Raw genomic sequence first — 93,305 nt, forward strand, 5'->3', positions numbered from 1 at the left:
TAACCAGCGGCACTGCGCGGCGGATATGGATCATTTGCTCGTATAGTCCAGCCGATATATCATACTCCACTTCCTCACGGGCCAAACCGAATCCCCGCTTGAAAGTATGAGTATACTTCAATTCCCCGGTGGCAAGATCTTTGATTTTGCGGACCCGCAGTTCCTGTTCGCCGTCAAGTGCCAAATAGGTCTGGTCAATAACTTGTTCTCGAGTAATGAGAACAGCGCCTTCTTCAATCAGCGCTTTCGGATATTCCGGAAGCAAAAATTTCCGTTCAATTTCAAGCGGCATGCTATTCATTCTCCTTGCTGATGGTTTCTTATCCCAGTGTATCATAGCGGGCATGGGCAGGCGAACGGTTAGGCGCGCTATTTTCGCGGATTCCATCGCTAGTAAGACATCAAGTTTTTGTACAACTGCGCCGTCTGATCCTCCGGGGACGTATCCAATTCTTCCCTGAGAAATAAAACGAAAGCCTCATAATAGCGGACTAGCGAAGCGTAATTGCCCGAGCTCGCATAAAGCGCTATAAGCATCCGGCACAATTCCTCGGAGAACGGTTCAAGGAGAATCAACGCCTCCATCCGCTGTATTGCCCGCAGTTCTTTCCCCGTTTTCCGTTCATATTCCACGGAGAGAAGACTGGCTTTGATAAACTTCAGACGCAGCTCCTCCGCAAGCGGCTTTGCCCAAAAATAATCATGTTCCTCCAGATAATCCCCACGGTACAAAGACAATGCACGATCCAGGCTCTCCCATTCCCGAAGGGTGACAACTTCTTGCCTGCCCGCAACCTGCTGGAACAAGTCAACGTCTGTCTGCACGTTGCCCATGACAAGCCGGTAACTGTCGTAAGCATAGTCCACCCGTATTCCGCTGCCTCTGGACTTCAGTATTTTCCTTACTTGATAGACCGAGGTATGAAGCTGGGTCACCGCTTTGTCGACCGGAAGCTCGGGCCACAGGGTTCGCAGGATGATTTCCTTGGTCACCCGCTTATTCCGATGGTGCACCAGAAAGGCGAACATTTCCTGAGCCTTCTGGGTTCTCCATTTGATCTCGCCGCCCGCCCCCTGGTTCTCGTTCCAGGACAATTGCTTAAAACAAAGAATCATCGGTTCTTTGGAATCCTTCTCTTGAACGGCGCTTTTTTGAAGCAAGAGCTGCGCTTCGAGCCGATTGACCGTCTTGGCTAAACGTTCCGGCTCCACCGGTTTGAGCAAATAATCCAGCGCGTTTCGTTCGAACGCCTCCACCGCGTAATGGTTATACGCCGTTACGTACACAATCAACACATCCGGATCGATCATCCTTAACCGTTCCGCCGCCTCCAGGCCATTCATTTCGGGCATCTCGATATCCAAAAAGATCACTTCGGCTTTCTCAGCCTCCAAATGTTCCATAGCGGATTGAGCCTGTGTGTACTTGCCCGCAACCCGGACGCGCCCGTCGGCCTCGATCAGCCGTTCCAACTGCATCAGCGCCGGATTTTCATCATCGATCAATATCGCCTTCAATCCCGTCACTCCCCATCTCCGGCTGACCGCCTGTAGCTTTCCTTCATCTTTTTTACCCCGAATCGAACCTGGGTCCCCATCTCTTCGCGGCTTTCAATGGTCAGACCCTCTCCGTATAAAGTGAGCAGCCGGGTGTGAATATTTCGCAATCCCACGCCTCCGTGACCGCTGGTCCCCGATAACAGGGAATCGATCACATCAGGCGGGATTCCCACACCGTTATCCCGGACAGTGACGCAAATGAGGTCCCCCTCCTCCCGGATCGAGAGATGGACCAGACCACCGCCTTGCTTTTGCATGATGCCGTGCCTCACCGCGTTTTCCACAATCGGCTGGATGCTGAGCGGGGGAATCAGCAACGTCATATCGGCCGTAAGCTCCAGCCTTACTTCAAGGCGCTCTTGAAACCGAGCTTGCTCCAAACGTAAATAAGATTGTACTAAAGTCATCTCTTTTTCCAGCGTGACCAGTTGATCCCTGTTTTGAAAATCGAAGCTGCCGCGCAAATATCGGCTTAACTCAAACAGAAGCCGTGAAGCGGCATCCGGATCGGAAGGAAGAAAGGATAGGACTGTATTTAAGGCATTGAACAAAAAATGAGGCTTGATCTGTGCCTGTAAAAAGGCCATTTCCGACGATATCGCCGTCTGAACCGATTTGCGCAATTCCAGCAAAGTACGGACCCTTGCCCTTAATTCGTTGGCATCGACCGGTTTCCGCAGAAAATCGTTCACTCCGGCTTGAAAGCCGATTTGAACGTCCTCCGGCAAACTTCTTGAAGTCAGGAGCAGCACGGGCAGTTCAAACAACGAGTATCGGCTGCGAATTTCCCTGCACAATTCCACCCCCGTCATGCCAGGCATCATCCAGTCCGCGATGACCAGATCAACCCGTCTTCCGTTGCGCAGCTGTTCCAACGCTTCGGTCCCGTTGTAGGCCTCGATTAAGGAATAGTTCTCTATGGATAATAAATGGTGTAGCACCTTCTGGTTCATCGGATCATCATCGACCGTCAGAATGATGAACTGTTCCCCTTTAGGTTCTCCTTCATGAAACTCACTCTGTTCTGCCGCTATAACTTCGCTAATCCGATCCGGGACACTTTGAACCGGAGGCCGGGCAGCCGGAATCGAAGGGAGCGTAAAATAAAACACCGAACCCCGGCCAAGCTCGGATTCCGCCCAAATTGTGCCGCCCCCGAGTTCCACGAGCTTCTTGGATATGCCAAGGCCAAGGCCCCTGTCTTCATGGCCTGCGGCGGTCTCATCGAACGATTTGAAAATATCGTCAAGCCGTTCTTTGGCGATGCCGATTCCCGTATCTTCCACGGAGATGGTGACTTGCCCGTTTGCGGCAGACGCGCTGACCCGGATAATCCCCTGATCGGTAAATTTAACGGCATTCCCGAGCAAATTGTACAAAATTTGATGGAGTCTGTCCTCGTCCGTATCCAGCCACGGCAAATTGTCCGGCCAATTGTGCTCAAACACGATATTTTTGGATCCCGATAAAAGAAAAATAACTTCCATGACCGATCGGGTTACCGCCTTCAGATCGACGGGCTCACGCCTGAGCGCTATGTCCTCGTGTTTGAGCTTCACAAAATCAAGAATATCGTTTATTTGCACCGAGAGACGTTTCCCGGCCGTAACGATCATCGACAGATCGTTGGCTTGCTCCGGATTTACTTTGCCTGACGTCCCTTCGAGCAGGGATTGCGCTATATTGATCATGCCGTGCAGAGGCGTCCGGAGCTCGCGCGAGGTATTCGCCATAAATTCATCTTTAAGGCCGTCCACGATCAGCAGTTTTCGGGATAAGCTTTCCACTTCGGCAAAAGATCTGTCAAATCTCCGGGCAATCAGCAGCGCTTGCGTGATCACGAACATAAGCATCAGACTGGGAACAAACGCCAGGCTCTCATAACCGAACAAGCTAAATAAATAAGCCGCAATCGTCAGCAGCAGGCTCATCACGCCGACGAGGAAGAAAACCATGTCTTCGTGCCGCTCCATAATGCTCCGGAACAGAACGTACGAGGTATAAACGATACCGGTTATGGAAAACAAGAGTATGGCCGGCTCCAGCCGAGAAAACAGAACCGGGGGAAGAATTATCGCAGTGGCGACAGTCAAAACGGTAATCCCATTACATAACCGCATGGCTATTTTATGTACCGCATTCGGAATGACGGCAGCAACATAGTGCAGCAGGAAAAAATAAATGAAGGCCGAAATAAACATTTGCATTTTCAAAAACCATGCATAAGGCAGGTCGGGCAAGAACATCGACAATACCTTTTCCCCATGGGTCAACACATGCATCATGGCGGCAATGCAAAATAGCGCCAAATAAAGCAATGAAGACTCCCTTCGGAGCCAATACAGGCCTGCGAAAAACAAGGCTGGAATAAGGAATCCCGCCAATGTGATCCAGTCGGATAACAGCGCACGATCCCTTTCGCTCATCAAGGCATGCTGATCCCCGAACAGGATCGGGGTAAACACGCCGCCGGATGAGTATATATGGTTGGAGACCTGAACAAGGATTTGTATTTCGTCCCCTGAAACGGCGGCGAACCCGGCGTAAGGAATGTTGTTTGGGCGTTCCTCACTTGTGGAGCGTCCCGTCACTCCGCTGGCCCCTACCTCTTGTCCATTCATAAAAATACGGTTCGCCGTCCGAATATTCTCGGTATGAATCCCGTAAAGCTTACTCTCTTCTCCGGCAACCTTGACCTTCAACCGGAACGTTGCGTAGCCTTCGGCGGATGGCCTGCCGTCCGGGCTTATGTATTTATTCCATTTTCCCGGCAAAGTAAATATTCCGGTGAGCTGCGGCGAGTCATCCTCAGGCGTAGCAGCCGCGGCGAAATCCTCCGGAGTCAGCAGCTGATTGCGATAAAATTCCCATTCCCCGTCCAGCTTGACCACACCGTCTTCGTCAAAGTTCCAACTACTGAGGTCGAGCCACCCGCGACTCGCCTCAGGCTGGGAAGTAAAGGCATATTCTTGCACTACCCTGTAAACCGGGAGCAAAAAAATCAGCAGGGTCGCCCCTATGATAAATACAAGCCATTTTTTGTTCATTCCTTTTCGCTCCCATGTCTTTCTAGGTGTCGCTTGCTTGCAAGGGATTTCAATTTCAGACGTTGAGGTCCTGTAAAAAAGATATAGCCTTATTCAGGAAAAGTAAATCCGTTTTCGAAGAATTTAACGGTTATTTATTTCACATGGCATTCAGCGTATTTTCGGCTCCGGTTCATGTCCGCCAGTTTATTCATCTTTCTTCTGCTGACCGGCAACGAAGCAAAAAAAGCCGGTCCGATATCATCGAGATGATTTCGGATCGGCTTTACATTTTGTCTTTATTCCGTGCCCTTGGTGCTCGTGAACGTCCCGGGGCTTATGCTGATGTAACTCGCCAACTTGTCATTGCCGACTTTACTGACGTTAAACGACGCCACAAAATCGCTCTGCTGAATACCTTGGGACAGCATTTCGCTGCGATAGCTGATCATCACCTTGTCATTGCCTACCCTCATATCCAACTGCACGGAATCGGCAGGAATCATGTCGCTGATGGCGGAAAGAGCCCCTGCGACATCGCCGACAAACCCGTACTCGATCTTGTAGGCCCGCTTTGTAGGAGGATGCAAAGCCGCAATCACTGCACCTCTTTTAAATGACGCCTGCTTCTCGTCACCCGAGTTATATCCGAACTCGTCTTCCAACACGGAGAGCGTATCCCCAATGCCGCCCGAGGCCGTCAATTGCTCCGGCAAGGAAGAACTCTCCCCGGCAGGCTCCACCTCATCCGGAATTTCGTCGCTGATGATTTCGTCCGGCATATTGGGGCTATTCTCCGGTTCAGCCTCCCGTGACTCCAGTTCCGCCTTTTTTTCGGCGGATTTTTCAGCAATACCGGCAGGCTTGGCTGCGCCGGATAGCTTACTGGCCGACTGTGTTGGCTTGGTTTCCTCCACAGCCTCTCCCGTCGTGTGCTTCGCTTCACTGGCTTGTGCGGCTTTGTGTTCGCTGACGGCTTCAAGTCCGCCGAATAATAGAATGCAATAGCCGATACCCGCCATTACGGCGTAGACAGCAATACCGCCTTTTTTCTTTTTTTTCAAAGCGTAAACAAAAGCCGGAATACAAATCAAAAACAGCACTAGTCCTAAAATTGCTATGATGGCCCACATCGGTCACACGCTCCAACTCTCTCAAGTAATCTAAGTATGCAAAAAAATAACCCGTCATGGACAAGCCCGTGACGGGTTATTACTAATATAATCGTTTTGCGCGGCCTAGGCCATCACTTTGCAAATATTGTTCGTGAATTCTACCGGATCCTCGATCGGCAGGCCTTCGATCAACAGGGCTTGGTTATATAGCAGGCTGGTATACAGACCCAATTTATCCTTGTCGTTCTCGAACGCCTCTTTCAAGGATTTGAACACGTCATGATTCACGTTGATTTCAAGAACTTTGTCCGCCTTGACCTCCTGGCCGTTAGGCATAGCGTTCAGCACTTTTTCCATTTCGATCGAGACTTCGCCTTCAGCGGACAAGCAGACCGGATGGGTTTTAAGGCGTTTCGAAGCCTTAACCGATTTTACCTTGCCGGAGAGTAGCGAATTCATCGCTTCGAACAAATCCTTATTCGCGCTTTCAGCCTCTTTATCTTCTTGCTTGTCATCCTCGGACTCAATGCCAAGATCGCCGCTGGATACCGATTTGAATTCCTTCTCCTTATAGTTCAGGATCATCTTGATCGCAAATTCGTCGATATCGTCCGTAAAGTACAGAATTTCATAGCCTTTGTCGAGCACCATTTCGGTTTGCGGCAGTTTTTCCAGCCGATCCACGGATTCGCCGGACGCATAGTAAATATATTTCTGGTCTTCCGGCATTCTGGAGACGTATTCGTCCAGGGTAACCGGCTTTTTCTCTTTGGAAGAGGTAAACATCAGCAGGTCTTGCAATACTTCCTTGTTCATGCCGTAGTCATTGTAAACGCCGAATTTCAACTGCCGGCCGAACGCCTCGTAAAACTGCTCGTATTTCTCGCGATCGTCTTTAAGCAAGGTCTGCAGTTGGCTCTTGATCTTACTCTGGATGTTCTTCGCGATCAGTTTCAACTGACGGTCATGCTGCAGCATCTCACGCGAAATGTTCAGCGACAGGTCTTCCGAGTCGACCATCCCTTTAACGAAGCTGAAATAGTCCGGGAGCAAATCTCCGCACTTGTCCATGATCAACACGCCGTTGGAATAGAGCTCCAGCCCTTTTTCATATTCCTTGGTGTAGTAATCGAACGGCGTTCTTTCCGGAATGAACAGGATGGCATTGTAGACGACCGCCCCGTCCGCTTTGATATGGATATGCGATACCGGCTTGTCAAAACCGTAACGCTTCTCCATGTAGAAATTCTCGTAATCCTCATCCGTCAGTTCGCTTTTGTTTTTCCGCCAGATCGGCACCATGCTGTTGACGGTTTGCTCTTCGCGGAATTCTTCGAATTCCCCTTCGCTACCTTCCTTCGGGCGATGGGAGGTCACATCCATTTTGATCGGGTAACGGATAAAATCGGAATATTTCTTAACGATCGATTTCAGCCGGTACTCTTCCAAATACTCGTCATACTGGTCGTCCTCGGTGTTTTGCTTGATTGTCAAAATAATGTCCGTCCCGACGGTATCCTTATCGGCAACGTCTATCGTGTAGCCGTCCGCCCCGGTGGACTCCCATCTATAGGCCTCCTCGCTCCCCAATGCGCGGCTGATTACGGTCACCGTATCCGCCACCATGAAGGCGGAATAGAAGCCGACCCCGAATTGGCCGATGATGTTGTGGCCGTCCTTCGCCTCGTTCTCGTTCTTGAAGGCGAACGAGCCGCTGTTGGCAATAATGCCGAGGTTGTTTTCCAGGTCTTCCTTCGTCATGCCGATCCCCGTATCGGAAATGCTTAGTGTACGGTTCTCCTTGTCGACGGTCAGTTTGATGAAATAGTCGTCCTTATTAAAGGTGAGGTTCTCGTCCGTCAACGCCTTGTAATAGATTTTGTCGATGGCGTCGCTGCTGTTGGAAATGAGCTCTCTCAGGAAAATTTCCCTTTGCGTGTATATGGAGTTGATCATCATTTCCAGCAATCGTTTCGATTCCGCTTTAAACTGCTTCTTTGCCATGATTAGTTCTCCTTTCCTTAGCTAAACATTATATTAGCACTCTAACGCTCAGAGTGCTAATTCCATAATTCTATATTAATTATCCTGATTTTTGATGTCAATACAATATGACTCCGAACCTATAATTTCCCGTTGTGAGTTCCGCTTTTAATCATTGATTCAAGTTTTATATACTGTTCCCTAGCGATGGTCAGCCAGGTGATTTTCCGGCCCGGTTCCGCCGAAATGAAATGCTTCTGCTGGGTTCTCTGACCCCGTCGCAGGACTTCTGCACTAGTCGTACCTGGTTTTGAACGTTGGACTCCCTGTAGGTACGCAACACCCCGGAGGCGACCCGTTACGCCTCGTTGACGATTTGGCTTGTTCTCGATTCGATGTCCGGGTCCAGGTTTTTCAGCTTACTCTGTAAATCGTCTGACCGTGCCATATTCACGAGCAGGAGACCTTTTGAAGCGGAGGACAGCCCCTTGGCCACTTTGTTCTCGAAACTTTTAACCGAATACGCGGCTTGTTTGCCGAAATCCTTTATTTTTTCGTGATCAGTTTTGTCATGGTTTGTACGCCGGTTTTAAAAGCGTTGGCTTTCGTCGATCTCTATTCACCATAATCTTCCACATAGGGTGCCTTATGTAATTAGTAACCATATGCTTTTCTAGTTGGATTGGATCTCTACGGAATCATGCCTTCCCCTTACCACTCCGGATTAAAGTCAGGAAGCTGAAAAAATTCTCCGAACGGCGGGCAATGACCTGATCGAGGCAATCCTTGACCCGTTTCAATTCTTGATCCAGCAATTCGAAAAATTTGCAACTGGAAACTATCCTTCTGCGTATCCGCATCATACGATTCCTGCCCAAGCTTAAACAGGGCACCTCCCAGCAGCACCGTCCGGATGCCTTCGAATATTCGAACGACGATACTAAACATATTTTCACTCTCCCTTGTAGGATAAAATATGGTCTTCTATGGATGTGCCTATTTTTTGCTTTTCTGCTTCTGCTGCTGTTGTTGCAACTCCGAGCTTTTCTCGCAGCTTTAGCCCGCCGCCGGTCATCCGCAACCTGAACCTCGCGGGCCGTACACGGAATAGAGCTATTAACCAAATATACTACCCAAATTCCGATTCAATCTCTACCATCCATGGGATAAATCTCGAAAGATTTTTTATCAGCCGTATCTCCCTCCGTCCCGTCGTTAGAATGACGTTCCCTGGTGAAAACCGTAAAAAGTAAATCCGAAATAAAAGCGGAATCAGAAGCGGGGATGCTTCGAGTAACTACCAAATATTTGAAACGTGCTGTTGTACGGCTTGATGGGGCATGTGCTTGGCGCGACTAGTTATGCACGGCGGAAAACGGATGAGGGACGGTGTGGTCGAGTTCGATGGAAACATTAGCGGAGGAAGTCTAGCTAATGCTTAAATGCCTTGGAGTAACTTATGGTGATCTGGAGTAAACTCTAACGGACACAGCGGACCTTAATCTCGCGAAATTGGGGATTGAGAAAATCTAACGGACACAGGAGCCGTTAAAATGTAAAATCGGCGTCAAACAGGACTTCAGCGCTCCGTTAAGGGCTCTGATGTCCGTTAGATTTTGAGAACGCCGTTTTTCGGAACAATAAGGGCCCTCATGTCCGTTAGAGCAAAGTGGAGTCAGGCCAACGCTTAGCGTATGCCCACCTGTTCCCTGATCCGCTGCACCGCCGTGCGGATTTCCCCTGCGGGCATTGCGGTGACCGCCGAAATCACGGCGACTCCGTCCGCGCCCGCGCTGACAACTTCGCCGGCGAGCGCGGCGGTGATTCCGCCGATGCCGACCATGGGCAACGCGATCCCTTGGCCGCGCAATTCGCGGAGAATGCCCGGCCCCTGCACGGCATGGGCGTCGGCTTTGGATACGGTCGGATAGATCGGGCCGATGCCCAGATAATCCGCACCTTGCCGGTCCGCGAGCCGGACTTCTTCGGCGGTGTGGGCGGACACGCCTAACAGCCGGTCGCCGATTCTCGAGCGGGCCGTGTCCGCTGCTTCATCATCTTGTCCGATGTGGACCCCATCGGCCCCGATTTCCAGGGCCAGGTCCACATCGTCGTTGATGATGAAAGGAACTTCAGCCCGGCGGCAAGCTGCCTGCAGTTGGAGCGCCAGCGCCAGCCGGGCGTCTCCGGTGAGTGCGCCCGGTCCTTTTTCGCGGAACTGGACCAGGGTAACGCCGCCGGCCAAGGCCTCCTCCACCACGCGGAGCGGTTCCGCAAAGCAATTCACGCTGCCGATAACGAGATACATCCGTAACAATTCCCGCATTCTCGCAGGAGAGATTCTCCCGCTACTGCCATTCTCCCGACTCATCTTGCAGACACCGCCATTCTCCGGCGGTACGCCCAGTGATTGGTCGGGCCGTGCCCATGGCCCAAAGCCAGGACGTCCTCAATCGCCGCCTGAATGAAGTCCCGGGCGATTACAATCGCTTCCGGCGCAGGCAAGCCCTTGGCTAGACCCGCGGTTAGTGCGGCGGAAAAGGTACAGCCCGTTCCGTGCGTATGGACCGTGGGTATTCTCTTCCCGCTCAATTCCGTAAAGTTGCCGCCGTTATATATCAGATCAACGACCTCCATGTTGCCGCTATCTCCGCGCTCATAAATTCCTTCATGCCCATCATTCCCGGCTTTTTCACCATTAGCGCCATTCACGGTATTCACGGCATTCCCCACATTCCCGACACCCCCGTCGCCCCCGTCATGTCCGCCCTTGATCACGACCAGCTTCGGTCCCATAGCGCTGATGATTTTGGCAGCCTCCCTCCGGTCCTGCATCGTACGAATCGCCATCCCGGCCAATACTTCCGCCTCGGGGATATTCGGTGTGACTACCAGGGCCAAAGGAAGCAGCTCCTCTTTTAGCGCAAGGACCGCTTCCTGCCGCAACAATTCAGCGCCGCCTTTCGCAATCATCACCGGATCGACGACGACCCGCTCCCAGCCGAATTTTCTGATTTCGGCGGAAACGGCCCGGATGATGCCGGCGTCAAACAGCATCCCCGTCTTCACCGCATCGACGCCGAGGTCGGAGCCGACCGACCGGATTTGCTCAGCCGCCGCCTCCGGCGGCAGCGGGTAAACTCCGCTGACGCCGAGCGTATTCTGCACGGTCACTGCCGTAATGGCCGACATCCCGTAAACGTCCAGTTCCTGGAACGTTTTGAGGTCGGCCTGGATCCCGGCTCCGCCGCCGCTGTCCGATCCGGCGATCGTCAGCGCTTTTGAAATACGGAGGCCGGTCACGACAGGCCTCCTGCAGACACCGCCTGGATTTCCCGAACGGCGGCGTAGCCCTTCAGCGAATGCGGATGCAGCTTCGCCAGCTCGTCCAGGAAGGCGGTCTGGAAGCTGCCCGGCCCGAATGCAGCCGTTCGCTCGGCGGCGCGGGAAGCCGCCGTGCCGTAGAAGGCCAGCCCGGCCGTTCCGGCAAGCAGCAAATCCTGCTCGACCGCCGCAAAAGCGCCCAACACCGACGTCAACAGGCATCCCGTGCCGGTCACCTGGGTCAGCAGCGCGTCTCCGCCGCTGATCACCCGGCACAGCCTCCCGTCGGTGATGACATCTTCGCGCCCGGTAATAGCTACGACGGTTCCCAGTTCCTGCGCGGCCCGTACGGCCAGGCAGGCATTGTCGTAGCTCCCGCTTTCCCCGGCGTCCACACCCTTGATTTCCCGGGCTTCACCGACGAGATGGGCAATTTCAGCCGCATTGCCGCGCACCAGCGAAATCTTGACCTCCCGTAAAATCCGCAGCGCGGATTCCGTCCGGAACCGGATTGCTCCCGCTCCAACGGGATCGAGCAACACCGGTACCCCGTTTGCATTGGCGGAAAGCCCGGCAATCACCATCGTATCCACCAGTTCGCCGGTCAAAGTTCCGATATTCAGCACCAGGGCTCCCGCAACTTTGGCCATATCGGCAACCTCTTCGGGAGCATAGGCCATCACCGGCGAAGCGCCCAGCGCATAAAGCCCGTTTGCCGTAAAATTGGTTACGACCACATTGGTCATGTTGTGAACGAGCGGCTTTGCTTTTTGCATTTTCGTCAGGAGATAAGACAGCTCTTTTTCCAGCATACTCGTATTCATCTACCTCTCACTTGGTTTAAAATTGAGGATCGCCCTTGACTTCCACCAAAAAATCAGCGCTCACAGCACCGGGGCCTTCATCGGAACCGGCCATACCTCCTGCTTGTAAGCCATGTCCCAGAACATATATTCCAATTGACAGCTATGCATAAAATGATCCTTCATTCGCCCGCGTTCAGCAGCGGTAGCCGCGTCCGCCCACGCATCCACCTGCATCCGCATTTTTGCGGTAGCATCTCCTGCCTGATCTCCATAAAAAGAAATCCAGTCGCGGAACGGATGATAATCATCGGGTCGTACTTCCTCCATTAAGGTTTGGCCGATCTCCAGATACGTCCAGGGACACGGCAGCAGTACCGCCATAATTTCACCAAGGCTGCCTTCATGGGCCACCGTCAACATATGCCGAATGTAATGGTGCGCAGACGGAGCTAGCGGATAACCCTGCAATGCCTCGTATGTCACCCCGGCCGCCGTGCAGAAATTTTGATGCGGATGAACCTCGCTATGCAAAATAAAATGAATCTGCTCTTGAAAAATCGCGATATCCTCGCGCCGGGAACATTTTGAAATCGCAATACCGTAAATCCGCATATAGGCATTCAAATATTCATAATCCTGTTTGACGTAATGAATCAACTGTTCCCGGCCCAGCTTTCCTTCCGCGATGCCCCGTATAAAGGGATGTTCAAAGATAGCCTGGAACAAGCCGTCCGCCTCGCGGCGAAGCTCTTCAGAGAAACTCACCTTTTTCCACCTCCGAAAAAATGACGTTAAGAACCGAAAGTACCGCTAGCGGGACCGCGCGTCCCATTACCGCCCCATCCGTCCCCTTTGAACGTCGTCCCTCTTTCAACTACTTGCGCGGAGATTCATTAGTTTTACCATTCGGTACAAAAAGGCACCAAAAAAGCCGCCCCGGAAACGGAGCGGCTTCATCTGCGTGAACTAAGCAACCAATCTGCATGAAGATGTAAAAGGCCGGCTCCACTTTCCTACGCTAGTACGAACTAGATCAGGTTCAAAGGGTCCAAGATCGATTCTTGTCTCAGCCGAATACGGCTCCCCTAGTGGACTTTCTATTCTATTATTTATAACTGTACTCAGGTTTACAAGATCTGTCAAACGTTTTGAAGTTACAAGTCGTCGCGCGCATTTCCGTCACGCCCCGATTCTCAAAAAGGCATCGGATCGCCTTTATGGTCGATCATCCAAGCCTCCTGTGCTTCCATCTTTCCTTCCAGCAGATCCATGATGCCGCGCGCGGTATCCATCGGATTGCCCGGGGCCTGCGAACCGCCCATGTCCGTCTGGATCCAGCCCGGATGGAGGGCCAGGACCATGAAGCCTTGGGATGCCAGTCCGTTTCGAAGCTGGGCCGTAAAATAGTTGAGCGCGTTCTTGGACAACGCGTACGGATAGTCGCTCCCATAAGCGCTATGGAAGGAGCCCGCTTCGGACTACACGTTTATAATAGCAGGCCGGGCACTTCCATACATCAGCGGCAGAAAATACTTGGCCATTTTCATCGGCCCGTACAGATTCGTCCGCATCGTGCGGTCCATAGCCATGAAATCCAGCTCTTCGATGCGCTGATCACGGGCAAGCAAAATACCCGCATTATTGATCAGGACATCCAAGCCGTCCCAGGTTCTCCCGATTTGCTCTTTGGCAGTCATGATCGAGATTTCCTCGTTTACGTCCAATTCCAAAAGAATAAGCTGCCCCTGAGCCGAGGGAAGCAGTTCATCCAAGGCTTTCGCGCCTTCGTCCGGCGTCCTGACTCCCGCTGCCACCTCATGGCCTCGGCGCAGCGCTTCCTTTACGATCTCCAGTCCCAATCCCCGGTTAGCACCCGTCACGAGGATCTTCATTTGTTGTTCTCCAGCAGTTCGATCCAAAGCTTCAAATCGCGGGTGGCATCCAAATACGCATAACGGCCTCCGGGGTATTCTCCTTTTTGCGCCAGAGACATCCCGTGTTTCTCCAGCAGCATCACCTTTTCCTTCATACCGTCAACGACAAAAGCGATATGATGCGGTCCTTCTCCATGCTCGTTTAAATAATCGCGCCAAGTGCTAGGTTGGTCATCCGGTTCAATCAGTTCAATCTGCAACTGCCCGCAATCAAAGAAAGACAGCTTGGCACGACCGGGGGAGGGCTGCCCCATATATTCCGTCCGTGCAACTTCCACGGGATCGGTCCAGGACCAGGTGGGCTTCTCCACACCTAAAAATTCGGCATAGGCTTGCGAAACTGCCTCAATATCCTGCACAATAATTCCGATTTGCGTAATCATCCGCGTTCCGAGTATGCTTTGTCCCATTGTTCATCTCTCCTCAAGTAAAAAAATGTCTGGGTCTCAGACCTTCCGGCATGAATCTCGGATAACCAGGGAGGTGCCCGCGAGCAGGGCAACCGGCTGGACTGGAGTTTCCTGAATTCCGTGGATTACAGCCTCGGTCAGTTCATCCATCATGCCGGAGAAATCGACATGAATGGTCGATAACGCCGGCACAATCCGGGAACTTAGAAGGTGATCGTCAAAGCCAAGCAGCGAAATGTCTTCAGGAACCCTAAGCCCTTTCTCGGACAACGCCCGCAGCGCCCCGAAGGCGACGCTGTCATTCACGGCGAAAATGGCAGTCGGCAGCTTGCGGACTTGCATTAGCCACTGCGCGGTTGCCGCATAGCCGCTCTCCTCCGAAAAATCGCCGGGAACGATCCATTCCGGATGCACGGACAGCCCATGGGCCGCCATGACCGCTACGAAGGCCTCGTATTTTTCCGGGCCCGAAAGCCGCAAAGGGTCGCCGCTGATAAACGCGATATCTCGATGACCGAGCTGCACCAAATACTCGACCCCTTCCGAAATGCCGTTTCTGTTGTCGAAATTGCTGACAATCCGGTTCGGTTCGAGGCGGCCAGGCAAATGCTGATCCACAATGCCGACGATATGGCCCTCCTTGATCAGTTCTTCGACCAACGGCTCATAATTCGCTGCACCGATAAAAATCCCGCCGTCGATCCGCTTTTGGTGAAACGAATCCTTAACCATCCGATGCTCCTCGGGGTCCTGCGTATGGCGGATGATGTGGGTAAGCACGTAATGCCCGCGCAAGGAGGCGCTTTCAATAACGCGCGTAATGAGCAGATTACTCAACATATCCGTCGATACCAGGTCCGGGGAAATCATAAACAACCCGATCGTCCTTGTTTTTTTTCCTACCATTATTTGCGCGGACAGGTTCGGCACGTAGCCGTATTTTCCGATGACCTGCAGCACCTTTTCCCGGGTGGCTTCAGGAACGTTGGGGTAATTGTTGATGACCCGGCTAACGGTACTCCGGGAAACACCCGCCAGCCTGGCAATTTCGTTACTGTTGATTCCCGTTTTTTTCACGAGTCTCCCTCTTTCGATTAACACGTGTTTACAAACCCAATATAGTATGGTTATATCATCAAGTCAATCTCCAATTTAACACGTGTTAAATTGTCATATTTTACTGATTGGATCCACTTTCCCTCCAATAAGCTCCGGCCGGACTTTGCGTAAATGCATAAATAAAAAAGCCGAAGATTGCTCTCCGCGGCCTCTTATTTATACTGCTATTCCGATATTTAATGAAATCGTCCAGCTTCTTTACTTCTTATCCACCTGCAGCACCGTTACGGGTTTAAGCGTATAGGTATCTTTGATTTTCTCTTCCGCGATCACATTCAGTTTGACCAGGCTCGCGATTTTGGCGGAATCCGGTTTGGATAACATGCGCCACAGCTCCAGGTCCGGCAGGACCTCGTACAGTTTTTGTTCATCGTATTCCCTGCGGTTTTGGGAAACAAGCTTCACCACATGGGTATCAAGGTCCAGATTCATCGTCTCCCGCTCCCGGCAGTAGTCCAGAATGGCCTGACGCAGATCCGCCAGCTCCTGTTCCAGCTCCTTTTGGGTTTGCTTCACTTGATAATATCGTTCTACAATCTTGTCCAAGCTCTTCACGCTCCTCTATATCCCATGGATATGCCGGAGCAGGCCGTTTTAGCCCATTTCCCGGACGGGAAATCAACCCGCCGCTTGTTCGGAAAGAGGTAACATGATCGTAAACCGGGTCCCCGCCCGATGAACACTCTTCAAAGATACCGTACCTCCCATCGCCCGAATCGCCTGATACGAGAAGGAGAGCCCCAGTCCCGTTCCCTTTGATTTGGTGGAAAAAAAGACGGAGCCGAGCCGGTCGATCTGATCCTCCGTCATTCCGATTCCGTTGTCTTCAATGATCAGGGTGGCTTTGCCGTTCGTCGCAGTTAGATCCAGGGAAACCTTCCCGTCCGGGATATCGTAACACGCTTCAATCGCATTTTTAATCAAGTTCATAAGCACTTGTTTGGTTTTCTCGGGATTGGCCAAAATCCAGACGGGACCGGCAGAATAATGCTCTTCCAATCCGACATTGTTCATATTCGCATAGGGACGCATGACTTCCAAGGTGGCTCGCAAAAGATGGCGCAGATCCGTAGATTCCTGATGATCTTTCAAAGGCTTTGACATAGAAAGATATTCGGAAAGTATATATTCCGTGCGTTCCAATTCGCTTACGCAAATATCGATGTAACGATGAACCCGGTCGCGTTCCAAGGCAGACTCGCGGATCAGTTTCAGAAACCCCTTCACGGCCGTTAGCGGATTCCGCACTTCATGGACCAGCGATGCCGCAACCTGGCTGATCATTTCAACCTTTTCATTTTGCGCATAATTAATGACAACTTCCTTTTCGATTACAGCTTTTTGGAATAAGGAGATCAGTAACCAGCTGCCGATAAAATTTTGGGCCGGTATAACTACAATATAAAACATCAAATTATGTTCAATCGAATCGGGATTATGTAAGTACACAAGAAGAAGAGAAATGAGGGAGAAGACGGAGCCGGCCAATAAGATGACGGGCATTTTCCGCCGTGAATTCAGATAAAGCTTCCACAGAAGAAGCGACAAGGGAAACATAATGGTCATAATCAGCATCGCCAAGCCCGTTCCGTCACCGCCCAAATACAAACGGTACAACACAAACTCCAGAAGCAGAATGATCCCTGCCTGTAAGCCGCCGAAGATCAGTCCAAAAAAGACAATGACGTACCTGATATCGAAAAAATACCCGCTCACCGCGCTCGCTCCGAAGGTCATGGAAAGAAACAGACTGATGAGGCCGGTGATGACTATAAACTTCTTTGTAAAATTCCGGGGTTGGTCCCGGTAGTAAACACTAAACATCAGAAATGGCATCAGGGCAAGAAACAACTGGAGAAGTATCTCCTTTAGAACGGTCATCCGAAGTCACCCTTCATCTCTGGATATAAATTAGGTTATTTATAATAATTCCATACTTTATGTATAAACCCTTTAATCCCGCTGCGGTTATAGTGCAGGACGGCTTGCGTGTTAATCGGATTTTGCATCCGAGCCGGCACGGCACATTATAAAGGGCGTCAATCATTTCTTTTAATTCTTTGTAGAAGTTATCCCGGTGGAAATGTTCGTTCCTTCCCAATGCGTTATGTTTGTCCTCCTCCACTTTGATTGCGCTTACAAAATTGGGGGAGATGAAATGTGCAGATGATTCCAGCCGCCGTTCAGATTCACCCACTCGTCCCTTGCCCTCCGGGGCCGCGGATATTCCGGAAGCACGCTCAGCAGATACATCTCTTTCCCCCACCGGGTCCTCAAACCCTTCTCTGCTTTCCAACCGGCTTGTTCTTCATGCTGCATGACATCCCTCCGTTTCTTGGTTACTATAACAATTCTAATCTATATTTAACGTTTTGATAATCCATGATTTGGAATATCGGTTAACCCTTCGTACTTTCCACCGACTCCTCCAAAGCCTCAACATAAGCCAGTGCCAATTTGGAGAGCGCCGCATTTTTATGGCAAATCCATCCGACGTTAATACTTTCGCCGCAATCTAGCGGAACCGGAATAATTTCGTTTCCGTTGAGATCCGAGCTGAGGACCCCTGTAGAAATCGTGTATCCGTTCAGCCCGATCAGCAAGTTGAACAGCGTCGCCCGGTCATTGACCCGAATGCTTTTCGGATGGGACAAAGTGCTGAGGATTTCCTCGGAAAAATGAAATGAATTGTACTCCCCCTGCTCGAACGATAAATACGGATATTCCTGCAATTGGTCGATCGTGACGATCGCCTGCTTGGCTAGCGGATTTTGAATGCTGATGAAAATATGCGGCTTCGCCGCGAATAAACTGTTGAACTGAAGGCCAGCATCTTTTAACAGCTTATTAATGACTTTGGCATTGAAGTCGTTCAGGTATAGAATGCCTATCTCGCTGCGCCGCGATTTCACGTCCTCAATGATTTCATACGTTTTCGTCTCCCGTAGCGCCAGCTCGTATTCCTCATGCCCGTATTCCCGCACCAGGTTCACAAAGGCATTCACTGCAAATGCATAGTGCTGGGTGGAAACCGAAAAGTGCTGCGGCGGCAGCTTGCCGTTAAGGTAGCGGTTCTCCAGCAGTTCCGCCTGCTCGACGACCTGGCGGGCATAGCTTAAAAATTCCGAGCCTTCGTTCGTCAAGGAAATCCCCTTATTGGTACGTTCAAATATCGTGATCCGGATCTCGTCCTCCAAATCCTTGATCGCATTGGAAAGGCTGGGCTGAGAGATGAACAGCCGCTTGGCCGCCTCGTTCATGGAGCCGCGGCCCGCTACCTCGATGACATATTTCAGTTGCTGCAGGGTCATAGATTTTGCCCCTCTCTGTTGGTCCTATCCTTCTATTTTAAAAATGAACTACCGGCTTGTGCAACCTTTCGGGGAATATCCCGTCTGCGGTATAAACGGTTAAGGCTTACGAGCTAACTTCGGAAGGGAAAATCTATGTCAATGTCGGGACGACCCTAGATGAATTATCGAAAAAGATATCTTTAGTTCATCTTATCCAGTCGTCCCAACCTGGATACGGTTTAGTAATCGGCTAAGATCGATGTCCGTTACCACTCCGGTTTCATGCCAATGCTTGATGCAGCCGCTATAATTCAAGAGCACGCATTGCGGTTCATATCCTAACCGTTTGGCCTGATATCCCCCGGAAACCAGATTGAGGATGCAGGCCACGCCGACGATGCCAACCTTCCCGGGTTGAATAGACTGCCGGCCGAAGGCCGTCGAGGCATGCGGGATCATGAACACTTGAAAATCATGCTTCTTGCCGAGATCGGAGATAATTTTGACCTGACAGTCCTTGCTACAGCTCCGGCATACATAGCCATGTTCCGACTCAACTGCTCTACAGCCCGCCTCTCCTTTTTCTCTCATGCAGATTGGAAGCAGCACTCTCTTTTGTTCCGTATTCAAAAATTTCTCCCGAAACGCCCGGTTCATGATTTCCGCACCGACCATATTGAGGTGATATTCCGCCCGGCCGCGGGTACAGAAAATCATGTTTTCCTTCCATTTGAGCCGCTGGTTGTTCTTGTCGATGTACAGCTCCACATTTGCTGTGTGCCGCCCCAAGACTTCCCGGCTTCGGGCTTCAAACCATTTTCCGAAGGTCACCGCCTGGGATAGCTTTCGTTTGCCGTCTTCCCGGGATCTACTTTTCAGAAAAACAAGCCACTCTGACATCCTGCGGCTTTCCTGCTCAAACTCGCCGGTGGCCTGAAGCCACCCGATCAAATCAGCGAACCGGTTCATGCTCACTTTCGGCTCCACTTGCTGAGGGCCCCGCAGGAGAAAGGGATTCAGCGTCCCTTTGGTACGTTCGATTATGGCTCTGATGCGGTCACCCCTGGTTTTCCAACCGTAGACCCCCGCTAGCAATTTGCCTCCGTATTTATGAATGAATGCTGCCCGGCTGCCGTAACTTATCCAAAGCACGCCCAGCATCAAGAACTCCAATCCATGAACAAGCGGATCTCCGCTATCACTATGCCGGATCGCAGCATAACTGCTAAACTGACTTACCGCCGGTTCTTTCTCCAGCCTGCGAATCACCTCATCCGTAAATCGTTCTATATCTTCATAATATTTATCCGTTCCTTTGGCATCACTACCGTATAACGAATAGGTCACCGCTTCCACGCCTATCACCTCACCGCTGCAACTCTGTTGTTAAAATCATAACATCTTTGCAGAATCAAGATCAGTGATTATTTTCCAGCCATGCAAAAACCAGCCGCCGGTATGTGAACCGACAGCTGGTCTTTTGCTTCAGGTTTACTTGGTGTATGTCTTGAAAATGCGGTATACCACTACGGCTGCTTCCGCACGGGTTGTGAAGGCATCCGCTTCAAAGCGATTGTCGCCCCTGCCCTGCATCAGGCCAAGTCCGGCGACCTGGGCTACCGCTTTCCTGGCCCAATCCTGGATGACTGCATCGTCGGCAAATCCGGATAGCTGCTCAACCGCCAAATCCTTATTTTCCAAACTCTCCAGCACTCTGGACAAAATAACCGCCATTTCCACGCGTGTAATAAGCTGATCCGGAGCAAAGCTTTGATCGCTATATCCGGTTACGAAACCTTTGGCCACAGCGGTTTGAACATCGTTATGATACCAGTCGCTGTCCGAAACGTCGCTGAACCGCACTTCACCGTCCGTACTTTTTTCAAGCCCTAATGCACGGACGAGGAGCGAAACGAATTCGGCTCTGGTCACCTGAGCCTTAGGCGCAAACAGATCCGCACTCTGGCCGGTGACGATATCTTTTGCGGCAAGAACTTCAATCTCGTTGACCGCCCAGGCGTAGTTTGCACTGGTCACGTCCGCGAATGAGATATCCTTGGCCATGTACATGTACCGGCTGAAACTGTTCAGAGTGACGACGATTTTACCGTCGATCAAACGCCCGACCTGTTGGGTAAGCTTCCCTTTTTCGCTGATTTTGAACAGGCTGATTTTCTCCCCGTTCAACGTACCTGCGGCAAGCGCGGCAAGCGCGGCAAGCGGAATGGACAATTCGACCGGTTTGCTGAAGGTCGGCCCTTCCAATGGCTTTCCGTTCTTATCCAAAATCGCGAAATCAAAATACGTGCCTAGCGGCTTGATCGAGCCAAGGCTCAGATCGGCCAAAAGCTTCTTGGTTTCTTCTTCGGTTGCGGGGGTCACCCGGACAAATCCCGCATCCGCAGAAGTAACCGCGCCTGCCGGGAGTGTTAACGTAAGACCGTTAGGCAATGTAACCTTCGTAGGTTCATTAGCCTTGATCGCCTCCTTGACAGATCCATTTACGGATGGCTGTTCCGGTTTTGGCGTCGGAGGGATTGGAGGGGTCTTACTTCCGCCACCTCCGCTACTGCCGCCGCTTCCTCCATTTCCGCCCGAGGAAGGAGCCTTCGTCACCGTGACATCCACCGTCACGTCCAGGTCTTCGTAGCTGACTTTCACCGTCGTATGTCCGGCTTGTTTGCCGGTCACCGTTCCTTTGGCCGCTGAGGCGATCGCCGTATCGGCTACCGCATATTCCGCATTCCCCGTGACATCCGATACGGTGCCGTCCGGTCCTTTGTAGGTCACCGTCAGTTTATTCCCGACCCCTTCTTGCACGGAGAGGGATAACGGACTAACCGTAAGAACGGGCTGTTCCTGAACGGAGACCTGAACGCTTGGTTTCACATTCACGGCGATTTCATTGCCGTCGCGATCCAGCAATTTCAAATGGGCAAGCTTGAAATCATATTGCCCAAACTCTGCTCCGGCGAATTTAAAGCTAGCCAGTGAACCATCGCCGATATAACCTTCCGTTCCGTTCAAGCTGATGAAAACCTCGTGCCTGCTTGTATGCTCATCGTATTCATAAACAGCTTCCGATACCGTCAGCGGCTCGGATGGATTATGCAGTGCCTGGTGGTTATTGAACTCCGTACTCGGCGTTATCGATGCCAGTTCCAACCGATTGCTGTACAGCAAATCGAATTTTGCGGAATATACCGCACGGGTAACCGAAAAGTCCACGTCTAGAGAGAACTCTTCATTAGGCAATACCTGGTCGGATCCGACTACAGGAGCTACAAAATCATTGAATGTATACGTAGCCGTAGAGAGCGGTACCGCCAAGCCGTTTCCAGCCAAATCATAGACGAACACCTCGTAGGCGTTGTCACCCGGGTAGACCGGAACCTCGATCGCGAAATTCCCGGCATCGTCGATACTTCCGTTAAGTTGCAAGCCTTTGTCCTTGTTCTTCGCCGCAATGCCGATAACCTGGCCGATCTTCATTCCCTGGGGAACCAGCAAATCGATCATCAAATCACCGGTTACTTTGCCGGAAATAGTACCCATCATTCCCGATTCATTCAAGGTTATCGCAGGATCGCTAAGTTCGGCAATCGGGTCCTGCCTATCTATAATGAATGCAGTGACCTGATCCAACAGCGGCTCTGCTTCCACCGGGGAATTGCCAACAAAAGGTACCAAATTGTACAAATCATCTTCGAGTTCAGATCCGTCCCAATCTCTTATAATATAGACACCCGGGTCTATGCCTTCATCGATCTCTATCAGTGGACCCAGCCACTTTCCATCCGAAGTGATTAAATCCAACGAGAAGTACGGTGTATATTTGTTCACGTTAAAAGAAAGGTCTGCCAGATCGGTTTCTCCATCCCCATTCGGCGAGAAAATATCCGGTACAACCATCAGATCCGTGATCACATCATATTCCCCGACATGGACCGAGATCGGCATTTGAATTACGTGTCCGCTTGCTGTTTCGGTCAATATCAGTTCGCCTTCGTAGTAGGATTTGTCTGTATTATTCGGCACTTCCAGAGTGACGGTCAGGTCTTGCTCCCCTCCCGCAGGCACGGAAATAATTCCGTCAGAAGGAACCGCTTCAATTGGAGCATCGCCATACCACCTGGCTTCTACCGAATAGGAAGAAGACTCTCCGACGATATCCTTTACAATGACCTTACGCTCGGCATTTGTGCCATAATTGACCTGACCAAACGAAAGGCTGCCGGTATAATACGTTTCCAGTTCCCCATTGTCCACAAAGACCGTGCTTTCCTCGGTCATGGCTACCGCTTTCGCTTCCAGCACCTTTTCGAGCGCCACGCGGCCCGCCCCTTGGTCCATATGCGTATACCGGTTCCCTGTCCGGTCGTTCAGTTTCACCGTATTGTTCATCAGCAAAGCTTTAAGCTCGTATTGACTTAAATCCGGATATTTCTGCTTCAACAACGCCGCGGCGCCTGCGATATGCGGAGCGGCCATACTTGTGCCATTCTGTGCTTTATACCATCCTTCATATTCCGGCACGCTGGATAAGATGCTTATCCCCGGCGCGGAGATATCCGGTTTAATGGCACCGGAGGGTAGAGCGGGGCCGCGGGAACTGAAGCCGGCCATAATATCCTCTTCGATCGTGGATCCGAAGGAAACGCTCAATGATGGATTCGCGGCAAGTTCCGCCTTCACCCGCTCGCCGTAAGCACCCGAAATCGCGTAAATCGGAATCGTGACGTTCGCATTTCCGAGCGTCCCGCTCTCCAGTGCTTCAGGAAAATTGTTATAGATCAGGGCGGCGATAGCACCTGACTGGATCGCATTCTCGGCTTTTTCCACGAACGAGATTTCACCGCGCTTGATGAACGCGATTTTCCCCGTCAAATCTTTGCCGTCATAAGCAGATTTCTTGCCCAACCCGACGTCAACCAGTCCATAGGATTCCGTCAAGTTTTCGATGCCTTCGGATTTATCGAAGGTCTCCATGAAGAACTCGTCGCTCAATCCCGAAACCTTCAGTATCGGCGTATTCAACGGAGGTTTGGACGCTCCCACCGTGATCGCCAGCTCGGCCGAGCCCGGATCCGTTACCGTTTCTGCGTTCGGGCCGCTGTTCCCGCTGGATACTACCGCTATAACTCCTGCTTGGACGGCATTGTTAATCGCGACGGAATCCGCAGACCGCTCGTTATTCGTTTCCGATCCAAGCGACAGATTGACAACGTCCATCCCGTCTGCCACCGCGCGCTCGATACCAGCGATCACATCTTCCGTAGACCCGCTGCCGTAAGGACCCAGCACTTTATACGCAAAAATTTGCGCTTCCGGTGCCACGCCTTCGATCCCTGCCTTGCCGTCGGCACCTGCACCCCGTCCGGCCACGATCCCAGAAACGTGTGAACCGTGGGAAGTCCAATACGGCTTTCCTGCCGCGCTGACTTCCGGCGTGTTCGGATTCAAGGCACGTGCCTTCAGGAAATCCTCCTTCGTTGTCTCGTAAGGTTCTTCATCATCGTTTACGAAGTCGTATCCCCAATATCCGTCCGGGATAGCCCCTTCCAAATCGGGATGGTCATTGGCCGCCCCGGTATCGATGACGCCGACATGAATTCCGCTCCCCTTTACGCCGGCATCCCAGAAGGCATCGCTCCCTATGAAAGGAACGCTTCCTTCCGGCGTTACCAGGGTATCGGCTTCTTCTGCCGTCGCATAAACCGTGTTGTTGGGGTACACCGCTTTAACTCCGGGAAGCGAAAGCAGGTCTTCCACCTGATCGGCCGCGATAGTCAATGAAAAACCGTTAAAAATGCCGGAATATTCACGACCGATATCCGCATTCAGTTTCCCTAACGCGGACTTCTTGAAATTTTGCTGTTCCAGATCGACTTTTATTTGATGCGATGACAGCGAAGAAGCGCCGGAACGCGCCTTGCTTTGCAGTTGCCCGGCTTCGAATACCTTCACCGGCGCTTCCTGCAGTTCCACGATCACGGAGATTTGTTCACCGCCGTCTGTCGGAGGCACGAAATTTTGAGGTTCTATTGAAGATGATAAAGAGGAATTTTGCTTTTCGAGTATCAATTCATCCTGAGCAATCCCAGTCTTTGCGGACTTGTTGAAAGCTTGATCTTGGCTTCGTTTTAGCGTGACGCCCGAATCCAGAATGGCCCGATCCAGCGATACGGCATCGCGGTCCAACCTCGATACCGCTTTGCTGGTTACGTCTACGCCAAGCTTAGCGCTCTCTTGCGCTCCTGCAGCCGGAAGAAGAAGGGTAAAGCTCAGCATGAAGCTTAATAATCCGGCGATGGTTCTCCTAATTACTCTCCTACTCAAACTCTCATCTCCCTTTGGTATATTTAATTTTTAATGTGCCGAATCAAGCTGCCGTACTATATCTATTCTGCGGGTTTGTAAAATTACCTCTTAAAATTTATAAAAATATGATTATTTTTGTAAAAATGCTAGATATTACATTTTTCGACGAAAGTTTCGTATTTGCAAAGCAAGATAAGAACAGCATTCGACAGACAGGACAAAAAAGCCCTTACGTAACCCAAAGGTTGAACGTAAGGACTTCCCTTGCAAATATGGATTGAATCTTGAAGCAAGCTAATGATTTACTCCCGCCATAACCGGACGACTGCCCGCAGGTTGAAATAAGTCGCCCGAATTCAGGATCGGAGCAGAAGCGTCTCCGTTTATGAAATATTCAACCTTTCCGAACCGGTCAAGCGCTTCACTATCCGGCAGCCACACCCATTCATCAATCTCCGATTGGCAACGGTGAGCTCGGAATGCGGCGAGCTTTGACTCCAGGTGGTCGGACACGTCGATCTTCAGGATATCTTCGGGAGCATATCCGTAAGGTTCGGGATGCTCCATCCTGTCTCCGAAAGAAATAAAATACAGCGCACCCTTGCACCTGGCTCGATGATAAGCTGCGGTGGTCGCCTTCCCGATAGAACAGTGGTCAGGGTGACCGCCCAGTTTTTCATGAAAGGTTAATACCACATCGGGAGCGATGTCCTGTATCAAGTTCTCGATTCGCGCGGTTAAACTCTCCTCGTCGATGAATTCCACTGTTTTGTCGCGAATATCCAGAAACATGAGCCGTCCGATTCCAAGAGAATCGCATGCAGCCTGCAATTCCTTTTCCCGTGCCGCGGCGATAGTCTCCCGGTTAAGATAAGGCGGATTACCCATGCGGCGCCCCATCTCTCCCCGCGTAGCGCTTACCAGCGTTATCTCGACTCCCTCTGCGGCATATTTAGCCAATGTCCCGCCGCAAATAAATGTTTCGTCATCCGGGTGCGCGAACACCGCCAACAGCTTACGAGCCTTGCTCTGATTCATATCGTTCATTCGGGGAACGGCTCCTTTCCCAAATGGAGCGCAACGTCCATGCGTCCCCTGTCGTCAAATCCGGCCAGCAGCAGCCGGCCTGCCGGATCAAGCTCGTAATGGGTCAGACCCTCCATCCGTAGCCATCCGTGCCCGTCAAACCGGAGCGCCGCCCGATACGGGCCTTCTCCGTCCCCGGCAATAAAAGCATCCGTCACTTCAACCTTGAAATTCCGGACAAATACATACGAAGTCGCCTCGCTGTGAATAAAAGCGGCCGCTCCCACAAATTTGCGGAGTTCCGCCTCCACCTGCATTCTGTCGATGTTTACCATCAAGTTGGATTACCTTCTTCTTTAAAGTAATTAAGAAATCTACTCTATTATATCAAGAGTACAGAATATCGGAATTCATAATCTGTATTCTGTATTTATCCGGCGAATGGATCTGCTAACTCTTCCGTAAAAGTGCATTCATTTATCGAGTCTTTATGCGAATTATTTAGCGTCTTTGTCTAGGGGATGTTTTTATTCATCAACATGGTGCTGGGGTAAAAAAGGGAGGAATTTCAGACCATCGAACGATCACTTATGTGTTTTTTAACGCTTGGGCAATCCCCTGGAGTTGAGGTAATGACCTGAATACCGGCTACGAAATGCCAAATTAACTAGACATAAAAGGCAAGAAGTCAAGACGGATCAAGGATATGGCACGGACAAGCTGGCTTCTTCTATCGTTTGGTTATTCTAGGGATTGAGAACATTACCAGAATATTTTTACAAATTATTCAGATAGAAAGCATTAATTACTCATTAAATGAAATGCCACTAAATATGACTTACATACCATATTCAGGGATTTTATTGATATTTTTTTACATTAATGGTAATGTGATGGTTAAGGGTGAGTTGGCCAACTCCATTACCCCAAAAATATGTTTTAAAAGGAGTTTAACTATGAAAAAGTTATCGGCTCTATTTCTAACTATTTGTTTATTGTTTATCTCAAGTGTCCCCCTTGCTGCCGCTGAAGGTAACGAAGAAGTCTCACCTATAACTAATGATAGGGTTATCAGTTTTTTAAAAACAAACAATATTAATTATGAATTTTTAAATGGGGATATTAAGTTAGTCGAAACATCAACTGAATCTATAGCTGAGGTAAATGAGTTACTAGCCTCTGAGTCCAAAAGCACTCTTAATGCTATAGCTGCTATTTCTTACCCTACTCCCTACATTCATATGAGAAATCACGATATATATGATTCACAAAAATTCAAGGCAGCAAGAAAAGCAGCCTTAGCCGCAGCCGTTGTTGAATGGGCAAAGAATAAATTCTTACCAGATCCATGGAAAATTAGTATAGCTGCTGCTGGTGGGTTTGGCATCTATTATTTCGTGAATACTGATGTGGAAGATTTATATTTTTACATTAAATATTCCTATAGAGAAAAGGGACCAGGATTTTTTGATAGTAATGGTACTTTCATAGGTGACTATGAAATACTAAAAGAAATCAGAACTACTAAAAACTCAAATTATACTGGCGGTTGGGTAGAACATGACGCAAGGTTATCAACTATAGTGGATCCATGGTTCTAAGAAAAGAGGATTAAAGTATGAGATTAAACATGCTGGGTTACTTTATTACTTTTGCATTTAATTTTATAGTAGCTTACTTTATCTACGATGAGTCTGGTTATGTTAAACCTTTAATTCATTCTATTCTTATTTTGATTGTTGTTGTTATAATGGATTTAATCATGAAAAACAAAAAAAGAAAATCAAATAAATAAATGGAACTAAAAATCCAGCCTTAATCCCATAAAAACTCGGACTAGGCTGGATTTTGGTTTCTTGCCTGATTTAACAACGTTGAATACACAATTTATACGCTCATGACTAAAACGTTGAAAGATAAAGAACTAATTTATTTACAACTCTTTTCATTTGTTAGGATACATTAAAATCTAGTATAAGCTTTTAATGTTTAAACCAGTTTGGACAATCTATGATGTGCTCCTCTGTCGAAAATGGAAATATGTGTCGGTTTAATCTTTATTGCGCTTCTTGATTTATTTTTCCTCTGACACGATAGGTTACCGACTCTGCTGAGCTTCCCGTGATCACTGCCAGACCCCCTGGGAATTCTGTTCTCATCTCTTTAATTTAACCTTGAGTCAAACCTTTTTTAAACTCGATTTTAAGCTCCCAGACAAATTGATCCGCATAATAGCCCCCAAAATTAATCGATTGTTAATTCCATGTCATCGTCCTCTGATTTATTATCCATTTTTGAATTTATCCTATGCACTAGTTCTATGATTTCTGCGAAGCCGATTACTAGCAATTTTAGTTTTGATTGATTTCATATTCTATAACTGTATAATTATACAATCGACTAATTTCCGGGGAGGTTGCCAGCCCTTATGAATCCAAATCATAAAATGATAGAAGAACTGGCCTTAAACAACTGGCCCGCTTTGTCCACCCTGCTCTATGACGGATGGGTGCTGCGTTTCGCCAAGGGCTGCACAAAACGGGCCAACTCGGTCAGTCCTCTGTTCGGTTCTTCGCTGGATTTGGAACAGAAAATCTTGGAATGCGAAAATATCTATGCCGCCAATCAGTTGCCCGCCATTTTTAAAATTACCCCGTTTATCCACCCTGCCGATCTGGATAACGTCCTGGAACAAAAGGGGTACCAATTAATCGATGTCACCAGCATGCAAACAATGCATCTGAACAACCTTGCCGAACCCCGGCTTCATACCGTCAAGATCGTGGAGCATGTGGATGAGGAATGGCTGGAGCAATTCGGCAGGCTGGATCAGGCTTCAGACCGGAAACTGGACACCATGAGAGAGATGCTTTCCAATATCAAAACCCCTAAAGGGTTTATCCTTCTGTATCACGACGGTCAAGTTGTTGCCTGCGGTCTGGGAGTCATTGAGCGGGGGTATATCGGATTGTATGACATCGTCACGGACGCCGCCCGTCGGAATCAGGGACTCGGAGAGCAGATGATATTACACCTGCTGAAATGGGGCAAAGCCAATGGGGCGAGAGACAGTTATCTGGCCGTAGTCGCAAATAATGATCCCGCCCTGCGTTTGTATTCCAAAATCGGCTTCACGGAAGCGTACAGACACTGGTACAGAGTTCAGGGAATAGTGAAAGGCTGACGACCCGGTCTCAAAATTTTTTCTGCAAAATAAAAAGGTCCGTGGGTTTTGTCCTGTTGGAGGGCTGCGTATAAAACTCGATGCAATAGCTGTCAATATTCAAGGCGGCTATCCCTGACAAAATGGGAGATCCCTTCTCGCAAACAATGGATTCCCCCGGATACCGAATCGGAATATACGTTGTTTCCGGAGTTTACAAAACAGGATTTTAACATCCCTTTATCCAGGGTAGCCCATCCAACCCCGTACTCATGGGTAAAACGGAAGGCTTACCGCTCCTCTCCCAACCTTTTTGGAGCCCAAAGCGAATATAGCGGAGATTCCAGTTCCGCTATATTCGCTTTGTATCTTACCATCGGGTTCAACCGTGACCCGACTCAGGCAGTTATCGGTTACCGCGATAAGTTGAACCCATGGGCCTTGCGAAACGGAAACAACCGAAAAAAGATCGCAATCCAGGTGGACGGTGTTTTGCTGCCCGATATTTCCGCCGAGATCCATCTTCCGGATTAAAAGATTCCCGTCTCCGTAAGAGAAAGCATACATCTCATCTTGATTCTCATCGATAAATATGTGCTCGCACTGCGGCAGCGGGATCTTCGCGGTTACCCGCTTCTTAAAATCACCGTTTGCAAATTCCAGGATCTCCAGCTTATCTTCTTTTTTCGGATTAAAAATATCCCCGTTGTGAAACACAGAGCAGTTCCCCACGTTTCCGACGTATTCACCGACCACGCTCCGAATCGGCTTGAGCTTGTCGAGACCGCTCCGGTCCGGTACGGGGAGAACGCTGTCCGGGCTCAAGAATAGACTGGGAAGCACTCCTTTCGTTTCCGCCAACGCGTGCCTAATTTTTCCGTCCATATCAATTTCGATATAAGCGACTTCATAGTTTTGATCGGAATCATAGACGTATACCGCATGAACCGTGCTGCCATGGAGCGTTGACATTACGCCATGACTGTTAAGCCCGTAAGGATTGCTGATTTTGAGCATGCGGCTATGCGCCGAATGTTCCTGCGGGACATATCAATCTTTAACAAGTGAAGCACCTCTTTTAGATGAGTCATCTCGTATCCCCCCTGCATTATCATTTCAACAAGTCATGCCTGATATAGTTCAAGCAAGATAATCCCGCTGCAATATCCCGTAGATTTCCAAATCGACGATGCCCTTTCCCGTCCACACTTTCGCCTGTCTCAAAGTTCCTTCCTTAAGGAAACCGTTCTTGAGCAGCACCTTCTTCGAAACTTCATTTGCCGGCATGACTTCGGCCTGAATCCGGTTAACCCCCGCTTCCTTGAATAGAAACTCAACCAAGAGTGCAACAGCTTCACTAGCGATCCCCCGGCCCCAGTGACCTTCCGCCAAAAAATAACCGATCGTCGCCATATTCACCTTCTGATCGAAGTCGCAAGCTTCGAGAATGCCGACCATCTCTTCTCCGGCAAAAATCCCCCATTTGACTCTCGTTTTTTTCAAATAATCCCGTTGAAAGTGTCCGATCATGTTTCTTACGGTCTCTTTGTTGTGCTTCGGCAGAATCCCGCAAAAGTCGAATACCCGGTCATTACTATAGATGGCGAATACTTCTTCCAAGTGCTGTTCTTCAATTTTTTGAATCCGAATCCGCTCCGACTGCAACACAGGTAACTGTTCTTTAAAAATAGCATCCATAATCATAGGGAATTTCTCACCGCATCCTTCTTTGGAAATTTAAATTTTCAGCCCCTGCTTCCCGCTCCCACTGCTTGACCTTCCCGTAAACAGCCATCTTTCCCCCTCTTTTCTACGATTGATTTTGCGCACAATGTTAAATATAGGATATCAGAACACAATCATGATCTTCTCCCACTTTTCTCATAGGATTGAAGTGAACCGGCGGATTGGAGTGAACCGGCAAAACATGACCGAAGTTGGAAAGCGGGCTTTAATATAAGCTATAATTAGGAGGACCGACAGCTTTTAATACTTTTTTGCAAGAAGGACGGTAAACATGACAGACAATCCCATTGAACAGATGAAGGTTATTCAAAAAAATTTGACGCGCTTCATGATGATGTATAAATTCGCTTTGCATGAAGTGGAAACGAAAATCGAAATTTTGCAGGAAGAATTTCAACTGCTGCACGATTACAATCCGATCGAACACACGAAATCGAGATTAAAGTCTCCGGAGAGCATCATGAAGAAGCTGTACCGCAAAGGCGGGGCGAGTTCCCTCTCCGACATTAAAAACAACATCAGAGATATTGCGGGCATTCGGATTACGTGCTCTTTCATCTCGGACATATACCGGATCAGTCAAATGCTGCAAAGCCAAAAAGATTTAAACATCGTATCCGTGAAAGACTATATTAAAAATCCGAAGCCGAACGGCTACAAGAGTCTTCACCTGTTGGTCGAAGTTCCCGTATTCATGTCCGACCGCGAGGAATTGATATGCGTCGAAATCCAAATCCGCACGATTGCCATGGATTTCTGGGCCAGCCTGGAGCATAAGATTTTTTATAAATACAATGAGGCGGTACCCGATCGTTTACTCAAAGACTTGAAAATTGCGGCCGACACCGCCTATGAACTGGATTTGAAAATGGAGCAGCTCCAGCAAGAGATGGAAGAAATCAAGCTGGCTCATCAAACGGAGTCCAGTCTGGATCTCCAATTGTTGATTAGCAACGAAAAATTCAAAATTCCGGATAACCTGCTGAAATTAGTATCGGAGGGACTGGGACAGATCTAAGAATAATGGTTTTATAACATTTTTGTCCGCCTCGAGAACACAAGCATACTTAATTTATGCCGCTTGAATCAGATGTCCATGACAGAAACACTGGATTGGTCCTGCACAACAACAAAGACCCAACCTGGGAAATGAGGCTCTACGCTTCCATTTCACCGAGGTTGGACTTCTTTTGCTTTTTTACTTCTACACTTACACATCCGTACTACTTCATTTCCCGCAGCATTTCTTGTACTTTAGTCCGCTGCCGCACGGACATGGATCATTGCGGCCGATCTTCTCCGCTTTAACCGGGGAATTGCCGCCTGCCAGGGCCAGGGCAGGCCGGGCACCTTGAAGGTTCATTGCGTTACCCAGTTCTTTCGGAGTATGACCGCAATTGGACCATAGCCTAGTGTTGTTTTGTACATCGACGACCAAGCCTATCACTTGCTGGGCCTGCTTGGGATTGTCGAAGACAAGATCCCGTCTTTCGAATTCGTAGATCAGCTCCTGCAGCGGCTGCCCCATGGAACAAGCAAGTTGAATGTCATCGATCAGATATTGGACCATTTCCTCTTCCTGGTGCATTTGGTTCACGACATAGCTTGCCAAGGCTTCAAGCTGCGGCGTCATTTCAAAATATCCGTCATCCGCATATTTGAGCAGTTCGATCTTGTCCGGGACATAATACGGCTTCCCTTGAATGCTCTGCAGCAAGGACTGCAATTCGTCTTCCCCGCCGTGATCCACAAGGCCGGCATCCATCAGGCAGTCCTCATCCTCATTCAGAACAAACTTCTGCTCCCTTTGCAAAAAATGCTCCAGGTAATCATCCAGTTCCCCTGCGGCGAGTGGCTGAGATGCGTTTTGACCGTTAAAGATCTCCTCAAGCTTGTCCGTTGCGTAAACGCCATACAAATTCGTCAATGCCAGTATATATTCATATACCAGCGCCCGTCTGCTGCGGTTCTTTTCAAAAACCGGCGCATTCAGTTGCGCATAAGTCTTCTTCACTTCATCCGGCATGACCAGATACAGTTTCCCTTGATAAAAGAAGGTGAATACAAGCCCGTGATCGAGCAAAAACCGGTAATAGCCATATGGATAGTAGTTGTCCTGCACAAAAGGATTGGCGTAAAGCGATTCAAATACTGTCCATTCCTCAGTATCCAGCATAAACAAGGCCGATTCCAGACGGCCGGGATCTGTAATTTGCTCAAGTACAGCCTTCGTCAGCTCATCCTGCTTCATTTTCGATCTTCCGGAGATGTCGTGCGCTTTGGCAAGCGAAGAAGTCCGTGTCTTCGTAAGTTCTCCCAGAATCCCGCGCAGGGACGTGTTCATCTCCCCCACGATCGCGTACTGAATATTGGTTTGTTCCATCATTTCATTAAATTCGATTTCCATAGAAACTCCTTTATAATAATTATTTATTACAAGGCGTGCATTTTGCTTTCCGCTTCTTCCCACGATACGGAATACCCCTGACCCTTGGCGCAAAAGATGGACGAGGACGTGTACTCCGGATCAGCTTCCTTATTATAGCCTATCCGCTCAAGGATCTCCTGCTCGTTGTGACATTGATCGTAACCCGTAAACGTCAGACTTAGGACGCCTTTACCTTGGGTAAACGAAGCCAGTTGGCTGCCGTAATCCATAAATGTTGCTACGGGCACGCTTCCCGTCAGAACCGTCTTGTCGCCTTCACTCCGCGGCGCATCAAACTTGCCGTGAGCCTTGCCGATATCCGACATAACTCGGCCTATCTGGTCCGGTTCCACTTTGATTTTAAACTGGTAGAGCGGTTCAAGGAGAATGTTTGACGCCTTTTCCAGCCCCTGCCGTAGAGCCCTGTACGTCGCTTCCCTGAAATCCCCGCCCGTCGTGTGTTTATTATGAGCCCTGCCGGTCAACAACGTTATGATGACGTCGGTTAGCGGTGAACCGGTCAGCAGGCCATGATGTTCCCGCTCAAACAGATGGTGGCGAATCAAATTCTGATTCCCGACCGACAAATCATCGGCATGACAGGCATTTTGAAAGGTAAGACCACTGTTTCGCTCCCCCGGCTGCAACTGAAGATGCACCTCGGCATAATGCCCGAGCGGTTCGAAATGGCCATAACCGACCACTTCTGCGCTTATCGTTTCCTTGTATAAGATTTCCGGCCGGTCAAAAGTTACCTTCAGCTTAAACCGCTCCAAGACGAGCTGTTCCAATACTTCGAGCTGGATCTTCCCCATGACGTGAAGGTGAATCTCCTGCAATCTTTCCTCCCAGACCACATTCAGGGTAGGGTCTTCCGCATCCAGCATTTTAAAATACGGAAGGGCTTCCTTGACGGAGATGCCCGGTTCAAAAATCACCTTGGACTTTAACGTGGGGACCGTTTCGAACACTGCCCTTTCTTGTAAAGTCCCTGCTCCATCGCCGACGGCGGTCTGGGATAACCCGGTTACCGCGAAAAGCTCGCTCGCCTCCACCCGGTCCACCGCTTTATATTCGCGTCCGTTATACCTGCGGATTTGGGTTATTTTTTCGGTAACAGAATGGGCCTTATCACCGTAATTAATACTGTCCCTTACATTTAACGTTCCGCTTAAAGCCTTGATGAAAGTGATCCGGGTTCCCTGATCATCATGACGGATACGATAGACGCGACCCGCAAAGGGCCCTTCGCTTGAATAGTTCGTAACCGTAAGCAGATGGAGCTTTCGCAGGAAATCTTCGATCCCGGTCCCCTGAAGGGCAGACCCGTAGGCGAAAGGGTAAGCCCCTTGATTTTGAATCAGCCGGCGCATCGCCTGGAGCCACTTATCTTCGTTATAGGCATGCTCCATATAGTAGTCTAGCAGAGCTTCATCGCGTTCCGCGACAAAATCAATCAGTTCCCCGCTCATCCGGCCGTCCTCGACAAAGGAGTCCGTCATGTCGCAAAGATCTCCCGAGAAATTCAGCTTTAGTTCCTGCACGACCCGGGGCACGTCGGCTCCAGTCCGGTCCATTTTATTTATAAAGAAGAAACAGGGAATCCGATGTTTTCTCAAAAGCCCCCATACGGCCTCCGTCTGGCCTTCGATCCCCTCCACGGCGCTAGCGATAATAATGGCGACATCCATCGCCTGAATCGCCCGTTCCATCTCTGGGGAGAAATCCATATGTCCCGGCGTATCGATCAAAAAATAACTGGAGTCCTCGTAGGTAAACGCTCCTTGATCGGCGAATACGGTAATTCCCCGCTGCCGTTCGATTTGATGGCTGTCCAAAAAGGCATCCTGATGATCGACCCGCCCCCGCTGTTTAATGCTTTTGGTATAATAAAGCAGTTGTTCCGAGAAGGTCGTTTTCCCGGCATCCACATGCGCCAAAATCCCGATCGTTTTATTCATTTCTATCCTCCGGTTTATGCCCATGTTAAATCCTTCATTTATTTGCTGACACAATTTCTGCCTTTTTTCTTGGCGCGGTATAGCGCCGTATCCGCCGATTTCATCACAGTGTCCGGCGTTTTGTTTTTTTCGCTTTTTTGGGAAACGCCGATGCTGATCGTTATGTAAATTTGTTTTTGCTTGGCAGACCTGGAATTACTTCGTGATTTGCGTTTCGACTTATTTTTTTGCCTGCCGGTCCTTCGCAGCGTAAAAGCCCGTTTGGATACCTTTTCTCTTAACTCTTCCAGATGGGGAACGACCTCATTGATACTTTTTCCGGGAAAAAGAATCGTGAACTCCTCTCCGCCATAACGGTAGGCCTTCCCTCCACCCGTAACATCCTTGATCGTGGACGCTACCAGTTTTAAAACCTCGTCGCCCGTATCGTGCCCGTAGGTATCGTTGAATTTCTTGAAATGATCGATATCCAGCATCGCCATGGCATAGTTGATGCCCAATTTCATCATATCCTGCTTCAGCGCCCGCCGTGAAGGCAAACCGGTCAATTCATCCGAGAACGCCATCGAATACGAATCCTGAATGATCGAAGTGATCATGATCATCCCGGAGGCCGCAAAAGAGATAGAATACTGGAACGGGTCTCTCTGATCGTGAAGTACAAAAAACACCGCGCAAAGTACCCCTATGAATGAAATATCCTGAGAGGATCTATTTCTTATCTGCTTCAGAACAAGAATGGCTAATGCCGCAAAAAAGAACACTAGCGCCGATTGCGGGACGGGCGTAAAGGAATGAAGGCCAGGCAGAAAATCCCTGCGAACCAGGGCCAGGAGATTTGCTTGTTCCGGGTTCATCAACCAGAATGCAGCCAACACCTGGGCGAGAATGATCCCGATGCGAATCCCTCCCCACAAGCTCAATATCCCCCGTTCTTTGAAAAAGGAAAACAACCCGATATTGAAAGGAATCATCAGACAGATTACGGAATAAATATCAACCGGATTCATTGGAGCGGTTTTCCCTGGTATCACGGGCAAAGAGGTAACGGCAGCCAAACAAAGTCCGAGTACGACCAGAATAAAAAACTCCCGGCTCCGGTTGAATTTCCAGGAGATCACCGTCCCGATCAGCAGTAAGACATATGGAGCCAGCTTCACCATGTCCAATTGCGGCTGCGACATGTCACCGGTTTTTTGGTAAAAAATATAGGAAAGCGCGATTAGAAGGAATGGAAGTACAAGCTTCAAGATAGTCTTTGCTGTGGTCTTCAAATATATGTTCCCCTCCATGGGTGGGATTCTACTCTATGTATTTTAATTCGATCTATTCTATTATCGGTTGAGGCAAGGGGACAGCTTATAGTTGAATTTTTATCTATTATTTTCGAAATTTCACACAAATTCTTTCGATATTTATGACAAATTTCGATTTTCTGCGACACGTAGAATTAGGCATTGATCTTACCTGCCCAAGTGGTATAATCACGTTAGTTTGTTGATTGAAGCAATGCATTTTTTCAACAAGAATATGAGAACAAACAGAAATCAGGTGATTAAATGTTTGAACTAAAGTGGCTTTGGAAGAACCTGGAGGGAGACCGTGCGCGGTATATCCTGGCGCTTTGCCTCTCAGTGGTGGGCTCCTCGCTCATGATCGTGAATCCTTACATCGGCCAGCGCATCGTCGATACGTTTATAGCCAACGACAACGCGCTGCAGAATTTATCAGAAGAGCGTGGGCTGCTCATTATGCTCTGCCTGGGCATGATCGGCTTTTCCCTGCTGCGAACCGGCCTGGCTTATTTAACGACGATGCAGTACGAGTGGTCCTCGCAGAATATGCTTTATCGGGTCCGCGTCTATCTGTACAACAAGATTCAAGAGCAAGACATGAACTATTACGATCACAACCGCACCGGCGACCTTATGACCAAGATGACAGGCGATCTGGACATGGTGCGGCATTCCATGGCATGGATTATCAAGACGATCATCGAATCGCTCACGATTTTCCTCGCTGCCGTGATTTACTTTTTTACAATCGACGTAGAGCTGACGCTTTGGCTACTTATTTTGTCCCCACCGATTTTTGTGGTGGCCTATATTTTTGCCAAACGCGTGCGTCCGATGTATATCGACCTGCGTGAACGGCTGTCCCAGCTCAACACCACCACCCAAGAAAACATTTCCGGCAATCGGGTGGTTAAAGCATTTGCCCGCGAAGAATATGAAGTCGAAAAGTTCAACGACAAGAATGTCAACTATTCCAAGGCGAATAAGACCGCAGCGCTCGTATGGCTCGATTATTTCCCTTATCTGGAAACTTTCGCGCAAGCTTTCAACGTGATTCTGCTGTTGGCAGGCGGCCTGTTCGTTATGAACGGCCGGATCACTTTCGGTGAATTCGCGGCCTTCTCGTCGCTCATCTGGGCCATTTCCAACCCGATGCGCAACATCGGCATTATCATCAATGATATTCAACGCTTTTTTGCCAGCTTGACTAAGATTATTGAGGTATATTACGCGCGTCCGGGGATCGTCAACGAACACAATCTCGTGGACAAACGCCGTTATAACGGCCGTATCGAGTTTGATCACGTCAACTTCAAATACGGCAGCGTACAAGTACTGCATGATGTAAGCTTTACGATTGAACCGGGTGAAACCGTTGCCATCATGGGCTCCACAGGATCGGGCAAAACGACGCTAGTCAACCTGATCCCTCGCTTCTATGACGTAGCTGAGGGACGGGTGCTGGTCGACGGCACCGACGTGCGCAAGCTGGAGCTCGACGAGCTCCGCGGCAATATCGGCGTGGCCACCCAGGACGTCCTCCTGTTCTCCGACACGATTGACGGGAATGTCGCCTACGGCGATCCCGACCTGCCGGAGGAGGATACGATCGGTTACGCCCAGCTCGCGGCCGCGCACGATTTCATCACCAAGATGCCGGAAGGGTATGACACCATCGTAGGGGAACGAGGCGTCGGCTTGTCCGGCGGACAGAAGCAGCGTATCGCGCTCGCCCGCGCATTGGCGGTTCGTCATCCAATCCTGATTCTGGACGATACGACCTCCGCCGTCGACCTGGAAACCGAAGAGCATATCCAGAAGAGTTTACGGGAACTTGAGTACCCCTGCACGAAGATCATTATCGCCCAGCGCGTGTCCACCACGGCGGAGGCCGACCGGATCCTCATCCTGGATGAAGGCCGCCTGATCGAAGAAGGCACCCACGCCGAGCTGCTGGCGAAACGGGGTTACTATTACGAAGTGTTTATGCTGCAGAACGAGGGTATTGGAAGGCAGGTGACAGAGCATGGCAAGAAATAAATTCGACATCGACGAAAACCTGGAATCGCCTTTTGATATCAAGCATTTCCGGCGTGCGCTGGTCTACATCAAGAAGCAGAAGAAGCCGATGATTATCGCCTTCGTGCTAAGCGCCCTTTCGGCCGCGATTTCGCTCTCCGCCCCGCTGATCATGCAGCATGTCATCGACGTCACGATCCCGGCCAAGGACGTGAGCGCTCTGGTAGGCTGGTCGGCGCTGATGCTGGTTACGATTGTCGTCAGCGTATATTTGGCCACGATCCGCTCGCGAATGATGACGAGCGTCGGGCAGGATATTATTTTTGACATCCGTAGTGATCTGTTCAAGCATTTGCAGCAGCTTCCGTTCAAATATTACGATGACCGCCCGCAGGGCAAGATTCTGATTCGGGTCGTCAACTATGTCAACTCGGTATCGGACGTGTTATCCAACGGGATTATCAACTTTATTCTTGAAATCGTGAACCTGATCTTTATCGCCGCCTTCATGTTTGCCGTGGACGTTCGTCTCTCGTTAGTCATCCTTGCGGGACTGCCCGTCTTCCTCGGCGTCATGCTGTTGATTAAGACCCGACAGCGGCGGGCATGGCAGGCCGTGTCCAACAAGAGTTCCAACTTGAACGCCTACTTGCAGGAAAGCATCAGCGGCATCCGCGTGACGCAAATCTTCTCCCGCGAGCAGCGCAATGAGGACATCTTTACGCGCCTTGCAACCAACTTCCGGACAGAGTGGATGCGCGCCCTGCGATACAACGCCTTGATTCCGTTCACGGTCGATAATCTGGCGACGATCGTCACCGCGTTGATTTATCTTGTCGGTCTGCTCGCTTTGAGTCCGGCGGACGTGACCTTTGGCGTCATTCTCGCGATGGGTGCCTACGCGGCGCGTTTCTGGCAGCCGATCCTGAACCTGTCGCAACTGTACAACAACTTCATCAATGCGGTTGCCTATCTGGAACGGATTTTCGAAACGCTCGACGAACCGGTGACCGTAAGCGACGTGCCGGACGCAAAGAAACTGCCGTCGATTCAGGGAAGAGTGACGTTCGACAATGTCACCTTTGCCTATGACCCCGGCAACAATATTCTTGAACATCTTTCTTTCGATATCAAGCCGGGGGAAAGCATCGCCCTGGTAGGGCCTACCGGCGCAGGCAAAACGACGGTCGTCAACCTGATCTCGCGCTTCTATAACATTACCGGCGGCAAGATCCTGATCGACGGCCACGATATCTCGCAGGTGACGCTGAATTCCTTGCGCAGCCAGATGGGCATCATGCTGCAGGACAGCTTCATCTTCTCGGGGACGATCCTCGACAATATCCGTTACGGCCGACTGGATGCCACGGAAGAGGAGGTCATCGCCGCAGCGAAGACGGTATGCGCCGACGAGTTCATCCGTGAGTTTGAACAAGGCTACATGACGGAAGTCAACGAGCGCGGTTCGAAGCTGTCCCAAGGACAGCGGCAGCTGATCTCGTTCGCACGGACGCTCTTGGCCGACCCGCGGATCCTCATCCTGGACGAAGCTACCTCGTCGATCGACGCCAAGACCGAGCGGCTGCTTCAGCAAGGCTTGAACGAATTGCTTAAAGGTCGGACCTCCTTCATCATAGCGCACCGGTTGTCCACGGTGAAAAACTGCGACCGCATCATGTACGTGTCCGACAAAGGCGTCGCCGAATCCGGCTCTCACGATGAGCTAATCGCCCGCCGCGGCCTGTACTACCGGCTCTATACGGCTCAGAAGATGGAAGCTTAAGCTTTTGAGCCGCCGAATATAGCAACAAGCCCCCGATGGTTAGTAATCGGGGGCTTGTTCTATTTCATTTACTCTAAGGGAAGTCCTACCAATCCAAGCCCATTTCCCTTGGACCGGGTTTGTGTCTGAACTTGTTACTTTTCAACGCGAACCGTAATGCTCTCGCTCTTAGAAACTCCGGCTGCGTTAATCATTTCGGCTACATATTCGTAAGTGCCTGCAGCTTTGTTGTCCAACGTCGACGTAGCCCGTTGTGCACTAGGGGTAGCCTCCGAAAGCGCCTGGGTATCGATCAATTCGCCATTCTCATAAAGCCGGTACTCGTAACCGTTGATTCCCCACCACATGTTCATCGATATTTGATAATTCCCGTCACCGTCCCAATTGTCGTGGGACAAGACCGGTTTGCTCGGATTGGCGTCCGAGACGGTGACGACATGAGGCTGCGATTTCGTACTTCCTTGGGAGTTGATCAACTCGCCAACATAGGTATACACTCCGTTGCTTTTCCCGGCAATGTCGATGGACAGTGATTGGGCGGACGGAGAAGCATCCGATAAACTTACGGTCTTGATCAAGACGTCATTTTCATACAAGTTGAATTCGGAACCGTTATTTCCCCACCACATATTCATCGTGATGACATAATTACCGTCCCGGAGCCCGGTATCATGCCCGTTATTGTCCGAGAGTACAGGCTGTCCGGGAACTCCTGCAGCCAACGTGCGGCCGACCTGAAACGGAATGCTGTTCTGTAACACATTTCCCGCAAAATCCGCCACAGCATAGTGCAGCGTATGTTTACCGACTCCAAGGTCCTTCGCGTTGATCGGCTGACCGGGTTCAATGTCTTGTCCGTCTACCGACAGCTTTTGCGTTGCTATTCCGGACCCTGTATCGATACCGGCCAGCTCAAACTTCAAGACATCCTGTTCCAGAACATCTCCGACCGCTTTGCCCGATTGGGTTAAAGTAACGCTTGGCGCAACGGTATCCAGCTTTACTTCCATCGATTTTGCGGTTTCCGTACCGCCGTCTGCATCCACGGAATAGTAATGAATCAAGCTTGTTCCTTCAAACTCGATGGAAACCGGTGCTGTATAGGCCACCTCCGGTCCTTCATTGATAGCATATTTTGTGGATACGTTGCCTGTCCCCTGGGCGATAGCCGTTAAGGTAAGCATTACGCTCTGGTTAAACCAGCCATGTTCGTTAGGCGAACCGGAAAGCGTAGCCGTAGTTACGGGTGGAGCAGAGACCTGCGAAACCGTAATATCGCTTAATCCCCGGACTTTCAACTGATATATGCCTTTAAAAATGGAAGAGACACCCCGCAAATTAACCGTCTGCCCTTCCTGATAAGGAAAGTCGGCAAGCGTTAAGCCTGTTCTTGCATCCACGCGCACATGATTGCTGACACCGTTGCTAACGGCATCGAATTCAAAAGAGCCCGCCGGAGCAGCCGCTACGATATTCCGAATCTCCGCCTTGCTCAACTCGATAAGCTGCCCTTGATTTCCGTCGTTCACCGAGACCTCCGGTTTCGGTTCAGGCAATGCCGCTATTCCCATCTTCTCGATCGCAACCGGTGTAGTCAGCTCAAGTTCCGTATTGTAAAGAACTGTCGGAGCGGTAATTTTTATGATGTCTCCCTGATGAAAGCCGCTCGTACTCTGATAGACGTAAATCCCGCCCGTTGCATCCTGCAGGTAGAAAGCCTGTCCGCCAAATGCACCCGGTTCCGTAGTGATCGTGCCTTGAAGCGTGACCACGCTTCCCTCCGGCTTATTTCGTCCTTCGGCAATCGTAATCAGATCGGGAATCGGGTTTTGTTCATCCGGAAGCGGTTCGGCAGGTACATTGGCCAATGTTACGGATTTCGTTAAGAGGTTATTGCCGTTTTGTCTTAACCTAAGATTCGCGGTCCCCGCCGTCCCCGGCTTGATCCGTACGGTGAGATCTTTATAAGCACGTCCCTGGCTGTTGGAAGTTAAGCTAAATGCTTCACTATAGCCATAAGCGGAAGGCCAAGTCCCGTTCGCATTTTGGATCTTCGCGATTTGGGTGCCTCCGGTGAGATAAATTCCGGTACCGAATCCCGATACCGTCGCATTTGCAGGCAAATTATCCACGACGACGCGAATTTGAAAATCCTGCGCATTCGGAAGCATAGCTTGATGCACGAAATTGTAAGTTACTTGCCCGTTTACCGTTAACCCGCCGTAAGAACCTGCTTTGAAAGTAGATGAGTCCCACCATTTATAACCTGCCGCCGGAGCCGACCAAGGTTCGGGCTGAGGCTCCGTGGAAGCTTCCGGGGCTTCAAAAGGATGTAGAACAGTCTCCTCATCCAACTGTAATTGGGCCACTTGATCCAATTCTGTGTAATTTTCTTGATCCGCTAACCAATTCACCATATTCACGAGCAATACACCGTCGTCCTGCTCTTTAAATCCGTCGTAAGTGGTCTTCTTGGCTCCCGTTTCCTCACGCAAATATTTAGGGGAAGCATCCTCGACCGGAGAAGAATCTCCAATGAAAGCTGCTTTTCCAAGTCCGACTTTGGATACCGCCACATACGGACCTTCCGCCACGCCTCCGCCATTATATACGCCCTGATCCACCGCATTCCCCCAGGCATCGTCGGTCTCCGGAAGATATACGATTCCTTTAGCTTTGCTAGGGTCGGTAATCGCCAGGGTAGAACCGGCATGCATGGCTACTCCCGATACGCCTTCCGTAATGCCGAAAGCCTGGTCCGGCGCAACGATTTGATTGGCCGTAATATCGCCTAGCGCGTTATAACGAAACCGGACGCCGAAATTGTCGCCGAGCCAGTCTGAGCTGACCACCCCTTGCATGGCGGCCGAATTTTTCTCCTCCGTGCTCATGCCTTTCGTTGGATTCTCCCATGCTCCACGACGATAGCCGTTGATGGACTCGGAGCCGTCCCACCGGTTCTTATTCCGGTCGGCATTGTAGTGATCGCCGATAAAGAAAATACTTCCGCCTTCTTCGACGTATTGTTTCATCGCGGCTTGTTCGCTTTGCTTGAAAGGAATATTCGGTTCGGCAATTACGAAAACTTCATAACTGCTCAAGTCGCTGTAAGTAATGGGGGAAGATTTCCGCAGCTCCTTCACTTCAAACCCATCGCCCGCCAAGGCATGTCCAAAATCCGAAAACCCGCCGTCAATGACCCAATCGGCCGCTCCGGCCGTTTGCCCATGCGTGTTGTCGAACAAAACCTTTTTTCCCGCATTCTCATTGACCACTTTCGCAGGAATATAAGGCGCGGGATCGTTCGGGCCCTCGGCATGAATGGCCGGGGTCTCCAAACCTAATCCCATTTGAAGCGATAAAGCTAAAGACAAAGCTATTGCCGATCTCAGCCATTTGGCTCCCTTGCGAGCAAACCACTTATTCATGATTTTCCTCCCATGTGTTAAAGATTAGTTCAACACCCTCATTTTGCCATGGGAATATTAGTGGAAAACCTAAAATATGTAAGGGGAAAATAAAATTAGAATCCTTCGGTTTCTTACTCTATCCTAACTATTCGCTATTACGGAATTAAACGCATAATAATAAAAATGAATCGGAATCAAACTAATGATGATCCCTGTGATCGCCAACCTTTTGCCTTTCGACGAATTCAGCGCCATGAAACCAAACAAGAGTCCGGCTACAGAAGCGGCACATGCCAAAAATAATAATAGATTCATCCTTCCTATATACTGACTATCGCGAGTAACGCGCCCGCTAAATATTAAAATCACAGGAATGATTAAGAAAATAAAACTCGGTATGCTTAGAATAAACGAGGATAAAGCAAACGCGTATCTGTCCTTTCGTCTTTTGGGTGTTAATCCCACTTGCGGTTCCATAAATACCTCCCCCATAGGAATTAAGAAACTACTCTCATATTCCGGAATTTGTATGTATATCCACACTTTATCATAGGCGATGGAATTGTTCTATGTGGGGAGGTTTGAACGAGTGAATGCTCACTGATTTAGAATAATGACCATGGTTTCTAGCTTTTTATTAGGGCTTGTATGCATATTTAAGCAAGCCACACCATAATCGAAGCTAATGCCAAAAAAGCCATAAAGGTGCGGGCCAATTTGTCATAGCGAGTCGCCAATCGGCGGTAATGCTTTACTTTGTTGAATAAGCATTCGATCAGATGACGTTCTTTGTAGATTTCTTTGTCCCGTTCTCTTTGTTCCCGACGATTTTTTTCACTTGTAATAACCGAAGTTGCGGACTGCTCCTTCAAAAGGTGAAGAATCTGATGGGTGTCATAAGCTCGGTCAGCACAAAACACAGCGGGTTGCCCAAAGCATCGACAACGGCGTGGATTTTGGTCGTTAAGCCTCCTCGTGATCGGCCAATAGCTTGCTGAAGGCCCCCCTTTTGCGCCCGCCCCATGTTGATGGACACGCACAATCGTTACATCAATCATGATGCTTTCAAAGTCGGGTTCAATCGAGACATGCTTTAAAATCCGGTCCCCAATGCCGGCGATTTCCCAGCGGCGAAACCGGCTGTAGACAGTGGCCAGGAACCGTAGTATTCCGGTAAATCTCGCCAGGGTGCACCTGTTCTCGCCACCCACAGCATAGCAGGTTCAGCATCTGACGATGGTCTTTCGAGGGTCTCCCTCCTTGCGGTTTTCGTTCCGGCGGCAGCAGGTCCTTGATCTTTTCCCATTGGTCATCACAGATTTAGTATCGTCTCATCATACTTACTATTTACCCATTTTTTACAGAATCATAGTTTGCGTACACGCCTTAGCGAATTGTGAGGAAGTCTACCTTCTAAGAAAGGTAGAACATTCTTACAATTTGCATATTAATCCTCGCCTTTACAAGAGTGCGACGGTACTGGCCTTGCGGCCGATTTGCAGAGCCTCCAGTTGTTTCAATCCACGCATCCGCGAGGGATGCGACTCCGATTTTCAAAAATAAAAAGCAAAAAATTCGACTAATCAGTGAGTACTTCCTAAAAAAAGCAAAAAAATCATAATATAATATGGATTTCGAATACTCTTTCTAGGAAAAAATAGAATTTTTATGGTGCGAATCTCCTAAGGTTTCAATGTTCACTTTACATTCGCACTATGAACTTGTAGACGATAATCAAGCAATAATATTTATTAGAGTTTAATCGGTATATTTCCTGCTTTTCATTGCAATAAATTTAAAGCAGCAGGTGCTTGTTTAAGTGAACAAACAACGGCATGGATTCGCTACTCGATTTCATATCCGATCGGCAGCCTAAACCCGTATAGTTCGTAACCGAGTTGCGTATACAGGGAAATCGCTTTCCGGTTGGTGCCATGCGTGCCTAAGGTGGCGATGGTTTTGCCGATTAATCGTGGGAGGGATGAGCGAACAAGAAGTAGGGAATGGGGATATTTACATATCCCCACGTTCCTCAAAGCCTTCTGAGGATATCTTTCTTCTTCAGGCCATTCTTTTTTGCTTTGGCATTCCAAAACGTGTGTGTCGCTGCAAATCGCCAGGCGAAGCGCGGGAAATTGGGGCTAATCAGGATGGATTCACCACTTGAGTGAGAGTGGATATGATTTGCGAGTGTTGTCATGGCACTGCCCAAATTTTTAAGCGGACCATGGCCGAGGGGGACTTTTTCGATATATTCCATCATCTCACCGGCTCCTTGCCCGATGGCGTGACCGAAATGAAGACCTGAGCGGAGGCACCAGTTTTTAATGATATCGATAGCTATGTGATTTTGCTTTCCCTCAAAAAATCCGTTATTCACCATAACATAAACGTAAATATCATTTTGGCGTTCGGCTTTCAAATATTCCTCAAGGCCAACAAGCATCCTGAACAAGTGAGACGGGATCCCATCCACATATAGGGGAAATGCCAAAACCAGAGTGTCCATGCGGCAAAGCTCGCTATACTGCTCCGGGGTTAGATCTTTTTTATTAAGGGCATAATGTGCGATTTCATGTTCGTCGGGGATCAGCGTCTCAAGGATTCTAAGGAGAATAGATGAACTATTTTTTCCTAATTTGGGGCTTCCGTTTATCATTGCTATTTTCATACCAAAGCCTCCTTAACCGCTTGTAATTTGTTATGAAAATTCACCTTATAACTCCGAGAGTAGAAATTCACGCTATTCGCCGCAACCAGAGCCTTTGCTGTTTCTTTCTCGGCCTCGGTGATATCGTCGCCATAAAAATGCACGGATAAATCAAAATATTGAGGATACCGTTTTCGATGGTGCGTTTCTCCGTTTTTTACTACAAAATAAGGCAGGATGTAAGAGATGCTTCTGTTCAACACGTTTAGGATGAAGGGGCTGTAGCTTCCGTAGACGCATTTATTGATGATGATCAGTTCATCGCATCTGGCAAGAAGCTCGCCCATATTTTGATATTCGTCCTTTAGAACACACACTCCGGGGGTTTTGATCCAACACCCGAAGCAGCCTGTGCATTTGCGAATGGTGCCATTGTCCGAGATGACCGTTACGTCTTCTTTTTTGTCATCGTACAAAGCAGCGAATTCTTGCGGCGGTAAATCGTGTACTATCATTTTCATGCTTCGCTCTCCCTTACATCTATTAATTTAGTGAAAACTTCAACCCAATCTCCGGAATACCGGACTCCGTTCGTAGTAAACAGCGAAGCGATGCCATGAACCATGGACCAAAGCCCGATTAATTGCCGGGTATCGTTTTTTTCCGGCTGGCCCATCCTGCGGAACATTTGATAGGCCGTTTTTCGGAATAAAGCAAATGGCGGATAATCATCCGGGCTCTCCTTGTCCAAATCAATGGTTAATCCGGAGTGATAAAAAAGAAACGAAAAATACTCAGGATGTTCTATGAAAAATTCAATATAAGCCTGCCCCAGCCGTGAAACGGCTTCTTCGCCGTCTTCCCTTCCTCTTACGGACGCATGCAGTTTCTCCATAAATTGCTCCGTCACATGTTCTCCCATAGCGGAAACCAACTCGTCGATATTCTTAAAATGGCTGTACGGCGCGGCATGGCTTACACTGCATTTGCCCGCGACCTTGCGCAGGGAAAAGCCCTTCAGGCCGTCTTCATTAATAAGTCTGATTCCCGCCTCTATAAGCTGGCTCCGCAGGTTTCCGTGGTGATAAGGCTTCCCCTTCATTCGCAGTAACCCTCCTCCCTCTAATCTTTACACTGTAAAGATTGTAATGGAATATCTTTACACTGTCAAGATTTAGGTAAAATAAAAAAGCCTGAAAGTTCAGGCTTCAAAATACTTTTATAAATAACATAAAATAGACTTCTCTATCCAATACGAAAAAGCGATATCGCGATGATGTTTTTCCACTTCTTTCATTTTTAAGTACAGGTCGATGCCATCGGACACATCATGCCATAAATCCGTAAACACAAAATCGCATTTCTCCGTAGGCATCTGCGTGCGGGCATATTCAAAAGCATCTGCTTGAATAAGCTTGATCTTATGAGCATTTTTAAATTGCGGCAATAGGTATCGGCTGAACAAATTTATAACATCTTCATTGAGTTCCACGACCGTAACGCTTTCGACCTCATCTTTTTCGGAAGCCATATAGGCATAGTAGCCAAGCCCAAGTCCAAATGTAAGCACATTGCCGAACGCTTGATCAACCGCTTCTTTCATCGTTTCTATTTCGTTGGGCGTAATGGTCATCCAGATTCGGCCGTTTTCCAAAATGGCCGGAAACCTGAATTCCGATTCAAAAAATCCGATTTGCGGAATTTGTCGTCCCGCTTCCGTTCGGACGATGTCATCGCAAACAAACCCTTCGAAAGATTTATAATGTTCATACTTTAACTCGCTGTTGCCGATTTTTATCGTGGGGATCTTGATATTCTTGTAATAGGGATTGTCATAATATTCGTTGGCCTCAAGTTTATGAACCATATGGTTAAAATAGTTGTTGAACAAGCCCTTATCCTCGGCACGTTCCACAATATCCAATCCGAAAGCGGCCGTTAATATGGCAGCGAAGGCATATTCGTAAGAGACCCCGCAAGCAACGATCTCTTCGATTTCATCTTTGTTGACGAAGTCGGGGGCATTATTCAAGAAATTGCTCAGTAAGGCAAAGACTTTGCGATTTTCGTTTACTATTTGATCCGATACTTGCTTGCGATCCATATTCTCACCTGTTTCTAAGCGATATCATTCTGCTTTTCATGAATCATCAATAAAACAATACGCTTTAAAAACAGGATCGGCAAGTTGTTTCCCCGTATTCCCCGCCGCAGTCGAATGCATTTCCAAACGATATCTCCCGAATCGTCTTCAACTGTTTTTCTGTCGGCTCTTCATGGGGATATCCGACCGGCAGCAAAAACAGACAGACGATGTCATCCGGTAAATTCAGAATCCGGCTTGCTTCCCTCACGTCCACATATCCCACAAAATAACCCGACAAGCCATGAGACACTACCGTCAAAATCATATGCTCATCGGGGTAAGCGGGCGGGCCTCATGCCGTTCGATGTTCCGATTGCGGGAATATGGGTGTATGAATAAACCCTCAAGAAAGACCGCAAATGGATAGCGATCTTTCTTGGCTTTCATTTGTTTGAAATCCTGTCCATCTGCCCTCCTGCCACGCTTGACCGGGTTCATGCAGACCCTCACAGCATTAACGGGTGAAGTAATCAATGAGGATATCGTTGATTTCATCGGCAATTTCATGATTAATTCCATGCCCCGTATCCTCGAATATGCGCCTGTTCATCTTGTATGTCTGCAGAGCCGCATTTCCTCCAAGGATGGAAAAAGGATCGGCTTCTCCCACCAGATAGAGTGTCTTGCCGCGAATGCTATCGATCTGCTCATCCTCAAAGCCTTTAACTTTATGAAAACGCATGGCCATATTGTTATAGCCCTTTAATAAGTATGTAAAATGCTCCAGAAGCAACGGATTGCCGGTAAAAGCGGAACTGTTTTTCCCGGTAAGCTTGGTTAACAATTTGATCACATTCCGTTTTGTAGGGAACAGGGCTTCCGGCAGGAATATGCGAAGCATTGTTTTCATCGGATTTCCGGCTGTTCCGGCAGGCACGCTTGAGGCCATGGACACGACTTTTCCCACACGCTCCGGTCTGTGGATCGCGTAATATTGGACGAGGTACCCCCCATGCGAAACACCGGCCAGATCGATCCGTTCAAGCCCGAGTCCATCCAATAGGTCGTCGATCCAACACGCGTCGTCAAACTCTTTAGTATAATTCTCATTGGGCACACTCTTTCCGGGCCCGCCCAGCGTATCCACCGCGAACAATCGAAAATGAGGCGCCAGTGCGGCGGCATTGTAAATCCACATCAAGGCGGAATCATCCCCTACGCCATGAAAAAGCATAACTGGAGGTGCATCCTCTTTACCGAACACATTTACATGAGTAACGCCGTAGCGCGTAGGAATCTTGGTTGGCAGAACCTCCGTGCCCCATGCTTCAAGCAAACGGTCATAGGTTCTTAGGATGTTCTCTTCAGCCTTTGGCGTTCTGTAGATTTTCATATATGCTATTCCTCCTTACAAATATGCTGAGCGAAAAAGCGTCTCAATAGTTCAGACAGCTCAATCCGTGCCGCCGTCCTTTCCTCATCCTCAGCCAGGCCGGGGCCTGAAAAATATTTGTGAAATACATACAGAATCATGGATTGATACTCAGCCGCCAGAAGCTCCGGATCGTCTCCTTCCATAAATCCTTTGTCCCGCATCCGGGTAAACACATGCTTATGATGCTCAAGCGGGACGGTAAAGAGAAGTTGCCGATAAATTTCGGCCGCCTTGGAACTTCTTTGCTTTTCTATCGTCAGCATCCGAATCAGTTTATTGATTTTTCCTTCCAGTAAATAGCCCTCCATATAAGCAACCCCGGCAAAAACAAATTTCTCGCACTCGATCCTTGAAGCAGCATCCAGCGCTTGGATAAACTGGACTTTGCGTATCTGCGTCCATTGCTCCGACTGGTCGAACAGGGAATGCAGAATGTCCTCCTTGTTCTTGAAATGATAATAAATGGAGCTTTCCTTGATCCCCACCGCCTTCCCTATATCCCTAATGGAGACGGTGGTATAACCATCTACGCAAAACAGGTCCAAAGCGGCGTCCATAATCCTATTTTTTGTACTTTGTTCAGGTTGTTTCATAGGCCTCCTTATATAGACTAACAGTTGTTAGGTAACTTAAGTCTATCTAACAACTGTTAGATTGTCAAATCTGCGCAAGGACTTGCCGATATAACTGCAAAAGCCTCCATTTGGCTATGGAGGCTTACTTCGACTCTGCTATTTTCAGGACTTGTTCTTGCGAAAGCGATCAGGGTATCTTCTTATATTACGGCTACTCGACACTTTTTAGCGCCTCCACCATGTTGATCCGGTTCAACGTGCGATTGGTCATCCAATTGACAACAACAGCAAAGCAGAACGTAATCGCGGCTGAAATCAGATAGCTGACAAGCTCTACATGCACGGCGAAATACATGGCCGGCATATTAAGCGCGGTGGTGAGGAATCCGCTTAGAATCCGCCCCACCGGCAATCCAATAAGGATACCTATTAAAGTTAGGATCAGCGATTCTTTATTAACGTATTGGTGCACTTCCTTATCATAGAACCCCAACACCTTAATGGTTGCGAGCTCCCGATTGCGTTCCGAGATATTCGTGTTCGAGAGCGTAAACAGCACCACAAAGGCGAGTCCTCCCGCCATGACCGTGATCAGCAATACGACCGCGTTGATCAGATCGAATCCGAAATCCGCCCTCAGCGCGGCCGTGCTGACGGCGGAAAGCACGGAGTCGTTCTCAAGAAGAGTTTCCGCATAAGCGGCCTGATCCGTACCGGCATCCGACAGATGCGCAAGCACGCCGTTCGAAACATACTTGCCAAACAGGGTTTCATACAGCTTCTGCGTCATATATACGGTATTGCCCAGATAATTCTGCACTACATCCGATACGACCGCCTCCTGCTGCACAAGCCCCATATCCTGTAATGACACGGTATTGCCCGGTTTTAGGCCGAGACTTCGCGCCGCGCTCCGCGTTATCAATACGCCTTCGTCATCCGGATCAATTAGCTTTCCGTCCAGATTCTCAATGCTAATATATTCCCTTAAGGCGGCGCCCTCCGGGATCACCATCAACTGCACCTTTTCACCCTTTTCGTTACCATTGATCACCTTCACGCTTTCAATCCGCAGGTTCACGTAATCCTCGATCTGGCTGTCGGCAGACATCTGCCCAGTCAACTCATCGTTAGCATCATCTTCAAAAACGGCCATCAAATCATAATGGTAGATGTTCTCGTACTGCTTTGGCGCCAAGTCCACAATGGAGTCCTTAATCGCAAAACCGCAGAGAATCAGGGCGGTGCAGCCCATGATCCCCCCAATCGTCATGAACAGCCGCTTTTTATACCGGAACAAATTCCGCACGGTCACCTTGTTCAGAAATTTCAGGCGGTTCCAGATCCCGGGGATTCGCTCCAAAAATACGCGGGCCCCTGCTCGCGGCGCCTTGGGACGCATGAGAGCTGCAGGCATTTTTACCAGTTCGCTGCGGCAGGCGAGTATGGTGGCTCCCACGATCCCCGCGATGAACAGCAACACCCCTCCCACGCCATAAAGCAGGTCAAAACGAAGATGAACTTGTGGGAGGCTGTATAGCTCCTCCAAAACAACCGATACAAATTTAGGCATGAAAACAAAGCCGAACAAATCGCCCAAAACGCCGCCGAGCAGGCAAGCCATAAGGGCAAACAGAATATATTTGCGATATACGGCTCCATTTCCAAACCCCAATGCCTTGTAAGTCCCGATCAGTCCGCGTTCTTCCTCCACCATTCGTGTCATCGCGGTAAGGCTCATGAGAATCGCAACAAGCAAAAAGATCACGGGAAAAACCTTTCCCACCGCTTCGATGGAGGACAAGTCGCTGGTAAGACTGGAATAGCTGTCGATCGAAGTCCGGTCCTGAACATACCACTGGGTCATATCCAAGTTGTCCAGCTCTGCGTAAGCATCGGATAGTTTTTGTTCGGCCTCTTCCTTTTTACCGACGTATTCCTGCTCTTGTTCCTTTAACTCCGCTTCGCCTTCAGCCAATTCTTCTTTGCCGTCGGCCATCTCTTTCCTGGCATCCGCGATTTTGTCTTTGGCATCCGCCTCTTCCGCGTTCAACTTCGCCTCGCCTTTGGAGAGTTCGGCCTTTCCGTCAGCCAGTTCGGCTTTGCCGTCTTTAAGCTCCGCTTGTTGGCTGGCTATGGTCCGGCGGGCAGCTTCGATCTGCGTCTCTCCTGCGGAGAGCTTCGCTTCGGCTTTGGCTAACTTCTGCAGACCCGATTCCTTTTGCTCCCTATAGGCGCTCTTCTGATCATCAAGCGCCTGCTGGCCGCCGATCACCTTGCCCATGCCCAGCGCGGCCCGCACACCGGCATCCCCCTGTCCCGGAAGCGCACCTGCAAGAGCAGCGCTCTCGGCCCCGGTTCCCGCCGCGATATCACTTTCATCCGCCCCGGTTGCTGCCAATGAAGCCGCTGAATTCACCAGCGCATTCCATTCCTTGTCGGGCCACAAGTCGCCATAAGAGCTTTTTAACCCCGCAACTTGCGGCTCCAGCTTCATGCGTGCCCCATCCAATTGTCCCTGGGCCTCATCCAACTGCCGTCCGGCTGCGGCGAACCGTGCTTCAGCCTGCTGCCGCTCTTCTGCCAACTGCTGTCTGCCCTCTTTTATCTTTTGGGCATTCGCCTTCAGCTCGGCCTCGCCTTTTCTTAGCCGGGCTTCGCCCTCTGCCAGTTGTTCCTCAGCCTTCGCCAGTTTCTGCTTGGTGCTGTTGATTTTCGAACGGGCCTCGGCAATTTTCTTCGCCGCTTTCTTCTCTTCGTCGGCAAGCGTAACCTCGCCATTCGCCAGTTCCTTTCTGACCTGGGCGATATCGTCCCAGGCGCCCGCAAATTTCTTGTCTGCTTCCGCAAATTTGTCATCCATGGTAGTCTCGGCGTCTTCGAGTTTCGTCCGCGCCTCTTGCAAAACAGAGTCGTAACGAGCTTTCTCCCGCTGTGCTTTGATGCGGCTTTCAATATTACCGATGGCGGACTGGACCGCCCGGTCATATTCATCGGAATAGCTGTCCATCTCCCGTGTTCCATCCAAAACAATATAAGCCGCGGTATAAATATCGCTGCTCACATTCTCGGGAGTTATAAAAAATGTATAGTCCGTGGATGCGGAAGAACGGAATATATTTTCGGCGCCGCTCCCCTGGATATCCATCGGATCCAACACTGCGCCTGTAATGGTATAGCTTGTATTGGCAAGGGTTGGAGCCTTCTTTTCCTCCAGGCCCATCTCGATATCTTGGTCCATATCTAAATCCATATCCGGGTCAAGGCCACCGCTCTCGTCCGGAACGTCTTTAGCGTCAGTTACTTTCGGTGTCTCTTCGGCAGGAACGTCGCTGTCTTCCTCAACCTCTTCTTTTATGGTCAAGGTATCGCCTATGGATTTGCCGCTTTCTTCCAGGTATTTTTGCGTAACGGCGATTTCCCCCGCTTTGCTTGGCAAGGTTCCTTCCAGCAAGAAAGGGGCATTTAACCCCTTCGGGCTCAACACGTTTAATTCCGTGCTCTTGCGGATTCCATCCACATCCGTATGAGCCGTTTCGCTGTACCCGCCTTCCGCAGTCTCGACTCCATCTACCTGCGCCAAGGCTTTCACATCTTCTTCGGTCAGCCCCAGGGTAGACAAGACCCGGATGTCAAACAGCTTTTGTTCGTCATAAAATTTATCCGCGGAGTAATACATATCGAGGCAGGCCGCGTACAGACCTGTCAGCATGCCTACGCCGAGTGCCGTGATCAACATAATGGATAAAAAACGTTTCCAGCCCTTTTGGATAGAGCGCAGGATGTCTTTTTGGTATGCTTTGTTCATGCCTTACCACTCAATCTGCGCAATGGGTACAGGCTGCTCATTTCGGGCAGTCTTTACAACCTTGCCGCTTTTAAAGTGAATGACCTTGTCAGCCATGGGGGCCAAGGCGGAGTTATGCGTAATGAGTAATACGGTGATTTTCTCCCGGCGGCAAGTATCCTGCAGAAGCTGCAAAATCTGCTTCCCGGTATTGTAATCCAGTGCGCCCGTGGGTTCATCGCATAACAGCAGCTTTGGATTTTTCGCAAGGGCACGGGCGATGGATACGCGCTGTTGCTCGCCGCCGGACAGTTGCGCGGGGAAATTGCTCATACGATCTCCAAGTCCTACTTTATCCAGCGTTTCTGCTGCGTTAAGCGAGTTCTCGCAAATTTGTGCGGCCAGCTCCACGTTCTCCAGTGCCGTCAAATTCGGCACCAGATTATAGAACTGGAATACGAAGCCGATATCCGTACGGCGATAGCCCACCAGTTGCTTGTGGTTGTACTTGGAGATGTTTTCACCGTCCACGATGACATCGCCTGAAGATGCGGTATCCATCCCGCCCAATATGTTCAAGGCCGTGGTCTTACCGGCACCGGAAGCCCCCAAAATAACCGCCAGTTCGCCTCTTTCGATCGAGAAGCTCGCATCGTCGAGCGCCCGGATCGCCACACCTTCGGACGCGTATTCTTTTATCACATGATTGAATTCGATATATGCCACCTGATTCTCTCCTTCAAGTGTTTGACTTTTTTCTGTTAAAATAATAGCTTAAAGACAACGTGTTGTTTTTACAACCATCAGATGATTTTGAAACGCTGGTTTCACAACATTTCACCTTCAAAATGTCGATTTTGAATCAAAACGATGGAGCCTGATAGGGAGGGGGGATTGGCATTATGAAAGAAATGAAGCAAGACAGAAAAACGCGATATACCCGGATGGTGCTGCAGGACAGTCTGATCGAACTCATGAAGATAAAGCCGATCAACAAAATTACCATTAAAGAATTGTGCGAAAATGCGGATATCAACCGGACGACCTTTTACGCGCATTATACGGACCCCTACGATCTTCTCCGTAAAATCGAGAATGAAGCCTTATCATGGGCAAAGGAGTCGCTTGCCACCCTCATCAAAACAGGCAGACACGAGGCCTTGCAGGTTTTGGAGGAGGTCTTCCAATACTTCGTCGAGAACAGCAATCACCTTCAAGTCCTGATGAGTGAACAAGGCGATATTCATTTCCAGAGGCAGCTAATTACACTGATCTATCAAGAGTGCGGTATCAACCCCTCTGCCGAACCTAACGGAAATATGGATACGAAGGAATTTTACTTTATCTTCATTGTGACCGGAAGCGTCGGTCTCATACAGCACTGGCTGAAACATGACCTAAACAAATCCGCGAAAGAAATGGCGGAGATTATCTATACCATGGCTTCGCAGTGGTTTCCGGAGTAATTGATCCGCATTCTTCGCGCGGTATAAAATGGGGACGCGAATCGTTCGCGCCCCCTAAGTGCACGAGAAAAAGAAAAACGCTTGGGCTCAATGCCCAAGCGTTCTTTTTAAAATCAAGGCAAGCTTATGCCGCGAGAACTAACGTACAAGGCGTACCATTCATCACGGCTTAAGTTGACGTTTTCCGCGTCAGCACAAGCCTGAATCCGGGAAGGATCCGTTGTGCCGATGATTGGTTGAATCGCGGCGGGATGTTTCATTAGCCAAGCAAGCACAATCGCTTCCCGTGAAGTTTGCTTCTCTTCGGCCAACCGATTCACTAGTAGAGCCGTATTTTTCACATGCTCGCTTGCGTCTTGAAGACTGGCTCCCGAATACAAGCCTTTGGCCAGCGAACCCCAAGCTTGCAGCTGAATGTTTTCCGTCTGGCAATATTCAAGCGTACCCTCCGGGAAAATATTATTTCGCGCCGCATCTTGGTTCACATGGATGCCGGTTTCGAGCCAACCGATTTTGTGGAGGCTCAGCTCCAATTGGTTTACCGCCAGTTTTTCGCTGCAATGATTTTGTAATAAACGAATCTGTCCGGCGCTCATATTAGAAACGCCAAAATAACGGGCTTTTCCGGACGCTTTTAGCTGATGAAAGGCTTCACCCACTTCCCGCGCGTCCATGAGCGCATCCGGGCGATGCAAGAGCAGAACATCCAAGTAGTCAATTCCCAGCCTGGAAAGAATACCGTCCACACTCTCCAAAATATATTCCTTTGAAAAATCGTACCGTGCCGGAATGCCGTTTGCTTCATCCGGAAAGCGAATTCCTAATTTCGACTGAATGATCATCTGTTCTCTTAAGGCCGGTTTTTCCTTTAACACTTGACCAAAGACGGTCTCGGCCTTGCCGAACGCATAAATATCCGCATGATCAAACATATGGATGCCGCTGGCCAAAGCAGTTTCCACTGCTTCCTGCGCCTGTTTTACATGTTCGGATTGGATGGGATCATGGCTCCATCCTCCGCCAAGCCCCATACATCCCAAAATAAGCCGGCTTGCGTTCAAGCCGTGATTATGAATTGGCAATACTGTCATCTCAAGCACATCCCCTGTTATATAATGTATTGTTGAATAGCGCCGTTATCGTCTACATAATCGATGACCGACCGATTCCTGTTAAGGTCTACGAACAAGGTACACCGCATTTTATCTTTCTCCCAAGAAAGCCGTACTTCATCTGCGTCGGAGTCCAAAACCTGGAACCCCCCGTTAAACGCCTCATACTCATTGCGGAACCGGATCAGCTTCAGCAGTCTTTGTACCGCTGTTTTTTCCAAAGATTGTTCGATTTCCCCAAGGCTAAAATTATGGCGGTTAACTTCTCGCCCTTCGCCTGATTTTTCCACACTTTCAAGATCGTTTTCCCCGGCCAATAGCCCGACATAATAAACCTGGGGCACGCCAGGCGTAAAGAATTGCAAGGCCCGAGCCGCTAAATAGGCATCATCATCGCAATTTAGTACCGAATAAAATGAACACCTGATTTGATGAACGTCAAAACCATCCTCGGCTTTGTGCTCATCCGATAAAATCAGACTAAGGTTCGCTCCTCTTTCCAGGCAAGTATCAACTAATTGTCTAGCTTCTTTGGTGTCGATCAGATCATCCAAATCCGGCTTAACCGGAACGCCGTCATGGCAATCCAGCATCGTAAACTGTTTGTGCGGTCGTGTCTTCAGGTACTGCTTCAGAGATTCGCCCGACTTATTAATAAGCGTCTCCAATATGCGATACGGTAATATAAAATCGTAAATCCAATAACCGTGCTCCGCCAGTTTATACTGGATCTCGTAATGAGCATGCACTTCAGGCAGTAATTCAATGTCCACGGAGTCTGCAAGTTCCTTGATCCAATCGAGGAATTCATAGATTTCCGGCTCCACGAAAAAACAGCTCGTCCCCATCTTTTTTATGACATAACCGACAGCGTCGAGACGCACAATTTTCACGCCATGTTGTTTAAAATGCATAAAAAAATCGGTAAACAACTGCTTGACTTTAGGAGAGTTCACATCCAAATCGATTTGCTCGGAAGGATCGGCTTTTCCGAAGGTCGTCCACACCCCTTCTTCTTCTCCGGTCCCTTTGATAGAGAACGTCGAATAAGGCTTCGCTCTTCGCAAAAACATTTGTTCAATATGTTCTTGTACCGGCTTTCCGTCTTCCCAAATCTTATCCAGCGTTATAAATAAATCGGCGTACTCGGATCCGCGGCCTTTGTTGAGAAAATCCTGAAAATACACTGACTGCCGGGATATATGATTCACCATCAAATCAACCAATACGTCGAAGTTTTCGCCAATCGCCTTCATATCATCCCAGGTACCGAAGTTCGGATCGATTTCCAGATACGTCAGCGGAGCAAACCCCCGGTCTCCCGAAGAAGGGAACGGCGGGAGGATATGAACCCCACCCTTGAAGACATCAGAAAAATGCATGGAAAGAACGCGATGAAGACTTCGTAGATCACCTCCCAACGAATCCGGATACGTGATCAGTTGGACTTGATTTTTGACTGCCACATTCATTCCTCCTATAGTCCATACATCCCTTATATGACTTCCAGCTTCGGCAAATCGACAATGGCGCCGTCTTTTCCCGGGGTGAGGATCACGAGCTTTACTACTGAGCCCATATTCTTGTCGAAGTTCTTACTTCCAGATTCGGATGTTTAAGTGCCGCGTCCATCATCAAAGCAAGGTAAGTATCTTGCAGCGCTTCCTTCAAAGAATAAAATTCCATTCCGGTAGCCAAGTACTCGCCCATCCGTTCCATGCAAGTGGCTACAGCAATTTCATCATCGTTCAATCGAGCGTTCTTAAATGGATTTTTATAGACGAACTCTTCCCCCAGCATGATTCCGTAATGGGACCATTCCTGATTGCTGTAATTTCCTAAGTCGATTCGGTTTAATTCCTGCGTCACCGGCACGTTGTCAGAAGAAAGATAACGGATGGTCAGGTCGTCGATTTCACCTCTTACCCCTTGTACGGTCAGTTGGCGGGTTCGAATAAAGGAGTGGTACTGCGCCGGATCCGAGAAATCAAAAAAAGCGACTTTCCCATTGTCGAATTCCAAAGTCAAACGGTCTCTTGTACAGAAAAAAGTCTCTCCATCTTGGACTATTCCTTCACGTCCGTACGTTTCGGTCACCTCGAAGGAAAACCTTTTCCCGTAAATCGTGCAATTTCCGGATTCTGCGTTCAATAACTTCCTGATGATACTGACGCCATGATACCCATGTAAGGACGATATATTGATATTGCTGACTTCTCCCAGCTTACCGTCCTGGATCACCTTTAACCAAGCGGCATATAACGGTTGTACAAAATATTGCTCGGCAATCTGCAGCTTGGCATCATATTTGCGAGATTGTTTCCAGAGCTCCTCTAATTCCTCTATCGTTTCCCCAGGAGGGGTCTCGCACAATACGGGGATCCCTCTTTTAAACAAATCTATTAAATAGCCGCTGACAAATCCTCTTTTGACGGACAGTACCACATAATCCGGCTGGCTTCTCATCAGTTCGTCGAGTGACTGAACAACCTTCACCCCAAATTTTTCAGCGAATTCTTCCCCTTTTTCCCGATTACGGATGACCACTCCGGTTAATTCGAATTTCTCGGGCAGAGCTTTCGCAATACGAATGTAAAATTCGGCTCTCCAGCCCGAACCTATGAGTCCAAATTTGATTTTACTCATCTTCATTCTCCTCTTTTATGTTTTACCCTTTAATCCCTCCGGTGGTTAATCCGGCAATGATTTTCTGTTGGAACATTAAGACCAGAGCGATGAGCGGAACCGTTACGACAATCGACGCGGCAGCCATGTCGCCCCATGGAAGTTCATAATTGCTGGGGAACAACGCGATTCCTACCGGCACCGTTCTCATGCTGTCGTCCGTCATAAAAGTCAAACTATAAATGTACTCGTTCCAGGAGTTAATGAAGACCAACAGGCCGACCGAAAAGGTGGCGGGTTTAATAAGCGGCAGCATAATCTTGAAGAAGGTCTGCAGCCTGGAACAACCATCGATGGTCGCTGCTTCCTCGAATCCTTTTGGCAATTGACCGAAGAAGTTCGTTAATAACCAGATGGAGAACGGCAAAGCAAATGTCGTATAAGGAATAACTAACCCGGCATACGTATTCAGCAAGTTCATGTTTTTCAGGATTAAAAACAAGGGGCTTACCGTCGAAATCGTAGGGAACATGGAAATCGATAGAATGGACAGCAGGACGATTTTTTTCCCCTTAAAGTGCAATCTAGCAAGAGCATAGGATGCCGAGGCTCCGATTAAAATACTTACGACTGTCGTAACTGTAGAAACAATCGCACTATTCAATAGATACCTTGCAAACGGGTGTTTCTGGAATACATTGAAGTAATAGTCTACGTTAATCGTGCTAGGTATCCATTTGGCCGGGATGGCCGAAATCTCCGCAAGGGGCTTGATCGAAGTTAAAAATTGCCATAGGTAAGGCAGTAAAATGAAGGCTAGAAATAATAAAACCATCATGTACAATAAGGTCGACTTTACAGTTCTCGATACTTTCAGATCCAAAGGACGCCCCTCCTCTCCGGGTATATTAAGTAAGTTCTTTTCCAATTGATTTCATATAAATTAAGCTGATGCCAAAAACAAATAAGAAAATAAGCACCGATACCGCCGAACCATATCCGAAATTCAGGAATTTCATCAAATGGGCGTATGCATATAGAGATACGCTTTCCGATCCGTTTGCGCCGCCGGTCATGACGGATACCAAATCGAATACCCGGAACGCGTCGATTGTTCTGAATAACAGAGCGACAAGTACGGTACTTCTTACCATAGGCAGCGTAATTTTGACAAAAGACTGAAACGAATTCGCACCGTCTATTTTTGCCGATTCATACAAATCTCCCGGAATCATCTGCAACCCTGCTAGAATCAATAGCGCCATAAACGGAGCCGTTTTCCAGACATCCGCAATAACCAGAGCCATGAATGTACCGCTTTCCGTGCTTAACCAGGCTTTATACCCGTCGATCATTCCAAGTCTGGAAAGCACATCATTGAACAAACCGTACTGGTCATTATATATAAATTTCCACATCAGGGCCGATACGGTCGTCGGAATCGCCCATGGAATAAGAATCGCCGCTCTAACCAAACCTCTGCCTTTGAATGTTTTATTCATAATCATCGCCGCCGCAAAACCAACGATTAATTCTAATACAACGGTCGCAATCGTGAATTTGAAAGTGAAAAAGATCGAAGCACCCGCTCGTTCATCCCGGAATATATCGGTATAATTTTTAAGCCCGACAAACGGATATCCTGAGCTCGGGTTTGTTAACGTCATTTCATGCAGACTCAACCAAAATGTCCTTAAAATCGGATATACCGCAATGACCAATAAAACGACTAACGCAGGGAGCATCATCAGCCAGGCATCTCTGGTTTCCCTGCTTTGCAAACTCTTCATCCCCTCGACCACTCCTTCTGATAGCATGGACTGCAATATGAGTTGAACTCAAGAAAAGCGGGGTTAGGCAAGTTCAACCCATATATGCTGCAGTCCCTGTCCTTTCCGATTTCCTTATTTGCTTAATGCTTCGAGATCACTTTGAATGGTCTCCAGAGCCGTTTTAATATCGACGTTTTCAGATAATGCAGAATGAATGTTACGTTGAATCGAATCGGAAACTCTTGCATACTGCGGAGACATCGGTCTGGCTTTGCCGTTCATAATAATTTCATAGAAGTCCGCATAGAACGGATTCGCTTCCAAAACTTCAGAATCTTGATATACCGATTTTAAAACCGGTGGCTGAGCCGCAATCAAATTCATTTTCTTCTGAACGCTTTCGCTGGACAAATATTTGATAAAGTCAACGGCAGCCTCTTTATGTGCATCATCGATAGACTTATTGATTACCAAATTCAGACCGCCAAGCGTGGAATGGGACTCCGTTCCTTTCGGACCGACCGGCAAAGAGGTAACGCCTACTTTATCCTTTACTTTAGAGCCTTCTTTGTTGGCTTGACTCCAGAATCCGGACCAATCCCGGATAAACAGGGCCTTACCGTCCAAAAATACCTGCTCGCTCTCTGGCTCGTTATAAGTCGTCACACCTTCAGGGGCGTAGTTTTTAACCAGGTCCAGCATGATTTGGGTCGCCTCGGCATTGTTTTCCGAATTGACTACCGGTTTGCCCGATGCATCCAGAATTTCTCCGCCATTGTTCGCTACGTATTCTACCCAGTTACAAACTAGCGCTTCAGACAGTGCTGCTTGGAATACTCCGGTGTATTGAACATCATTTACGCCTTGCACTTGGCTTTGAAGATCCATCCAACCTTGATAAGTCGTAGGAGGTTCTACACCCAATTGATCAAGTACGTCTTTGCGATAAAAGAGAGCGCTTGCATTTGTGAACCACGGGAACGCGACGAGCTGGTCGTTATACGTTGCCGTTTCAATGGTACCCGGCAAATATAGGTCTTGTGTGGCTTGATCAAAATGCGGGGTCAGATCGGCTAACCATCCGGCTGCGGCAAACTCCGCCACATAGACGACGTCCAATGCCATAACATCTACGCTCGTGTCGCCCGAGGCCAATTTATTCACAAAATCATCGTGGACCACATTAGCGTCCTGTGGCAAAATTTTTGTTTTGACAACATATTTGTCCTGGCTTGCATTATATTCATCGATAAGTGTTTGCGCTGGTTGCCCGATCCCTTGGTCAAAAGAGAAAGTAATGGTAACCGCTTCCTTTGAGTCTGTTGCTTCCGCGCCAGATTTAGTCGAATTTCCTCCGCAAGCAGCTAGTGAAAACACAAGTGTACCCGCAATCAATGGCATCCAAAACTTTTTAGCTTTTAACAGTTTCATAAAAGAAACCCCCATCTGAGTTTAATGGCTAAAACCTCACAATACTAAAACAAACAGGAAACACTTTCTTTAAAGCTTGCAATATATCCTTTTGAAAACAACCCAACATCAGGAAAACCTTTTCCTAGCTAATAAAAAAATATAATCGCACTTTCCCCCTTCTATTCCCCCTTTAAGTACCGTTTATAATTTTTAAAATCTCTCTACGGGAAAACCTTTTCCTGATGTGAGTACATTATACCTCGGTTATTTAGCAAAATCAATGGAAATTATATTTTTCGTACACTGATTCTTCTAATTATTTTATGCGGGATAAACTGCGTTACCGGTACGGTCTGCTGATGAATCAGCTTAAAAAGCGTCTTGATCGCTTTAAGCCCTTCATCAAAATAAGAGATTCGAACCGTTGTCAATTCGGGACTAAAATACCTTCCGAACTCTAAGTCATCAAAACCCATAATGGAAATGTCGGCTGGCACCGAAACCTTCGTCGTTTTTAAGAACCGTATGGCCCCAATCGCCATGGCATCGTTGCACACCATAACCGCGGTCGGCAAAGCGCTATTTTCTTCGTAAATTTTTCTCATACATTCATACCCGGATTCGAAAGAAAAATCTCCGTGTTCGATATAAGAATCCGGGACTTCAATATTCTGTTCTTTTAAAGCCACTTTGTAACCATTTAAACGCTTTTGTCCGGATGAATAGTCGTTTTCGGGCCCGCAGATCAGGGCTATTTTCTGATGCCCGTTCTCAATCAAGAAAGAAGTCGCATCATACATCGCCTTCACATTGTCATGGATGACTGTGTGTATTACCTCTTCACCTTCCGAAGCTTCCTGAGTAACCAGGACGATAGGATACCTTTTTCTTTTCATTTCTTCTACCAATGCAGAATTAACATCGACACCCGCAAACAAAACTCCGTCTACTTTCTTATCCGCCAATACCCCTAGCAATTCAATTTCCTTTTCCTGTTGTCCCCCCGATTCGCAAACCATTAACGTATAACCCTTCTGTTGGCAAAAACTGTTTATCCCTCTGGTTAAAGCCCCGAATACCGGATTGGAAATGTCAGGAACAATGATTCCAATGATGTTGGTTTTCTTCATAATTAAACCTCTTGCCAGGGAATTCGGCTTGAAGTTTCTTTTTTGAATTACATCATTTACTCTTTTTTTCAGCTCAGGGCTTACCGCTTTGGAATTATTGATGACTCTTGAAACGGTCGCGACTGAAACCCGGGCCTCTTTGGCAATATCTTCAATTGTAACAGACATGACACCACTCCTAGAAACTCGCTAATCGATGCTCGTGTGTTAATCCGAACACGTGCTAATCATCATTCTGACAATATTTTAGCATTAAATCAACTTTTATTCATTTGAGTCACCCCTAGTAAACAAAATATTGGGCCCAACCATGACGAACTGCTCGAAATACTCAAGGTTATACCAGCCCATCGGAGTTAATTACTTCGAGTAGTCATTTATGGCTACAAAAAAAACCACAATATGGACGGTTTAGCTCCAATTGTGGATGGCTTAAATGTTTCAACACTCTAGCGATTTAGTCTATGGACTAACACTTCTATGGTTAAAACTATTTTAAATATAGGTTTTGTAGTTTAACAATCTAAAATCTTTCTAGAGTATCTCGTATGTAACTCCACATTTGAGTAGTCCTTGTGGCCAAAGCCAAGGCGAACTGCGACATAATGCGTAATAACTTCGCGGTTAAGCGGGACTTCCTGCAGGCACATCATCGCAAAACATTAAGTCGCGAGGAGCACTGCTGCCGCTTCGCATCATCTCCTCCCCAAACATCCGCAGGATCACCGGAGAAACCGGGCCTCTCCCCATCCGCCGCGAAGCGCACATGCAGCAGGTTGACGGTGTTGTATTCCATCGCGAGGTCGCGGAAGTTCTGGTAATCCTGGCGCAGCCGGGCGCCTTTCTTCAGCTTGAAGGGCAGATTTTGAGTTCGGGCATCAGGCGTTCTCGGGGTGTGAGGTTGTCCCCCTCACGCTATTTTCGTAACCTCGTCCATATTCTTCTCCGTCGTAGTCAGGTAAGCGGCCAGTTGGTCTTTGTCCACGACATACGCCTTGGCCATCTTATCGTGGAGCCCTTGCCGCTGTTCCGTGAAGATCACCATCAGGTAACCGATGTAGAGGATGAGGGAAGAAATGATTTTGCCAAAAAAACGGCCGCTCGCCTTCCCGAACGTAATCCGTTCATTCATCTCGCCGACCACAATGCTGCCGATGGCCAGCTTCCCTACAGTCGCCTGCAGCTTGGACGATTCCATACTGGCATAATAGAGCCAAGAGAGAAGTAGTCCCAGTACCGCCGCAAATTTAAAGTAGACTCCGCTCTCAAAAATTCCGCCCAACTCTTCGATATCGACCCTATCGCTTTGACTCAAAATAAAGTCGTAATACAGCGAACGCAAATTCAGAAAACCGATTAGAAATACTTGCATAATAAACTGGATCACTAGGGTATCCACTAGCCAGGCGATAACTCTTTTTCCAAAACTGATATACATCGTTCTCTCTCCCTCATTTTTCGCTAATTTTGTCTCGCCGGGACTGTAACCCGACCCATGATATAACCGGTGCTGAAGATTAATGCGGACAGAAGCCTTCCCGGATATCTCACGAAAGCTTGACCGTAGGATAACCGTTCGTAACTCCAGTCGACCACCACGATCCCCAAGAGTATTTCCCCCAAGGTAGCTCAACTCTCTTTTTCCGGCCGTTTCACCGGCTCCAATTCTCTAGCTCGGCTCGCTTCACGTTCAGAGCCTTTTGCGCCTCCGCGCAAGCGTCTCCGCCGATCTTGCTGCTAAGCAGCTCGATAAGCTCCGATGCTCCCCGGATCCCCGCCGGAATGCGAACGGTTCCCGAGGCCCCCTGCAGCAAAAACTGCCCGCCGAAAAACCGGGTGTACCCCACACTTTGAAGTTCTCCGTAATTCAGCATCCGTTTGCCGCCCAGCGTGCGCACCGAGAGCCAGGATTCGCCGGCCTTGGCCCGAAAAATCAGGTGCTGGATCACCTGGATGAACAGCAGGAGCGTCCCCACTGCGATCAGGTAGACAAACACCATAAGCTCCTCTCTGGCCTCATCCGCCAGCAGAAGCGGGAGAGCCGCCGCACAAATCAAGAACCCGAGCAGGCAGGAGACCAGGACGAAGCGCGACTTCCTCAGCTTCATCTCTCCTTCAGGTCCTCTTTCCGCAGGCAGGAACGGCTTTGCAATCAAATATCGAACAATAATTCTGATGAAAAATCCTCTCATCGATAAACCCTCCTGGAGCATAATTCCTAAATATAATGATTCCTTGGATCTGATTTAGCTGAAAAAACGCCATCTACTTTGCGCCCCAACCGCCAATATCCTCTATCTCAGATCGATTAGCGGGGGGTCCGGTTAATTCCCTCCTTGTCACGGGGAAGGCCCCAATTAGCAGGGAGATTTCCCGTTCATGAACCTCCGAAGAATCGGCTCCGGGTAAGGTATGAGCTCGAAAAAAACACGAATCGCCTTACTTGGCCCCTCCCGCGTGCAGACTCCAACCAAATTAACTCTCAACTCAATCCATTAACGGGAAATTCCCCCGTTAATTATCAAGGGATTGGTTACCCGGCGACAAATTGGTTAGAGCATCGCCCAGACTACGGCAGCGGGCAGAGGCTGGCGGACGATAAGCTGCGGACCGGCAGGGCGCCATTACGCTGACCGAGACCGCTCCGGAAGGCGGGACCGCCACCACGGTGCTGGATATTTCCGTGAAACCCAAATTACTGTGGGGTTCTGGCCCATCGCCGGGGGGCTGGTTGTTGTTGCCGCCGGGTTTCTGCTCTACCTGTGGCTCCGTCCCAAACCGGCTAGTACTTTATTATTATCGGCTGGAGGGGGAGCACGGCTTAATGTCTAGTCCGCCTTCCGATTTTTTCCGACTGGTAGAAAATGAATATGCGAAGATATTTGCCTCGCATTTGGTTTCGCCGAGATAACATAAGCCCCTTGACTTTCCTATTGTAGGATAGTTTATGCTCGCTTTGCATAACCAATAAAGGAGTGAAAGAATTGGAAGCTATTACGGTGAGAGAACTGAATAAGACATTCAAAAACGGAAAAAAGGCTTTAAGCAATTTCAACTTAACTGTCTCTCGAGGAGAAATATTTTCTCTGCTTGGTCAAAACGGGGCGGGGAAATCAACATTGATTAACATTTTGACCACTTACATCTTACCAACATCCGGTGAAATCACAATTATGGGGCATCATTTAAAGAATGAAAGCCAAAGCATCCGAAACTGCATCTCCTGTGTCGCTCAACATACCTCCATAGACAAGCATCTGTCGCTTAAGGAGAATTTGGAGTTTCAAGGCAGACTGTTCGGTCTGGATTCCGCCACCATCCAAGCTCGCAGTGAAGAACTAATACAAGCCTTTCACCTAACAGAATTTTGTGATTACCAGGTATCCGAATATTCAGGAGGGGTGGCAAGACGGCTTGATATTGCAATGAGTATGATATCCCATCCAAAAGTTTTATTTTTGGATGAACCGACTGTTGGCCTGGATATAGAATCAAGACAGATTTTGTGGCAAATGATTAAGACGATTCAAGAGAAGTTTAACACGACTATATTTTTGACAACTCATTATTTGGAAGAAGCTCAATTATTAAGCAACACCATTTGTATCATGAAAGACGGGCAACCTCTAATTCAAGGCAGCATGAAAGAACTTAGACAATATTTCCGCGAGCCTGTTATACGAGTTGAGCTTAATACCGTTAAAAGCATTGCTGCTATTGTAGAACGTTTGAGTGCTCAGAGCGCTATCAAACATGTAAGAGTCGAGGAAAAGACATTATACATTTCTGTAGATGACAGCTCGGAAGGCTTTGCTAAAACAAATTTATTATTAACCGAGAATAATATCGGATTTTGTGCCATAGAAATTCAAAAACCTTCATTATCCGATATTTTCCTGAAATTCACTAGTACCCATTAAGAAGAACTTATAAATTGATTATACGGGGAGGAAGTAAAATGAGAACTTTCAGCATTGTCTTAAGAAATGTAAAATGGCGATTCAAAAATATGGAAACTATTATTATGACACTCATACAGCCGTTAATTTGGCTGCTACTATTTACAACGATATTCCAATCGGAAACGTATGTAGGAGATAATTATACGGCTTATACACTTCCTGGAATTCTGATTCTCGTAACCCTTACATCATCCGGCATGAGCGGAATTTCAAATTACTCCTGGAAATCCGACGGAATTTTTTATCGAATATTCATCTCTCCTGTAAAAAGAAGCTCTATTGTATTAGGCCATATTTTTGATGCAGCTATTTTAACTTTTGTCGAAGTTATTATACTTTTTATTTTTTCGTTTTTCCTGTCAGTCAAAATAGCAACTGGAATGCTCGGGTGCCTACTCATCATTTGTTTAATTTTCTTGTGCGTTTTTTTTGTAGCAAGCCTCTCCTATGCGCTTAGCATGATTTTCAAAACAGAAAATTCCTTTTTAGCCATTGTTAATACATTCACACTTCCCATCTTTTTTGTGAGCACCTCATTGATGTCTTATGAATATATCCCGGCCGCTTTCAAAATCCCGGTATCGTTAAACCCTTTTACCTATGTTATAAATTGTATAAGGGATCTAATTTTACAAAACTCTATTAACTGGAACTCTATATTAGGTACTTTCTTATTATTTCTGATCTTGGGCGTTTCGGCATTTCTGATCGCTTTACATGTATTGAAAACCAGAAATTAGACAATGATTGGGAGGACTACGGTGCTAAGAATTAGTGACTTTTCCATTCTATCGCAGTTAAGCACTAAGATGCTTAGACATTATGCTGACATTGATTTACTTCCTCCAGGCTTTATTGATGAAAGTACGGGTTACCGGTATTATTATGTACACCAGTTAGCGGTAGCTAATAAAATAAACATGTTGAAAACCATGGGACTCAGTTTGCATTTAATAAAGAAGATTCTATATGAATATGATGAGGATATTTATTTGATGAAGTTCTTGAATAGGCAAGCGGCACAATTACAGGAGGAAATAAAAGAGAAGCAAGATAAAATATTGTTAATAAACTCCATGATTAAACACCTAAACGCTCAGAAAGACTCGTCAAAATATACGGTTACGGCGAAGAAAATTCCAAAACGACGGGTGATTTATTTACGCGCACAAATCAAGCAGTATCAGGATGAAACTCTGTTATGGAGAAGACTATCCAGGATCGTTCATGGCCAGAATATACGACTAAGCTATCCGCATTTTAATACAACCGTTTTTTACGAAGAAGATGTTCAAAATCAAAGGATTGATATTGAAGTCCAAAAATCCGTTTCAGGAGATTATGAAAATCTGCAAGGAGCCAATATTAAAATAGAAAAAGAACAAACCGTGGCTTCATTTATCTATGAAGGAAATTATAACGAACTTAGTGAAGTGAATGAAACAGTCGCTCATTGGATATTAGATAATGATTACGAATTGAACGGCTCCCAATTTAATATTTATCATATCTCCCCTGAAGAGGCTAACGAAGCTGCCAATTTATTAACGGAAATTTGTTTTCCAATAAAGAAAAAAACAAATTCCTAAGATTATGGAAGTGTTCTCCCCGGTCTCCTTCGGCATTATCGTGTTTCTCCGATTAGTTTATGATTGGACTTGCCCTATGCTCGACGGAAAAAGCACGGCAAAATTCGCTATTGACCCACAAGGCCCTGACACCTTGGAGTAGACTAATTACCTGTCAAACGACAGAAAATCCACGAACAAAATCGCCCTCCATATGGCCGGGAAGGCCACTGGAGAGCGATTGAAGGTTAATGGGCGAAAATGATGCTCTTCGCTTAGCGGTTTACGGTGTAATTGTGCCCGTAATTGTTATCCCAGTAAGTTTGTCCATTGACGGTGTAGGAAATCGCGTACTTAATTTGCGAAACGCTGGGGGCAATATTATGGAAAGTAAAATGCCAAGCCTCTACACTGTCGTCGGAATTCGCCGGCATCGAATAAGTGGCGTCCCCTTCCTTCGTGGTTGCCCAGTTATCGGTTGTATATTTGATTTTGACCTGTTTGCTGTAGCCTGCATTTTTGACATAAACAGCTCCCCGGAAGGTGTCCTGAATTAATTCATCGTAGGCACGAAGGACATTCGGTTTCCCGAGAATGGTGGAGCTTTCAGTATAGCGGCTGACGGAGTAATTCCGGCCGTTATTATTGTCCCAATACGTTTGCCCGTTGAACTCATACTTGATGGCAAATTGGATCGTTTGGGCATTTACGAGCTCGGGATGCGTATTCTCAATGCTGTTCGTGGAAATGGCGAAATTCCATGCTTCATGCCCAGCGTCGGTTGGACCTTCATAGGAGGCGTTCGTATCGTACCATTGCCCATTTCCGGGAGTATAGTGAATCGTTACGTTTTTTTGGGGACTCGAGTTGCTGACTTCCACTTTGCCGCTGAATCCCACATAACCAAACTTGTAAGTATAGAGATTGGCCGAAATCAGTTGAACCGGCTGGTCATTTGCAAAAGCAGACTGCGCAAACGTTAGCACAAAAATCGCCACCAAAGAAAACACCGACACAAACTTCTTTACTTCTCTTAACATTCTCTACCATCTCCTATTTTTTGGATATACTACATTAATAAAATAGCACAGAAAATCCCAAAAATAAACTCTTTTTCTGGAATTTTCTGAAAATTTAATAGTTTTGGTATCAAATGCAATTTTGTGTTGGGCAAACGTTTGCCTTGAGTTGGAAAGAGAGATCGTAAGATGCCGTTCTAAGGTGACGAAGAAATCATGCAGATGTGGGATTAATATGGATCATGTCGCTTTCTTGGTTCAATCCCATAACCACGCCCGGAAGGCGTCCGCTTCGGCGCAGGCGTTTCAGGCCCGTCCTGTTCAATGATAATCTTTGTTCCGCCGCAAAACTTGCTCTCATCATTTCAATTCTCCTTGTTATTCAACCGATATTTTGTGCTCTCAAAATCTCTATCCGCCAATGAACATTGATTTCGTCCCCCTGCCAGGGGGATATAAAGAGCACCATGACATCACCGCCTTGGTACATAAAATGATAGTATTGAAGGCATCTCGCTCCGACGGGAGCGAAATGCCTTTGAATTGACCATAGCATAAACCCTGTAGTCTGTCGACAACTGATAGCTGTTATGCGGGAATGACACCATCTTGTAAAATAAGAACTGAAAATACTTTTATAGGAGCATATAAAAAGATGATGGATCATTTTAAAAGTTTGTTCAGAAAAAACTCCAGGGCACCGCAAACCAGTGAATTTATCCAAAAGGTTACTATGATGCTGGAAGAGTACAAAAGCTTGTATCCAGAGCACTGCCCTTATGTACTCAATGAAAGATTATCGATGAGCCAGGTTGAACAGTTTGAGTCGGCGGCCGGCATCACACTCCCGCAGGACTACCGCGATTTCCTGATCCATATTGGAAACGGAGCCGCAAAGAAACGGCAGATTCCCTTATCCCTGTCGCATGCCAAAGATTGCTTGGAATCTTGCTTGCAGGAAGAGACCGGACTCGAGTGTATTGGCCACGCTTTTAGCGCGGAAAGCTGCAACAAGGCGTTTCATGAGGATTACGAAGACATGGATGAGGACATGGACGACGACGCGGCAAAGGAGCATTATAATCGGCTCTATAGAGAAGCACTGCAAGGCACGTTAACCCTGCATAATGACGGCTGCGGGTACTATATCGTGATGATTGTTTCCGGTGAATCGGCCGGACAGTTGTATTATATAGATACCTGTCATGGACAAGGGATACATAAAGTCAGCGATTCTTTTGCCGACTACTATTTGAAATGGCTTGGGCGCCAAATACTAGAAAAGCAAGCAAGTCTGGAGCAAAATGATAAATTCGACTGCGTGATAACCGAAGTCAAGCTTGGCGGCAATGTCAGAGACTTGACCGTTACCAAATCAGAATCCCCGTACGAGTTTCAATTTGAATTTTTTTGTCCCGGAGATTTCGCCCGCGAAGGGGATTCTACAGATCTGACCCAAGCTCATGACAGGTTGGTCATCTCTTTGTATATGAAATATGAATCCTATAGTCCACTAGAGTACAAGAAGTTAGAAGGAAGCTTCGGCCCGCAGTCTCTTCAACCTGATAACTCATCAGATCGACCTTTGCAGCTTATAGGAGCCAGGTCGGAGCATATCGTGATCGGGCAAGTCAGAAGATTATTTAAGTATAATACGGGTGAACTCTCCTTTCCGCTATATGTGGAGGGGTTGGAGCAGGAAATCCTAATCCAAGGGTTGGACATTCCCGATTTGGCGGTAGGAGACGTGCTACAGATTCAAGGCAGGTTATGCGGAGAGGTGTATCGGATTCGGCGGTAGGTTAAATTGAAAGGCATGCCGGAAGGAGTAAAAGGAAGTTCTCTTCAACAACTTGCGAACGATAGGTAGGGGGACCCGGTAGTCCCCCTTGGCTTCGCTGTGAACCCGATCGTACACCGTTTCCGTTTATTCATTGCGGCTCACACGAAAACCTTGATCGGGGCCAAAGCCATTCGCTTCGAACTTGCCTCGAAAAGATAGCTCGCTGCTGCCGATGTCGCCGATCCAACCGCCGCCCTTCACACTCCGGAAAGAACCGCCGCTAGGATCCAAGTCGTCTCCATACCAGCTCCAACACCACTCCCTAACATTGCCTGACATATCGTAAAGCCCTATTTCATTGGGTTTCTTGAGACCGACAGATTTTGTTTTGCTGTTGTTGTTTTCTATAACAGGCCAATTCCAGTCTCCCGACAGGTATTTAACGCCGGCGTTTCTCCAATACCACGCCACATCATCCGCTTTATTGCTTCCGCTGTAAGTGTAACTTTTGCTCGTTTGACCGCCGCCTGCGGCATATTCCCACTCCGCTTCCGTCGGCAATCGATAGCCGTCAGCTTCCGCGTTGATACTTACGGTCCATTTTAAATGATCGTTATCGCTCTTATTGTCCGGGTCCTTTTTACTCTTATCTATATTGTAATAAGGTTTTAAGCCTTCTTTTATACTCCTTGCATTACAGTACTCCACAACGTCATACCAACTTACCGTTTCTACCGGCAAATCTTCGCCTATGAATTGGGAGGGATTGCTTCTCATGACCTCCGCCCACTCTTTTTGGGTTACCTCATATTTCCCGATATAAAAGTTCGATAAAGTCACGCTTTTCCCATAGTAGTTGGATTTTGTGTTCTTAAAAGTACCGCCCTCGACGAGTACTAATGTATTGTTCTTTTCCGGCTTTTCGGGGGAACAAGCGCTGACAACAAACGTTATGGCTATCAGAAGAAAAATGAATAGCTTTCTCATTGATCGATCTCCTTTAAAATAATAGAAGTGGCAATATTCCTGTTGTATGTAGGCAAGCGACTTTTGTTAATGGATGGAGGCCGTCGGCCGTGAGACCGAACGGCCCCGGCAAAATCAAAGATTAACCGGTTACCACACCGTTACGTTAGAACTTCCGCTACTCTGGTATCCCTCCGTCGCCAACACCTGGTAAGCCCAACTGCTCCCCAGATTCATTCCTTTACTCTTCCATGCGTTAACATGATTGGCGAAAGTGATGGCGACGTTGCTCCCGGTGTTTCTTTTTGACTGTCTTACGCTCCAGAACTGCTGGAAGGTTTGCGTGCCGTCAATGGAAGGTGCATTGTAGCGCATAGTCGTATATATGTCATAGGTTCCCCCATCGCTGGTCACGGTGCCTTTATGCGTTCCGGTAGGTCTATAGGTGCCCCAGCTATCGACAACGTAATATTCTATAAGCGAGTTTCTCGTCCACCCATAGAGAGTCAAATACGCATTGCCTGACGGTGCCCAGACCCCGGCATTGTAGTTGATGGTCCTGGATGGCGATCCGTTAGCCCAGCCTTTGCCGACAACAAAATTCCCGGTATTTTGCCATGAAACACTGTAATTGCCGCCGGACCCGTTGACCGCATTTACCGTCCCACCGCCGTCGGTCCAATTTTGCCAATAGGTATTCGCACTTGCGGTTACTGCAAACATACTGAAACTCAATGCAACTGTTAAAAATACCGTCAAGACTTTCCTATTAAACTTGATCATGCCATTACCTCCCAAATTTTTTTGTCCCTACTTTACCTACCTGCTCCTTCTTGCCATGTGTTTTCTTGAGGTACATACTAATTCTGCATAAAACTCTAATGTCACTTTTCCTTTTACCTCCTTTCATAGAAAATTATAGAATGTAAACGCATACATTTAACTTCTCATATTAAAGGTTTTACCTTCTATTTTTTACATAAATACACAGTTACGGAGTTGAGAAATCTGGTGCGACGGATACGAAACGCAGGAATAGGCTATGGAAAAGTTGCTTCGCACGGTTTGGAACCTCTTCATAACGGCATCATCATGAAAAAAAGCCGCCCTATTAAAGGACAGCTATAAAAACGACCCGCCAAACTTATGCTTGGCGAATCGTTCTAACATTATTTATTAATTGGTTCTACGGGCACTCATTTTCTTCCCCAGCAAGACCGAAAAATCACAGGTGATTTCTAACTTGTCCTTACCTAGAACTTGTTGTTTAAGTTCTTCCGAAGCTCCCCAAGACAACGGGGTCATCCGGACCAACTGTTCAATATACTTATTTTCCATGGTTACGCCGTACTGAATGCGCTGGAGTTCCACCAGATCAAAATTACGATTAAAAAGCTCAATCGTATTCTCATTTGAATATACAGTTCTATCACTTTGCTTGTAAAATATCCCTCTTAATTCTTGAAGGTACTTACTTTCGGGGATCACCTTGATAACCATTCCACCATCCGCAAGCATTCTATGGAACTCGGAATAGCTGGATGGCGATAATATGTTCAGTATGAAGTTGAATTGTTGATCAACAAATGGACACTTTGCGAGATCCGCTACGCACCAGATCGCTTTGCCGGAAGTTCCTCTTGAGGCCATATGGATGCCTTCTTTAGAAATATCTATACCGATCCCCAACAAGTTGCACTGCGATTGATCCATGATCCTTTGCTGTATTTGTGACAAATGTGAACCTTCACCGCACCCGGCATCCAATATTTTTATCAATTTACTCTCGGACTGCAAATTTTCCATCATAATCTCGGAAATCCTAGCCAGCAACGGATCAAAAAAACCGCTTTGACTAATCATTCTTCGAGCTTCAAACAGTTGTTTATCGTATTTTGTTTTAAAAGGATGTGGCAACAGGTTTACATATCCTTGTTTAGCTATATCAAAACAATGATGTTTGGAACAAATGAAGCTTTTCAAATTTACTACCTTCATAAAACTTGAACATACGGGACATACAAACATATCCTCATATTTAGAGAGAATACGAGCCTTTGAATTTTTTTCATTGTTCTTAGACAACACAAAAAACACCTCATTCATTCGTTTTGAGTAAATGAAAAAGGTACAGTTAAATAAACCCAACTATCATTTTAAAAAAATGACTTGAGCTTAAAAGACTGTACCTTCCATTAACGTAAACGTATGAATTTGATGATCATGAATAACACCCCATGTTAGCAAATTTAGGAGGTGCGGTGCCGCACCTCCTATTATTATATCTTTTGATGAAATAATTGTGTACTTCGGACTCACCCTTTAGCAAATAATTTCCCATTGTGCAATATTGCCCATTGAGAAAAAATATATTATAGTGAATAAATTCAGAGCTTTTATCTGATTTCAAGAAAGGAGGGCGCATGGATTTTGGATTCTAAGCCAACGAAATTGCGCAACAAAAAGAAAGAAGCCACCGCCTACGCCTTATCCGAGGCCTCTTTTAGGCTTGCGCTTGAACAAGGCATGGACGGTTTCATCGTCGAAGACGTTGTGCAGCAGGTCGGCTGCTCCCGACGGACCTTTGCCAATTACTTTTCGTGCAAAGAGGAAGCGGTAGCGGCGTACTTTATTGGCAGCAACTCAAATGAAGATGCGAAGATGCAGTTTGCAGGTTTGCCATCGGACGCCACACCGCTCGATGCATTATACGGATTGCTCAAAATGCAGTTCACCTCTGAGTTTCTGCATAAATTGCGGCAGTTTGTATCGCTCGCGAATCAATATCCGTCACTTGAGCCTTATTTTCTCAGTGTATTTCAACGCTTGCAGATCGCGGCTCAAGAAGTGCTCGAACAATTCTCCCAGGGGCGTTATGACGAAGGATATACCCATCTTCTTGCCGGCGCCGTCTACGGAGCGTTCGTACCTATTCTGGACGGGCGGTTGAACGTCATGCTACCGGGCGAAGACAAGGATGATCGCCCCGGTGCGCTATCTTTCGATCAGTATTTGAACTCCATGTTTACTTATTTACGCAATGGCTTTTAATTTTAGAGATAGAAAGGAGAAAACCATTCTATGTCAACATTTCTGTACCGATTAGGGAAATCGGCTTATTCCAAACCCTGGTATTTCCTCTTACCCTGGATACTCATTCTCGGGGTTGTAGGTACACTGCTCGGCGTCAATGGTATCCAATCCAGCTCCGAAATGAAAATCGAAGGCACGGAATCGCAAAAAGTGCTGGACATGTTGGCTGAGGAGCTTCCCGCCGCTGCAGGCGGCCAAGCAAGCGTCGCTTTTACCGCGCCGGACGGAGAACGTCTGGACACGCCGGAACGGGCAGCATTGCTCGTGAAGGCTATCAACGATGTCTACAGCATGGACTATATCATCAACCCTGCTGAACTGGCCGCCAAAGCCGCAGCTGCGGGCCAAGCGGCTGCTGCGGATGCAACTGCCGCTACAGGACAGACAGCTGTAGACCCTTCGGCCGCTGCAAATCAAACAGCCGCTGTGGGCCAAGCTGCTCCTTACGGTCCGCTCATGGTTGATGGCGTTCCTGTTCCCGGCGTCATGCTTTCCGCCAACGGCAGTATCGCCCTGTTCCAGTTCCAGTTCACGGTTCAGCAGACGTCGCTCCCTTCTTCCGTTCCGGATAACGTCATCAAAGCCGTGACCGAAGTCGAGCAGGCCGGCTCCGGCATCACGGCCATTCCAAGCGATTCGTTGAAGAGTACGCCATCCATCGGATCAACGGAAGCAATCGGTGTTCTCGTCGCAGCATTCGTGCTGTTTATTACGCTTGGATCGATAGTTGCCGCAGGGCTGCCGCTAATCACTGCGCTCCTCGGCGTCGCAATCAGCGTCGGAGGCGCCTTTGCCCTCTCTAATGTCATCCAGATGAATGACATTACGCCGATTCTCGCCGTCATGATCGGTCTGGCGGTCGGAATCGACTACTCGCTGTTTATCGTGAATCGGCAACGCCGGTTGATTCTCGATGAGAAATTAAGTGCGCGCGAAGCGGCTAGCCGGGCGGTCGGAACCGCGGGCAGCGCCGTATTTTTTGCCGGGCTGACCGTCATTATCGCCCTGTGCGGCATGTTGGTCATCGGTATTGGATTCTTGTCGACCATGGCTCTGGTTGCCGCTGTCAGCGTTCTGATCACCGTCCTGCTGGCGCTAACCCTGTTGCCTGCACTACTCGGTCTGGTCGGCGAACGAATCTGCACAACCAAGGCCCGCACAAAAAATGCAACTTCCGCAAACAAGGCGCGCCACGGTTTCTCGCGCCGCTGGGCGAACGCCACGGTGAAATACCGCTGGGTCATCATCATACTGGTAATTCTGGTTCTTGGAACGGCGGCAATCCCGGTAACGAAAATGGAGCTGGGCATTCCATCCGGCGCTTCGGCCAACCTGGATACCCCGGCACGCCAAAGCTATGATGTCATCTCCAAAGGCTTCGGCGAAGGCTTCAACGGACCGCTGCTGCTGGTTGCCCAGCCGAAAGAAGGGGCCGACAAAATTTCGATGGAAACGCTGGGTAAACTGATTCAGGAACTGCAAATGCATGATAACGTCACTCTTGTATCCCCAATGGGGGTCAACGAGACCGGGGATATCGCCATTATCAGCCTGATTCCGAAAACAGGCCCAACGGATACAGAGACGAGAGATCTGGTTCAGGATCTGCGCGATCCCGCTTCCAGCCTGACTTCCAGTAATAATATTACGCTTGGCGTGACCGGCTTTACGGCCATCAATATCGATATGTCCTCCAAGCTGTCTGACGCATTTCCTGTATATATCGGCATCATCGTGATTCTGTCGCTGATCATCCTGCTGCTCGTGTTCCGGTCGGTCATCGTTCCGATCAAAGCGACGGTCGGCTTTATTCTTAGCGTCCTTGCCACTTTCGGTCTCACCACGGCCGTCTACCAGTGGGGATGGTTGCACTCCCTGTTTGGTTTTGACACCGGAGGGCCGTTGCTCAGCTTTATGCCGATTCTGGTCACCGGAATTCTGTACGGACTGGCCATGGATTATCAGGTTTTTCTGGTCAGTTCCATGCGCGAGTCTTATGTCCACGGACGCCATGGCAACGAAAGTGTTGTTCACGGCTACGAACTTGCCAGCCGCGTCGTGCTTGCCGCAGGCGTAATCATGGTTTCCGTCTTCGCCGGCTTTATTTTCGCACCTGACGCGATGATCAAACAGATCGGTTTCGCACTGGCCTTCGGCATCCTGATCGATGCCTTCATCATTCGTATGACGCTCGTTCCGGCCGTAATGGCGGTCTTTGGCGACAAAGCCTGGTGGCTTCCGAAATGGCTGGACCGATTACTTCCGAACCTCGATGTCGAAGGAGACAAGCTGATTGCCAAGCTCCATGCCGAGGGCGGAGACAAGAATTAATTAAAGAACGGTTATCAAGAAAAGCCCAAGCATCTTATCAGCTTGGGCTTTGTCTTGTTCCTGCCCATCAATACCTTTTTTAAAATCTCATTTGGAGGCATCACTTCCGCTTAAATTCTGTTGATGTTGACATCCAGAAACAAATAAATATTCTTTCCGCAGCGGTAGCGATCCCTTTTCCCCCTTACAATTCCGACAAAAAGCAGCCCATCGTCACTGTATTTACCTTTCGATTAAAATCGACAGCTTCAATAATTCCCAGTAATTGATCGGGTTTAAGATTGGTGAATATCCCCCACTTCACCTAACTCCGACATTGCTTCTGTATATAATAGGCGCTGCGAAAGCGGGCGTAGCGTTGCCCAAGGATAGACCAGAATCACGGTTTGGTCATTATATTTTTTATGATACACATATGCTTGATACATAACCCCCTGAGAGATACCGTAGTCTTTAGAATGCGAGAGTAGCTTTTGCTCATCATGAGCGTAAAGCGATCTAGCCGCTATAATCGCTTCGAAAAACCTGATAAAAACAGGGCATGGGTTATGCAAGCAATGATCTGCTTGGTAATCCATGCCCTTTCAAATCAAATAAGCTGCTTCCACTCAACAAGAAGATCCTTCCACCTTCTCGTTATTTTCAATGTGCATATCCATGTAACACCTTAATTCTTACCGCCATAGCCCTTATAAGTAGCATAAACTGCATTTGCATATTGATCTGCCAGAATAGGACGGCCATAAGAATCTGTAGCTCCCGGATACCAGTTATCTCCTCCGTTATAGTGTAATAATCCTTTGTATATATTTCCGAACTTTATAATCTTCTCATCTAAAATCAGTGCGCCCATGCATACCTGATCTTGTTCACTGTTGTGATTATACGCACGGCCAAATTTTGAGCTGAATTGAGATAAATAAGCATTGCGTGTGTTAGGTTCCACCTGCATCAATCCGTCGCCGGCTGATGGACTTCCTGGTAAGCCTGCTCCAAAACTACTTTCTTTTTTGATAACAGCACTTAGCAATAAAGCAAAATCTCCGCCTTTACCAAATTTTTTGTCCACATTCATTACATATGTCCATATATGGCTTGGAACTTCGGAAGGCTTTGTTACAGTCGATGGTGAACCCGTATAAATCTTAACCGATGACATTTTGTCGTTGATCGTGTTGCCAACCCAGGAAGAACTTGAAGTAAAGGTCCACTTTGTTCCTCCAAAATTATCATTCTCATAGACTTCAACCGTCCATCCGCTAGGAACCTTGAGAGAGGACATCCAGTCATTCGGAATTCCTTTTGCGTTCAACTGAGACAGTGTATAATTGCCTATTCCAAGTGTTACTGCCTTTCCACTATAGTTTATATCAGCATAGAACGTCACTCCGTTTGTTGCTGGTGGCGTAGTTCCGCCACTACCGCCTTTCTGCCATAAAGCAGGAGCATTGGAGGGTTCCCAACCTACGAGCGAAGTATGTGCCTGGAGACAGGTATAAGTACTTCCACTATAGGTTACCGTGTCATTTACTGCATATGCCGTATTTGGAGCCCATGCTCCTCTAGCGGCTGCGCTCACTGACGGCAAGGCTGTGCAAAATGCGGATAGAAATACTGCTAAAACGACCAAAAGTGATAAGAGTTTAAATGAATGCCTGTTACTAGTCATTTTCAAACCTCCTTGTTTTGGTTTATCTGCAGCCCGCCATGAGGCATGCCACAGGTTTTAACTGTACTACCATTCCATTTTATTTCCACATTTTAAATTAATTCCATAATTATTGTTTTGGAGCTATTTTCCGATCCCCTTCTGAATATAAGGAATGACTAATCCAATAAATTCTTCGGGAGACTTCTCCTTACTATCTCTTCTCCATTCTACAGAAGCTCCGTAAATTCCCCAGCTTAATAGGACAGCTGTAACTTTTAGCGCTTCATCCTCTTCGGTTTTATTTTGTTTGCGCAACATTTTGTAAAAAATGATTTCAAGCTGTTCCCGTATAATACGGGCAATAGAATCTTCGTAAGCTCTATGGCAACGATTGGATAACGACTTTTGAAAATTGGTAATAGCTTTAAAAATACTAACAAGGACTTCCTCAGTTAGCTCTTCATGTTGGTAGAAGTCATAATTCAATTGGACAAGCAAAACTTCCGATAATGCTTTTTCTAATAAGTCGTAGATATCTTCAAAATGATAATAAAAAGTTGCACGATTAATCTTGGCTTCTATAGTTATATCCTTAATGGTAATATCCTTGAATTCCTTTTTCCCTGAAAGCTCAATGAAAGAATCCATAATTAATTTGCGAGTACGTAGCACTCGAGGGTCCGTCTTTGATTGCGTCATTAAGTCAATACACCTACTTTTTAAACAAATTTCATAATGTGTTGCGTATACGACAAATCCACAGAACTATTGGTGTTGATTATTTTAATTATGATATAAGCTTCAATTACTAGCAAATAGTATGCAAGCACCTTTGAATGGAATTAACAAGAAGTGAGGGAAATGAAATGAACGATAATATGATTTGCGATATCAAAACAGGAGTATGCGGAGAAGTTAGTGAGGAAGCCATGGAGATTATCGATTTTAATCAACCTCCCAAAGCCATTCATCTTTATTATGTTACCGATCCGATTTGCTCTCATTGCTGGGCTCTGGAACCGGTTCTTCGTCGCTTTGAACATCAATATGGGCATTATTTCAAGTCTCATACCGTTATGGGTGGGTTGCTCGAAAAATGGCACGATGGCCCTATCGATCCTGCCAACGGAATTTATAAACCAGCCGACGTCGCTGTTCACTGGAGAGAAGTTGGAGAACATTACAGAATGCCAATTGACGGGACTTTGATGATTGATAATCCGGTTCAGTCCTCCTACCCGCCCTCACGTGTATTCAAGGTGATCCAAAAATATCATTCCGATGCAATTGCGTCTGAATATTTGCGCCGCTCAAGAGAAGCGCTTTTCGCATTCAATCAAAATATTTCAGTTAAATCAGTAATGATTGAAATCGTAAACAAACTTGGTCTTGATGGAGAGGCTATTATCAATGAAGCCGAGCAACCAATCAGTCAACAACTATTGGATGAAGATTTTGCTCTAGCCAGGAGCTTAGGGGTCAGAGGCTTTCCGACCATTATCATGACCAATGAAGAGAATAAAGGCGTGAAAATAGTTGGCGGTCGTCCGTTGGACTACTATATTAGCGGATTAAAGCAAGTTCTTAATCTCGAAGAACTGCAACCCAAACCTCTCTCCTCCCTTTCCAGCTTGCTTGAAAAAGAAAAACTTCTGTTTTCCAAAGAAATTGAAGTCATGTATGATGTTAAACAATCAGAAGTCCACAATCTTATTGAGAAAGAGCTTTCGCCAGATCATTATCAAGTGAATGAAATTTTAGGGGAGTCCTATTTTACATTAAAACAAAAGTAACGGTAGAAGCAGATCCAGAACTTCAAGTTCCGTAGAGGCGAAGCTGCGAGAAAGGCTTTACTATCCTGAGCACCCTACTTGTGTGGCAACCGAGGTTCTCCTAACCAATAGTGACCCGCCTCACAATTCAATCCGTAATCTCGGATTATACTGACAATTACTTTGTTGAATTGGAGAGGGATGGCCAATGAAAGAAAATGATCTGCCTCTTGTTTATTCATGTTCCGGATGTTCCTCGGCTGCACAGACCGCTAACCGGATTGCGATTAAAATGGATCGGGAAAAGATCGCCGAAATGTCCTGCATCGCTGGTGTCGGCGGTGACGTAAAACCGCTTGTCAGAACAGCAAAGTCGGGACGTGACATCATTGCCATTGACGGTTGCCCGTTGGCCTGCTGCAAGAGCTGTTTAGCTAGGCATAACGTCCAACCTAAGCATCATTTTGATTTATCGAACTTCGATGTACCCAAACGTCTTGGAGAAGATCCTAACCCCCAGCATGTCCAGAACGCCTATAATCAGATTCTTGAACATATCAAGTAACTTAAAGATCTCATCTCCAAAAAGTCCTGTTCGCATACCGCGGACAGGATTTAATTTACTGCTAGCTTTGCAGCTTTACATTCTATTTCTTCTCGTGCCCGGCATACTCTCTGCTCGCTGCTTCCAGCATGGATTCCCAATTCGCATAATCCGTCTCTCTATCGATATACCGATCGAAAAGTTCATCAGGTATGTTGCGGATATCTTCATATGTCTTGACTTGAAAGTTCCCCTTCTCTAAAAAATCCGCAAAATTCATAGAGCTGGAATGCTTCGCCATGAACGAGTCCGTAAACAACAGGTCTAGCTCAACAAAATTGTGATCTTCCTCGGCCTTGTTTTGTCCTTGCAGATCTTTCAACAATTCGTCAAACGACATCGGTTTATGCTTTCTCAATTGACCACTCTTAAATGAATTCTAATTGTGACTTTACTTTTAGTCATACTTCACAATGTATTACGCCGCAATTCATAAAAATACTGAACAATCGGATGCTTTAACTTTATCTTCTCGGACATGTTTATGATCCGCTTTTTACCCACTCTTTTGTCCACCAAGGCCAGAACATTCAGTAGAATATCGTTGCTTTCCAGGCTTTCCTCTATAGGAGTTGTTAAAAACTTATTAGCTACCACGGTAAAATTGGATTTACTTAATGAAACTTGTGCTGATAAAAGCTCTTTTGCATGTTCCGTACTTTTTCTGCTTCTGGCCATTACTATTAAACGATCCTCCGGCACTGTCCCCTTGGTGCCTTTTCTGACCGCTTCAATTTCGTCACTGCTGATAGGAACTTGGATATCCGGATCATTCTTAATTTCCAGTTCTGTTTGATACCATCGGATGGAGTTCGTTTTATCGCTCATATGGAGTACGTTCTTTTTATCCACCAAAATATAACAAATCCCCGATTTATCAGGCAAATAACGGTACCCTGGTGCGCGGTATTCTACCCTTCCATTTAACGCAGGACTGAGAAAGCTCTCCAGTTGTTGCTTCAATTTACTCCAGGACATGGTATCCACCTCGGTTGCTTATTCCCCGTGTTCCTCCGCCTCATCCTGCGCCTTGCTTGCAAACTCATTAAGCAACGCACGCACTTCATTTGTTGATTTAGTGTTCATTAAGTTATTTCTTAATTCGCTCGCCCCCCGAAATCCGCCGACATAAATTTTGAAGAAGCGTTGCAGAGGGCTGAACGAACGCGGCGGCCCCAGTGCTGAATAGTGGTCATGGAGATCCAGATGCAACCGCAGCAAATCAAGCAACTCCTCGCTACTGTGCTCCTTCGGCTCCTTCTCAAAGGCAAACGGATTATGAAAAATACCGCGCCCGATCATAATCCCATCCACACCGTATTGCTCAGCGAGCTTGAGGCCGGTCTGGCGGTCAGGGATATCTCCGTTGATGGTCAAAAGGGTATCTGTCGCCACTTCATCCCGAAGCTTCTTAATCTCCGGAATCAGTTCCCAGTGAGCATCCACTTTGCTCATTTCCTCTCTTGTGCGCAGATGGATGGACAGATTAACGATGTCTTGCTTCAAAATATGGGTTAACCAGCCGCGCCATTCTTCTACGTCACTAAAACCGAGCCTTGTTTTTACACTAACAGGCAGTCCCCCGGCTTTGGCAGCCTGGATGATCTCCGCTGCGATGTCAGGACGACAGATCAGGCCGCTCCCCTTCCCGTTCTCCGCTACATTCGCAACAGGACACCCCATATTAATATCGATGCCTTTGAAGCCTTCTTTCGCCATACCGATGCTCATTTGACGGAAGTATTCCGGCTTATCTCCCCAGATATGCGCTACCATGGGCTGTTCATCTTCTGTAAAAGTCAACCGCCCGCGCACACTATGGTTGCCCTCCGGGTGGCAATAACTCTCCGTATTAGCAAACTCCGTAAAAAACACATCCGGTCTGGCCGCTTCACTTACGACATGGCGGAACACAACATCCGTCACATCTTCCATAGGAGCCAGTATAAAAAATGGCCGTGGTAAATCACGCCAAAAATTATTTGTCATATTATAAACCTCTCTATAAATGCTGGGAATGAATAATCCTTATCCCGAAGTGGTAAAATCAACCTGTCTATTATTGGTAGACATCTAAACGAGTATATCATAACCCCAGGTGAAGTACACTTACCCAATAAATTCAACGGGATGCCCCTCTTTACTGTTCCCTTCAACTTCAGTAGCAATCGATTTGTACTTCTGATTCTGCATAAGCACAAAACAAAAGACACACAGGAGTTTCCTGGTGTCTTCTGTACATATAGGCTGTTATTCGTTAAATTCTAACATCCATATTACCCTCCATAATGGAAGAAATCATTGGATTCCCTGCATAAACCCCCTGAATTTTTCGGCGATTTCCTTCGAATTGGAACGATATAGATAATGCCCCGCGTCCAATAAGACCATTTCTCCATGTAAAGACTCCTCTATTTGCTTCTCATGTTCAGGGATCCAATGGTCCGTCACAGGGTGATTCGCTTGGACAAAGAAAAGGACCGGCAAATGGGGTGGAAAGGTTAGCCGTTTAGCAGCTTTAAAGTTGGAATACATACTCTCTGCCTCATTTAATTGAGTTGTATTATACATATTTTTACGTATCAGAATGTCCAATTGTTCTTTAGTTTGTTCATCATAGGGCAGCCCGGTATAAGGGTCTGCACTCAGTTTCAATTGTAATCGGGCGAAGCCCAGGTTGCGGAACCATTTAATCGGTTCTGTTACTGACGAATCAATCTTCTGTTCACTCAGCGATGGAACACTGCTATCCAGCCCGATAAACGCCCTCACTTCGTTTGGATATTGGTTCACATAACTCAGACTATAGAGCCCCGAAATGGAATGACCCATGAGGATATAACGATTAATACCGAGGTTCTGCAACGCTTCATGAATTTCACTTACGATATTTGCCGTACTGCGCTCCTTCCCGGTCTGATCACTCAATCCGTAACCAAAAGGCTCAATCACGACGACTTTATAATTCGGGGATAACTCTGCTATGAGCGGCTTAAAGTCAAGGGCGGGTGCCGCTGTTCCAAAACCGGGTAGTATCACGACGGTTTCTTCTCCTTGACCTTGAATGGAAACATTCATTTGTTTCCCATCTACAGATACTAGCTGACCGTATTGCTCCATTCTTTTTTGTTCCGAATGACTGCTGATTTTATTAACCGTATACACGATGGCAACAAAAAGCAGGATCGCTATAACTACTGCGACGATTATTTTAAGCAAAATGCGTAGTACTCTCTTTGTTTTTGTAATGCTCCGTATTTCCTTTCCTGCTGCTTGTGTCAAACTCATCCACTCCTGTCGTTATCTGTTTCATAGCGTAGCAGACCGCTAATGCAAGTCTAACCAATCCAGATGTCCTTTCCATGACGACAATATGAACTGAATATGAACTAAGCAAACATTCCAGGAACCTAACTATCGGTGGGTATAGTTTTTGGCAAGGTGATAATAAAGGTCGTTCCTCGGCCAAGCTCACTTTCCACGTGGATATCTCCACGATGAAGCGATACGATCTGTTTAACGATGGCAAGCCCCATGCCGCTGCCGCTATACTGGCGACTATGGGAACGATCGGCTTTAAAAAACCGTTCGAAGATACGTTTCTGATCCTCAAGGGAAATACCAATTCCTGAATCGGATATTCGGACTGTCACATTTTTGGTATCTTGTTTCATGCTAATGGTAATAACGCCGCCATTCTGTGAAAATTTGATACTATTGCCAATTAAGTTTGTCCATACTTGATTCAATAGATCATAATCAGCCATGAACTGCACGGCCTTCAAATGGAGTTCGAAGGAGATGCTGCGCGCAGACCATTGCGGCTGGAGTGCCACGATGACCCGCCGGATTTGTTCATCAAGGCCGAAAATGGCGGGCCGAAGCTGCTGTGACTGCGATTCAAGTAAACTCAGTTTGAGCAAGCTGTCGCTCATCTTGGACATCCGATCTGCTTCAGCGATGATAATGTCTAGATAACGGCTTCGCTCTTGATCCGAGAGGCCATTTTGCTTAAGCACAAGAGCATAGCCCGATATGGAGGTGAGCGGGGACTGAACCTCGTGCGACACGTTCGTTACGAATTCCCTGCGCATCTGCTCAAGCTGCTGTAGATCGTGCATCATTTCTTCGAAACTGCGAGCCAAAGTACCCAGTTCACCCGTCTGCTTGATATTCAGCTTGATGTTGAATTCTCCAGCTGCTATACGCTTGGTCGCTACGGTCAGCTTTTTGATCGGACTTACCAAGAATACAGAGGCAACCAGAATCAACATGCTTCCTGCAACCAACGAACAGGCTGCAAAAATCAATGCCCACTTGATGACAAAAGAGGCGGAAGGGGGAGTAATCATCTCTAAGAACATCGCCTTCGTTCCCACTTCCGTTTGCAACGGCAGCCCTAGGAGGATCGCAGCAATCCCATTCGGATTGTCTTGAACAACGCTTCCATTTAATACTTTCTTTAATTGCTCCGTCGTCACAGAGGCAGGCTTGTGCCCGTTTAGATTCCCATAGGACTTGAACTGCCCCGGTGCTTCGTAGATTCGAATATAATAGGCGTCGAGTTGCTTCATTCTACTTAAGAATAAGTCCGCTTCGCGTAACGGAAGAACATTGTAAATCTCTACGACGTCTTGGCCGAAATTACGCAGATTGATTTGAGCGTTATCATTCAATTTTTCTTCGAAGATCCAAGTCGTCACAAAGTAAGAAATGACTGTACCTGCGATGACCGAGACAAGAAAGGTCAGGACAACACGTATATACAGAGATTTGATCATTCATATACCTCAAGACGGTAGCCAAGCCCACGCACCGTTTCGATCCGAAAATCAGGTGTCGTCGCGAACCGTTCGCGCAGGCGTTTAATATGAACGTCTACAGTTCGATCATCTCCCGTGTAATCGATCCCCCAAATCTGATCGATCAACTGCTCGCGCGTATACACTTGCCCGGGGGTTCCGGCGAGCTTATACAGCAGTTCAAACTCCTTGAGCGGCAATGTGAGCGACTCTGTACCTATCATCACTTTATAAGTCTGCCGATCAAGTATGATGTTGCGCAATTGGATTGTCTGTGCGGAGCCAATCCGATATCGTTTCAATAGTGCTTTGACGCGAACCGTCAATTCTAACGGATCGAATGGTTTCGTCAAATAATCGTCCGTCCCAAGTTCAAATCCCATCACTTTCTCCCATGTTTCACCTCTCGCAGTCAGCATCAGTATCGGAAGATCAGGCTTGGCTTTTCGGAGCTCCTTGCATAACGTCCATCCATCCATTACCGGCATCATAATATCGAGCACGACAAGATCAATATGCGCCCCGGCAAAAACGGTCAGTGCTTCCTTGCCGTCCGTGGCTTCGACTGTATGGAATCCGTCGTTGCGCAGAAATAAACAAACAAGTTCGCGAATGTTGGCATCATCATCAGCAACTAGTATAGTAGGCATCTTCTCCCTCTTTTCCATCCCAAATTAAAGTCACCAAAGGGCTAATTAAAACTATATTACCACCGAGATAGAAGGCGTACAATTTTACAGCGGCTCTAGGGTAAAAGCAAAAGGCACCCGATCAGGTGCCTTGGATGTTCATCATATTGCGATAGTTTGAACTCTTAAATGTTTTGTAGATAATCGGCCATTTTAGCCAAGGATTTTGAGGAAGAGTTGACTTTCTCAATCGACGCCAAAGGCCTGATACACGGTTCCCCCAAATAACTCTTTCAATCACTCAAAATCCTTATATACTAAGGAACATACGGCTTCAACATGCTACAAAAGAGTAGAATCTGAGGTTGAGTTACCAACTCAAATTCATAACTAACCATTTAACGGGGCTACATCGGCTGGTGAAAGCCGAGCCAGTATTTTTACGTGTTCTCCTGTAACCACGGGTAAGCCAATATGAAGTTTCATGCCCATTATGAACAAATATTTTGAATGTATACCTGTTATGTACTCCTGCCGATTTCATGGCGGGCTAATTATTAGCGGTATTGAACTTTTTTGAAGTCTTCAACCGTCTTACAGCTAAAGTATTCGAGCAAGGCATGCTCATGGATGCGGTACGAGTACGCCGACTACATACCGTCATTAGAAGACCTGTAGCAAGGCAAACTGCCTATGTCGCAGAAACGCTTAATTTGCTGTGGACTAGATCCTAGATAACGAGCTACACGCTCACAAGTCCAAACTTTCATTCTTTCCACCCCCGCGCTTGCGAACGTCTGTAGAAGTATTGAAGTTCTGACTCAGGGATACGAATTGTTGTACCTGTCAATTGCACGGCAAATAGCTTTCCCTCGTTAATCCACTTCCGCACGGTCTTTTCTTCAACATTGAACATCTCTGTAATCTCACTTACTGTGTAGTGTCTGTTATCAATCATCGTGTCACGCTCCTAGAATATAGTTTCTTACGCTTCCTGCATTAACCTTGTAAATACCCTTTTCCATCTGTGCTTTCAGCTTGCCCGCCTGAATGAGCCGATGCACGGCGGCTTCAAAAAGTGAAACTGTCTTACTGTTGATAATCATTGACTTTACCCCCTGACGTGTCTTCAAAAATAAACTTTCTAAGTTCCGCTTAAGAGATACGAATAGAACCACCGATTTTGACAGCATTGATAGTGCCATTACTAACCAATCGGTACACGGTGTTGTAAGAAAGACCCAATATCTCTTTGGCTTCTTTAATAGAAAACATCTTTTCCAAACTCTTTCACCTGCCTTAGTTCATTTGATATCAATATAGGTTAAAGGTGGTAAAGGCTAACATCAGGTGTGTACAGATGATAAAGACGAACTATGTGCGAATAGCCATTCTTCACATAACACAGACAGAGGCAAGCTAAGACAATTGGAGGCTGTGATGAAGGTATCTAGGGAAATAAATCATTGTGGCGGGATGGATATTTTGAAGATTAGGGGTACTTTTTAAAGCATTTTATTTTGATAGGAAGACAGGTATATTAGTTATTGTCATGTTAATAATTGAAGCACACGCTCCTTTTCTCGCCCCGCCGATATGGTTGGGGCTTTCTTTGTGCGTACAGAAGATATTCGTTAAAATTTCAGGCGGGTCTGACAAGCCATAACTTCGGCTCAGATGTTAATGCCTTTAGGCTAGTGACTGGGTAGGGTACAACAAAGGACGACTATGAATAGCCGCCCTTAATCGAACTTATAGTAAAAAAAGAAGCGGGAATTTACCCGCTCCGTTGCTGTATACGCCAATACATCTCAACTATTAGTCTTTCCTGACTAACAGTGAGCAACTATCCTCTTGCATAGACTTTACCAAGGATTGAAATTATTTTAAAAGTTTAGATTGGATTATCAATCAAAGCTAACAGCATCTTGAAATTTGCTTATTGTTTTTGCACCCACACCTTTAATAGTACTTATATCATCCAAACTTAAACGTCCCTTAGCTACACGCATTTTCACAATTTCTTTTGCCATACTTCTATTAATATCTAGAACAGCCTCAAGTTCATCAAGTGATGCTGTATGAATATTCATTTTCTCCGATATACCTTTTTGGGGTTCATCATGATATTCAAGAATACTAGCGCAAATTAAATAAATGTGGAAAACAGCCTTAGTAGCTTCAACTCTAGTTAGCTCAGCATGGACACCCTTGTTGGTCAACTTATGCAATCTTTGTAGATAACTACCTACAAAATCGACATGAGTCTTAGCTAAATCTCTATTACTTTCACTTAAAATGGATTTGTCCATAAAAGCCCATATTCTATTTATGTATTGATTTTTCCCTAAAGAGCGCCCATTATATAGTTCATCTGTAGCAGGATATAATTCATCAGCTAAACCTTCTATGAGCCTTCTACAAGAAGTTAGGGCATGTGACCACTCCTCTGAATTACCAGTAGACACTGATTTAAACGCCTGCATTAATTTCTCTGCGAGTTCAGGGTTAATATCAAGTAATTTATCATCAATAGCAGTTTTCAAAATATCAAAGGCTGATTGTGGGGCGTCTGAAAAAGCGAGCGTATTGTACAATAAGGATGCTTTTTCATGTGCTGTCTTTCTAACATAATTCAAGTGATTATTTAAATTGTTTTTATAGTACGTGCCGTCATTACCTTTCTTTGTTCTTACAAGATCGTTATATCTCTCTTCTATGAATCCAATATTTTTGTATCCTCCGCCTGATTTATTTGCTTTTACATTTAGTTCTTCAAGTGAACAATGTTCATCTAGGTCTACTCCCGATTTTTTTAATTCTTCTGTAACTTCTTCTAACTTCTTTAAATTAGTCTTAGTACTGCTCTTATTCGTAGCAACTAACATATCAATATAGTTCTCAAGAGGTTGTATATACTTAGTATTTCCCAGTTGAATTTCGCACCAAGTAGTACAACTCTCATCGCTAATCATTTTCGATACTCTCAATAACTTTTGAATACCGACAAGAACACTACCCTTGGAACTTTCTAATTCTTTTATAGATTCTTTTAGCACGATAATAGCTTCTTGAGTAGTTTTTGAATGCATTCAGTCATCCCTCTCCCCCAAAATAATAACTCAACATAGCTGATTTCTAAAAACTCTCACTATAATTGAGCTTCTATTAACAAGTATCCAAATTTATTTATTCGACATAATCCTACCATATATTCCAAAGCAATGTACGGAATTTATTCTTGCACCGTATTTAAGTAAAAAAAGAGTAGGGAGATTTCTCCCCACCCTTTAATTCTATCCGCCAATACACCTCAACTATTAGTCTTTCCTGACCAACAGTGAGCAACACTCCACATGAACCGTATGCGGGAACATATCCACCGACTGTACTTCGACCGTCCGATACCCGCCATCCTCAAGGATTCGCAAGTCTCTCACCAATGTCGAAGGATTGCACGAGACGTACACCACCCGCTCCGGCTTCATCTCCAGGATCGTCTCCAGCAGGCGCGGGTCGCAGCCTTTACGCGGAGGATCGACGACGATGACGTCGGCTTCGATGCCCTCCTGCTTCCAGCGAGGAATGACATCTTCCGAAGCGCCAACCTCAAACTTCACATTGGTCATCCCGTTCAACTCGGCGTTGCTGCGCGCGTCCTCGATCGCTTCTTTGACGATTTCGACACCATATACCTGATCGGCGTGCTGTGCCAGGAACAGGGAGATCGTACCGATGCCGCAGTAAGCGTCAATGACGGTCTCTTTACCGGTCAACCCGGCGTACTCCACCGTCTTGTTGTACAGCACCTCCGTTTGCACCGGATTCACCTGGTAAAAAGAACGCGCCGAGATTGCAAACTGTACTTCACCGATATAGTCATAAATAACATCTCGTCCCCACAGGACACGGGTCTCGTCCCCGAAGATGACGTTAGTCTGTTTCGTGTTCACGTTTTGGCAGATGCTGACCACCTGCGGGATTTGCTCACGGATCAGTCCGATCCAGGCATCGGCATGCGGGATATCCCGACCATTGGTCACGAGGACAAGCATCATCTCGCCGGTGCGGAACGCCTTCTTCACGACGACATGGCGCAGCAAGCCGCGCCCGGTCTCTTCGTCGTAGGCGGTGACGCCCAAATCGCGGGCGATGGCCTTGACGTGGGACACCACATCGTCGTTATGTTCGTGCTGAATTAAGCACGTTTCCATATCGACGATGCGATGGCTGCCGCGGGCGTAAAAGCCGCCGACCAGCGCGCCGTCCGTAACGCCGACGGGCACCTGAGCCTTGTTGCGGTAGCGCCAAGGCTCCGCCATGCCCAGCGTCGGCAGCACGTTGATGCCGGGGCCAGCCTCGGCATCAACGGCCCCGTGCGCGGCCGCTTCCGCCGCGCCGCTCCCTGCCTGCAGCTCGCCCGCCACGTGCAGCTTGCCTATACGCTCCAGCGCATCGATCACGTGCTGCCGCTTCCAGGCGAGCTGCCCGGCGTAGCTCCAGTGCTGCAGCTGGCAGCCGCCGCACTGGTCGTAGATCGGGCAGGGTGTAGCCACGCGGTCCGGGCTCGGCGTAAGCACGTCCAGCAGCTTGGCGTAGCCGTACTGCTTTTTGGTCTTAAGCACCTTGACCCGGACTTTCTCGCCAGGCAAGGCTCCCTGCACAAAAAGCGTATACCCTTCTGCGCGCCCCACGCCCTCTCCGTCATGGTTCATGCCGATGATGTCGATGGCTACCTCGTCATTTTTCGTGACAGGTAAGCCCTCGATTTGCGCCTGACTCGAATTTCCCTCGCGATTTCTTCTACTCGATGCGGAGCCAGCGCCATTTCGTCCCCGGCCTCCTCCATTAGTCGCCGCCCCTGTTCGTTCATTGTTACTTTTCTGCCCTATTCCTCCAGAACGACGCATCTGCCGACTCTCTCCGTTCTGCCCCTGCCGCCCGCTTTCCGTCCGCTTCCCTTTCGACTCGCGCCGCGCCTGATTCTGCCTGTTTTGCCCCTGCTTGTTCGTCATCTTCACTGCCTCATTTCTTTCCGTTGAATTCCGCGCTTGCTTTACTCTCATCTTAACCGGAACTTACCCGTTTTTATCCCGCCGCATCTAACCGCACAAACTTCCATCCGCACAAAACCCCCGCCGGCGGGCAGGGGATCAGCAAAAACTCGACATGTTCAATTCAACTAACTGGATTTCATACATCTAATTTCGCAACTTACGCGTACATAAGCTAATTAACTGGAAAAACTACATCTATTCTATAAAGCCCCCTAATCACCTTGGACACTTACAGGCTAAACAATATACAATAAAAATTAGCTGGAGGTAGTCCATATGAGAGTACAGCACAGCA

General features: G+C 47.6%; 82 protein-coding genes, 1 pseudogene and 1 riboswitch (1 of these 84 cut by a window edge). Of the genes and pseudogenes, 15 read left to right on the forward strand and 68 right to left on the reverse strand.

Annotated features, from left to right (window positions below; translation table 11 throughout):
• The 22 genes from DFP94_RS12145 to DFP94_RS12250 form a co-directional block, all read right to left on the reverse strand.
• Positions 1-292, reverse strand: the 5' portion of a protein-coding gene (locus DFP94_RS12145) for a CYTH domain-containing protein (RefSeq protein ID WP_114496729.1). It extends 206 nt beyond the left edge of the window; only the first 292 of its 498 coding nucleotides appear in the window; the start codon lies at positions 290-292; its stop codon lies beyond the left edge, outside the window.
• A gap of 98 nt (positions 293-390) precedes the next feature.
• Complete coding sequence (locus tag DFP94_RS12150; protein WP_245954753.1) at positions 391-1,527, reverse strand: response regulator; 1,137 nt, start codon at positions 1,525-1,527, stop codon at positions 391-393.
• The gene (locus tag DFP94_RS12155; RefSeq protein WP_114496730.1) at positions 1,524-4,607 is read right to left on the reverse strand and encodes a hybrid sensor histidine kinase/response regulator; all 3,084 of its coding nucleotides are present in this window, start codon (positions 4,605-4,607) and stop codon (positions 1,524-1,526) included. Before DFP94_RS12155 ends, DFP94_RS12150 begins: the two co-directional genes overlap by 4 nt.
• A gap of 278 nt (positions 4,608-4,885) precedes the next feature.
• Positions 4,886-5,719 (reverse strand): hypothetical protein, encoded by an 834-nt coding sequence (locus tag DFP94_RS12160; protein WP_114496731.1) that lies wholly within the window; start codon positions 5,717-5,719, stop codon positions 4,886-4,888.
• A 105-nt stretch (positions 5,720-5,824) separates the two neighbouring features.
• Positions 5,825-7,705 carry a molecular chaperone HtpG gene (gene htpG / locus DFP94_RS12165; protein ID WP_114496732.1) on the reverse strand — a complete coding sequence of 627 codons (1,881 nt, stop codon included), beginning with the start codon at positions 7,703-7,705 and terminating at the stop codon, positions 5,825-5,827.
• Between the two features lie 690 nt (positions 7,706-8,395).
• On the reverse strand, positions 8,396-8,632 hold the full coding sequence (locus DFP94_RS12170; RefSeq protein ID WP_114496733.1) for a hypothetical protein: 237 nt from the start codon (positions 8,630-8,632) through the stop codon (positions 8,396-8,398).
• Positions 8,633-9,371: 739 nt separating this feature from the next.
• The gene (gene thiE / locus DFP94_RS12175) at positions 9,372-10,055 is read right to left on the reverse strand and encodes a thiamine phosphate synthase (RefSeq protein ID WP_114496734.1); all 684 of its coding nucleotides are present in this window, start codon (positions 10,053-10,055) and stop codon (positions 9,372-9,374) included.
• Positions 10,052-10,987 (reverse strand): bifunctional hydroxymethylpyrimidine kinase/phosphomethylpyrimidine kinase, encoded by a 936-nt coding sequence (thiD, locus tag DFP94_RS12180; protein WP_114496735.1) that lies wholly within the window; start codon positions 10,985-10,987, stop codon positions 10,052-10,054. Before thiD ends, thiE begins: the two co-directional genes overlap by 4 nt.
• A complete protein-coding gene (gene thiM, locus DFP94_RS12185; RefSeq protein ID WP_147273852.1) occupies positions 10,984-11,832 on the reverse strand; it encodes a hydroxyethylthiazole kinase in 849 nt (282 codons plus the stop codon). The genes thiD and thiM overlap by 4 nt, the downstream gene beginning before the upstream one ends.
• Before the next feature lie 60 nt (positions 11,833-11,892).
• A complete protein-coding gene (tenA, locus tag DFP94_RS12190) occupies positions 11,893-12,579 on the reverse strand; it encodes a thiaminase II (RefSeq protein WP_114496737.1) in 687 nt (228 codons plus the stop codon).
• Positions 12,580-12,807: 228 nt separating this feature from the next.
• Positions 12,808-12,911, reverse strand: a riboswitch (TPP riboswitch).
• Between the two features lie 96 nt (positions 12,912-13,007).
• Positions 13,008-13,241 (reverse strand): Rossmann-fold NAD(P)-binding domain-containing protein, encoded by a 234-nt coding sequence (locus tag DFP94_RS26035; RefSeq protein WP_245954755.1) that lies wholly within the window; start codon positions 13,239-13,241, stop codon positions 13,008-13,010.
• A 51-nt stretch (positions 13,242-13,292) separates the two neighbouring features.
• A complete protein-coding gene (locus DFP94_RS26040) occupies positions 13,293-13,706 on the reverse strand; it encodes an SDR family NAD(P)-dependent oxidoreductase (RefSeq protein WP_245954756.1) in 414 nt (137 codons plus the stop codon).
• Positions 13,703-14,158, reverse strand: a complete 456-nt coding sequence (locus DFP94_RS12200; protein ID WP_114496738.1) for a VOC family protein — start codon at positions 14,156-14,158, stop codon at positions 13,703-13,705. Before DFP94_RS12200 ends, DFP94_RS26040 begins: the two co-directional genes overlap by 4 nt.
• 36 nt (positions 14,159-14,194) lie before the next feature.
• Positions 14,195-15,235, reverse strand: coding sequence for a LacI family DNA-binding transcriptional regulator (locus DFP94_RS12205; RefSeq protein WP_114496739.1), 1,041 nt, complete (start codon positions 15,233-15,235; stop codon positions 14,195-14,197).
• A gap of 240 nt (positions 15,236-15,475) precedes the next feature.
• Positions 15,476-15,823, reverse strand: a complete 348-nt coding sequence (locus tag DFP94_RS12210; RefSeq protein ID WP_114496740.1) for a hypothetical protein — start codon at positions 15,821-15,823, stop codon at positions 15,476-15,478.
• Positions 15,824-15,895: 72 nt separating this feature from the next.
• Positions 15,896-17,158: an ATP-binding protein gene (locus DFP94_RS12215; RefSeq protein WP_114496741.1), complete on the reverse strand. Its 1,263-nt coding sequence runs from the start codon at positions 17,156-17,158 to the stop codon at positions 15,896-15,898.
• 255 nt (positions 17,159-17,413) lie between these two features.
• On the reverse strand, positions 17,414-17,596 hold the full coding sequence (locus DFP94_RS12225; RefSeq protein WP_114496743.1) for a hypothetical protein: 183 nt from the start codon (positions 17,594-17,596) through the stop codon (positions 17,414-17,416).
• 80 nt (positions 17,597-17,676) lie between these two features.
• Positions 17,677-18,588: a LysR family transcriptional regulator gene (locus DFP94_RS12230; protein ID WP_114496744.1), complete on the reverse strand. Its 912-nt coding sequence runs from the start codon at positions 18,586-18,588 to the stop codon at positions 17,677-17,679.
• A gap of 192 nt (positions 18,589-18,780) precedes the next feature.
• Positions 18,781-19,926: a DUF116 domain-containing protein gene (locus tag DFP94_RS12235; RefSeq protein WP_114496745.1), complete on the reverse strand. Its 1,146-nt coding sequence runs from the start codon at positions 19,924-19,926 to the stop codon at positions 18,781-18,783.
• Between the two features lie 135 nt (positions 19,927-20,061).
• A complete protein-coding gene (locus DFP94_RS12240) occupies positions 20,062-24,909 on the reverse strand; it encodes a S8 family serine peptidase (RefSeq protein ID WP_147273853.1) in 4,848 nt (1,615 codons plus the stop codon).
• Positions 24,910-25,185: 276 nt separating this feature from the next.
• Complete coding sequence (locus DFP94_RS12245; protein ID WP_114496747.1) at positions 25,186-25,938, reverse strand: PIG-L family deacetylase; 753 nt, start codon at positions 25,936-25,938, stop codon at positions 25,186-25,188.
• The gene (locus DFP94_RS12250) at positions 25,935-26,252 is read right to left on the reverse strand and encodes a DUF1806 family protein (RefSeq protein ID WP_114496748.1); all 318 of its coding nucleotides are present in this window, start codon (positions 26,250-26,252) and stop codon (positions 25,935-25,937) included. The genes DFP94_RS12245 and DFP94_RS12250 overlap by 4 nt, the downstream gene beginning before the upstream one ends.
• 621 nt (positions 26,253-26,873) lie before the next feature.
• Between DFP94_RS12250 and DFP94_RS12255 the strand changes: the two genes are divergently transcribed.
• The 3 genes from DFP94_RS12255 to DFP94_RS12260 all read left to right on the forward strand — a co-directional run bounded on the left by DFP94_RS12255 (position 26,874) and on the right by DFP94_RS12260 (position 29,101).
• On the forward strand, positions 26,874-27,518 hold the full coding sequence (locus tag DFP94_RS12255) for a hypothetical protein (protein WP_114496749.1): 645 nt from the start codon (positions 26,874-26,876) through the stop codon (positions 27,516-27,518).
• A 17-nt stretch (positions 27,519-27,535) separates the two neighbouring features.
• The gene (locus DFP94_RS25520) at positions 27,536-27,712 is read left to right on the forward strand and encodes a hypothetical protein (protein WP_181873136.1); all 177 of its coding nucleotides are present in this window, start codon (positions 27,536-27,538) and stop codon (positions 27,710-27,712) included.
• Between the two features lie 633 nt (positions 27,713-28,345).
• Entirely contained in the window at positions 28,346-29,101 is a 756-nt protein-coding gene (locus DFP94_RS12260) for a GNAT family N-acetyltransferase (RefSeq protein ID WP_114496750.1), read from the forward strand.
• A gap of 249 nt (positions 29,102-29,350) precedes the next feature.
• On the opposite strand, the gene DFP94_RS12265 is transcribed toward DFP94_RS12260, so the two are convergent.
• Positions 29,351-30,097, reverse strand: coding sequence for a hypothetical protein (locus tag DFP94_RS12265; RefSeq protein ID WP_114496751.1), 747 nt, complete (start codon positions 30,095-30,097; stop codon positions 29,351-29,353).
• Between the two features lie 123 nt (positions 30,098-30,220).
• On the reverse strand, positions 30,221-30,784 hold the full coding sequence (locus tag DFP94_RS12270; protein WP_114496752.1) for a GNAT family N-acetyltransferase: 564 nt from the start codon (positions 30,782-30,784) through the stop codon (positions 30,221-30,223).
• A 313-nt stretch (positions 30,785-31,097) separates the two neighbouring features.
• Between DFP94_RS12270 and DFP94_RS12275 the strand changes: the two genes are divergently transcribed.
• Positions 31,098-31,844 carry a GTP pyrophosphokinase gene (locus tag DFP94_RS12275; RefSeq protein ID WP_114496753.1) on the forward strand — a complete coding sequence of 249 codons (747 nt, stop codon included), beginning with the start codon at positions 31,098-31,100 and terminating at the stop codon, positions 31,842-31,844.
• Between the two features lie 210 nt (positions 31,845-32,054).
• On the opposite strand, the gene DFP94_RS26290 is transcribed toward DFP94_RS12275, so the two are convergent.
• The 3 genes from DFP94_RS26290 to DFP94_RS12290 are packed head-to-tail and all read right to left on the reverse strand — an operon-like array spanning position 32,055 to position 36,489.
• On the reverse strand, positions 32,055-33,233 hold the full coding sequence (locus DFP94_RS26290) for a YecA family protein (protein WP_281269482.1): 1,179 nt from the start codon (positions 33,231-33,233) through the stop codon (positions 32,055-32,057).
• A gap of 26 nt (positions 33,234-33,259) precedes the next feature.
• Complete coding sequence (locus DFP94_RS12285; protein WP_114496754.1) at positions 33,260-35,215, reverse strand: elongation factor G; 1,956 nt, start codon at positions 35,213-35,215, stop codon at positions 33,260-33,262.
• Positions 35,216-35,253: 38 nt separating this feature from the next.
• Entirely contained in the window at positions 35,254-36,489 is a 1,236-nt protein-coding gene (locus DFP94_RS12290; RefSeq protein WP_181873124.1) for a GGDEF domain-containing protein, read from the reverse strand.
• A 285-nt stretch (positions 36,490-36,774) separates the two neighbouring features.
• Between DFP94_RS12290 and DFP94_RS12295 the strand changes: the two genes are divergently transcribed.
• Positions 36,775-38,550 carry an ABC transporter ATP-binding protein gene (locus tag DFP94_RS12295; RefSeq protein ID WP_114496756.1) on the forward strand — a complete coding sequence of 592 codons (1,776 nt, stop codon included), beginning with the start codon at positions 36,775-36,777 and terminating at the stop codon, positions 38,548-38,550.
• The gene (locus tag DFP94_RS12300) at positions 38,537-40,312 is read left to right on the forward strand and encodes an ABC transporter ATP-binding protein (protein WP_114496757.1); all 1,776 of its coding nucleotides are present in this window, start codon (positions 38,537-38,539) and stop codon (positions 40,310-40,312) included. Before DFP94_RS12295 ends, DFP94_RS12300 begins: the two co-directional genes overlap by 14 nt.
• Positions 40,313-40,446: 134 nt before the next feature.
• Here DFP94_RS12300 and DFP94_RS12305 read toward each other — a convergent pair whose 3' ends face one another.
• The 13 genes and pseudogenes from DFP94_RS12305 to DFP94_RS12360 all read right to left on the reverse strand — a co-directional run bounded on the left by DFP94_RS12305 (position 40,447) and on the right by DFP94_RS12360 (position 54,981).
• Positions 40,447-43,740 carry a chitinase N-terminal domain-containing protein gene (locus DFP94_RS12305; RefSeq protein WP_114496758.1) on the reverse strand — a complete coding sequence of 1,098 codons (3,294 nt, stop codon included), beginning with the start codon at positions 43,738-43,740 and terminating at the stop codon, positions 40,447-40,449.
• Between the two features lie 123 nt (positions 43,741-43,863).
• Positions 43,864-44,199, reverse strand: a complete 336-nt coding sequence (locus DFP94_RS12310) for a hypothetical protein (RefSeq protein WP_114496759.1) — start codon at positions 44,197-44,199, stop codon at positions 43,864-43,866.
• 179 nt (positions 44,200-44,378) lie between these two features.
• Positions 44,379-45,042, reverse strand: a pseudogene (locus DFP94_RS26415) (IS5 family transposase).
• 524 nt (positions 45,043-45,566) lie between these two features.
• Positions 45,567-45,749: a hypothetical protein gene (locus DFP94_RS25290; RefSeq protein ID WP_147273854.1), complete on the reverse strand. Its 183-nt coding sequence runs from the start codon at positions 45,747-45,749 to the stop codon at positions 45,567-45,569.
• Positions 45,750-45,754: 5 nt separating this feature from the next.
• Positions 45,755-46,393 carry an NADPH-dependent FMN reductase family protein gene (locus tag DFP94_RS12320; protein ID WP_114496760.1) on the reverse strand — a complete coding sequence of 213 codons (639 nt, stop codon included), beginning with the start codon at positions 46,391-46,393 and terminating at the stop codon, positions 45,755-45,757.
• Positions 46,390-46,893 (reverse strand): flavodoxin family protein, encoded by a 504-nt coding sequence (locus DFP94_RS12325; RefSeq protein WP_114496761.1) that lies wholly within the window; start codon positions 46,891-46,893, stop codon positions 46,390-46,392. Before DFP94_RS12325 ends, DFP94_RS12320 begins: the two co-directional genes overlap by 4 nt.
• Positions 46,890-47,474 (reverse strand): TetR/AcrR family transcriptional regulator, encoded by a 585-nt coding sequence (locus DFP94_RS12330; RefSeq protein WP_114496762.1) that lies wholly within the window; start codon positions 47,472-47,474, stop codon positions 46,890-46,892. Before DFP94_RS12330 ends, DFP94_RS12325 begins: the two co-directional genes overlap by 4 nt.
• 117 nt (positions 47,475-47,591) lie before the next feature.
• Positions 47,592-48,476, reverse strand: coding sequence for a polyamine aminopropyltransferase (locus DFP94_RS12335; RefSeq protein WP_114496763.1), 885 nt, complete (start codon positions 48,474-48,476; stop codon positions 47,592-47,594).
• 64 nt (positions 48,477-48,540) lie between these two features.
• Positions 48,541-48,777, reverse strand: a complete 237-nt coding sequence (locus tag DFP94_RS12340; protein ID WP_147273855.1) for a nitroreductase family protein — start codon at positions 48,775-48,777, stop codon at positions 48,541-48,543.
• A gap of 195 nt (positions 48,778-48,972) precedes the next feature.
• The gene (locus tag DFP94_RS12345) at positions 48,973-49,851 is read right to left on the reverse strand and encodes an alpha/beta fold hydrolase (RefSeq protein WP_114496765.1); all 879 of its coding nucleotides are present in this window, start codon (positions 49,849-49,851) and stop codon (positions 48,973-48,975) included.
• Between the two features lie 5 nt (positions 49,852-49,856).
• Entirely contained in the window at positions 49,857-50,486 is a 630-nt protein-coding gene (locus DFP94_RS12350; protein WP_114496766.1) for a TetR/AcrR family transcriptional regulator, read from the reverse strand.
• 193 nt (positions 50,487-50,679) lie between these two features.
• Complete coding sequence (locus tag DFP94_RS12355) at positions 50,680-54,276, reverse strand: ABC transporter permease (RefSeq protein WP_114496767.1); 3,597 nt, start codon at positions 54,274-54,276, stop codon at positions 50,680-50,682.
• Between the two features lie 3 nt (positions 54,277-54,279).
• Entirely contained in the window at positions 54,280-54,981 is a 702-nt protein-coding gene (locus DFP94_RS12360) for an ABC transporter ATP-binding protein (protein WP_114496768.1), read from the reverse strand.
• 176 nt (positions 54,982-55,157) lie between these two features.
• On the opposite strand from DFP94_RS12360, the gene DFP94_RS12365 reads away from it, so the two are divergent.
• Positions 55,158-55,721 (forward strand): TetR/AcrR family transcriptional regulator, encoded by a 564-nt coding sequence (locus DFP94_RS12365; protein WP_114496769.1) that lies wholly within the window; start codon positions 55,158-55,160, stop codon positions 55,719-55,721.
• A gap of 113 nt (positions 55,722-55,834) precedes the next feature.
• On the opposite strand, the gene DFP94_RS12370 is transcribed toward DFP94_RS12365, so the two are convergent.
• From DFP94_RS12370 to DFP94_RS12415, 10 genes are all read right to left on the reverse strand, one after another.
• The gene (locus DFP94_RS12370) at positions 55,835-56,812 is read right to left on the reverse strand and encodes an aldo/keto reductase (protein WP_114496770.1); all 978 of its coding nucleotides are present in this window, start codon (positions 56,810-56,812) and stop codon (positions 55,835-55,837) included.
• 17 nt (positions 56,813-56,829) lie between these two features.
• Entirely contained in the window at positions 56,830-58,299 is a 1,470-nt protein-coding gene (gene gtfA / locus DFP94_RS12375) for a sucrose phosphorylase (RefSeq protein ID WP_114496771.1), read from the reverse strand.
• 100 nt (positions 58,300-58,399) lie between these two features.
• Positions 58,400-59,479 carry a Gfo/Idh/MocA family protein gene (locus DFP94_RS12380; RefSeq protein WP_220270910.1) on the reverse strand — a complete coding sequence of 360 codons (1,080 nt, stop codon included), beginning with the start codon at positions 59,477-59,479 and terminating at the stop codon, positions 58,400-58,402.
• Between the two features lie 22 nt (positions 59,480-59,501).
• Positions 59,502-60,341 (reverse strand): carbohydrate ABC transporter permease, encoded by an 840-nt coding sequence (locus DFP94_RS12385; protein ID WP_220270911.1) that lies wholly within the window; start codon positions 60,339-60,341, stop codon positions 59,502-59,504.
• 25 nt (positions 60,342-60,366) lie between these two features.
• Positions 60,367-61,248, reverse strand: a complete 882-nt coding sequence (locus DFP94_RS12390; RefSeq protein WP_114496773.1) for a carbohydrate ABC transporter permease — start codon at positions 61,246-61,248, stop codon at positions 60,367-60,369.
• Between the two features lie 114 nt (positions 61,249-61,362).
• The gene (locus DFP94_RS12395) at positions 61,363-62,661 is read right to left on the reverse strand and encodes an ABC transporter substrate-binding protein (protein ID WP_181873125.1); all 1,299 of its coding nucleotides are present in this window, start codon (positions 62,659-62,661) and stop codon (positions 61,363-61,365) included.
• Positions 62,662-62,930: 269 nt separating this feature from the next.
• Positions 62,931-63,941 (reverse strand): LacI family DNA-binding transcriptional regulator, encoded by a 1,011-nt coding sequence (locus tag DFP94_RS12400; RefSeq protein ID WP_114496775.1) that lies wholly within the window; start codon positions 63,939-63,941, stop codon positions 62,931-62,933.
• Between the two features lie 742 nt (positions 63,942-64,683).
• Positions 64,684-65,211 (reverse strand): RDD family protein, encoded by a 528-nt coding sequence (locus DFP94_RS12405; RefSeq protein WP_114496776.1) that lies wholly within the window; start codon positions 65,209-65,211, stop codon positions 64,684-64,686.
• 23 nt (positions 65,212-65,234) lie between these two features.
• A complete protein-coding gene (locus DFP94_RS12410) occupies positions 65,235-65,381 on the reverse strand; it encodes an RDD family protein (RefSeq protein ID WP_181873126.1) in 147 nt (48 codons plus the stop codon).
• 44 nt (positions 65,382-65,425) lie between these two features.
• Positions 65,426-65,965: a hypothetical protein gene (locus tag DFP94_RS12415; protein WP_114496778.1), complete on the reverse strand. Its 540-nt coding sequence runs from the start codon at positions 65,963-65,965 to the stop codon at positions 65,426-65,428.
• A 792-nt stretch (positions 65,966-66,757) separates the two neighbouring features.
• Here DFP94_RS12415 and DFP94_RS12420 point away from each other — a divergent pair.
• The 3 genes from DFP94_RS12420 to DFP94_RS12430 are packed head-to-tail and all read left to right on the forward strand — an operon-like array spanning position 66,758 to position 69,324.
• Positions 66,758-67,693, forward strand: coding sequence for an ABC transporter ATP-binding protein (locus DFP94_RS12420; protein WP_114496779.1), 936 nt, complete (start codon positions 66,758-66,760; stop codon positions 67,691-67,693).
• A 38-nt stretch (positions 67,694-67,731) separates the two neighbouring features.
• On the forward strand, positions 67,732-68,475 hold the full coding sequence (locus DFP94_RS26520; protein ID WP_114496780.1) for an ABC transporter permease: 744 nt from the start codon (positions 67,732-67,734) through the stop codon (positions 68,473-68,475).
• Between the two features lie 21 nt (positions 68,476-68,496).
• A complete protein-coding gene (locus tag DFP94_RS12430; protein WP_181873127.1) occupies positions 68,497-69,324 on the forward strand; it encodes a MerR family transcriptional regulator in 828 nt (275 codons plus the stop codon).
• A 254-nt stretch (positions 69,325-69,578) separates the two neighbouring features.
• Here the strand turns inward: DFP94_RS12430 and DFP94_RS12435 are convergent, their stop codons facing one another.
• Both DFP94_RS12435 and DFP94_RS12440 read right to left on the reverse strand, forming a co-directional pair.
• Positions 69,579-70,343 carry a carbohydrate-binding protein gene (locus DFP94_RS12435; protein ID WP_114496782.1) on the reverse strand — a complete coding sequence of 255 codons (765 nt, stop codon included), beginning with the start codon at positions 70,341-70,343 and terminating at the stop codon, positions 69,579-69,581.
• Between the two features lie 193 nt (positions 70,344-70,536).
• Positions 70,537-70,686, reverse strand: coding sequence for a hypothetical protein (locus DFP94_RS12440; protein WP_181873128.1), 150 nt, complete (start codon positions 70,684-70,686; stop codon positions 70,537-70,539).
• Positions 70,687-70,977: 291 nt separating this feature from the next.
• On the opposite strand from DFP94_RS12440, the gene DFP94_RS12445 reads away from it, so the two are divergent.
• The gene (locus DFP94_RS12445) at positions 70,978-72,123 is read left to right on the forward strand and encodes an SMI1/KNR4 family protein (protein ID WP_245954758.1); all 1,146 of its coding nucleotides are present in this window, start codon (positions 70,978-70,980) and stop codon (positions 72,121-72,123) included.
• A 126-nt stretch (positions 72,124-72,249) separates the two neighbouring features.
• On the opposite strand, the gene DFP94_RS12450 is transcribed toward DFP94_RS12445, so the two are convergent.
• The 3 genes from DFP94_RS12450 to DFP94_RS12460 form a co-directional block, all read right to left on the reverse strand.
• A complete protein-coding gene (locus DFP94_RS12450) occupies positions 72,250-73,092 on the reverse strand; it encodes a formylglycine-generating enzyme family protein (RefSeq protein WP_114496783.1) in 843 nt (280 codons plus the stop codon).
• A gap of 129 nt (positions 73,093-73,221) precedes the next feature.
• Positions 73,222-73,854, reverse strand: coding sequence for a glycoside hydrolase family 11 protein (locus tag DFP94_RS12455; protein WP_114496784.1), 633 nt, complete (start codon positions 73,852-73,854; stop codon positions 73,222-73,224).
• 393 nt (positions 73,855-74,247) lie between these two features.
• Positions 74,248-75,156, reverse strand: a complete 909-nt coding sequence (locus DFP94_RS12460; RefSeq protein ID WP_245954759.1) for a putative RNA methyltransferase — start codon at positions 75,154-75,156, stop codon at positions 74,248-74,250.
• 345 nt (positions 75,157-75,501) lie between these two features.
• On the opposite strand from DFP94_RS12460, the gene DFP94_RS12465 reads away from it, so the two are divergent.
• Both DFP94_RS12465 and DFP94_RS12470 read left to right on the forward strand, forming a co-directional pair.
• Positions 75,502-76,122: a TetR/AcrR family transcriptional regulator gene (locus tag DFP94_RS12465; RefSeq protein WP_245954760.1), complete on the forward strand. Its 621-nt coding sequence runs from the start codon at positions 75,502-75,504 to the stop codon at positions 76,120-76,122.
• A 30-nt stretch (positions 76,123-76,152) separates the two neighbouring features.
• On the forward strand, positions 76,153-78,495 hold the full coding sequence (locus tag DFP94_RS12470) for an MMPL family transporter (protein WP_114496785.1): 2,343 nt from the start codon (positions 76,153-76,155) through the stop codon (positions 78,493-78,495).
• 667 nt (positions 78,496-79,162) lie between these two features.
• Here DFP94_RS12470 and DFP94_RS12480 read toward each other — a convergent pair.
• Entirely contained in the window at positions 79,163-80,164 is a 1,002-nt protein-coding gene (locus tag DFP94_RS12480) for a carbohydrate-binding protein (RefSeq protein WP_114496787.1), read from the reverse strand.
• Positions 80,165-80,287: 123 nt separating this feature from the next.
• Positions 80,288-80,845 (reverse strand): TetR/AcrR family transcriptional regulator, encoded by a 558-nt coding sequence (locus DFP94_RS12485; RefSeq protein ID WP_114496788.1) that lies wholly within the window; start codon positions 80,843-80,845, stop codon positions 80,288-80,290.
• Positions 80,846-81,012: 167 nt separating this feature from the next.
• On the opposite strand from DFP94_RS12485, the gene DFP94_RS12490 reads away from it, so the two are divergent.
• Both DFP94_RS12490 and DFP94_RS12495 read left to right on the forward strand, forming a co-directional pair.
• Positions 81,013-81,939: a DsbA family protein gene (locus DFP94_RS12490; protein WP_114496789.1), complete on the forward strand. Its 927-nt coding sequence runs from the start codon at positions 81,013-81,015 to the stop codon at positions 81,937-81,939.
• A gap of 187 nt (positions 81,940-82,126) precedes the next feature.
• Positions 82,127-82,483 (forward strand): putative zinc-binding protein, encoded by a 357-nt coding sequence (locus DFP94_RS12495; protein ID WP_114496790.1) that lies wholly within the window; start codon positions 82,127-82,129, stop codon positions 82,481-82,483.
• 82 nt (positions 82,484-82,565) lie between these two features.
• Here DFP94_RS12495 and DFP94_RS12500 read toward each other — a convergent pair whose 3' ends face one another.
• From DFP94_RS12500 to rlmD, 11 genes are all read right to left on the reverse strand, one after another.
• Positions 82,566-82,862 (reverse strand): hypothetical protein, encoded by a 297-nt coding sequence (locus DFP94_RS12500; RefSeq protein WP_114496791.1) that lies wholly within the window; start codon positions 82,860-82,862, stop codon positions 82,566-82,568.
• A gap of 68 nt (positions 82,863-82,930) precedes the next feature.
• Positions 82,931-83,500, reverse strand: coding sequence for an SF0329 family protein (locus tag DFP94_RS12505; protein ID WP_114496792.1), 570 nt, complete (start codon positions 83,498-83,500; stop codon positions 82,931-82,933).
• An 18-nt stretch (positions 83,501-83,518) separates the two neighbouring features.
• Positions 83,519-84,511, reverse strand: a complete 993-nt coding sequence (locus tag DFP94_RS12510) for a tRNA dihydrouridine synthase (protein WP_114496793.1) — start codon at positions 84,509-84,511, stop codon at positions 83,519-83,521.
• A 309-nt stretch (positions 84,512-84,820) separates the two neighbouring features.
• The gene (locus DFP94_RS12515; protein WP_114496794.1) at positions 84,821-85,810 is read right to left on the reverse strand and encodes an alpha/beta hydrolase; all 990 of its coding nucleotides are present in this window, start codon (positions 85,808-85,810) and stop codon (positions 84,821-84,823) included.
• 122 nt (positions 85,811-85,932) lie between these two features.
• On the reverse strand, positions 85,933-87,303 hold the full coding sequence (locus DFP94_RS12520) for a sensor histidine kinase (protein WP_114496795.1): 1,371 nt from the start codon (positions 87,301-87,303) through the stop codon (positions 85,933-85,935).
• Positions 87,300-87,974: a response regulator transcription factor gene (locus DFP94_RS12525; protein ID WP_114496796.1), complete on the reverse strand. Its 675-nt coding sequence runs from the start codon at positions 87,972-87,974 to the stop codon at positions 87,300-87,302. The genes DFP94_RS12520 and DFP94_RS12525 overlap by 4 nt, the downstream gene beginning before the upstream one ends.
• 745 nt (positions 87,975-88,719) lie before the next feature.
• Positions 88,720-88,911: a helix-turn-helix domain-containing protein gene (locus tag DFP94_RS12530; protein WP_114496797.1), complete on the reverse strand. Its 192-nt coding sequence runs from the start codon at positions 88,909-88,911 to the stop codon at positions 88,720-88,722.
• A gap of 4 nt (positions 88,912-88,915) precedes the next feature.
• Complete coding sequence (locus DFP94_RS25525) at positions 88,916-89,059, reverse strand: hypothetical protein (protein ID WP_181873129.1); 144 nt, start codon at positions 89,057-89,059, stop codon at positions 88,916-88,918.
• Positions 89,060-89,108: 49 nt separating this feature from the next.
• Positions 89,109-89,228 carry a helix-turn-helix domain-containing protein gene (locus tag DFP94_RS26525; RefSeq protein WP_425459257.1) on the reverse strand — a complete coding sequence of 40 codons (120 nt, stop codon included), beginning with the start codon at positions 89,226-89,228 and terminating at the stop codon, positions 89,109-89,111.
• 632 nt (positions 89,229-89,860) lie between these two features.
• Entirely contained in the window at positions 89,861-91,045 is a 1,185-nt protein-coding gene (locus tag DFP94_RS12540; RefSeq protein ID WP_114496799.1) for a ComEA family DNA-binding protein, read from the reverse strand.
• Between the two features lie 228 nt (positions 91,046-91,273).
• Entirely contained in the window at positions 91,274-92,863 is a 1,590-nt protein-coding gene (gene rlmD, locus DFP94_RS12545; protein ID WP_425459258.1) for a 23S rRNA (uracil(1939)-C(5))-methyltransferase RlmD, read from the reverse strand.
• Positions 92,864-93,305: the final 442 nt, after the last annotated feature.

The organism is Fontibacillus phaseoli (assembly GCF_003337355.1).
Taxonomy (GTDB): domain Bacteria; phylum Bacillota; class Bacilli; order Paenibacillales; family Paenibacillaceae; genus Fontibacillus; species Fontibacillus phaseoli.

Excerpts from the sequence above, each read along its gene's own strand:
- DFP94_RS12155 (WP_114496730.1), bottom strand. The coding sequence starts at position 4,607 with ATGAACAAAAAATGGCTTGTATTTATCATAGGGGCGACCCTGCTGATT.
- DFP94_RS12160 (WP_114496731.1), bottom strand. The coding sequence starts at position 5,719 with ATGTGGGCCATCATAGCAATTTTAGGACTAGTGCTGTTTTTGATTTGT.
- htpG (WP_114496732.1), bottom strand. The coding sequence starts at position 7,705 with ATGGCAAAGAAGCAGTTTAAAGCGGAATCGAAACGATTGCTGGAAATG.
- DFP94_RS12170 (WP_114496733.1), bottom strand. The coding sequence starts at position 8,632 with ATGTTTAGTATCGTCGTTCGAATATTCGAAGGCATCCGGACGGTGCTG.
- thiE (WP_114496734.1), bottom strand. The coding sequence starts at position 10,055 with ATGAGTCGGGAGAATGGCAGTAGCGGGAGAATCTCTCCTGCGAGAATG.
- thiM (WP_147273852.1), bottom strand. The coding sequence starts at position 11,832 with ATGAATACGAGTATGCTGGAAAAAGAGCTGTCTTATCTCCTGACGAAA.
- DFP94_RS26040 (WP_245954756.1), bottom strand. The coding sequence starts at position 13,706 with ATGAAGATCCTCGTGACGGGTGCTAACCGGGGATTGGGACTGGAGATC.
- DFP94_RS12200 (WP_114496738.1), bottom strand. The coding sequence starts at position 14,158 with ATGGGACAAAGCATACTCGGAACGCGGATGATTACGCAAATCGGAATT.
- DFP94_RS12215 (WP_114496741.1), bottom strand. The coding sequence starts at position 17,158 with ATGACCGTTCTAAAGGAGATACTTCTCCAGTTGTTTCTTGCCCTGATG.
- DFP94_RS12225 (WP_114496743.1), bottom strand. The coding sequence starts at position 17,596 with ATGCAGCATGAAGAACAAGCCGGTTGGAAAGCAGAGAAGGGTTTGAGG.
- DFP94_RS12230 (WP_114496744.1), bottom strand. The coding sequence starts at position 18,588 with ATGACCCTGCAGCAACTGAAATATGTCATCGAGGTAGCGGGCCGCGGC.
- DFP94_RS12245 (WP_114496747.1), bottom strand. The coding sequence starts at position 25,938 with ATGAACGATATGAATCAGAGCAAGGCTCGTAAGCTGTTGGCGGTGTTC.
- DFP94_RS12250 (WP_114496748.1), bottom strand. The coding sequence starts at position 26,252 with ATGGTAAACATCGACAGAATGCAGGTGGAGGCGGAACTCCGCAAATTT.
- DFP94_RS12255 (WP_114496749.1), top strand. The coding sequence starts at position 26,874 with ATGAAAAAGTTATCGGCTCTATTTCTAACTATTTGTTTATTGTTTATC.
- DFP94_RS25520 (WP_181873136.1), top strand. The coding sequence starts at position 27,536 with ATGAGATTAAACATGCTGGGTTACTTTATTACTTTTGCATTTAATTTT.
- DFP94_RS12260 (WP_114496750.1), top strand. The coding sequence starts at position 28,346 with ATGAATCCAAATCATAAAATGATAGAAGAACTGGCCTTAAACAACTGG.
- DFP94_RS12265 (WP_114496751.1), bottom strand. The coding sequence starts at position 30,097 with ATGCTCAAAATCAGCAATCCTTACGGGCTTAACAGTCATGGCGTAATG.
- DFP94_RS12270 (WP_114496752.1), bottom strand. The coding sequence starts at position 30,784 with ATGATTATGGATGCTATTTTTAAAGAACAGTTACCTGTGTTGCAGTCG.
- DFP94_RS12275 (WP_114496753.1), top strand. The coding sequence starts at position 31,098 with ATGACAGACAATCCCATTGAACAGATGAAGGTTATTCAAAAAAATTTG.
- DFP94_RS26290 (WP_281269482.1), bottom strand. The coding sequence starts at position 33,233 with ATGGAAATCGAATTTAATGAAATGATGGAACAAACCAATATTCAGTAC.
- DFP94_RS12285 (WP_114496754.1), bottom strand. The coding sequence starts at position 35,215 with ATGAATAAAACGATCGGGATTTTGGCGCATGTGGATGCCGGGAAAACG.
- DFP94_RS12295 (WP_114496756.1), top strand. The coding sequence starts at position 36,775 with ATGTTTGAACTAAAGTGGCTTTGGAAGAACCTGGAGGGAGACCGTGCG.
- DFP94_RS12300 (WP_114496757.1), top strand. The coding sequence starts at position 38,537 with ATGGCAAGAAATAAATTCGACATCGACGAAAACCTGGAATCGCCTTTT.
- DFP94_RS12305 (WP_114496758.1), bottom strand. The coding sequence starts at position 43,740 with ATGAATAAGTGGTTTGCTCGCAAGGGAGCCAAATGGCTGAGATCGGCA.
- DFP94_RS12310 (WP_114496759.1), bottom strand. The coding sequence starts at position 44,199 with ATGGAACCGCAAGTGGGATTAACACCCAAAAGACGAAAGGACAGATAC.
- DFP94_RS12320 (WP_114496760.1), bottom strand. The coding sequence starts at position 46,393 with ATGAAAATAGCAATGATAAACGGAAGCCCCAAATTAGGAAAAAATAGT.
- DFP94_RS12325 (WP_114496761.1), bottom strand. The coding sequence starts at position 46,893 with ATGAAAATGATAGTACACGATTTACCGCCGCAAGAATTCGCTGCTTTG.
- DFP94_RS12330 (WP_114496762.1), bottom strand. The coding sequence starts at position 47,474 with ATGAAGGGGAAGCCTTATCACCACGGAAACCTGCGGAGCCAGCTTATA.
- DFP94_RS12335 (WP_114496763.1), bottom strand. The coding sequence starts at position 48,476 with ATGGATCGCAAGCAAGTATCGGATCAAATAGTAAACGAAAATCGCAAA.
- DFP94_RS12345 (WP_114496765.1), bottom strand. The coding sequence starts at position 49,851 with ATGAAAATCTACAGAACGCCAAAGGCTGAAGAGAACATCCTAAGAACC.
- DFP94_RS12350 (WP_114496766.1), bottom strand. The coding sequence starts at position 50,486 with ATGAAACAACCTGAACAAAGTACAAAAAATAGGATTATGGACGCCGCT.
- DFP94_RS12355 (WP_114496767.1), bottom strand. The coding sequence starts at position 54,276 with ATGAACAAAGCATACCAAAAAGACATCCTGCGCTCTATCCAAAAGGGC.
- DFP94_RS12365 (WP_114496769.1), top strand. The coding sequence starts at position 55,158 with ATGAAAGAAATGAAGCAAGACAGAAAAACGCGATATACCCGGATGGTG.
- DFP94_RS12370 (WP_114496770.1), bottom strand. The coding sequence starts at position 56,812 with ATGACAGTATTGCCAATTCATAATCACGGCTTGAACGCAAGCCGGCTT.
- DFP94_RS12380 (WP_220270910.1), bottom strand. The coding sequence starts at position 59,479 with ATGAGTAAAATCAAATTTGGACTCATAGGTTCGGGCTGGAGAGCCGAA.
- DFP94_RS12390 (WP_114496773.1), bottom strand. The coding sequence starts at position 61,248 with ATGAAGAGTTTGCAAAGCAGGGAAACCAGAGATGCCTGGCTGATGATG.
- DFP94_RS12395 (WP_181873125.1), bottom strand. The coding sequence starts at position 62,661 with ATGAAACTGTTAAAAGCTAAAAAGTTTTGGATGCCATTGATTGCGGGT.
- DFP94_RS12400 (WP_114496775.1), bottom strand. The coding sequence starts at position 63,941 with ATGTCTGTTACAATTGAAGATATTGCCAAAGAGGCCCGGGTTTCAGTC.
- DFP94_RS12405 (WP_114496776.1), bottom strand. The coding sequence starts at position 65,211 with ATGTATATCAGTTTTGGAAAAAGAGTTATCGCCTGGCTAGTGGATACC.
- DFP94_RS12415 (WP_114496778.1), bottom strand. The coding sequence starts at position 65,965 with ATGAGAGGATTTTTCATCAGAATTATTGTTCGATATTTGATTGCAAAG.
- DFP94_RS26520 (WP_114496780.1), top strand. The coding sequence starts at position 67,732 with ATGAGAACTTTCAGCATTGTCTTAAGAAATGTAAAATGGCGATTCAAA.
- DFP94_RS12435 (WP_114496782.1), bottom strand. The coding sequence starts at position 70,343 with ATGTTAAGAGAAGTAAAGAAGTTTGTGTCGGTGTTTTCTTTGGTGGCG.
- DFP94_RS12440 (WP_181873128.1), bottom strand. The coding sequence starts at position 70,686 with ATGATGAGAGCAAGTTTTGCGGCGGAACAAAGATTATCATTGAACAGG.
- DFP94_RS12445 (WP_245954758.1), top strand. The coding sequence starts at position 70,978 with ATGATGGATCATTTTAAAAGTTTGTTCAGAAAAAACTCCAGGGCACCG.
- DFP94_RS12450 (WP_114496783.1), bottom strand. The coding sequence starts at position 73,092 with ATGAGAAAGCTATTCATTTTTCTTCTGATAGCCATAACGTTTGTTGTC.
- DFP94_RS12455 (WP_114496784.1), bottom strand. The coding sequence starts at position 73,854 with ATGATCAAGTTTAATAGGAAAGTCTTGACGGTATTTTTAACAGTTGCA.
- DFP94_RS12470 (WP_114496785.1), top strand. The coding sequence starts at position 76,153 with ATGTCAACATTTCTGTACCGATTAGGGAAATCGGCTTATTCCAAACCC.
- DFP94_RS12480 (WP_114496787.1), bottom strand. The coding sequence starts at position 80,164 with ATGACTAGTAACAGGCATTCATTTAAACTCTTATCACTTTTGGTCGTT.
- DFP94_RS12485 (WP_114496788.1), bottom strand. The coding sequence starts at position 80,845 with ATGACGCAATCAAAGACGGACCCTCGAGTGCTACGTACTCGCAAATTA.
- DFP94_RS12490 (WP_114496789.1), top strand. The coding sequence starts at position 81,013 with ATGAACGATAATATGATTTGCGATATCAAAACAGGAGTATGCGGAGAA.
- DFP94_RS12495 (WP_114496790.1), top strand. The coding sequence starts at position 82,127 with ATGAAAGAAAATGATCTGCCTCTTGTTTATTCATGTTCCGGATGTTCC.
- DFP94_RS12500 (WP_114496791.1), bottom strand. The coding sequence starts at position 82,862 with ATGTCGTTTGACGAATTGTTGAAAGATCTGCAAGGACAAAACAAGGCC.
- DFP94_RS12505 (WP_114496792.1), bottom strand. The coding sequence starts at position 83,500 with ATGTCCTGGAGTAAATTGAAGCAACAACTGGAGAGCTTTCTCAGTCCT.
- DFP94_RS12510 (WP_114496793.1), bottom strand. The coding sequence starts at position 84,511 with ATGACAAATAATTTTTGGCGTGATTTACCACGGCCATTTTTTATACTG.
- DFP94_RS12515 (WP_114496794.1), bottom strand. The coding sequence starts at position 85,810 with ATGAGTTTGACACAAGCAGCAGGAAAGGAAATACGGAGCATTACAAAA.
- DFP94_RS12520 (WP_114496795.1), bottom strand. The coding sequence starts at position 87,303 with ATGATCAAATCTCTGTATATACGTGTTGTCCTGACCTTTCTTGTCTCG.
- DFP94_RS12525 (WP_114496796.1), bottom strand. The coding sequence starts at position 87,974 with ATGCCTACTATACTAGTTGCTGATGATGATGCCAACATTCGCGAACTT.
- DFP94_RS12530 (WP_114496797.1), bottom strand. The coding sequence starts at position 88,911 with ATGATTGATAACAGACACTACACAGTAAGTGAGATTACAGAGATGTTC.
- DFP94_RS25525 (WP_181873129.1), bottom strand. The coding sequence starts at position 89,059 with ATGATTATCAACAGTAAGACAGTTTCACTTTTTGAAGCCGCCGTGCAT.
- DFP94_RS26525 (WP_425459257.1), bottom strand. The coding sequence starts at position 89,228 with ATGTTTTCTATTAAAGAAGCCAAAGAGATATTGGGTCTTTCTTACAAC.
- DFP94_RS12540 (WP_114496799.1), bottom strand. The coding sequence starts at position 91,045 with ATGCATTCAAAAACTACTCAAGAAGCTATTATCGTGCTAAAAGAATCT.
- rlmD (WP_425459258.1), bottom strand. The coding sequence starts at position 92,863 with ATGCGTCGTTCTGGAGGAATAGGGCAGAAAAGTAACAATGAACGAACA.